Origin of the sequence: Cloacibacterium normanense (genome assembly GCF_002943105.1) — a bacterium.
Lineage (GTDB): Bacteria > Bacteroidota > Bacteroidia > Flavobacteriales > Weeksellaceae > Cloacibacterium.
On sequence record NZ_PTPZ01000001.1, the window covers coordinates 115,343 to 230,685 of the forward strand.

113 protein-coding genes and 3 tRNA genes (2 of these 116 running past the window's edge) are annotated in these 115,343 nt (G+C 32.8%); 44 read left to right on the forward strand and 72 right to left on the reverse strand.

Annotated elements, in window-relative coordinates; genetic code table 11:
- The 5 genes from C3729_RS00470 to ric all read left to right on the forward strand — a co-directional run.
- Positions 1-351, forward strand: the 3' portion of a protein-coding gene (locus C3729_RS00470; protein WP_104792341.1) for a translocation/assembly module TamB. Its footprint begins 4,422 nt before the window's first position; 351 of the gene's 4,773 nt are visible here — the last part of the coding sequence; its start codon lies off the left edge, out of view; its stop codon occupies positions 349-351.
- A 134-nt stretch (positions 352-485) separates the two neighbouring features.
- Positions 486-956 (forward strand): Lrp/AsnC family transcriptional regulator, encoded by a 471-nt coding sequence (locus C3729_RS00475; RefSeq protein WP_069799418.1) that lies wholly within the window; start codon positions 486-488, stop codon positions 954-956.
- 69 nt (positions 957-1,025) lie between these two features.
- Positions 1,026-1,400: a hypothetical protein gene (locus C3729_RS00480; protein ID WP_104792342.1), complete on the forward strand. Its 375-nt coding sequence runs from the start codon at positions 1,026-1,028 to the stop codon at positions 1,398-1,400.
- Between the two features lie 63 nt (positions 1,401-1,463).
- The gene (locus tag C3729_RS00485) at positions 1,464-1,898 is read left to right on the forward strand and encodes an RrF2 family transcriptional regulator (RefSeq protein ID WP_069799414.1); all 435 of its coding nucleotides are present in this window, start codon (positions 1,464-1,466) and stop codon (positions 1,896-1,898) included.
- Positions 1,899-1,992: 94 nt separating this feature from the next.
- Complete coding sequence (ric, locus tag C3729_RS00490) at positions 1,993-2,712, forward strand: iron-sulfur cluster repair di-iron protein (protein WP_165785690.1); 720 nt, start codon at positions 1,993-1,995, stop codon at positions 2,710-2,712.
- A 78-nt stretch (positions 2,713-2,790) separates the two neighbouring features.
- On the opposite strand, the gene C3729_RS00495 is transcribed toward ric, so the two are convergent.
- The 9 genes from C3729_RS00495 to C3729_RS00535 form a co-directional block, all read right to left on the reverse strand.
- Complete coding sequence (locus C3729_RS00495; RefSeq protein ID WP_104792343.1) at positions 2,791-3,738, reverse strand: transketolase family protein; 948 nt, start codon at positions 3,736-3,738, stop codon at positions 2,791-2,793.
- A gap of 20 nt (positions 3,739-3,758) precedes the next feature.
- Positions 3,759-4,610, reverse strand: a complete 852-nt coding sequence (locus tag C3729_RS00500; RefSeq protein ID WP_104792344.1) for a transketolase — start codon at positions 4,608-4,610, stop codon at positions 3,759-3,761.
- A 122-nt stretch (positions 4,611-4,732) separates the two neighbouring features.
- Positions 4,733-6,190 carry a sodium:solute symporter gene (locus tag C3729_RS00505; RefSeq protein ID WP_104792345.1) on the reverse strand — a complete coding sequence of 486 codons (1,458 nt, stop codon included), beginning with the start codon at positions 6,188-6,190 and terminating at the stop codon, positions 4,733-4,735.
- Between the two features lie 69 nt (positions 6,191-6,259).
- Entirely contained in the window at positions 6,260-7,660 is a 1,401-nt protein-coding gene (locus tag C3729_RS00510; protein ID WP_104792346.1) for an MFS transporter, read from the reverse strand.
- Positions 7,661-7,711: 51 nt separating this feature from the next.
- Positions 7,712-8,767: an agmatine/peptidylarginine deiminase gene (locus C3729_RS00515; protein WP_104792347.1), complete on the reverse strand. Its 1,056-nt coding sequence runs from the start codon at positions 8,765-8,767 to the stop codon at positions 7,712-7,714.
- Positions 8,768-9,643, reverse strand: a complete 876-nt coding sequence (locus C3729_RS00520) for a carbon-nitrogen hydrolase (RefSeq protein WP_104792348.1) — start codon at positions 9,641-9,643, stop codon at positions 8,768-8,770.
- A 162-nt stretch (positions 9,644-9,805) separates the two neighbouring features.
- On the reverse strand, positions 9,806-11,476 hold the full coding sequence (asnB, locus tag C3729_RS00525) for an asparagine synthase B (protein ID WP_104792349.1): 1,671 nt from the start codon (positions 11,474-11,476) through the stop codon (positions 9,806-9,808).
- A 246-nt stretch (positions 11,477-11,722) separates the two neighbouring features.
- Positions 11,723-12,925, reverse strand: coding sequence for an RsmB/NOP family class I SAM-dependent RNA methyltransferase (locus C3729_RS00530; RefSeq protein ID WP_104792350.1), 1,203 nt, complete (start codon positions 12,923-12,925; stop codon positions 11,723-11,725).
- A gap of 71 nt (positions 12,926-12,996) precedes the next feature.
- Positions 12,997-13,368 (reverse strand): hypothetical protein, encoded by a 372-nt coding sequence (locus C3729_RS00535; RefSeq protein WP_104792351.1) that lies wholly within the window; start codon positions 13,366-13,368, stop codon positions 12,997-12,999.
- A gap of 111 nt (positions 13,369-13,479) precedes the next feature.
- On the opposite strand from C3729_RS00535, the gene C3729_RS00540 reads away from it, so the two are divergent.
- Entirely contained in the window at positions 13,480-14,223 is a 744-nt protein-coding gene (locus C3729_RS00540; protein ID WP_104792352.1) for a DUF3575 domain-containing protein, read from the forward strand.
- A gap of 24 nt (positions 14,224-14,247) precedes the next feature.
- Positions 14,248-14,580 carry a zinc ribbon domain-containing protein YjdM gene (locus C3729_RS00545; RefSeq protein ID WP_104792353.1) on the forward strand — a complete coding sequence of 111 codons (333 nt, stop codon included), beginning with the start codon at positions 14,248-14,250 and terminating at the stop codon, positions 14,578-14,580.
- Positions 14,581-14,902: 322 nt separating this feature from the next.
- Here C3729_RS00545 and C3729_RS00550 read toward each other — a convergent pair whose 3' ends face one another.
- Positions 14,903-15,841, reverse strand: coding sequence for a sulfate/molybdate ABC transporter ATP-binding protein (locus C3729_RS00550; RefSeq protein WP_104792354.1), 939 nt, complete (start codon positions 15,839-15,841; stop codon positions 14,903-14,905).
- Positions 15,842-15,932: 91 nt separating this feature from the next.
- On the opposite strand from C3729_RS00550, the gene C3729_RS00555 reads away from it, so the two are divergent.
- Both C3729_RS00555 and pheS read left to right on the forward strand, forming a co-directional pair.
- Positions 15,933-16,589, forward strand: coding sequence for a YceI family protein (locus C3729_RS00555; RefSeq protein ID WP_104792355.1), 657 nt, complete (start codon positions 15,933-15,935; stop codon positions 16,587-16,589).
- Between the two features lie 156 nt (positions 16,590-16,745).
- Positions 16,746-17,756: a phenylalanine--tRNA ligase subunit alpha gene (pheS, locus tag C3729_RS00560; RefSeq protein WP_069799384.1), complete on the forward strand. Its 1,011-nt coding sequence runs from the start codon at positions 16,746-16,748 to the stop codon at positions 17,754-17,756.
- Between the two features lie 75 nt (positions 17,757-17,831).
- Here pheS and C3729_RS00565 read toward each other — a convergent pair whose 3' ends face one another.
- Both C3729_RS00565 and C3729_RS00570 read right to left on the reverse strand, forming a co-directional pair.
- Positions 17,832-20,258, reverse strand: a complete 2,427-nt coding sequence (locus tag C3729_RS00565) for a DUF5916 domain-containing protein (RefSeq protein WP_104792356.1) — start codon at positions 20,256-20,258, stop codon at positions 17,832-17,834.
- A 134-nt stretch (positions 20,259-20,392) separates the two neighbouring features.
- The gene (locus C3729_RS00570) at positions 20,393-21,157 is read right to left on the reverse strand and encodes a DUF3108 domain-containing protein (protein ID WP_104792357.1); all 765 of its coding nucleotides are present in this window, start codon (positions 21,155-21,157) and stop codon (positions 20,393-20,395) included.
- A 185-nt stretch (positions 21,158-21,342) separates the two neighbouring features.
- On the opposite strand from C3729_RS00570, the gene C3729_RS00575 reads away from it, so the two are divergent.
- Positions 21,343-22,395 carry an NAD(P)/FAD-dependent oxidoreductase gene (locus C3729_RS00575; RefSeq protein ID WP_104792358.1) on the forward strand — a complete coding sequence of 351 codons (1,053 nt, stop codon included), beginning with the start codon at positions 21,343-21,345 and terminating at the stop codon, positions 22,393-22,395.
- Between the two features lie 59 nt (positions 22,396-22,454).
- Positions 22,455-22,787 (forward strand): 2Fe-2S iron-sulfur cluster-binding protein, encoded by a 333-nt coding sequence (locus C3729_RS00580; RefSeq protein WP_104792359.1) that lies wholly within the window; start codon positions 22,455-22,457, stop codon positions 22,785-22,787.
- Positions 22,788-22,859: 72 nt separating this feature from the next.
- Here C3729_RS00580 and C3729_RS00585 read toward each other — a convergent pair whose 3' ends face one another.
- The 6 genes from C3729_RS00585 to C3729_RS00610 all read right to left on the reverse strand — a co-directional run bounded on the left by C3729_RS00585 (position 22,860) and on the right by C3729_RS00610 (position 29,592).
- Positions 22,860-25,361 (reverse strand): M14 family zinc carboxypeptidase, encoded by a 2,502-nt coding sequence (locus tag C3729_RS00585; RefSeq protein WP_104792360.1) that lies wholly within the window; start codon positions 25,359-25,361, stop codon positions 22,860-22,862.
- A gap of 116 nt (positions 25,362-25,477) precedes the next feature.
- Positions 25,478-26,329 carry a hypothetical protein gene (locus C3729_RS00590; RefSeq protein WP_104792361.1) on the reverse strand — a complete coding sequence of 284 codons (852 nt, stop codon included), beginning with the start codon at positions 26,327-26,329 and terminating at the stop codon, positions 25,478-25,480.
- 4 nt (positions 26,330-26,333) lie between these two features.
- Positions 26,334-26,810, reverse strand: a complete 477-nt coding sequence (locus tag C3729_RS00595; protein WP_104792362.1) for a T9SS type A sorting domain-containing protein — start codon at positions 26,808-26,810, stop codon at positions 26,334-26,336.
- A 234-nt stretch (positions 26,811-27,044) separates the two neighbouring features.
- Positions 27,045-28,487: an aminoacyl-histidine dipeptidase gene (locus tag C3729_RS00600; RefSeq protein WP_104792363.1), complete on the reverse strand. Its 1,443-nt coding sequence runs from the start codon at positions 28,485-28,487 to the stop codon at positions 27,045-27,047.
- 77 nt (positions 28,488-28,564) lie between these two features.
- Positions 28,565-28,948, reverse strand: a complete 384-nt coding sequence (locus tag C3729_RS00605; RefSeq protein WP_104792364.1) for a hypothetical protein — start codon at positions 28,946-28,948, stop codon at positions 28,565-28,567.
- 47 nt (positions 28,949-28,995) lie between these two features.
- A complete protein-coding gene (locus C3729_RS00610; protein ID WP_185117718.1) occupies positions 28,996-29,592 on the reverse strand; it encodes a hypothetical protein in 597 nt (198 codons plus the stop codon).
- A 76-nt stretch (positions 29,593-29,668) separates the two neighbouring features.
- Here C3729_RS00610 and recR point away from each other — a divergent pair, with 76 nt between their 5' ends.
- Genes recR through C3729_RS00635 form a run of 5 tightly spaced genes read left to right on the forward strand, consistent with a single transcriptional unit; the run spans position 29,669 to position 33,789 of the window.
- Positions 29,669-30,280, forward strand: a complete 612-nt coding sequence (recR, locus tag C3729_RS00615; protein WP_104792366.1) for a recombination mediator RecR — start codon at positions 29,669-29,671, stop codon at positions 30,278-30,280.
- Between the two features lie 21 nt (positions 30,281-30,301).
- Positions 30,302-31,084: a glycosyltransferase family 2 protein gene (locus tag C3729_RS00620; protein ID WP_104792367.1), complete on the forward strand. Its 783-nt coding sequence runs from the start codon at positions 30,302-30,304 to the stop codon at positions 31,082-31,084.
- A complete protein-coding gene (locus C3729_RS00625; protein ID WP_104792368.1) occupies positions 31,081-31,632 on the forward strand; it encodes an acyltransferase in 552 nt (183 codons plus the stop codon). Before C3729_RS00620 ends, C3729_RS00625 begins: the two co-directional genes overlap by 4 nt.
- A 4-nt stretch (positions 31,633-31,636) precedes the next feature.
- On the forward strand, positions 31,637-32,770 hold the full coding sequence (locus C3729_RS00630; RefSeq protein WP_104792369.1) for an NAD-dependent epimerase/dehydratase family protein: 1,134 nt from the start codon (positions 31,637-31,639) through the stop codon (positions 32,768-32,770).
- Positions 32,767-33,789: a lipopolysaccharide biosynthesis protein gene (locus tag C3729_RS00635; protein WP_104792370.1), complete on the forward strand. Its 1,023-nt coding sequence runs from the start codon at positions 32,767-32,769 to the stop codon at positions 33,787-33,789. The genes C3729_RS00630 and C3729_RS00635 overlap by 4 nt, the downstream gene beginning before the upstream one ends.
- A gap of 52 nt (positions 33,790-33,841) precedes the next feature.
- Here the strand turns inward: C3729_RS00635 and secG are convergent, their stop codons facing one another.
- From secG to C3729_RS00650, 3 genes are all read right to left on the reverse strand, one after another.
- Complete coding sequence (gene secG, locus C3729_RS00640; protein WP_069799356.1) at positions 33,842-34,180, reverse strand: preprotein translocase subunit SecG; 339 nt, start codon at positions 34,178-34,180, stop codon at positions 33,842-33,844.
- A 67-nt stretch (positions 34,181-34,247) separates the two neighbouring features.
- On the reverse strand, positions 34,248-34,730 hold the full coding sequence (locus tag C3729_RS00645) for a hypothetical protein (protein ID WP_104792371.1): 483 nt from the start codon (positions 34,728-34,730) through the stop codon (positions 34,248-34,250).
- Positions 34,731-34,882: 152 nt separating this feature from the next.
- Positions 34,883-35,308, reverse strand: a complete 426-nt coding sequence (locus C3729_RS00650) for a hypothetical protein (RefSeq protein ID WP_104792372.1) — start codon at positions 35,306-35,308, stop codon at positions 34,883-34,885.
- A 219-nt stretch (positions 35,309-35,527) separates the two neighbouring features.
- Between C3729_RS00650 and C3729_RS00655 the strand changes: the two genes are divergently transcribed.
- The gene (locus C3729_RS00655; RefSeq protein WP_104792373.1) at positions 35,528-37,855 is read left to right on the forward strand and encodes an ATP-dependent helicase; all 2,328 of its coding nucleotides are present in this window, start codon (positions 35,528-35,530) and stop codon (positions 37,853-37,855) included.
- Between the two features lie 60 nt (positions 37,856-37,915).
- Positions 37,916-38,752 (forward strand): alpha/beta hydrolase, encoded by an 837-nt coding sequence (locus C3729_RS00660; RefSeq protein WP_104792374.1) that lies wholly within the window; start codon positions 37,916-37,918, stop codon positions 38,750-38,752.
- 4 nt (positions 38,753-38,756) lie between these two features.
- Here the strand turns inward: C3729_RS00660 and C3729_RS00665 are convergent, their stop codons facing one another.
- Both C3729_RS00665 and C3729_RS00670 read right to left on the reverse strand, forming a co-directional pair.
- Positions 38,757-39,140, reverse strand: a complete 384-nt coding sequence (locus C3729_RS00665) for a DUF3037 domain-containing protein (protein WP_104792375.1) — start codon at positions 39,138-39,140, stop codon at positions 38,757-38,759.
- Complete coding sequence (locus C3729_RS00670) at positions 39,127-39,906, reverse strand: HipA family kinase (RefSeq protein WP_104792376.1); 780 nt, start codon at positions 39,904-39,906, stop codon at positions 39,127-39,129. Before C3729_RS00670 ends, C3729_RS00665 begins: the two co-directional genes overlap by 14 nt.
- A gap of 120 nt (positions 39,907-40,026) precedes the next feature.
- Between C3729_RS00670 and polA the strand changes: the two genes are divergently transcribed.
- From polA to C3729_RS00750, 15 genes are all read left to right on the forward strand, one after another.
- Positions 40,027-42,861 (forward strand): DNA polymerase I, encoded by a 2,835-nt coding sequence (gene polA, locus C3729_RS00675; protein ID WP_104792377.1) that lies wholly within the window; start codon positions 40,027-40,029, stop codon positions 42,859-42,861.
- Between the two features lie 699 nt (positions 42,862-43,560).
- Positions 43,561-43,830 carry a YciI family protein gene (locus tag C3729_RS00680; RefSeq protein WP_069797596.1) on the forward strand — a complete coding sequence of 90 codons (270 nt, stop codon included), beginning with the start codon at positions 43,561-43,563 and terminating at the stop codon, positions 43,828-43,830.
- A 3-nt stretch (positions 43,831-43,833) separates the two neighbouring features.
- Positions 43,834-44,796, forward strand: coding sequence for a glycosyltransferase family 2 protein (locus tag C3729_RS00685; RefSeq protein ID WP_104792378.1), 963 nt, complete (start codon positions 43,834-43,836; stop codon positions 44,794-44,796).
- Between the two features lie 40 nt (positions 44,797-44,836).
- Positions 44,837-45,310, forward strand: coding sequence for a transposase (locus C3729_RS00690; RefSeq protein ID WP_104792379.1), 474 nt, complete (start codon positions 44,837-44,839; stop codon positions 45,308-45,310).
- Positions 45,297-47,045 (forward strand): amidohydrolase, encoded by a 1,749-nt coding sequence (locus C3729_RS00695; protein WP_104792380.1) that lies wholly within the window; start codon positions 45,297-45,299, stop codon positions 47,043-47,045. Before C3729_RS00690 ends, C3729_RS00695 begins: the two co-directional genes overlap by 14 nt.
- A gap of 13 nt (positions 47,046-47,058) precedes the next feature.
- Positions 47,059-47,310, forward strand: coding sequence for a hypothetical protein (locus C3729_RS00700; protein ID WP_104792381.1), 252 nt, complete (start codon positions 47,059-47,061; stop codon positions 47,308-47,310).
- A 35-nt stretch (positions 47,311-47,345) separates the two neighbouring features.
- Complete coding sequence (locus C3729_RS13195; protein WP_165785692.1) at positions 47,346-48,470, forward strand: hypothetical protein; 1,125 nt, start codon at positions 47,346-47,348, stop codon at positions 48,468-48,470.
- Positions 48,471-48,474: 4 nt separating this feature from the next.
- Complete coding sequence (locus tag C3729_RS00715; protein WP_104792384.1) at positions 48,475-49,548, forward strand: hypothetical protein; 1,074 nt, start codon at positions 48,475-48,477, stop codon at positions 49,546-49,548.
- 7 nt (positions 49,549-49,555) lie between these two features.
- On the forward strand, positions 49,556-50,350 hold the full coding sequence (locus C3729_RS00720) for an FkbM family methyltransferase (protein ID WP_104792385.1): 795 nt from the start codon (positions 49,556-49,558) through the stop codon (positions 50,348-50,350).
- Between the two features lie 89 nt (positions 50,351-50,439).
- A complete protein-coding gene (locus C3729_RS00725; protein ID WP_104792386.1) occupies positions 50,440-51,924 on the forward strand; it encodes a lipopolysaccharide biosynthesis protein in 1,485 nt (494 codons plus the stop codon).
- Positions 51,925-52,182: 258 nt separating this feature from the next.
- Positions 52,183-52,737 (forward strand): phosphoribosyltransferase, encoded by a 555-nt coding sequence (locus C3729_RS00730; protein WP_104792387.1) that lies wholly within the window; start codon positions 52,183-52,185, stop codon positions 52,735-52,737.
- A 51-nt stretch (positions 52,738-52,788) separates the two neighbouring features.
- Complete coding sequence (locus C3729_RS00735; RefSeq protein WP_104792777.1) at positions 52,789-53,166, forward strand: four helix bundle protein; 378 nt, start codon at positions 52,789-52,791, stop codon at positions 53,164-53,166.
- A 68-nt stretch (positions 53,167-53,234) separates the two neighbouring features.
- Entirely contained in the window at positions 53,235-53,813 is a 579-nt protein-coding gene (locus tag C3729_RS00740; RefSeq protein ID WP_104792778.1) for an adenylate kinase, read from the forward strand.
- Positions 53,814-53,890: 77 nt separating this feature from the next.
- Positions 53,891-54,874 (forward strand): GTPase ObgE, encoded by a 984-nt coding sequence (obgE, locus tag C3729_RS00745; protein WP_104792388.1) that lies wholly within the window; start codon positions 53,891-53,893, stop codon positions 54,872-54,874.
- Positions 54,875-55,070: 196 nt separating this feature from the next.
- On the forward strand, positions 55,071-56,321 hold the full coding sequence (locus tag C3729_RS00750; RefSeq protein ID WP_104792389.1) for a DEAD/DEAH box helicase: 1,251 nt from the start codon (positions 55,071-55,073) through the stop codon (positions 56,319-56,321).
- A 92-nt stretch (positions 56,322-56,413) separates the two neighbouring features.
- Here the strand turns inward: C3729_RS00750 and C3729_RS00755 are convergent, their stop codons facing one another.
- The 22 genes from C3729_RS00755 to proS all read right to left on the reverse strand — a co-directional run bounded on the left by C3729_RS00755 (position 56,414) and on the right by proS (position 77,375).
- Complete coding sequence (locus C3729_RS00755; RefSeq protein WP_104792390.1) at positions 56,414-57,178, reverse strand: TatD family hydrolase; 765 nt, start codon at positions 57,176-57,178, stop codon at positions 56,414-56,416.
- The gene (locus tag C3729_RS00760; protein ID WP_104792391.1) at positions 57,171-57,707 is read right to left on the reverse strand and encodes a GNAT family N-acetyltransferase; all 537 of its coding nucleotides are present in this window, start codon (positions 57,705-57,707) and stop codon (positions 57,171-57,173) included. The genes C3729_RS00755 and C3729_RS00760 overlap by 8 nt, the downstream gene beginning before the upstream one ends.
- Complete coding sequence (locus C3729_RS00765) at positions 57,704-58,660, reverse strand: GSCFA domain-containing protein (RefSeq protein WP_104792392.1); 957 nt, start codon at positions 58,658-58,660, stop codon at positions 57,704-57,706. Before C3729_RS00765 ends, C3729_RS00760 begins: the two co-directional genes overlap by 4 nt.
- 1 nt (position 58,661) lies before the next feature.
- Complete coding sequence (locus tag C3729_RS00770; protein ID WP_104792393.1) at positions 58,662-59,633, reverse strand: polyprenyl synthetase family protein; 972 nt, start codon at positions 59,631-59,633, stop codon at positions 58,662-58,664.
- 101 nt (positions 59,634-59,734) lie between these two features.
- A complete protein-coding gene (locus tag C3729_RS00775; RefSeq protein ID WP_104792394.1) occupies positions 59,735-60,877 on the reverse strand; it encodes an inorganic phosphate transporter in 1,143 nt (380 codons plus the stop codon).
- 34 nt (positions 60,878-60,911) lie between these two features.
- Positions 60,912-61,550 (reverse strand): DUF47 domain-containing protein, encoded by a 639-nt coding sequence (locus C3729_RS00780; protein ID WP_104792395.1) that lies wholly within the window; start codon positions 61,548-61,550, stop codon positions 60,912-60,914.
- Between the two features lie 89 nt (positions 61,551-61,639).
- A complete protein-coding gene (locus tag C3729_RS00785) occupies positions 61,640-62,362 on the reverse strand; it encodes a DUF2490 domain-containing protein (protein ID WP_185117719.1) in 723 nt (240 codons plus the stop codon).
- A gap of 185 nt (positions 62,363-62,547) precedes the next feature.
- Positions 62,548-64,260 carry a DEAD/DEAH box helicase gene (locus tag C3729_RS00790; RefSeq protein ID WP_069797631.1) on the reverse strand — a complete coding sequence of 571 codons (1,713 nt, stop codon included), beginning with the start codon at positions 64,258-64,260 and terminating at the stop codon, positions 62,548-62,550.
- Between the two features lie 88 nt (positions 64,261-64,348).
- Positions 64,349-64,723: a DUF1304 domain-containing protein gene (locus tag C3729_RS00795; RefSeq protein ID WP_104792397.1), complete on the reverse strand. Its 375-nt coding sequence runs from the start codon at positions 64,721-64,723 to the stop codon at positions 64,349-64,351.
- 48 nt (positions 64,724-64,771) lie between these two features.
- Positions 64,772-65,218 carry a hypothetical protein gene (locus tag C3729_RS00800; protein ID WP_104792398.1) on the reverse strand — a complete coding sequence of 149 codons (447 nt, stop codon included), beginning with the start codon at positions 65,216-65,218 and terminating at the stop codon, positions 64,772-64,774.
- A 30-nt stretch (positions 65,219-65,248) separates the two neighbouring features.
- On the reverse strand, positions 65,249-66,121 hold the full coding sequence (locus C3729_RS00805) for a hypothetical protein (RefSeq protein ID WP_104792399.1): 873 nt from the start codon (positions 66,119-66,121) through the stop codon (positions 65,249-65,251).
- A gap of 86 nt (positions 66,122-66,207) precedes the next feature.
- A complete protein-coding gene (locus C3729_RS00810) occupies positions 66,208-67,524 on the reverse strand; it encodes an ABC transporter permease (protein ID WP_104792779.1) in 1,317 nt (438 codons plus the stop codon).
- Between the two features lie 63 nt (positions 67,525-67,587).
- Positions 67,588-68,517, reverse strand: a complete 930-nt coding sequence (locus C3729_RS00815) for an ABC transporter ATP-binding protein (RefSeq protein ID WP_104792400.1) — start codon at positions 68,515-68,517, stop codon at positions 67,588-67,590.
- A gap of 270 nt (positions 68,518-68,787) precedes the next feature.
- Positions 68,788-69,786 carry an isoaspartyl peptidase/L-asparaginase family protein gene (locus C3729_RS00820; protein ID WP_104792401.1) on the reverse strand — a complete coding sequence of 333 codons (999 nt, stop codon included), beginning with the start codon at positions 69,784-69,786 and terminating at the stop codon, positions 68,788-68,790.
- 56 nt (positions 69,787-69,842) lie between these two features.
- Positions 69,843-70,442 (reverse strand): hypothetical protein, encoded by a 600-nt coding sequence (locus C3729_RS00825; protein WP_133159925.1) that lies wholly within the window; start codon positions 70,440-70,442, stop codon positions 69,843-69,845.
- 89 nt (positions 70,443-70,531) lie between these two features.
- Positions 70,532-71,659, reverse strand: coding sequence for a molecular chaperone DnaJ (gene dnaJ, locus C3729_RS00830; RefSeq protein ID WP_104792403.1), 1,128 nt, complete (start codon positions 71,657-71,659; stop codon positions 70,532-70,534).
- A 102-nt stretch (positions 71,660-71,761) separates the two neighbouring features.
- A complete protein-coding gene (locus C3729_RS00835) occupies positions 71,762-72,301 on the reverse strand; it encodes a nucleotide exchange factor GrpE (RefSeq protein ID WP_104792404.1) in 540 nt (179 codons plus the stop codon).
- Between the two features lie 90 nt (positions 72,302-72,391).
- Positions 72,392-72,943, reverse strand: a complete 552-nt coding sequence (locus C3729_RS00840) for a transporter (RefSeq protein WP_104792405.1) — start codon at positions 72,941-72,943, stop codon at positions 72,392-72,394.
- Positions 72,910-73,128 carry a hypothetical protein gene (locus C3729_RS00845; RefSeq protein WP_165785694.1) on the reverse strand — a complete coding sequence of 73 codons (219 nt, stop codon included), beginning with the start codon at positions 73,126-73,128 and terminating at the stop codon, positions 72,910-72,912. Before C3729_RS00845 ends, C3729_RS00840 begins: the two co-directional genes overlap by 34 nt.
- Positions 73,128-74,447, reverse strand: coding sequence for an Nramp family divalent metal transporter (locus C3729_RS00850; protein ID WP_104792407.1), 1,320 nt, complete (start codon positions 74,445-74,447; stop codon positions 73,128-73,130). The genes C3729_RS00845 and C3729_RS00850 overlap by 1 nt, the downstream gene beginning before the upstream one ends.
- Before the next feature lie 116 nt (positions 74,448-74,563).
- Entirely contained in the window at positions 74,564-75,796 is a 1,233-nt protein-coding gene (locus tag C3729_RS00855) for an OmpA family protein (RefSeq protein WP_104792408.1), read from the reverse strand.
- Between the two features lie 103 nt (positions 75,797-75,899).
- Entirely contained in the window at positions 75,900-77,375 is a 1,476-nt protein-coding gene (proS, locus tag C3729_RS00860) for a proline--tRNA ligase (protein ID WP_104792409.1), read from the reverse strand.
- Positions 77,376-77,517: 142 nt separating this feature from the next.
- On the opposite strand from proS, the gene C3729_RS00865 reads away from it, so the two are divergent.
- The gene (locus C3729_RS00865) at positions 77,518-78,477 is read left to right on the forward strand and encodes a hypothetical protein (RefSeq protein ID WP_104792410.1); all 960 of its coding nucleotides are present in this window, start codon (positions 77,518-77,520) and stop codon (positions 78,475-78,477) included.
- Between the two features lie 29 nt (positions 78,478-78,506).
- Complete coding sequence (locus tag C3729_RS00870; RefSeq protein WP_104792411.1) at positions 78,507-79,898, forward strand: OmpP1/FadL family transporter; 1,392 nt, start codon at positions 78,507-78,509, stop codon at positions 79,896-79,898.
- A gap of 72 nt (positions 79,899-79,970) precedes the next feature.
- On the opposite strand, the gene C3729_RS00875 is transcribed toward C3729_RS00870, so the two are convergent.
- The 4 genes from C3729_RS00875 to C3729_RS00890 all read right to left on the reverse strand — a co-directional run bounded on the left by C3729_RS00875 (position 79,971) and on the right by C3729_RS00890 (position 83,637).
- Positions 79,971-80,663 carry a ZIP family metal transporter gene (locus C3729_RS00875; protein ID WP_104792412.1) on the reverse strand — a complete coding sequence of 231 codons (693 nt, stop codon included), beginning with the start codon at positions 80,661-80,663 and terminating at the stop codon, positions 79,971-79,973.
- Between the two features lie 49 nt (positions 80,664-80,712).
- Positions 80,713-81,468 (reverse strand): class I SAM-dependent methyltransferase, encoded by a 756-nt coding sequence (locus C3729_RS00880; protein ID WP_104792413.1) that lies wholly within the window; start codon positions 81,466-81,468, stop codon positions 80,713-80,715.
- A gap of 97 nt (positions 81,469-81,565) precedes the next feature.
- Entirely contained in the window at positions 81,566-82,564 is a 999-nt protein-coding gene (locus C3729_RS00885) for an adenosine deaminase (RefSeq protein WP_104792414.1), read from the reverse strand.
- 68 nt (positions 82,565-82,632) lie between these two features.
- Positions 82,633-83,637, reverse strand: coding sequence for a glycosyltransferase (locus C3729_RS00890; protein ID WP_104792415.1), 1,005 nt, complete (start codon positions 83,635-83,637; stop codon positions 82,633-82,635).
- Positions 83,638-83,792: 155 nt separating this feature from the next.
- On the opposite strand from C3729_RS00890, the gene folP reads away from it, so the two are divergent.
- Positions 83,793-84,554, forward strand: coding sequence for a dihydropteroate synthase (gene folP / locus C3729_RS00895; RefSeq protein WP_104792780.1), 762 nt, complete (start codon positions 83,793-83,795; stop codon positions 84,552-84,554).
- Positions 84,555-84,556: 2 nt separating this feature from the next.
- On the opposite strand, the gene C3729_RS00900 is transcribed toward folP, so the two are convergent.
- From C3729_RS00900 to dnaG, 5 genes are all read right to left on the reverse strand, one after another.
- Positions 84,557-84,793: a hypothetical protein gene (locus tag C3729_RS00900; protein WP_104792416.1), complete on the reverse strand. Its 237-nt coding sequence runs from the start codon at positions 84,791-84,793 to the stop codon at positions 84,557-84,559.
- Positions 84,794-85,032: 239 nt separating this feature from the next.
- Positions 85,033-85,707 (reverse strand): ATP-dependent Clp endopeptidase proteolytic subunit ClpP, encoded by a 675-nt coding sequence (gene clpP / locus C3729_RS00910; protein ID WP_069798035.1) that lies wholly within the window; start codon positions 85,705-85,707, stop codon positions 85,033-85,035.
- 7 nt (positions 85,708-85,714) lie between these two features.
- The gene (locus C3729_RS00915; RefSeq protein WP_104792418.1) at positions 85,715-86,053 is read right to left on the reverse strand and encodes a DUF86 domain-containing protein; all 339 of its coding nucleotides are present in this window, start codon (positions 86,051-86,053) and stop codon (positions 85,715-85,717) included.
- The gene (locus C3729_RS00920) at positions 86,046-86,345 is read right to left on the reverse strand and encodes a nucleotidyltransferase family protein (protein WP_069798032.1); all 300 of its coding nucleotides are present in this window, start codon (positions 86,343-86,345) and stop codon (positions 86,046-86,048) included. The genes C3729_RS00915 and C3729_RS00920 overlap by 8 nt, the downstream gene beginning before the upstream one ends.
- Before the next feature lie 49 nt (positions 86,346-86,394).
- The gene (gene dnaG / locus C3729_RS00925; RefSeq protein ID WP_104792419.1) at positions 86,395-88,311 is read right to left on the reverse strand and encodes a DNA primase; all 1,917 of its coding nucleotides are present in this window, start codon (positions 88,309-88,311) and stop codon (positions 86,395-86,397) included.
- Positions 88,312-88,431: 120 nt separating this feature from the next.
- On the opposite strand from dnaG, the gene C3729_RS00930 reads away from it, so the two are divergent.
- Both C3729_RS00930 and C3729_RS00935 read left to right on the forward strand, forming a co-directional pair.
- On the forward strand, positions 88,432-89,064 hold the full coding sequence (locus C3729_RS00930; protein WP_104792420.1) for a VTT domain-containing protein: 633 nt from the start codon (positions 88,432-88,434) through the stop codon (positions 89,062-89,064).
- Positions 89,065-89,069: 5 nt separating this feature from the next.
- Complete coding sequence (locus C3729_RS00935) at positions 89,070-89,729, forward strand: DedA family protein (protein ID WP_104792421.1); 660 nt, start codon at positions 89,070-89,072, stop codon at positions 89,727-89,729.
- A gap of 26 nt (positions 89,730-89,755) precedes the next feature.
- Here the strand turns inward: C3729_RS00935 and prfB are convergent, their stop codons facing one another.
- The 14 genes from prfB to C3729_RS01005 all read right to left on the reverse strand — a co-directional run bounded on the left by prfB (position 89,756) and on the right by C3729_RS01005 (position 104,232).
- Positions 89,756-90,868 carry a peptide chain release factor 2 gene (gene prfB / locus C3729_RS00940; protein ID WP_104792422.1) on the reverse strand — a complete coding sequence of 371 codons (1,113 nt, stop codon included), beginning with the start codon at positions 90,866-90,868 and terminating at the stop codon, positions 89,756-89,758.
- A 120-nt stretch (positions 90,869-90,988) separates the two neighbouring features.
- Positions 90,989-93,442, reverse strand: coding sequence for a DUF5686 family protein (locus C3729_RS00945; RefSeq protein ID WP_104792423.1), 2,454 nt, complete (start codon positions 93,440-93,442; stop codon positions 90,989-90,991).
- A 118-nt stretch (positions 93,443-93,560) separates the two neighbouring features.
- Positions 93,561-94,082 carry a hypothetical protein gene (locus C3729_RS00950; RefSeq protein ID WP_104792424.1) on the reverse strand — a complete coding sequence of 174 codons (522 nt, stop codon included), beginning with the start codon at positions 94,080-94,082 and terminating at the stop codon, positions 93,561-93,563.
- An 11-nt stretch (positions 94,083-94,093) separates the two neighbouring features.
- The gene (gene alaS, locus C3729_RS00955) at positions 94,094-96,751 is read right to left on the reverse strand and encodes an alanine--tRNA ligase (protein ID WP_104792425.1); all 2,658 of its coding nucleotides are present in this window, start codon (positions 96,749-96,751) and stop codon (positions 94,094-94,096) included.
- 108 nt (positions 96,752-96,859) lie between these two features.
- Positions 96,860-97,687: a 50S ribosomal protein L11 methyltransferase gene (gene prmA, locus C3729_RS00960; protein WP_104792426.1), complete on the reverse strand. Its 828-nt coding sequence runs from the start codon at positions 97,685-97,687 to the stop codon at positions 96,860-96,862.
- A 566-nt stretch (positions 97,688-98,253) separates the two neighbouring features.
- Positions 98,254-99,015, reverse strand: a complete 762-nt coding sequence (tpiA, locus tag C3729_RS00965) for a triose-phosphate isomerase (protein WP_104792427.1) — start codon at positions 99,013-99,015, stop codon at positions 98,254-98,256.
- A 188-nt stretch (positions 99,016-99,203) separates the two neighbouring features.
- A complete protein-coding gene (locus C3729_RS00970) occupies positions 99,204-99,551 on the reverse strand; it encodes a hypothetical protein (RefSeq protein WP_104792781.1) in 348 nt (115 codons plus the stop codon).
- A gap of 67 nt (positions 99,552-99,618) precedes the next feature.
- Positions 99,619-100,707: a BT_3928 family protein gene (locus C3729_RS00975; RefSeq protein WP_104792428.1), complete on the reverse strand. Its 1,089-nt coding sequence runs from the start codon at positions 100,705-100,707 to the stop codon at positions 99,619-99,621.
- A 23-nt stretch (positions 100,708-100,730) separates the two neighbouring features.
- The gene (locus C3729_RS00980) at positions 100,731-101,276 is read right to left on the reverse strand and encodes a DUF1599 domain-containing protein (protein WP_104792429.1); all 546 of its coding nucleotides are present in this window, start codon (positions 101,274-101,276) and stop codon (positions 100,731-100,733) included.
- Positions 101,277-101,457: 181 nt separating this feature from the next.
- Positions 101,458-102,618: a class I SAM-dependent RNA methyltransferase gene (locus tag C3729_RS00985; protein WP_104792430.1), complete on the reverse strand. Its 1,161-nt coding sequence runs from the start codon at positions 102,616-102,618 to the stop codon at positions 101,458-101,460.
- A 68-nt stretch (positions 102,619-102,686) separates the two neighbouring features.
- On the reverse strand, positions 102,687-103,901 hold the full coding sequence (locus C3729_RS00990; protein WP_104792431.1) for a glycosyltransferase family 4 protein: 1,215 nt from the start codon (positions 103,899-103,901) through the stop codon (positions 102,687-102,689).
- A gap of 54 nt (positions 103,902-103,955) precedes the next feature.
- Positions 103,956-104,029 (reverse strand) — tRNA-Arg (locus C3729_RS00995).
- Positions 104,030-104,059: 30 nt separating this feature from the next.
- Positions 104,060-104,134: transfer RNA gene (locus tag C3729_RS01000), tRNA-Pro, on the reverse strand.
- 13 nt (positions 104,135-104,147) lie between these two features.
- Positions 104,148-104,232, reverse strand: a tRNA-Ser gene (locus C3729_RS01005).
- Between the two features lie 133 nt (positions 104,233-104,365).
- Here C3729_RS01005 and C3729_RS01010 point away from each other — a divergent pair.
- Genes C3729_RS01010 through C3729_RS01020 form a run of 3 tightly spaced genes read left to right on the forward strand, consistent with a single transcriptional unit; the run spans position 104,366 to position 108,624 of the window.
- Positions 104,366-105,367 (forward strand): N-acetylmuramoyl-L-alanine amidase, encoded by a 1,002-nt coding sequence (locus C3729_RS01010; protein ID WP_104792432.1) that lies wholly within the window; start codon positions 104,366-104,368, stop codon positions 105,365-105,367.
- Positions 105,368-105,385: 18 nt separating this feature from the next.
- Entirely contained in the window at positions 105,386-108,256 is a 2,871-nt protein-coding gene (locus C3729_RS01015) for a M16 family metallopeptidase (RefSeq protein ID WP_104792433.1), read from the forward strand.
- Positions 108,257-108,267: 11 nt separating this feature from the next.
- Positions 108,268-108,624 carry a hypothetical protein gene (locus tag C3729_RS01020; protein WP_104792434.1) on the forward strand — a complete coding sequence of 119 codons (357 nt, stop codon included), beginning with the start codon at positions 108,268-108,270 and terminating at the stop codon, positions 108,622-108,624.
- A gap of 211 nt (positions 108,625-108,835) precedes the next feature.
- Here the strand turns inward: C3729_RS01020 and C3729_RS01025 are convergent, their stop codons facing one another.
- On the reverse strand, positions 108,836-110,974 hold the full coding sequence (locus C3729_RS01025) for a S46 family peptidase (RefSeq protein WP_104792435.1): 2,139 nt from the start codon (positions 110,972-110,974) through the stop codon (positions 108,836-108,838).
- 146 nt (positions 110,975-111,120) lie between these two features.
- Here C3729_RS01025 and C3729_RS01030 point away from each other — a divergent pair, with 146 nt between their 5' ends.
- Positions 111,121-111,597: a hypothetical protein gene (locus tag C3729_RS01030; protein WP_104792436.1), complete on the forward strand. Its 477-nt coding sequence runs from the start codon at positions 111,121-111,123 to the stop codon at positions 111,595-111,597.
- Positions 111,598-111,668: 71 nt separating this feature from the next.
- Here C3729_RS01030 and C3729_RS01035 read toward each other — a convergent pair whose 3' ends face one another.
- On the reverse strand, positions 111,669-113,234 hold the full coding sequence (locus C3729_RS01035; RefSeq protein ID WP_221404897.1) for a SulP family inorganic anion transporter: 1,566 nt from the start codon (positions 113,232-113,234) through the stop codon (positions 111,669-111,671).
- A gap of 139 nt (positions 113,235-113,373) precedes the next feature.
- Between C3729_RS01035 and C3729_RS01040 the strand changes: the two genes are divergently transcribed.
- Together C3729_RS01040 and C3729_RS01045 are read left to right on the forward strand one after the other, a co-directional pair.
- Entirely contained in the window at positions 113,374-113,766 is a 393-nt protein-coding gene (locus C3729_RS01040) for a hypothetical protein (RefSeq protein WP_104792438.1), read from the forward strand.
- A gap of 7 nt (positions 113,767-113,773) precedes the next feature.
- Positions 113,774-114,202 (forward strand): hypothetical protein, encoded by a 429-nt coding sequence (locus C3729_RS01045; RefSeq protein WP_104792439.1) that lies wholly within the window; start codon positions 113,774-113,776, stop codon positions 114,200-114,202.
- Between the two features lie 48 nt (positions 114,203-114,250).
- Here the strand turns inward: C3729_RS01045 and C3729_RS01050 are convergent, their stop codons facing one another.
- Entirely contained in the window at positions 114,251-114,727 is a 477-nt protein-coding gene (locus C3729_RS01050) for a hypothetical protein (RefSeq protein ID WP_133159927.1), read from the reverse strand.
- A gap of 16 nt (positions 114,728-114,743) precedes the next feature.
- On the reverse strand, positions 114,744-115,343 hold the 3' portion of the coding sequence (gene ligA / locus C3729_RS01055) for an NAD-dependent DNA ligase LigA (RefSeq protein ID WP_104792441.1). Its footprint extends 1,407 nt past the window's final position; 600 of the gene's 2,007 nt are visible here — the last part of the coding sequence; its start codon lies beyond the right edge, outside the window — the gene reads right to left on this strand; it ends in the stop codon at positions 114,744-114,746.

The following is a 115,343-nucleotide window of genomic DNA, read 5'->3' on the forward strand; positions in this document are numbered from 1 at the left end:
ATTGGTGGTAATTTTATTCTTTCGCCAAGAGTTACACTGAAAACTGGTTTTGGAATTCCTGTTGCTAAAACAGATAATATGTCTGGAAATTATCTTTCTGGAGAAGGAATTATAGAATATGATGTGTCTAAGAAAAATGATGGTTCATTAATCCTTAGAGCTTATTCTAAGCCTTCTAACTTAGGTTTAGGAAACACATTTACTTCAACTGCAAACCAAACCTATGGAGCTGGTGTAGTGTATAGTAAAAGCTTTAATAATCTTTTCAAAAAGAAAAATAAAGTGAAAGATTCTTTAAAGAATTCTAATAAAAATAAACCCGAAACTATTAAAATTGATTCTGCTAAGTAATAGATTTTTAGAAATTTTCTGATAAAAATCAATGTTTTTTTGTCAAAATAATATTTTATCATTTCAATTAAATTTCATAAATTTGCAAAAAAAGATAGCAATTTTTATAAATTTAATAATCTAAAAATACTGGTATGAATTATCAATTAGATGAAATAGACAAAAAAATCTTAGATTTTTTAGTAGAAAATACAAGAATGCCTTTCACTGAAATCGCTAAACAAATGGATGTGTCTGCAGGTACTATTCACGTAAGAGTAAAGAAAATGGAAGATGCAGGAATTATCCTCGGTTCTTCTTTAAATATAGATTATGGTAAATTAGATTATCATTTTACTGCATTTATTGGAATTTTATTAACCAAATCTAATAGAACTCAAGAAGTTCTTAAAGAATTAGCGTCTATTCCAAATGTGGTAGAAGCAAGCGTAATTTCTGGTAAGTATAACATCTTCTGCAAAGTAAGAGCTAAAAATACTGAAGACGCTAAAAGAATCATTTATCAAATAGATGACATTCAAGATGTTATGAGAACAGAATCTATGATTTCTATGGAAGAGTTCCTAAGTGATAAAAATAGATTAATTAATGCTATTTCTGTTTAATAATTTATTATTTTCGCAAAGTATAAAGCTTTTGAATTTTCAAAAGCTTTTTTTATAAATTTATTAAGAATGGAAGATAATTATTTTGACAAAAATCCTCAAAAAACCACTTTTTTTTATGTTGCCATTTTCTTTATGGTAGCATTATCTTTTTTAGGAATAGGTGTAGATCTTACCGAGTATTCTCAGAAAACAGACATTAATATTCCTGTTTGGTACTTTTATTTGATTTTCGCAGTAGATATTATCGGACTTTTATCAATTGTGGGCATTTATTTTTATAGAAAAATAGGCGTAATCTTATTCCCGGTAGCAATTCTGTTTCATTTTTACTTGCATGAGTTTTATCTTTCTACCATGCTATATTCAGATTTGTTTACGCTGTTTTCTTATGTGGCATTAGGTTTATTGGCGATTATACCAAAATGGAATTTTTTCAAATAAGATAAAAAAATCCGAATAAATTGCTTAACTTTGATGTAGTAATGATGATTAAAATTTTAAAAAATGTTTTCTAAAGCTTGCGAATACGCTATAAAATCGGTAATTTATATAGCACAAGAAGCTCTTGCTGGTAAAAAAACCAATGTAAAACAAATTGCTGAAGCTACAAATGCTCCAGAAGCTTTTGTTGCAAAAATTCTACAGCCACTTTCTAAGAAGGGGATATTGACGTCTAATAAAGGAAAACAAGGTGGTTTTTCGGTAGAATTAGACAAGATTGATAAGATTAAACTCATAGAAATTGTACTCGCTACAGATGGACCAGATATTCTAACGAGATGTGCATTTGGTTTAGAAAAATGTACTTCTGAGAAACCTTGTCCTTTTCACGATAAATTCAAAGGAATAAGGGAAGAATTAAGAGATTCTCTCAGTGAAATATCAGTCTATGATATGGCGCTTAAAACAGAACAAGGCATTGCCTTCTTAAAGAACTAGAGATAGTTCTTTTTTTATTTCTTAAATTTAATTCGGATAAATTTGTCCTATTAAAATATTTTTGTACTTTTGTCTTGTCAAAAAAGAAAAAAATATGGAAATAAAAGACAAAACAATAGGCGGAATAGTAGCCGAAGATTTCAGAACAGCTGCTGTATTTAAAAAATACGGAATCGATTTTTGTTGCAAAGGAAATAGAAGTATAGAAGAAGTTTGTGCAGTGAAAAAGAAAAATCCAGAAGATATTTATGCAGATTTAGAAAGAGTAACGCAAAACGCAACTCAGAACATCGATTTTAAAGCTTGGGATTTAGATTTATTGTCAGATTATATCGAGAAGACTCATCATCGTTATGTAGAAGAAAAAACCATTTACTTGCTTCAGTTTTTAGATAAATTAAGAAGAGTAAAAGGCGATAGATATCCAGAGCTAATTGAAGTTTACGAATTGTTTAAACAATCTGCCGAAGATTTAGGAGCTCACATGAAAAAAGAAGAATTGGTGTTATTTCCGTTCATCAGAAACATGGTAGAAGCAAAAAGAAGAGGCTTAGAATTACCAAAACCACATTTTGGAGCAGTAGAAAATCCAATTGAGATGATGAAACATGAACACGAAAATGAAGGAGATCGTTTCGAAAAAATTGCCCAACTTTTAAATCAATATACACCACCTTCAGATGCATGTAACACGCATCAGGTTACTTATAAAATGCTTCAGGAATTCGAAGAAAATTTACATACTCATATCCATTTAGAGAATAATATTCTGTTTCCAAAAGCAATTGAATTGCAAAAAGAATTGCAAAATTAAATTCACTTTAATTGTTTTTTTCAAAAAATAACCCTAGAAAGATTTCTAGGGTTATTTTATAAGGTATGATAAGTTAAATTATCTTGCTAAAACTCTTTTTACCGCTTTTACTACAGCTTCTGCATCTATTTCGTATTTGTGCATTAATTCAGCTGGAGTTCCACTTTCTCCAAAAGTATCATTTACGGCAACAAACTCTTGTGGAGTAGGTCTTTTTCTAGATAACATTCCTGCTACAGATTCACCTAAACCACCTAAGTAATTGTGCTCTTCTGCTGTAACAATTTTACCTGTTTTTTCTACAGATTTTAGAATAATTTCTTCATCTAAAGGTTTGATGGTGTGAATGTTAATTACTTCACAAGAAATACCTTCTTTTTCTAATTCTTCAGCAGCAAGAAGAGATTCCCAAACTAAATGTCCGGTTGCTACAATCGTAACATCTTTTCCTTCTTGAAGTAAAATTCCTTTACCAATTTCGAAAGGCATATCTTCTGGAATGAAAACTGGAACTACAGGTCTACCAAATCTTAAATAAACAGGGCCTTCATATTCAGCGGCAGCTAGAGTAGCTTGTTTTGTTTGGTTATAATCACAAGGATTAATTACAACCATTCCTGGTAACATTTTCATTTGACCGATATCTTCTAAAACTTGGTGAGTTGCACCATCTTCTCCTAGAGTTAAACCAGCGTGAGAAGCAGCGATTTTCACATTTTTATTAGAATAAGCGATAGATTGACGAACTTGGTCTAAAACTCTAGAAGTTGCAAAGTTAGCAAATGTTCCTGCGAAAGGAATTTTACCTGCAGTAGCTAAACCCGCAGCAATACCCATCATATTTGCTTCTGCAATACCTGTTTGCACAAATCTTTCTGGAGCCTTTTCTATGAATTTCTCCATTTTTAGAGAACCGATTAAGTCTGCACAAAGTGCTACTACATTTGGATTTTTGTCTGCTAATTCAGCTAAACCTGCTCCAAAACCGCTTCTTGTATCTTTTTTTTCTGTGTATGTAAATTTCATGTGTATTAAATTTAGAAGAATTAATAATCTGCTTCGGTTTCTACATAAAGTTGAGAAAGTGCGCTTTCTAACTGTGCATCATTCGGAGCTTTTCCGTGCCAAGAGTGAGAACCCATCATGAAATCTACACCTTGTCCCATTTCTGTATGAAGAATAATAGCCACTGGTTTTCCGTTTCCTGTTTTAGATTTTGCATGTTCTAAAACTGCAATCACTGCTTCTAAATCGTTGCCGTTTTTCTCTTCTAAAACTTCCCAACCGAAAGCTCTTAATTTAGCATTTAAATCTCCTAGAGATAATACATCATCTGTATCACCATCGATTTGTCTTCCGTTATAATCTATTGTAGAAATTAAGTTGTCTACTTTTTTAGCAGCAGCAAACATTAATGCTTCCCAGATTTGTCCTTCTTGTAATTCTCCATCTCCATGAAGCGTATACACTAAAGATGAATCTCCATCTAATTTTTTAGCTAAAGCTACTCCTATTCCTACCGATAAACCTTGACCAAGAGAACCAGAACTCATTCTGATGCCTTCTAAATGTTCGTGTGTAGTTGGGTGACCTTGCAATCTAGAATTTAATTTTCTAAAAGTAGAAAGTTCAGAAATTGGGAAAAATCCGTTTCTTGCTAATGTAGAATAGAAAACGGGAGAAATGTGACCGTTAGAAAGGTAGAAATGATCTTCGCCTTTTCCTTCCATAGAGAAAGGGATTTTGTAGTTCATCACTTTGCCATAAAGCGCTGTAAAGTATTCTACACAGCCAAGACTTCCACCTGGATGTCCTGAATTTACGGCGTGAACCATTCTTAAAATGTCTCTTCTGATTTGTGTTGCCTGAGCTTTTAACTCTTCAATAGATTTACTCATGATTTATAAAATAAGTTTTGCAAATTTACTAAATTTAAGGGGCATGAAAGAATTAAAAATGAAAAGATTTCTTACTTTTTGAAATAAAAAATTCGGCAATGATTTACCGAATTTTTTAAAATTTATTTCTTTCTGATGAGCCAAAGTCCTAAAAAGGTGATGATGCCGTTAATAATTAAGACTTCTATTCCTATTTGGTAGGCGTATTCAGCTTTTTCTAGATAAGTGCTGAGTGCATAAGTGATAATAGGCGCCGCTAAACAAACCCAAAGTGTCAATTTATCTTTAATCTGATGTTTAGTCAGAATTCCAAATGCGAATAAGCCCAAAAGTGGACCATAAGTATATCCTGCGATTTTTAGAATTAAGCCAATGATGGATTTGTCATTGATAACTTTAAAAATAATAACCAAAATCAAGAAAATTAAAGTAAACGTTAGGTGAACTATTTTTCTGGTTTTAGAATTTTCAACTTCTGATTTTTGATTTCTGTTGATGCCTAAAATATCAATACAAAAAGAAGAAGTAAGTGCTGTAATTGCACCATCTGCAGAAGGAAATAGCGCAGAAATAAGTCCAATAATGAAAACCACGCCAATGAGAGGCGACATTTTTTGGAACGCTAAAATAGGATATAAATCGTCTCCTTTTGCATCTACACCAATTTGAGCAGCGTACATATAAAGAAGTCCGCCCATAAAAAGGAAAATGAAATTTACAATCACCATTACCACCGAAAAAGTGAACATGTTTTTCTGTGAATTTCCTAATTTTTCGATGGAAATATTTTTTTGCATCATTTCTTGGTCAAGACCTGTCATAGAAATGGTAATGAACATTCCTCCGAGAATTGATTTTAAGAAAAAATCTTTAGAATTAACATCTAAAACAAACATATTATCATAACCCAAACCTTGAAATTGAGTCCACGTTTCGCCAATTCCTAAATTCATTTTGGTAAGGATATAACCTACAGTAATAAGCAAAGCGCCTAACATGAAAACGGTCTGCAAAGTGTCTGTCCAAACAATAGTTTTCACACCACCTTTAAAAGTATAAGCTAAAATCATTAATAAAATAGCGACAGAAATGGCAACAAAACTCCAAGAAATATCGGTAGCTTTAGTAATGTCATTATGGAAAATAAGCAAGTCTAAAATGTTGATAACCAAATATAAACGAGCAGTGGCACCTAAAGTTCTGGAAATAATGAAAAAAATAGCGCCAGTTTGGTAAGAATTAAACCCAAATCTTTCGTTGAGGTAAGTGTAAATAGAAGTGAGTTTCAGTTTGTAATACAAAGGAAGTAAGACAAATGCCACTACAAAATATCCTAAAAAATAACCTAAAACTACTTGAAAATAAGTAAAACCACCTGTTCCTACCGTTCCAGGAACCGACACAAATGTTACTCCAGAAAGGGAAGTGCCAATCATTCCAAAAGCTACTAAAAGCCAGTTAGAATTTTTATTTCCTATAAAAAATGTTTGGTTATTTGCATTTCTAGAAGTGTAGTAAGAAACGCCAAGTAGCGCCAGAAAATAAACGGATAAAATTACTCCTACAAAAACTGGATTCATTGATTTGATTTTAAGTTGAGCAAATATAGTTTTTTTAGCGTTTTCAGAAAGTTATTTCAAGGAAAGATTTTAAGATTTCATATTATCACCATCTCTGAAATGAAGTCTTCTAAAGACGAAACCAGATAAAATAGTGAGAATTCCCATTACCAAAAAAGTATATCGAAAAGCATTGTGAATATTTCCTTTGATAAGTTGCGTATCGCCTTCAAAAAGTTTTAAAATGATTAAACCAAATGCAATTCCAAATCCTATGGCAATTTGTTGATTTACAGAAATTAAAGAGTTTCCACTGCTGGTGTGGCTGTCTCGTAAATCCGAAATAGAAATAGTATTCATAGAGGTAAATTGAATAGAATTGAAAAATCCTAAAACCAAAATTAAAGGAATAAACCAATAAATAGACGTATTAATTCCCGGGATTGCCATTAAACAAATGAGTGTGCCAATAAGAAAAGTATTGAACATCAATGTTTTTCGGTAACCAAAACGATTCAGGATTTTAATAACGGCAGATTTTCCAAACATGGCAGTGATTGCCATCGGAGCTACAATCCAGCCAGAGACTACAGCAGATTGTCCGTAAGCAATCTGAATCATCAAAGGAATCAATAGCGGAATAGAACTAATGCCTAATCTGGTAGCTAGATTTCCTAAAAATCCCACTCTGAAGGTTCTTACCATGAATAATTCTAAGGGGAAAATAGGATTTTCTTCTTTTTTGGCGTGTTTATAATAGAGATAAATGAAAATAAAACCCATTAAAAATACCAATAAAACAGGGGTAATGTTTTTAGCGTTTCCCATCCATTCTAGTGAGATGGAAAGCAACAAAGATGCGGCTGCAAAAAATAGAAAACCTTTAAAATCAAAATCTATGATTTTAGAAAAATAATTTGGCATATATTTTACACTCAGCACAATCCCTAAAACTCCAATTGGTAGATTTATTAAAAATATCCAATGCCAAGAAAGATAATCTACCATATAACCTCCAATTAATGGACCGAGAACTGGGCCAATTAAAGCAGGGATAATAGCAAAATTCATCGCTTTCAGTAATTCACTTTTGTCAAAAGTTTTGATAAGTGCTAATTTACCAACTGGTGTCATTAAACTTCCTCCAATTCCTTGTATGACTCTTGAAACAACCAAAACAGTTAAATTTGGGGAAAGTGAACACAAAAGAGAACCTAAACTGAATAGGATTAAAGAAATAATAAATACTTTTTTCGTCCCGAATTTATCTGCCAAAAAACCACTAATAGGCATAAATAAGGCTAATGTCAACACGTAACTAATGATGGCATTTTGCATATTGAGCGGTGACTCGTTTAAATCTTTTGCAATAGAAGGAAGAGAAGTGTTGAGAATAGTAGAATCTAACATCTGCATGAAAATAGCAGTAGCCAATATTAATGGAAGAATTTTTTTGGTGGTTTCTATATTTTCAATCTGTGATGTTTTCATTTCATCAAATTTACAAAAAATAAAACCTGCAAATTTGCAGGTTTTGATAGTTTATACTAATGGTTCTTGTTGGCTTAAACAATGAAAACTGCCTAATCCCCAAATAATTTCTGTGGAATCTATACCTACCACTTTTCTTTCTGGGAAACATTTTTGGATAATTTCTAAAGCTTTTTCGTCTTTATCACATCTATAAGTTGGTACAATAACGTGCTTGTTCGAGATGTAAAAATTAGCATAAGAAGCTGGCAATCTTTGGTCTTCCCAAATTACAGGATCTGGCATTGGCAATTCAATAATATTTAAAGGAGAGCCATCTAAAAGTTTCATTTCTTGCAATTCTCTGAGGTTGGTTTGCAAGATTTCGTAGTTTTCGTCTTCAGGATTATCTTCTACAACGGTTAAAACAGTGTTTTCATTCACAAAACGAACGGTGTCATCAATATGTCCATCAGTGTCATCACCAATAATTCCGTCACTTACCCAAAGAACTTGCTCTTGTCCGTAATAATTTTTCAGATATTCTTCAATTTCTTCTTTTGAAAGGTGAGGATTTCTATTTTTATTCAAAAGACAAGATTTTGAAGTCAAAATAGTGCCTTTTCCGTTAAATTCTACGCTTCCACCTTCCATTACGATTCCTGGATGAAAAACAGGAATGTCAAATTCCTTTCCAATTTTTGTAGGAATTACATCATCTAAATCAAACGGAGGATATTTATTTCCCCAAGCGTTATAACCCCAATCTACGATTGCTTTTTCTGGTTCGTTACCATTTTTATTAATCAAAAAAGCGGGACCGTGATCTCTGCACCATGCATCGTTGGTTTCGTGGAAAAAGAATTCTATATTTTCGAGATTTGCACCAGCTTGCATGATACAATCCATAGCAAATTTTCTCATTTCCTCGTCTTTTACATTAATTCTCACGAATTCGTCTTCGGAAAGAATTTTGATAAATTGACAGTAATAAGGATAAATTTCTTCTAATTTACCTGGCCAAGATTCTTCTTTGTGAGGCCAAGAAAGCCAAGTAGCTTCGTGTTCTTCCCATTCTGCTGGGAAAACGTAGCCTTTTGATTTCGGGGTTTTGTTTAAATCTATCATTTACTCCTCGTCTATAAATCTTTTAACAATAGGTTGATAAGAATCTATTCTTCTATCTCTCAAGAAAGGCCAGTGTTTACGGAAATAATCAGTTTGAGATAAATCTAATTCAGTAACTACTACTTCTTCTTGGTCGTGAGATGCGAGATACAATAATTTACCTTGAGCATTAGCAACAAAACTTCCGCCCCAGAATTTCATAGCGCCATCTTGTTCAAAACCAACTCGGTTTACAGAAACAACAGGAACTCCATTTGCAACAGCGTGACTTCTTTGTATGGTTTGCCAAGCGTTGTATTGGTCTGCGTTGGTTTCTTCGTCTTGGTCTGTTGCCCAACCAATTGCGGTAGGGTAAAATAAAATATCAGCTCCCATCAATGCGGTAATTCTAGAAGCTTCAGGATACCACTGATCCCAACAAATCAGAACACCAATTTTAGCAAATTTGGTTTGAAAAACTTTATAACCTAAATCTCCTGGCGTGAAATAGAATTTTTCGTAAAAAGCAGGATCGTCTGGAATGTGCATTTTGCGGTATTTTCCAAGATAAGTTCCGTCTGCATCTAAAATTGCGGTAGTGTTGTGGTACAAACCTTGCGCTCTTTTCTCGAAAAGGGAAGCAATAATTACCACGCCTAATTCTTTGGCAACTTCACTCAAAGCATTGGTAGAAGGTCCAGGAATGGCTTCTGCCAAATCAAAATTGTCGTAATCTTCTACATCACAAAAATAAAGTGACGTGAAAAGTTCTTGCAAACAAACAATTTGAGCACCTTTTGCAGCAGCTTCTCTTACTTTTTCGATGGCTTTTTGCAGATTTTCGTTTTTATCTTTTACACAGGTCATTTGCACTGTGCCTACTTTTACTTTTGACATTTTTTGGAATTTTTAAATTTCTATTTTGATACAAATTCTATGCAAAAATATGATTTTTTTAATGCTTAATCAAATTAAGGTTTTTAGTCTTATAAATTACAAAAAAGCCTGCCCTAATTTTAGAACAGACTTCTCTTCATATCAAATTTTGAATAACAATTTCTAATAAGAATCTTCATGAACGGAAATTACGGCTCTTCCGCTTGGATCATTCATTTTTTTGAAAGCTTCGTCCCATTCCAAAGCAATTGGCGTAGAACAAGCTACTGATGGAACGGAAGGAACGGTTAAAGCAGCGGTTTCACTTGGGAAATGCTCCTCAAAAATAGTTCTGTATCTGTATTCTTCTTTGTTTTGAGGAGTGTTTTGTGGAAAACGGAATTTTGCATTCGCCATCATTTCATCAGTCACTTCTTTTTCGGCCACTTCCTTTAAATTGTCAATCCAACTGTAACCAACTCCGTCAGAAAACTGTTCTTTTTGTCTCCAAGCAATCGATTCTGGTAACAAATCTTCAAAAGCTTTTCTCAATAACCATTTTTCAATTTTAGGTTCGTGAGCAGTAACCATTTTATCCGCAGGATTTACGGTCATGGCAATATCCATAAATTCTTTGTCTAAGAAAGGAACTCTTCCTTCAATTCCCCAACTCATCAATGCTTTGTTGGCTCTCAAACAATCGTATAAGTGTAATTTCCCTAGTTTTCTTACCGTTTCATCATGGAATTCTTTAGCATTGGGAGCTTTGTGGAAATATAAATATCCACCAAAAAGTTCATCGCTTCCTTCGCCAGAAAGTACCATCTTAATTCCCATAGATTTAATAACTCTCGCCATTAAATACATCGGTGTAGAAGCTCTTACTGTGGTTACATCATACGTTTCGAGGTGATAAATTACATCTTTTACAGCGTCTAAGCCTTCTTGAACGGTAAAGTGAATTTCGTGGTGAACAGAACCAATATGTTCTGCTGCTTTTTTTGCCGCTGCTAAATCTGGCGAACCTTCCAAACCTACTGCAAAACTGTGTAATCTAGGATACCAAGCTTCTTGTTCGTCTCCACTTTCAATACGTTTTTTGGCATATTTTGCCGCAATTGCCGAAATAATAGAAGAATCAAGTCCGCCAGAAAGTAAAACTCCATAAGGAACGTCACTCATCATTTGTCTGTGTACTGCGTCTTCCAAACCTTTTCTAATGGCTGAAATGCTGGTTTCATTGTCTTTAACGTTTTCAAAATCTTCCCAATCTCTTTTGTACCATTGTTGCAATTCTTGTCCGTCTTTGCTGTAAACAAAATGCCCAGGTAAAAAAGTCTCAATTTTATTGCAAACGCCTTCTAAAGCTTTCAGTTCAGAAGCTACATAATAGTTTCCGTGTTTGTCCCAACCTTGATAAAGCGGGCAAATTCCCATGTGATCTCTTGCAATTAAATAAATGTCGTTTTCGATATCATAAAGCGAAAATGCAAAAATCCCGTTGAGTTTTTCAATAAAATTTTTGCCGTATTTTCTATAAAGTGCCAAGATAACTTCACAATCAGACTGAGTAAGGAACTCATAATCTGGGAATTCTTTTCTGAGTTCTTGATGGTTGTAGATTTCGCCATTCACAGCAAGAACTACTTTTCCGTCTTTTGTAAATAGAGGTTGTTTCCCAGAAGTTGGGTCTACGATTGCTAATCTTTCGTGAGAAAAAACGGTTTTTTCTGATTGGAAAATTCCGCTCCAATCTGGACCGCGGTGTCTAATTTTTTTAGACATTTCTAATATCTGAGGACGCAGAGCGTCTGTTTTTTGTTTCGCATCAAACAAGCATACAATTCCGCACATATCTTATATAAATATTTTAAAAGTTGATTAAATGTTTACGTTTCGTATGCAAAAATAGATTTAAAGTTTATAAATAAAAATAAAATATTAAAATTGATTAATAATTTCAACTAATTAATTTTATTTTAGAAATATTTTAATTTAAACGCTTGTTTTGTAACATGGATGCGAATTTTTTTAAGTTGAATAAATAAAAAAAGCAACCTTACATAAAGGTTGCTTTAGAAGTTATATTGTGAAATTTATTTAAACTCTCTCAATCAGCGCCATGTAAAATCCGTCAAAACCTGTACTTGGCATTACTTTTTCTTCTTTTATTAATTTGAAATCAGAATTGTTTTTCAAGAAATTTTCTACCTGTTCATTGTTTTCACTTGGCAAGATAGAACAAGTGGCGTAAACCATTTTTCCACCTTTTTTAATGATTTTAGAATAATCTTGAAGAATGGTTTCTTGCTCTTTTCTAATTCTATCGATGAAATCTTGGTCTATTTTCCATTTAGAATCTGGGTTTCTTTTCAAAACGCCTAAACCAGAACACGGTGCGTCTATCAAAAGTCTGTCTGCTTTTTCGTGAAGTCTTTTGATGACTTTATTATCTGTAATTTCTCTGGTTTCTATATTGTGAGCTCCCGCTCTTTTTGCTCTACGTTTCAGTTCGGCTAATTTCCAACCGTGAATATCCATGGCAATGATTTGACCTTTGTTTTCCATCAAAGCAGCAAGGTGAAGCGTTTTTCCGCCAGCTCCAGCACAAGCATCTACTACACGCATTCCGGGTTTTACGTCTAGAAATTCTCCAATTTTTTGGGAACCAGCATCTTGTACTTCAAAAAAGCCATCTTTAAAAGCTGAAGTTAAGAAAACATTTTTCTTTTCTTCCAACTGTACTGCATTTTCGAATCCCGGCACTTGAAAACTTTCTACATTTTCGTGTTTTAGTTCTTCGATTAAGTGTTTTGTTGAGGTTTTCAAAGAATTGGCACGCAAAATTGTTGGCGCTTGTTCATTGAGCGCAATCATTTCTTTTTCCCAGTTTTCACCGAGTTCTTTTTCTAAAGTTTCTACCAACCAATCTGGGATAGAATGTTCAAAAGCTTTAGTAGGAACGGTTCCTTTCTTTAATTTGGTAATAATATCCGCAACTTTTATTCCTTGAAACTCTTCGAATTTTTTATATTCTGTTTCGCTCCAAAGCAAATAAGCTAGAATAAGTCTATAAATGTTATTGGGTTTTGCGCCTTCTCCAATGTAATATTCTAGGCGTTTTTTCCAACGGATAATGTTGTAGAAAATTTCAGAAACTACCTTTCTGTCTTCGCTTCCCCATTTTTTATGAGCTTTCAAAAGTCTTTCTATGACTTTATCTGCGTATTTATTTTTTTCGAAAAAAGTTTCTTGTAGTGCATCGTGAATACCGATGAGTAGATTTCTGTGGATAAGTTGCATAGTTTCTAAATTGCTTTCGGCAGTCGGCTTTCCGCTTTCTGCTATTTCTTTGCAAAAATAAGGATAAAAAGCTAATTAACAATTATTGTATAACTTGTTGAAAATAATCTTTTCTTTCTGTTTTGATTGAATTTAGAATTGATTTCTGATTTATTTTTTAAAACAATAGAATCATTGTTTTTTTTAATACGAATTTTTTTAAAAGGAAAACTTTCTTCTCCACCACCACCACCAATGTTTGAATAAATAATAAAAGTTTCTTTTGGGTTAATAGTAGCAGAGTCAATTAGTTTAGTTCTATTAATACTTTTGTCATATACTTTTATAGGTGGATTGGTATATACATAAATATCTTTTTCTGAATTATTACTTATGTAATATGCATAACCAGGATCACAAGAAATAAAAATGAATAATGTGATAATAAAAATAAAGTATTTCATGATTAAAAATTTCTTTAAAATTAAGAATATTTTTTATATCAAAGCAAAAACTTCTAGCGTCCATTCTTCCATCTTCAATCAAATTAATATATTTGCCGAAAATCAAAATAAATGAGAAAACTACTATTAGGAACATTATTTTTACTGAATTTAAGTATGAATGCTCAGGAAAATGACACGCAAAGAAGGAATATTATCAAAACCAATGTTACTGCTTTTGCTTTTAAGAATTTTCAATTGAATTATGAAAGAGTTTTTACCAAAACATTTTCACTTTCTGTAAGTTATGGAATGATACCAGAAGGTAAATTGCCATTTTCTTCACTTTTACCCAATGATAGTGAGGTGAATTTAGAAGAAGTAGAACTCGGTGGAAGCAATGCTACTTTAGAAACCAGATTTTATTTAGGGAAAAAAGGTTATGGACAAGGTTTTTATTTAGCTCCTTATTATAGATATTCTACCTTCAAAGTTTCTAATTTTACAGAAACCATCGATATGGAAATCAATGGAGTAGTGTATGATACCGTAGACGTTACTTTCAAAGGAAATTCTACAGCTCACAGCGCAGGTTTATTAATCGGTGCGCAATGGTTTTTAGGCAAAAAAGATAATTTCGTTTTTGATGCATGGTTTTTAGGTGCTCATTATGGAACATCAACCGGAGATTTAGATGGTATTACAGATAGAACATTAACTTCAGTTGAGCAACAGCAAGTTCAGGATGAATTAGACAACTTAGATATTCCTGTGGTAAAATACAAAGCTACTGTAAATGCAAATGGTGCTAATCTAAAAGTAGACGGACCTTGGGCTGGTTTAAGAGCAGGGATTTCTTTAGGTTACAGATTTTAAAGTATCTTTGCAAAAAATTAAAAAATGAGTGAATTAATGTCTTGCCCAAAATGTGGCAGCGAATTTACCTACGAACAAGACAATCTTTTGGTTTGCAGCCAATGTTTCCATGAGTTTGATCCTGCAGAAGTAGGTGCAGAAGATAAAATTTTCGATAGCAACGGAAACGAATTGCAAAATGGTGATTCTGTGGTAGTTATTAAAGATTTACCAGTGAAAGGCGCACCAAAACCTGTAAAAGCGGGAACTAAGGTGAAAAACATTAGATTAAGACCAGGTTCTGATCACAATATCGATTGTAAAATAGATGGTTTCGGAGCAATGGCATTGAAGTCTGAATTTGTGAAGAAAGCTTAATATTTTAAAAGCGAAGATGAAAATTTCTGATTTTCATTTGTAATAAAAAAAATGAAACGCAAGGATTTTATCTTTGCGTTTTTTTATGCATAAAAAAGGAAAGATTTGGCAGGGTTCTTTTCTAAGACTTTGATTGTTCTTATGAAACGAATCTAATTTCAGTCCATCAAGGCAGAAAGAGAATTAACCAAAAATTTCCTTACGTTTTTCAGGGAAGATAAAATTAATAAATTTTCTAGAAATAAAATGAAATTTTAGTTGGATGTTCTAAACGATGAATTTTAAACTCAACCTTTACCTTTACCTTTACCTTTACCTTTACCTAATCCTTAACCTCAATCTTAATATTTTCCTCCAATTTGTTTTCTGAATACATAACAAGCGGAATATTATGAACCAAAATCTTGTTCCAATAATGGTTTCCTGCAAATCTACTCTCTACAATTTGAGCATCTAAACCATTTTCGGTGATTTTAATTTGATGCGGGAAGAAATAATTTTTAGAAACGTTGAGTACAGATTTTTCTTCTTCGGAAATGGTATTTACTTCGCCCAGAAGTTTTGCTACATAAGCATTATAAGGATTTCTGAAAGTTTCTTCAGCGTTGTCATTTTGAATCAATCTTCCTTCTTGTAGTACAATGATTTGGTCAGTCCAAGGAAGGATTTCTTGAATTTCGTGAGTAGAAATCATCACAGAAAGTTCATGTTCTTTAGCATAATTAAACAAACGCTCTCTCAATTCCATTTTTCTGGAATAATCCAAATTACTGAAAGGTTCGTCTAATAAAAGCAGTTTTGGCATTACAGAAAGCGCTCTCGCAATCGCAACTCGCTGTTGCTGACCACCACTTAAATTTTTTGGCAAAACATGCGCGTAATCTTCTAGTCCAACTACTTGTAAAAGCTCCTGAATTTTTTGCTTTTTCTCTGAAAGATTGGTGTTAGAAATAAATTTCCCAATATTTTCGGCCACAGTAAGATAAGGCATTAAATCATAATTCTGAGAAACCAACTTCATGCCGAGTTCTCCTGGTACAATGTTTCCTTTCGGTCCGAAAAGCCTTTCGTCTTCCAAATAAATTTCTCCGCTTTGCCAATCAAACAAACCGTAAATAATATTAAGAAGAGTAGATTTTCCACAGCCAGATTCGCCAGCCAAAGCAATAATTTTACCTTTTTCTACAGAAAGATTGATATTTCTGAAAAGTAAAGTTCCGGGTTTGTAACCGAAATATAAGTTTCTAACATTCAAAAGCATATACAAAAATAAGCATAATAAAAGAATTTTTGAAAATTTGAAGAGAAATTTCTTACTTTAGCAGAAGTAAAATGATAAAAAACAGTTGAAAATGAAAAAGAATTTATATAGAGTTTTGGGGATTTTAGCGCTCTCTTTTTTAGTAATTTCTTGTGGTAAAGATAAACCTGTAACTAGCGAAGCCAATGAAGTTTTAACCGAAACTGATGGTGTGCTCTACAAAGTAGACACCATGAACAGTAGAATAGAGTGGAAAGGTTATAAAGTGCTAAAGTCGGATCAAACCACACATTTTGGAGAGATAAAATTTGAAAGTGGAGATGTTACTGTAAAAGATGGTAAACTGCAATCAGGAAAATTCGTGGCAGATATTACCACACTAGAAAATATAGATTTAAAAGATGACCAAGAAATGAAAGCCAAATTAGAAGGTCATCTGAAAAGTGGAGATTTCTTCGAGGTAGAAAAATTTCCTACCGCTTCTTATGAAATTACCAAAGTAACCGAAAATACAGCTGGAGATTACAACACGCTTTTAGAAGGAAATCTTACGATTAAAGGCATTACAAAACCAGTTCAATTTAAAGCAAATGTAACGGTAGCAGACGGAAATGTAAGCATTGCAAGTGAGCCAACAGATATTAACAGAGAAGATTTCGGGTTGAAATTTGAGCTTCCTCTAGAAAATGGTTTGCTGAACAAAGAAATTAATCTTCAGATTTTGGTAAAAGCTTTAGAAAGCAAGTAATTTTCAAGAGCCAAGTAAAAATAACCAAGTGAAAAAAAATAGGAACTCGCAGTTTTGTGAGTTCTTTTTTTATGACTTAAGTTCGGGATTATTCTGTGATGGTTTTTGTGGTTAAAAATTAAAATCCGTATTTTTGCAATTCTATAAAGCAAACCAATGTTAGATAAGATAGATGAGTTATTGAAAGAAGTGCAAGGTTTTACTTCTACTAACAAAGACGAAATTGAACAATTTCGTATCAAATTCAATGGGAAAAAAGGAATTTTAAATGATTTTTTCGAAAAATTTAAAGAAGTTCCGAATGAACAGAAAAAAGAATTTGGTCAAAAAATCAATACACTCAAGCAAGCCGTGAATACTAAGTTAGAAGAGTTGAAAGAAGCTACTTCTAGCCAAATTATTATCGAAAAAGAAGACCTTACGAAACCTGCTTTTCCGTTGGAATTGGGTTCTCGTCATCCTATTAATTTAGTGAAAGGCAGAATTATTGAGATTTTTAAATCTATTGGTTTTGCAGTTTCTGATGGACCAGAAATAGAAGATGATTGGCACAACTTTACTGCGCTTAATTTACCAGAATATCATCCTGCAAGAGATATGCAAGATACGTTCTTCATTGAGCAAAATCCAGATGTTTTATTAAGAACGCATACTTCTTCGGTGCAAATTCGTCACATGGAAGAAAATCAGCCGCCAATTAGAATTCTTTCTCCGGGAAGAGTTTTCCGTAACGAAGCTATTTCTTCTCGTTCACACTGTATTTTCCACCAAATAGAAGGTTTATATATTGATGAAAACGTGAGTTTTGCAGATTTGAAACAAACTTTACAGTTTTTCACTACAGAACTTTTCGGAAAATCAAAAATCAGAATGAGACCTTCTTATTTCCCTTTTACAGAGCCAAGTGCAGAAGTAGATGTTTATTGGGGACTGAATTCTGAAACTGATTACAGAATTACCAAAGGAACCGGTTGGTTAGAAATTATGGGTTGCGGAATGGTAGATCCTGCCGTTCTTAAAAATGTAAATATTGATGCGGATAAATACTCTGGTTACGCATTCGGAATGGGAATTGAGAGAATCGTAATGTTGCTTTATCAATTGGGAGACATCAGAATGTTCTTCGAAAATGATAAGAGAATGCTAGAGCAATTCGGGCATTTATAAATTAGAATTTATTATTGAAATTTTCAGAAATGATAAAAAGAAAGCGTTCAAAATTTTTTGAACGCTTTTTTATTTTTAAGATTTTTTGAACCAATTTTTTGCTCTGTTGTAATCTAAGAAATAGGTAATTCTGAGCGAAAGATTGTTAATCATAGGTTCGTTAAACAATCGGTCAAAATTATCTCTCATGCTTAATCTGGCTACATCTAAGAAATTTTGAGCTTGATTTCTATACAGTAAAGTCAGCTGCGAACCTGGCGCAAACCACCAACTGTAGCGTAAATCTAGATTCCATGAATTGAAGGTTCCATCTTTGTTTTCTGCGAAACTAGTGTCTGGATTAAGTTCTCCATTATCTTTTAACGTATAAAATTGTCTGTAAGCAACTTCCGAAAAATAATGACGGAAAGTAAGATTAATCGCCATTTTCTCATTAAAAGTATATTGAGAAGAAACGCTATTTTCCACAGAATTTCTTAATCTTCGGCCAATGAAAATATTCGTGGCGTCTTTTCCTACAAATCCAGTTTCATTATTGAAATTAGCATAATTTAAAGTGTGGAAAATAGAGAAATGGTCATTAAATCGATATCGGGTATTGATTTCGGACATGTACGTAATTCTCTTGTCTTCATTATATTTATAAAATTCTACATAACCGCCGATTTTGAATTTTTTTCTTTCATCTGTATTGGCAAAAACCCATGGATTATACATTGCCGGAATGAAAAGATATTTTCCGAAGGTTCTCGGTTCGTAAATATCATTGGTTCCAAGTGGTTTTACCATCAATCCACCTCCGAAATTGAAAAACTTTTTATTGGTAATTTGTAAATTTTGGTGAATCACGAAATCTGCAAATAAATCGGTTTCTAATCTTCTGTTATTGTTTACTCTAAGGCTGTAATTCAATTGATTGATATTGCCTTTTGGTTGCAAATAACGGTAATTGTAATTCGCACTATAATTCACATAATTGGTTTGTCCAGTAAATCCAAGGTCGTTAATATCATAATTTTTATCTCTCAAGAAAACTTCTGCGCCGAATTGATGACCTTTAATAATTTGGTTAAAACCAGCATTTCCTTCGAAACCGAATTTTTGTTTTTGATTTTCGAAAACCCAACTTCCCTCTGTAGAACCGAAAACATTAAATGTATTTTTCTTATTGGTTAAATCTAGGAAAAGACCAGTTGCATTAGCATCTCTGAAATCTCCGCTTCTTATCACACTTGTATTGATAAGCGATACCGAAGAATTTTCACGAAATCTTTGGTCTAAAACAAAGACATTATAATTCGCCAAAGGTTCTGTTACTTCTTTTCTGATTTCGCCAGTATTGATATTTCTGATGGAAGCTTCTGTTTTTTCGGTAATGGCATTGAAAAATCCAATTCCTAAGCCTTTTTTTGTTCTTCCTGAAATTTTAGTCGCGTTAAAAAGTTTTACTTTTTCTGGATTTTCTGCAAATTCTTCATCGGCTGCAAGTTCAGGAAACTTACTTGGGAAACCACCAATTCTTCTGGAATAAAACATATTTCCTTTGTTGAAAAGCTCTGTTCCTTCATTGAAAAACGAACGCTGTTCGCTGAATTGTTGTTCAAATGGTCCTAAATTTAGAACGGTAGCATCAAAATTGGTTTGACCAAAATCTGGAATCAAAGTGGTGTCTAGTGTAAAAGCGTCATTAATTCCATATTTCACATCCATTCCACCATTGATGTTGGTAGTGGTTTTTCCGTCAAAATAATTTACATAACTCGAAAAATAAGGAAGGAAAGATAATCTGGTAGGCGTTTGTATATTTTCTACGCCGTTTAGAATTCCGTCATATAATAAGAAGCTTCCTTTTTGATTATTCACATGATTCCATGTATAAGCGGTTCGCAATCTATTGATTTGTCTAAAAAAATTAATTCCCCACTGTTGTTTTTCGCTTTTAGGAAATCTCATCTCGAAATAAGGAATTTTTATTTCTACAGACCAACCGTTTTCTAAAATTTTCACGCCAGAATACCAAATTCCGTTCCATGAAAAATCTTCGCCATTTTGATTGGTAATTTTGCTATCTGCTTGTACACCTGCTGCAGTTACAAATAGCTCTAAACTCTGCTGTTTATCATTATATCCATTAATAAAAAGTACGAAGAAATCATCATTTCCTATATTGTCTCTTTCGGTAAGTTCTTTCCCGATTTTAGAAGGTTCTTTGTCATACATCATCGCAGAAACATAAATCCCGGTATCGTCATAAGCGACTTTTACTTCTGTTTTGAAATCAGGATTTTCAGCTTTGCCATTATTAGGTCTTAGTTCTATAAAATCATTGGCAATAGGTGCGTTTTTCCAAATCTCATCATCTAAAATTCCATCAATCTTTGGCGCTTTTTCTACTCTTACCGCGTTGATGGTTTTCCGGGTAATGTTTTCGGTTTTTTCTTCTTGTGCCGAGGAAAAACCGACAAAAAGAAAAGTGAATAAGATGATGATTTGAACTTTCATGTATTTTTTATTTAAAGAAATTAGTTGCAAAAAATTTTCATTTGTTTCAATTAGAACAACTAATCTTTTAGTTTTATTACATTAAGTACAAAAAAATCCGACAATTTTTGTCGGATTTTATATTTCATGAAATTTTATTTAGAAAAATTCAAAGGATATTTTACGTTGGTATATCCGTCTAAACTTGCTTTGAGAGAACCCACTAAAAGTTCTGCTCTAATTTCTACGGGAACGTGGTTTTCGTCATTGGTAACCCACATCGTAACGCCTTCTTGAGATTTGAAAATTCTACCACTCATTACATAAGGTTTGATTTTAAGGCAAGAAATATCTCCAAATTTGGTTGTTTTGTTTTCTACAGCAACCACTTTTAACATAAAAGGATAAGATTCATCATCAATCCAAACATTCATTTTAATATTGCTTCCTACTTTAAATTTAGATTTGTCCATACTTCTAAGGTTGTAAAAAGAAGAAAGCATATCTTGAATTCCTCTCATAGTTTTAAAATTTTTAGAAGTTTGGTCCAGTTTATTGGTTAGGGTAAGAGATTGATTATCATGGTTAAATTCGGTTTCATAATGTCTTCTGTAACCACCTTCCGAAACGTTTCTTACATAATAACTAGGTAATCCAGTGGCGATATTAATGTAACTTTCGTACACATCATCCACTTTGAAGAAAGCTCTTACTGCACCAGTACTTTTCCCAACTCCTGTCACTCTGTAATGAGGTTTTCCTTTATAAGTAATTTGGTTGGTGGTCAATGTAGCGGTTCCTGCATTTAAGAAACCATAATGTAACCTATACGAAAGTTTTTCACCACTTTTAATATTGTCAATTTGTGAAAAAACAGTGATTGAAATTAATAAAAATATAAAATTGAATATTTTTTTCATGATCGATTTTTAAATATTTATTCCTTCGCAAATTCTTTGCCAAAATTTTAAAGTGGCAATTTTACGCATAATCAGTATTGACAAATGTCATTAAAGTTACATAGGCCAAACCACAAAATTTGCTATATTTGCAAAAAATGAAAAGTTTTTATTCGTAATTCAAATTTACAATAAAAAATATATAAATGATAAATACAGATTTATTGATTATCGGAGCCGGACCAACCGGTCTTTTTGCTGTTTTTGAGGCAGGTTTACTTAAAATTAAATGTCACATCATAGATGCATTACCGCAACCAGGTGGTCAATTGGCAGAACTTTATCCTAAGAAACCAATTTTTGATATTCCTGGCTATCCATCAGTGTTAGCGGGGGAATTGGTAGATAATTTAATGGAACAAATTAAACAGTTTGAGCCTGGATTTACCTTGGCAGAAACTGCAACTACTCTTAATAAATTAGAAGATGGAACGTTCGAAGTGATTACCAATAAAGGTACTATTCACCGTGCAAAAGCTGTGGCAATTGCTGGTGGTTTAGGAACTTTCGAGCCGAGAAAACCTTTGATTGACAATATTGCAGACTACGAAGAAAAAGGAGTAGAATATTTTGTGAAAAATCCTGAACATTTCAGAGATAAAAACATTGTAATTGCTGGTGGCGGTGATTCTGCACTGGACTGGAGTATTTTCTTATCTAATGTGGCAAAATCTGTTACACTTATTCACCGTAGAAATGAGTTTAGAGGTGCTCTTGACTCCGTAGAAAAGGTACAAGAACTTAAAAATGCGGGTAAAATTAACTTAATTACACCAGCAGAAGTAATTGGTCTAAAAGGTGATGGTCATATAGAAGCTATTACAGTAGATAAAGAAGGTGAAGTTTACGATTTAGCAACTGATTATTTTATTCCACTTTTTGGATTGACTCCTAAATTAGGAGATATTGCGAATTGGGGATTAGAAATTGAGAAAAATGCGATTGTGGTGAATAATGCTTTGGATTATCAAACCAATATTGAAGGCGTTTATGCAATTGGCGACGTAAATACTTATCCAGGAAAATTAAAATTAATTTTGTGTGGTTTCCACGAAGCAACTTTGATGTGTCAAAGTGTCTACAATAGAATGAATCCTGGCAGAAAATATGTCTTGAAATATACTACTGTAAGTGGAGTAGATGGTTTTGACGGAACCAGAAAAGAAGCTGAAAAAGCAGTAGTAAAGAAGATAGATTAAGAGCCAAGTGAAAAGATTAAATTAAAAAACTTGAATCTTGAATTTTAAATTTTGAATGAATGGCATTAGACGTAAATATAAAAATTACAGATAGAAACGGAGTTACGCATGAAGTTGCTGCGCCTACAGATATGGCGATGAACTTGATGGAAATCGTGAAACTCTATGAATTAGCAGAAGAAGGAACGATTGGCGTTTGTGGAGGAATGGCAATGTGCGCATCTTGTCAATGCTATGTAAAAAGTGACACTCCGCTTCCTGAAAAATCTGATGAAGAAGAAGCAATGCTTTCTGAAGCATACAATGTAAAAGAAAATTCTAGATTAGGTTGTCAAATTCACATTACAGAAGATTTAGAAGGTCTGGAAGTAGAGTTGGTACCTTACGAGTAAATGTTCTTCTGAAAAAAATAAAAGAAGGCTGTTTCAATTTCCGAAACAGCCTTTTTCTTTATCAAGATTGAATTAATTCACTAAAAATAAAGCATTGCTAAATAACAGAATTCCGTTTTCCCAAAATGCTCTAAAAAGCGGATTGTCTATCATGTAAACCAGTTTACCAGAGCCTTTGCTTTCTACTGAATAACTTACCGTTTCGGGTAGTTTTTTTCCAAAATTGTGGCCAATATAACCATAGCTTTTATAGTTTTTAGGTACATAAACTATATTGTTGCTTCCTTTCAATAAAGAATAGATTTTGTCTCCCGTTTTTAAACTGTAATATTTTTTGCCTAATCCAAAAGATAAAGGATGGGTAATGTCTAAATTGTTCTCAATGATTGCACCAGGAATGGAATTGGCCAATAGTCTTCTTTCTTCACTTCCAGAATCTAAGAAACGTTCTTTCAACTCCTTTTCCTTTTTTAATTTTTCCGCAGCTTGTTTTTCTTCATCTGAAGCATAAGGATTTAAGGCGAAACCTTCTTTTCCGTCAAAGATATTCAGTGCGCCATCAATTGCAATTACTTTTCCGCCATTGTTAATCCATTCTGTTAATCTCTTCATTTCAGCATCAGAAAAATTATATTTTCCGTCTGCCAACACCAAAGTATTAAATTCAAAAAGTTTTACATTTTTGAGTTTATTTTGCTCCACAATTGTTACGGGATAATTCAAGACTTCATCAAAATAATACCAAGCAGCACCAAATTCAGTAGAAGTAACGCCTTCACCAGAGAGTAAAAGCACTTTTGGAGCTTTCATTAACGGGAAGTTCTCTCCACCTAAATCTTTAGCATTTTTAGAAAAACCTGTAGAAATAGTAGTGAAATCATTTTTCTTTTTTACGATTTCTCCTACAAGGTTTTCAAAATCAGTAATTTTTGGGTTGTCTCCTTTAGTGATAACAATTCCTCCAGGTTCTATGGTAGCCTCGCCAAAAATAGCCTGTTTCATGGCATATCTTACTTTAATGTCTTTTTTGTGAAGTTCGCCTACAATTTCTGCAGAAATTCTGTTGTTCCAAGGTACATAAAATGCGTAAACGTTTTTCGGAATTTCTTTAGAAGTAGTTTCAATAGAATTTTTTGTTTTTATATTTAAAGCATTTTTTACCGCATAACCTTGCACGCCGTAAGCTAAAGGAAGGCTCCAAGCGGTAATGTCATAAGAAAGGCTATCCGTCATTTTATTAGTAGGCTCAAACAAAATTTGTGTAAAAACCGCTTTCGGTTGATCTACTTTTACAATTAAATCATTGGGCTCTACAGAAAAACTTTCATCTTTTTTACTGAAATAATTATAACCGCTTGTGCTCATTTTTTCAGTTGCATAAGCATATTCTATTTTATTAATTTTGAGGAGTTCAGCTAATTGAACGTTTTTAGGATTGTGTTTAACCACATATGTAGCATATTTTCCTTTCATCTTCGTTCTAGGATTATTCATGAAATTTCTAAATCCTTTTATTAATGGTTCCATCTGCGAAGCAGAGGTTTCTACTACTGCTAAAACAGCAGTTTTATGATGGGTTAATCTTTCTTTGATGGTAAGATTTACACCATTTTCCATCGTAACTTCTCTACCGGCACGAATTCCACCTTGTTCTATGGTCATTCCTACGGCTCCATTGTACATAGGATAAGTGTCTCCATAGCTAGGATAAAAAAGATCAAATCTTTCACTGGTATTATATAACCAATTTTTTTCATCAAATTTTGTGGCAATATTTTTTCCTAATAATTTGTGAAAATCTTTTTGATAGGCTTCAATAAATTCATGTTGAGGTTCTGCTGCAGGCGGGAAAAAGTAAGGAGAATCATATCCTTGCTCATGAATATCCGAATGTACATGTGGCATCCATTGGTTATAAATTGCCATTCTCTGCTTAGTTTCCGATTGTGTTTGCCAAGCCCAATCTCTGTTCATATCAAAAACATAATGATTGTATCTTCCACCGGGCCATTCTTCTGCATGTTCTCTGTCGAATTTATTAGGATTGGTATTTTTACCCGAAATTTCTCTTAGCCAGTTTCCGTATCTAGAAAACCCATCAGGGTTAAGACATGGGTCTAAGATAACAATCGTGTTTTTCAGCCATTCTTTAGTAGTTTTATTTTCTGGGTTTGCTAATTCGTAAGCTACAGAAAGAGCGCTTTCGGTTCCAGCCCATTCGTTGCCATGTACATTAAAACTTAGCCAAACAATGAGCTTGTCGCCGATTTTGGTTGAGGTTTTAGGAGCCATACCAATAGAAGCTAAATTCTGAAGTCTTATTTCTTCTAGGTTGGCTAAATTTTCAGGAGTTGAGATATAATAAAGATTAAGATTTCTATGTTCTGAAGTTTCACCGTATTTTTGGTATTTTACATAAGGAGTTTGGGTGGTAAGATGATTGAAATAATCTTCTACTTGATGATAAAGGGTAATTTGTTTTCCATAAGTGGGTATAAATTCATTTGGACTTTTTACCTGTGCAAAACCAATTGCAAAAATATTAATCCATAAAAGAAATAAGAGTTTTTTCATGTCTGATTTAAATTTTATCAAAAATAACGATTATATCATTATTAGAAATAGGTTTTTAATAAAAAATCCAAAACATTTAGTTTTGGATTTTTTATTATTTTGTTTTAAAAGTGATATTAAAGAGAAGGTACTTCATACCAATTTGTTCCATCGCAAATGAATTCCGTTGCACCAATAGTTATTCCATAAGTGTTAGAGGCTTTTATGCCATCAGAAGCAGTGTAAAGAAGTCCAAAAGGCGTTTTGCTTTTTACATTAATTGTTGTATTACTGTTATATTGAGTGTATGATATTTTTAATCTTGCGCCATTTCCTACAACAGCTGGAGATGGTAAAGTAATGTTTATATTAACAGTTTCAGAAGTAAAAGCGGAATAATTTAAAAGTAGTACGCCTCCAATACTAGAATTTTGTACAGTGTAATTAAATGTTGTAGAATTTACATCCACAACAGAAAAAGGGATATTGGGAGTTGACAATGCAGCCCAAGTTCCATCACCTCTTAGATAGGTGCTAGAATTAGCTGTTCCTGTTGCCGAAATTTTGGCTGTGGTTATAGAATTATCATCTACGGTTTTAGCATGTAAAGCATAAGGAACACTTAGAAGTTGAGAAGTGCCATTAATGGTATAAGAATTGCCACCAGTTGGGTCTATTTCAGTTTTTATGAAATACAAATCGTCTCCCCAATTAATATTTGTTAGAGAGCCACTTACAAGACTTCCGCTACCTATTTTAGCAGTAAAAAGTCCGTTGTTGTTAGTGGTTGAGTTTTGAGTTTCAGAGTATACTGTAGTTCCATTAATAGAATTTTTTATTATACTGAACTTTATGCCAACTGATTGATTAACCACTAATGCGTTAGAAGCATTTCTTACCACTGCTTGATAACTAATTAGATTAGGTGTCTGCGCAATTAATAAAGTTGCAAATAAAAAGGCAAATAGCGAAAATAGATTTTTTTTCATAGTATTATTTTTTAATTATTTTGAAAGTTTTAATGGTTTGTTTTCCTTTCTTTATATTCAATAAATAGACAGAAGGTAGGCGCTTCACCATATTAATAGAGGAGTCTTTTGAAGAGATTTCATTAGATTCTAATAGACGACCATTAGAGTCTAAAAGTTCAAAACTCAAATTTTTATAATCTTTATTTATACTTATTGTTAAAAAATCTGTAACCGGATTAGGAAATGCGTTGAAAATAAGATTAATGTCTGTTTCGTTAACTCCTAAATACGTGCTCACTTCATAAGCTTGTTGGGTACCTTGAGAAATACTTCCGTTTCCCGAGCTTGTAGTAGTGTAAATTGTTTCTCCAATAGTAGAGCTTACCATTCCTGCTGAAGAACTAGTGTCAGAACCAGAAGAGACAATAGCCGATTGGGCTTTTATAAGAAAAAAATTGCTTAAGATCAAAGCTAAAATAATGTACTTTTTTTTCTTCATTTTAATAATTGTTAATAGTTTAATTGTATTGGGTAAAATATATTTGACAAAGAATAAAATACTATTAGACTTATGCTAATGTATTTTTGTTTTTCAGAGAAATTTCAATTGAAAAATAGATTTTTATTTAATATTTTTCTGTAAAGGATTGTTTCATGATTATTATTATTCAAATATATAAAAAAAATCCAAAACTAAATGTTTTGGATTTTTTTTAAAGTTAAAAGACAATTCTTAATTCTTCACAGGAATATTCTTTAAGATTTCTTGTAAATATTTCCAGAATTTTTGTGCTGAAGGAATATTTGCTCTTTCGTCTGGAGAATGCGCTCCTCTAATCGTAGGACCGAAACTTACCATTTCCATTTTAGGATAATTCGCTCCAATAATTCCACATTCTAAACCTGCATGACAAGCGACAACGTGAGGTTTTGCTCCGAAATCTTTCTCATAAATTTCTGTCATGATTTTAATAATTTCTGCACCTGGTTTTGGTTTCCAACCTGGATATGAACCCGAAAAGTCAACTTGCATTCCTGCCAGTTCAAAAACAGATTTCAGTTGTTCGGCAACAGCCATTTTGGTAGATTCTACCGAAGAACGAGTTAAGTTTAAGATTTTTAAACCACCGTTTTTCAGTTCTACTCTTGCGATATTATTAGATGCTTCTACTAAATCTTCAACGTCTGGAGACATTCTGTATACACCATTGTGGGCAGATTTTAAAGCTAAAATAATTTTTTTAGAGTCTTCTACAGAAAGTCCGTTTTCTGTATTATCAGCAGTAGCAAAATTAATTTCTAAATCTTTTTCAACCGATGCAAATTCTTCTAAAATATCAGATTTAAGAGCTTCTAATTTTTGTAAATATTCAGAAGCATTGTTTACGGAAACCAAAGCGTGAGCTTCTCTAGGAATAGCGTTTCTCAATCCGCCTCCGTCAATAGAAATCAATTGAATTTCGTTAGAAATGCCTGTATAAAGCAATCTTCCCAAGATTACATTAGAGTTGCCAAAACCTTTATGAATATCCATTCCAGAGTGGCCACCTTGTAAACCTTTGATTTCAATTTTTACAAAATTTAAAGAAGTAGAGGTCAGAGTATAGTTTGCAGAAGCCGTTACATCGATTCCACCAGCACAACCTATATCTATTTCGTCATCTTCTTCTGTATCTAGATTTAATAAAATTTCGCCCGTTAATTGACCAGGTTTTAAACCAAGCGCACCTGTCATTCCTGTCTCTTCATCTATGGTAAAAAGAGCTTCAATAGAAGGATGAGCAATGTCTGTACTTTCTAAAATACTCATAATGGCTGCAACGCCAAGTCCATTATCTGCGCCTAAAGTGGTTCCTTTTGCTTTTACCCAATCTCCATCTACATACATTTTGATTCCTTGTGTATCAAAATCGAAATCTACATTATTATTTTTCTGACAAACCATGTCCAGGTGAGATTGTAAAACCACGGTTTGACGGTTTTCCATTCCTGCGGTTGCTGGTTTTTTGATGATGACGTTTCCAACTTCGTCTACAGAAGTGGGTAAACCAAGATTTTCGCCAAAATTTTTAATAAAAGCGATAACTCTTTCTTCCTTTTTAGAAGGACGTGGAACGGCATTAAGTGCCGCAAAGTTTTTCCAAATATTTTGAGGTTCTAAATGGGTAATTGACATATAAAATGATTTCTTACAAAGATAATGAATCGTGAAAATGTAAACATAAAAAAACCTGCAAAATGCAGGCTTTTCTTTTATTTTTTAGCAAGTAAATCTACTTGTTCGTAAATTTTTTTCTTGTATTGTTCTAATTCTTCGCCGTATTTTTCTAAAAATAATCGAGCGCTCATTCCATAAACTGCTTTGTTAATGGTAGTAAAGTCTTTTTCGTTTTGCTTCATTAGCGTTTGATAATCTTCTGAAGAAAGTTCTGCTTTCTTTGATTTAATGTATTTTCTGATGTCAAAATAATATTTGCTAATTTCTAAATCTGCTTCATTGTTTTTAAACGAAGCATCATTCATGGTAAAATAGCTTTGATAATTATCGCTATCTCTTTTTACATTGTTAGAAGAATTTTGTTGCGCAAAAGAAAGTACAGAAACTATCATTGCTGAAAGTAATATTAGCTTTTTCATAATTTTTTGGATTTTATCAAAGATAATAAATATTTTTTGATTTGATGTTAACCTTTTGCTCTTTCTAATAAAACCATCATCATTAGGCTTAAAACTACCAGAGTTTCATCTTCATCTGCAATATCATTGATTTGGTCTAACTGAAATTTTCTACCGAAAAATGAAGGCATTTTCTTCAAACGGTAAATTTCCTTCTCGTTATTATCATGAACGATATAAGTAGGATTGAAAAAATAACCTGTAAAAATTCCCAAAATTGGAATTTCGGTAAAGAATCCGTCTATAATTTTTACCCAAGCATTTTCTTCCTGAACTTTATATTTTTGGTTGTCAAAAGCATCCATTACAAAATAAGTAGCCTTCCAAATAGAGCGCATTCCTTTTCTGGCGATTTTTCCTAAATTCTTTCCAGTATGATCTGTTATGGCGTAACTTGCGTTAAAATCTATCCATTGATTGGCTCTTATTCTGAAATTTTCCTGCGTTCTGCTTTCGTTATTGTAAACAACTACATCTTCTTTGAGTTTGAATAATTTTTGACGAACATAAGCCAAAGAATTTCCGTTTTTGTCAGAAATATTGAAATCACTCGCCAATGTAGAAATTTTAAATTTTAAAAATAGCGGATACTGAAGATTTTGCATAGAAATTTATTTTTGATAAAGATAATTTTAAATTTTCAAATTTTCAGATTTTCAAATTAAAAAGTACATTTGTATAATGAATTTTCCCAGTAAAGTTTTAGAAAAAGCCGTAGAAGAAATTTCTAGTTTGCCCGGAATTGGTAAAAAATCTGCATTGAGACTTGCTTTGCATTTGCTTCGCGTTCCAGAATCTCAAGGAATGGCACTAGGTAAAGCCATCCAAAAATTGGTAACGGACATTAAATATTGTCAGGAATGTCATAATTTTTCAGATGAAGATATTTGCGAAATTTGTAGTAATCATAAGAGAAATGATGAGGTTTTGTGCATTGTAGAAGATGTAAGAGATGTAATGGCGATAGAAAATACGGCTAAATTTAATGGTAAATATTTGGTTTTGGGTGGGAAAATTTCTCCTATGGAAGGAATTGGGCCGCATCAATTGAATATTTCTTCTATTGAAAGAAAACTGAATGAAGGAAAGGTAAAAGAATTGATTTTTGCGCTTTCTGCAACCATGGAAGGAGATACCACAGCGTATTATTTATACAAAAAATTCAAAGGATTTCCGGTGACTTTTTCTACCATTGCTCGTGGAATTTCCGTGGGTGATGAATTGGAATATGCAGACGAAATCTCTTTGGGAAGAAGTATTGTGAATCGTTTGCCTTACAACGAAAAAATGTAATTTTTATAAAAATTTCACTGCATGATTTCTGTAATTATTCCTCTTTACAACGCCGAAAATACCATTCTAGCAGCGCTAGATTCGGTGAAAAATCAAGAAGGGAATTTTGATTTCGAAATCATCGTAATCAATGACGGTTCTACCGATAAAAGCGCTGAAAAAGTTCAACAATTCATAGATGAAAATCCTCAGTTAAAAATTCAATTAATTCATCAGGAAAACAAAGGCGTTTCTTGGGCTAGAAATGCAGGTTTGAGATTAGCAAAAGGAGAATGGATTGCTTTTTTAGATTCGGATGATGTTTGGTTGCCTCATAAAACCAAAGTAATGATGAAGGTTTTAACAGAAAATCCAGAAATAGATTTTTTGGTGGCATTAAGAAATTCTGAAAGGATATGGTTTCCTTATAAAATTAATTATAAAAATCTCGCAAAAATCACTCTTAATAAGTTGCTTTTTAGAATAGAAGGACAGACTTCTACTGCTATATTTAAAAGAAAAATTCTAATAAATACGGGTCTGTTTAATGAGAATCAAAAATATTCTGAAGATGCTAATTATTGGATGAGAATTTCTAAACATAATAATATGTTTATCTTAGCAGAAGATTTGGTGATAACGGGAGCAGGTAAAAAATCTTTTGGTGAATCTGGACTGTCTGCAAATCTTCAAGCAATGGAAAAAGGTATTCAGAAAAATCTTAAAGAAATGTATTTAACAAAAAGAATTAATTTCTCAAAGTATTTTTTCTTTTTTCTTTTCTCTAAACTAAAATATCTTCTTAGAATTTTTAAAAGTAAATGATGATAGATAAATTTTTTTGGACATTACGAGCAGTCTTATATAAACCTTTTTTTGGTAAATTTTCTTTGCCATCATATCTTGGTAAGCCTACACTTATTTTGGGAATAAAAAGAATATTTATAGATAAGAAAGTAAGAATTTTTCCTCATGTGAGAATGGAAACTCATCAAAATGGAACTATAACAATTCAGGAGGATGTTATAATCTCTCAGAATGTACATATTACGTCTGCAAGTAATTTAGTAATAGGGAAAAAATCTTTAATCCTTGCTAATGTGTTTATTACCAATATTGATCATGAATATCAAGAAATAGGTAAACATGTAGTAAAACAAAAATACTTAGTTAAAGAGACTACTATTGGAGAAAATGCGTACATAGGAATGGGAGCTGCAATAATGGCCGGAACTAAACTTGGGAAACAATGTGTAGTTGGAGCAAATTCGGTAGTAAGAGGTGAGTTTCCTGATTATTGTGTAATTGTAGGTGCGCCAGCCCGAGTTGTGAAAAAATACAATCCAGATACTAAAATTTGGGAGGCAATATGATATTATGAAAAAAATTTTAATAACTGGTGGCGCTGGCTTTATTGGGAGTAATCTTAGTCTCAGACTTTTAGAAAAAGGTTATCAGGTAACCGTTTTAGATAATTTATTGCCTCAAGTGCATGGCGAAAATCCAGAGGAAGAATCTCCGCTATTTCAGAATATTTTAGGTAAAGTAAATTTTATAAAAGGAGATGTAACCAAAAAATCTGATTGGCAAAAAGTTCTTAATAATCAAGACGCAATTATACATTTAGCTGCATTAACAGGAACAGGACAATCTATGTATCAGATAGATAAATATACAGATGTTAATGTTTCTGGAACTGCAAAAATGTTAGATGTTTTAGTAAATGAGAGTCACCAAATTAAAAAAGTTATTCTAGCATCTTCTAGAGCAGTTTATGGTGAAGGAAAATATTTTCATAAAGATTTAGGAATTGTTTATCCAGAATCTAGAAAATTAGGTGATTTAGAAAATGCTGATTTTGAAGTAAAAAGTAACATGGGAGAAATCCTTACACCGCTTCCTACAGATGAATCATCCTCACTTCATCCTATTTCAGTGTACGGAATTACAAAACAAATTCAAGAACAATTGGTAATGTCTGTCTGTAGTTCTGTCAATATTGATGCAGTGGCATTAAGATTTCAGAATGTATATGGTGCAGGCCAATCTTTACAAAATCCTTACACAGGAATTCTATCTATTTTTTCTAGTCAAATATTGAATGATGAAAACCTCAATATTTTTGAAGACGGAGAAGAATCTAGAGATTTTATTTACATAGATGATGCAGTAGAGGCCATTATCTTATCACTTGAAAATACGAATTTAAATAAAGAAATTTTTAACATCGGTACAGGAATCTCTACAACCGTTTTAGATGTGGCAAAAACTCTTAAAAAATATTATAAAAAAGATATTGAAATAAATATTTCGGGGCAGTTTAGAATAGGAGATATAAGGCATAATTTTGCAGAGATTTCTTGGGCTCAAAAAAAATTAAATTTTTATCCAAAAATTTCATTTGAAGAAGGGATTGGAAAATTTACAACATGGGTTCTTAAACAAAAAAAAGGTAAAATAAATCTTAATCAATCATTGAATGAGATGAGAGAAAAAGGACTTTTAAAATGATTCAACTGAAGAATAAAAAAATACTTTTTGTTTCCGTAAGTTTTTTTAATTACGAAAAAGCTATTGTTTCTAAACTCGAAGAATTAGGAGCAATTGTAGATTTTTATGACGATAGACCATCTAATTCTCTAATTAATAAAGGTATTGTACGATTAAATAAGAAACTAATTTCTTCTAAAATTAATCATTATTATAAAAAAATTTTAAAAGAAATAAATCAAGAAAATTATGATTATTTTTTACTAATCAAAGGAGAAGCTACACCTCGTTTTTTTGTAAAAGAATTGAAAGCGCGTCTTCCTAAACTCAAAACAATTTATTATACTTTTGATTCATTTGCTGAATACCCTCATCTTGTTTCACATTTAAATGATTTTGATGAAAATTTTACTTTTGATAGAAATGATGCTCATAAATATGGATTGCATTTTCGTCCCTTATTTTTTTTAGATGAATATTACAAGAAGAGAAAGGAAATAAAATCTCCAGAAATTGATATTGCATTTGTAGGGAGCGCACATACAGACCGATATATTATAGGAGAGAATGTAAGAAGCATAGCAGAAAAACTTCAATTAAAAACTTTTTTTTATTATTATGCTATGGGTAAGTTTGTTTTTAAGTTAAAGAAAATATTTGATAAGAATTTGCAATATTTCAATATAAAAAAACTGAGTTTTAAAACACTTTCTCATCAGCAAATCATTGAAATATATCAAAAAACAAAATCCGTCTTAGATATCAATAAACCCTTTCAAAATGGATTAACCATTAGAACTTTTGAAGTTTTAGCATTAGGTAAAAAACTCATTACCACAAATGCAGATGTAATAAATTATCCATTTTATCATCCACAAAATATTTTGATTATAAATAGAGAAAATATAATCTTAGAAAATTTTTTCTTTGAAACAGAATTCAAAGAAATTGAAAATGAAATTTTACAGAAAATTTCTTTAGAATCTTTTATAGAATGTCTTTTTGTAAAAAATCAAGATGAATATTGGAACAATCAATAAAAAAGCGATTCAGAATTTCTGAATCGCTTTTTTAAATATCGTAAATAATAAATTATTTCGTAGCAGTTGGTTTTTGAACCGGAGCTTGTGGAGCTGATTGAGCAGGAGCTTTAGCTTCTTTTTTCTCTGGTGCATTTACGTCTTTAATTTGTACGCTTGGTTTTGCAGTAAGCACTACGCTTAAGAAGATCAATGAAACAATGATAATCGCTAATACCCAAGTTGCTTTTTCCATAAAATCATTTGTTCTCTGTACGCCGAATTGTGCAGAAGAACCGCCAAACGTAGCAGATAAACCTCCACCTTTTGGGTTTTGTGCCATTACAATAATAACTAATAAAACACAAGCTATGATGATTAACACCATGAAAAGACTAAATATAGTACTCATCTTATATTAAAATTTTTGAGTTGCAAATGTAGTGATTATTTTTATAAAATTTGTAAAATATTATAAATTAATTTGTTGGTAAAGGTGCACCAACTGGAATATCACATCTGTGACCAGGCTGTCCGTGTGCAGGATTCATTCCAGCTGCTACACTTGTAGAAGAGGTATTGTTTTGTGGTACAGCAATAGGAGTAGTTGTACTCGTTTGAATATCAGTGGATTTTACCGTTGTGGGTTCTGCTTTTTTAGAATTTAATGGAGCGCCAATTGGAATGTCACATCTGTGATTCGGTTGTCCATGAGGTGGATTCATTCCCGGTGCAGTTGGTTGTGGTTGATTGACTGAAACTGTATTACTTTGTGGAGCAACAGGAGCAGAGTTGTTCATTATGATAGGCGCAGAATTCTGTGCATTTGTCACATTTGATGAATCAGAAGGACTTTTTTGCTCATAAGAAGCCAATTCAGGAGAAAGGGTTTCAGGAGTTTCATTTTTTTTCTGACAAGAAACCAAAGCGAACGCTATTAGAACTAAAGATATTTTTTTCATATTTTTATTTAAATCAAGACGTTAATATTAATTGGATAACTTTTAGTGGTAAATCTAAGTAAAATTTAGAATTAAAATTTAGAAATTCTATTGGGAGTAGTGTTGATTGTTTAACTCCGAATTTTACAAAATCTATTTTATCTGTAGTTTTTTTATTTTCGATAAAATTCAATAGTTTTTAGTAGTTTGTTTCCAGTAATATTTAATTCTGTAATGTCAATATCAAACAATTTGTTTTTTTTAGTTACAATATTCAAATATTCGCTGTATGTTTTTCCAGAACTCAACTTTTCCACATTAATATCCTTAACTTCATCCCAACTAATGAATTTGCTTTCAAGGTTTATTCCTCTTGAGTTAATCAATATTTTTGTTTCAGTGTCAGAAAGTTTTCGAAGATAATATATTAAGTTTAGTGTGCCAATTATAACCAGAAAAATTGAAATTTTAATATTATTTTTTCCAAAGTATGAATAGAATGCAATTCCGAATATTATTATGACAATAATAAAATCAAAACCAATTGAAAATTTTGAAATTCCAATTTTGACTTCTTTATTTTTATTTAAGTTTTCCACTTTGTTTTGGTAAAATTGCAGTAACACTCAAATATACGTAAGTTTTTATATTTACAAGTTATTCTTAAAATCCATATGTCGAGGATTTCTATTCCGTGACCATTAATTTAATCAATTCCTCATTCTATTAAAATAATTTCCAACTCCCATCTTTCGAACTTCACCTTCCAACTCCCAACAAATTTTCATAAATTCGCAACACAAAATTTTAATGCAAGAATGAATTATTTAGAAGGACTCAACGAACCTCAATACGAAGCAGTTACCACTTTACAAGGACCTCTCATGGTTTTGGCAGGAGCTGGTTCTGGTAAAACGCGCGTTCTCACCATGAGAATTGCACATCTTATTACCAACGGAATTGATCCTTTTAATATTTTGGCGCTTACTTTTACCAACAAAGCCGCCAAAGAAATGAAACTGCGTATTGCAAAAGTAGTAGGAGAAGGTAATGCCAAATCTCTTTGGATGGGAACTTTCCACTCTGTTTTTGCCAGAATTCTGAGAAGCGAAGCGCATTATCTCGGTTTTCCTTCTAATTTTACCATTTATGACACGCAAGATTCTCTCAATGTTCTCAAAAAAGTCTTGAAAGACCTCAATATTGACCAAGAATTATACAAGCCTAAAAAAGTTCAAGCTAGAATTTCTAGCTATAAGAACAATCTCATCACAGTTCGTGCCTATCAGAATAATCCAGAATTAATCGAAGCAGACGAACGTTCAAACATGAAATACATTGGCAAAATCTACGAGAAATATGTAGAGCAATGTTTCAGAAATGGCGCGATGGATTTTGATGATTTACTCTTGAGAACCAATGAATTATTGACGAGATTTCCAGAAGTTTTAGCCAAATATCAAGATAGATTCAGATATATTTTGGTAGATGAGTACCAAGATACCAACCATTCTCAATATTTAATAGTGAAGGCGCTTTCTTCAAAATTTGAAAATATTTGTGTGGTAGGAGATGATGCGCAGTCCATTTACTCTTTCCGTGGTGCTAATATTTATAATATTTTGAACTTCAAGAAAGATTATCCAGATGCCAAAACCGTTTCTCTGGAGCAGAATTACCGTTCTACGCAAAATATTGTCAACGCTGCGAATGTGGTGATTGCCAGAAACAAAGAACAGTTCAAGAAAAATGTATTCAGTGATAATGAAGTGGGCGATAAGATAAAGGTTTTCCGAGCGCTTTCAGATGCAGACGAAGCCAATTTTGTGGCGAATAACATTTGGGAACAGCACAACGCTAACCAAAGAAAATTTACAGATTTTGCCATTTTATATAGAACCAATTCCCAGACCAGAGCTTTCGAAGATGCGCTGAGACGTAAAAATATTCCGTACAGAGTTTATGGCGGTTTAAGTTTTTACCAAAGAAAAGAAATCAAAGATTTGGTGGCGTATTTAAGGCTTTTGGTCAATGAAAATGACAGCGAAGCTTTGCTCAGAGTCATCAATTATCCCACTCGTGGAATTGGAGAAACCACTCAGAATAAATTGATTGTTTTTGCGGATTCACAAAATGTGAGTTTGGCGAATGTTTTAGATAATTTAGGAATTTATGCACCACATTTAGGTTTTAACAATGGCGTGATTTCTAAATTGGCAGATTTTTGGAGCATGATTAAAGCATTCCAAGTGATGCTGAAAACCGAAAATGTGTACACCGTTGCAATGGAAGTTGCCCAAAGAAGTGGTTTAATCAAGTTTTTGAAAGACGACCAAACTCCTGAAGGAATTTCTAGAGTAGAAAACGTGCAAGAACTCATGAACTCTATGCAAGGTTTCATAGAGGAGCAACAACAGTTAGAAGACGGAGACCCAAGTTTGTCGAGTTTTCTAGAAAACATCGCACTTTCTACCGACCAAGACAAGAAATCTGAAAACGAAGACCAAGTTTCTTTGATGACGATTCACTTGTCAAAAGGATTGGAGTTTCCAGTAGTTCATTTGGTAGGTTTAGAAGAAAATTTGTTCCCAAGTTTTATGAGTTCTTCCACGCGTGAAGAGTTGGAAGAAGAGCGAAGATTATTCTACGTAGCTTTAACCAGAGCCGAAAAACAGGTGTTCTTTTCTTACGCCGTTTCCAGATTTCAATGGGGTAAAATTACAGATGCTGAACCTTCCAGATTCTTAAGCGAAGTAGACGAAGAGTATATAGAATTCTTAAATCCAGCCGTAGAAAGCAGATTTGTAAATAAATCTGGATTAAGTTCAGATATTTTTGGTGATAATTCTTTTGAGCCTAGAACTTTCAAAAAAATTGAAAAGAAGAAACTTTCTTCTTCTGAACCTGAATCTTTGCCTTTACCTAAAAAATTAAAACCGGTTGCTTCAGCAAAAATCATCAACCCGAGCGGAAATTCTTCTCAAGATATTGAAGTAGGAGACAGAGTTCGTCATGATAGATTTGGAGTAGGAGAAGTAGTTTTTCTTGATGGAACCGACCCAGAAAATATTAAAGCTAAAGTAAAATTTGTAACAGAAGGAGAAAAAAATCTAATCCTGAAATTTGCAAAATTGACGAAACTATAAACGAAAAAAACGTGCGTATTTGCACGTTTTTTATTTTTTAAACCAAATTCAATTTCTACTATGAAAAAGTTATGGGTATTTTTATTTTTCATCTTTATTTCAATGCAATTATTTGCGCAAAATAAAGATTATCAAACGATTACGAATATTCATTATTACAATGAATCTATTAATAAATCAGATGTTTACATCAATGAACGTTGTGTCTTAGATGTTTATATTCCTAAAAATGTAAAGAATTTTTCTACAGTGATTTGGTTTCACGGAGGTGGATTAACTGGTGGAAACAAAGAAATTCCTAAATATTTACAGGAGAAAGGAATTGCGATCATTGGCGTTAATTACAGACTTTCACCTCATGTAAATGCGGCGAAAGCTATTGAAGATGCAGCAGCGGCAACTGCTTGGGTTTTTAAAAATATTAAAAATTATGGTGGTGATGAAAATTTAATTTTTATCTCAGGACATTCTGCGGGTGGTTATTTGGCGAGCATGGTTGCATTGAACAAAGATTACCTTGCAAAATACAATCTAGATGCGAATCGATTGGCAGGAATTATTCCTTTTAGCGGACATACTATCACACATTTTACCATCAGAAAAGAAAAAGGTTTTCCAGAATATAAACCACTAATTGATGAATTTGCACCGCTGTATTTTGTAAGAGCAGATGCGCCACCGATGTTGTTAATTACCGGCGATAGAGAATTAGAATTATTCGGTAGATACGAAGAAAACGCTTATATGCAAAGAATGATGAAACTAGCTGGGCATCAACAAACTACATTGTATGAATTGCAAGGTTTCGACCATGGCGGAATGGCAGAACCAGCATTTCCATTGCTTTTAAAAGAAATAAAAAGAATAGAAAAACTGAAAGAAGTAAAAGTGAAATAAATTTTTATTTCACCAATTCTTCAAATAATCTTTCAAAAGTTTTGTCCAAATCTTTAGATTTTCCAGGATGAGGTCGTGATGTTTGAATCACGGCGCTTCTTACTGCAGTGAGCCAACGAAAACGTTCAGGAATTTCCAGCAAAGCTATTGGACCGCCTTCTTTTTCGCCTTTGGCAACTTTTTGAAAGTTTTCCAGATTTTTAAAAACTTCTTCATAGTCTAATTTGCTGTGCATCAGTTGGAATTTATCTTTACACAGATAAAATTCTACTCTTATGTATTTCTCTTTCTTAGAAAACATCACCAATCCTATGTTGAAAAATTCTTCTCTTTCAACCTTAGGAACCAATCTTATGACTGCGTATTCGTAAATTTTATCCTCTTGCATTTTTGGCTTCGTTTAAAAAGATTTCTGAATGTTCTAATCTGGTTTTCAAGAAATTAAAGTAAATTTCTCGTATTTCTTCTGGCGATTCATCGGCGTCATTCCATTGCAACCAATCTTCAGGAATTAAATGCACAATCGCTTTGAAAACGTCATCATTTAAAACCGATTTTGCAAATGTATCTGCTTCGTCTAATTTGCTGGCTTGAGGAAGCAAAACGTGGTCTTTTACATATTTGAAAGGAGTTTTCGCAGCTGCATCAAAATTTTGCCAAGAGTGATGGAAATAGAAAGAAGCTCCATTATCAATCACCCAAAGTTCTTTGTGCCACCAAAGCAAATTGGTATTCTTGAAAGTACGGTCGATATTGGTAATAAACGCATCGAGCCAAACAATTTTAGAAGCCAAAAGCGCATCGATTTTCATGCTTGGATCGTATGCAATAGCTCCAGAAAGATAATGCAAACCTAAGTTTAAGCCTTCTGAAAATTTCAGTAAATCCTGAATTTCTTCATCGGCTTCGGTTCTCCCGAAATCTACATCTAGATTCGCAAAAACCAATTCTGGAATTTTCAAACCGAGAATTTCTGTAATTTTTCCGCCCAAAAGTTCAGAGATCAGCATTTTAACACCGTGACCAGCGCCTCGAAATTTCAAAACGTATTTAAAATCATCATCCGCTTCTGCTAATGCAGGCAAACTTCCACCTTCACGAAGCGGAAGAATGTAACGCATTACCGTAACGTTCCTTAAATTCAAATCTTTCATTGAGTCAAAAATACGATTAAATTTAAAATTTCTCAAAAATAAAAACTTCAATCCCAACTTCTCACAAATTTCTTCCAACTTCTGACTTCCGACTTCTGACTTTTCCCTATCTTTGTTTTTATGACAAATTCTGACAAAAGACTTTTTCTCATCGATGCTTATGCGATGATTTTCCGCGGTTATTACGCCCTGATTAGAAATCCTAGATTAACTTCTAAAGGTTTTGATACGTCTGCTATTTTTGGATTTACCAATTCATTAATTGAGTTGATTAGAAGAGAAAAACCTACACATTTGGCTGTGGTTTTTGATGTAGGAAAAGAAAATGTGAGAACCGCAGATTTTACAGAATACAAAGCCAACAGAAGTGACACTCCAGAAGCGATTAAAAACGCAGTTCCATACATTCACAGGATTTTAGAAGCCATGCATATTCCGATTTTGGGAGTTGAAGGTTATGAAGCAGATGACGTGATAGGAACCATTGCCAATAAAGCCGAAAAAGAAAATTACACCACGTTTATGGTAACGCCAGATAAAGATTTTGCGCAGTTGGTTACCGATAAAATTAAAATCTACAAACCGGGTTTAAAAGGTGGCGATGTAGAAATTTTAGGCGTGGAAGAAGTTAAAGCCAAATACGAAATTGAAGACCCAAAACAAGTCATCGATTTCCTTGCGATGATGGGAGATGCCGTGGATAATATTCCAGGGTTGGAAGGAGTGGGCGAAAAAACTGCTATGAAATTTTTGAAAGAATTTGGCAGCATCGAAAATCTTTTGGCAAACACTTCTCAACTGAAAGGAAAACTGAAAGAAAAAGTAGAAAACTCTGCAGAAAGAGGGATTTTGTCAAAAAAATTGGCAACGATTATTTGTGACGTTCCCGTTGAATTCCACCAGGAGCAATACGATTTAGATATTCCAGATTTCGAAAAAGTTCGTGAGATTTTTGACGAAATAGAATTCAGAAGGTTGTATGAAAATCTGTACAGAGCATTTCATGAAACGGCTGTCATTACGAACGAAGAGAAGCAACCTATTGATACAAAAACCGAAAAATCCGAAACTCCAAACTCACAACACGGAACTCAACTCGATTTATTTGCAGATTTCGAAGCGCTAGAACAATCTACTTCTACTACGCTCAATATTGAAACTACGGATAAAATTTATCAATATATCAATACCGAAAAAGCTCAGAAAATTTTAGTCAAAAATCTTTTGGCGCAAAAAGTAGTTTGTTTTGATACAGAAACTACTTCGCTTAATGAAATGGAAACCGAACTTATCGGGATGAGTTTCTGTTATAGAAAAGGATTGGCGTATTACATTCCGATTTCTGAAAACCAAGAAGAAGCGAAGAAAACGTTAGAAATTTTCCGTCCGTTTTTTGAGAAAAAAGAGATTTTAAAAATCGCTCACAATCTTAAATTCGATTATAAAGTTCTGAAACATTACGGTGTAGAAGTAGAAGGAGCGATTTTTGACACGATGATTGCCCATTATCTTCTAAATCCAGACGGAAGACACGGAATGGATTATCTTTCAGAGATTTACCTCAATTATAAGCCTGTCTCTATTGAAAGTTTAATTGGCAAAAAGGGTAAAAACCAAGGAACTTTGCGTGATGTTTCGCTAGAAGAACAAACCAATTACGCTGCGGAAGATGCAGATGTAACCTTTCAACTCTATGAAATTTTTGCGCCTCAACTGAAAAAAGAAGGGGTAGAAGATTTGTTTTATCACATAGAAATGCCATTAATGCGCGTTTTAGCAAAAATGGAATTTGCGGGAATTTCTTTAGACGAAAATTGGTTGATTCAAGAAAGCAAGGACTTAGAAAACGACCTGAAAAACCTTGAAACCAAAATTTTTGAGCTCTGTGGAGAAGAATTTAACATGAATTCTCCGAAACAACTCGGCGAAATTTTATTCGAAAAGTTAAAACTAGACCCGAAAGCGAAAAAGACCAAAACTGGTCAATACGCTACTTCGGAAGATATTTTGCAGAAATTAGCTTCTAAACATGAAATTATACAATACATTTTAGAATACAGAACCTACCAAAAATTGAAATCAACGTATGTAGATGCATTGCCGAATCAGATTGACAAAGACACGAAAAGAGTACATACCAACTTTTCGCAAACTACGGCTGCTACAGGAAGATTGGCTTCTCTGAACCCGAATTTACAGAACATTCCGATTAGAACTTTACGTGGTCAACAAATTCGTGGAGCTTTCGTGGCAGATGAAGGAAACAAACTTATTTCTGCCGATTATTCTCAGATAGAATTGCGTTTGATTGCAGAAATTTCTGGCGAAGAAAACATGATTAAAGCCTTCCAAAATTGCGAAGATATTCACGCTTCTACAGCGGCAAAATTATTTAAAATCCCAATTGAAGAAGTGACCAAAACGCAACGTTCACAAGCCAAAACCGTGAATTTTGGGATTATTTATGGTCAAGGTGCGTTTGCTTTGGCAGAACAAACTGGACTTTCACGAACGGAAGCAAAACAACTTATCGATTCTTACTACGAAACCTATCCGAAATTGAAAGAATTCATGGCAGAACAAGTTGCGAAAGCCAGAAAATTAGGATATGTAGAAACAATTTTGGGCAGAAAACGCCATTTGCAAGACATCAATTCTAATAATTTTGTGGTAAAAGGTCACGCCGAAAGAAATGCTGTAAACGCACCGATTCAAGGTTCTGCTGCAGATATTATCAAATTGGCGATGATTAAAATTCAGGAAGTTCTGGAACAGGAACATCTGAAAACCAAAATGCTCTTACAAGTACATGACGAATTGGTTTTTGAAGCACCAGAAAATGAAGTAGAAATCGCCAAAAAACTGATTAAAGAAAATATGGAAAATGCCTACAAAACTGAAGTTCCTTTATTGGTGGAAGTTGGCGTGGGTGAAAATTGGCTGGAAGCGCATTAGAATTGAGAATTGAAAGTTGAGAATTGAAAATGAAGATTACCTTGTTATTGCGAGGAACGAAGCAATCTATAAATTATAAAATTTTATTGAGTTTGTTTATAATTGAAAATATTTTTGCTTCATAGAAGCAAAAGGTTTGTAGAAAAAATGTAGATTTTGAAAGGAAGTTCGGTAGGAACGATAGATAATTTGAGGTTTGGAATTTACTCCAAACATTAGAGTTTAAAATATGTTTTTGCTTCGTAGAAGCAAAAGGTTTGTAGAAAAAATAAAAATTTGAAAGGAAGTTCCGTAGGAACGATAGATTTTTAAGATTTGGAATTTATTCCAAACATTAGAGTTTAATAGATGTTTTTGCTTCATAGAAGCAAAAGGTTTGTAAGAAAAATGTAGAATTTGAAAGGAATTTCCGTAGGAACGATGGATAATTTTAGGTTTGGAATTTATTCCAAACATTAGAGTTTAAAAGATGTTTCTGCTTCGTAGAAGCAAAAGGTTTGTAGAAAAAAATGTAGATTTTGAAAGGAAGTTCCGTAGGAACGACAGATAATTTGAGGTTTTGAATTTATTCCAATAACAAGTATTGGTTTCAATAGGAACGGACTTTAGCCCGTTTTCAAAATAAATAAAATTCAATTGGCTTTAGCCAAAATTTAAAATATCAAATACCAAAATACGAATTACTAATTACAAAAAAATATGAAAACAGTTGTCCTTTACGAAACCGCGCCAGATACAACTATGGAGAAAATGATGGAAGTTTTTCCTGCGCATCAAGCCAATGAAGAAATCTTTGTAAAAGCTGGAAAAATATTGGGAATTGGTCCGTTTGCAATTCCGGGAGAAGGAGCGATGGCGATTTTTACAGACAGAGAATCTGCTGAAGAATTTGTAAAAGGCGATCCATTTGTAACCACAGGTTTGGTCTCGAAAGTAATCATCAAAGAATGGCATGACGAATTAATGTAATCCATGAAGTTTCTCATTATAATTCCCGCTCACAACGAAGAAGAAAACATACTTCCGTGTTTAGAATCTCTGAAAAATCAGACGTTTCAGGATTTTAAATGCGTCATTGTGAACGACGGTTCTACCGATAAAACCCAAGAAATTGTAGAAGATTTCATTAAAAGTGTCACGCTGAGCGGAGTCGAAGCGTTAAGTTTCAAAGTTTTAAATTTAGAAAAATCTGAACATCAACCCGGCGCAAAAGTGGTAAGAACGTTCAACAAAGGCTTAGAAACCGAAAATTTAGAAAATTTTGACGTGGTTTGTAAATTTGATGCTGACATTGTTTTTCCTTCAAATTATTTAGAAAAAATCAACGAAGTTTACGAGAAAAATCCAAAAGCAGGAATGGTTTCTGGGTTGGTTTATATTAAAAAAGGCTTCGTGAACTTCGTTCGTAAACCTTTAGTTTATGCTCAGCCTGACAAAAAAGACTTTACAACTTCACAACTTCACGATTTCACCAATCAAAATAAATGGATTTTTGAAAATCTGTCTTCTAAAAATCATGTTCGTGGTCCTATAAAATCTTACCGAAAAGAATTATTTTTGAAAATGAATGGTTTGAGAGCGGTTCTTGGTTGGGATAATATTGATGTGATGCTTTGCAAAATGCACGGATTTGAAACAGTAACACTTCAAGAACTTTGGGTGAAACATCTTCGTCCAACTGCTTATAAATACAAATCTCAAAAAGCCCAGAAATTGGGAGAATATTTCTATAATATTGGACTTAATTTTCCTTTGGCTGCTATTTCTTCGGCAAAATCTTCTTTGAAGAATAAATCGATTTCTGAGTTTTTTATTACGATGAAATCTTTTTTAAATCAAAAGAATGAAATGATTTTATCCAATGAAGAAATTGCATTTATCAGAAATTTGCGTTGGAATGAAATGTTAAAAAAATCACGTAGGGACAAGTCGTGACTTGTCCAAAATTTCGAAGAAATTTTAAATAAAAAGATATATGCAAGGAAGAAAACGAAATAGAAAATTAGATTTTGATTATTCGTCAGAAGCCATTTATTTTGTTACAATTTGCACACAAAATAGAGTTCATTATTTTGGAAAAGTAGAAAGTGGTATAATGAATTTGAGTAATTTTGGAAAAATCGCTCATGAAAAATGTATTTGGTTAGAAGAACAATATCCTTATTTAGAAATTCATAATTATATAATTATGCCAAATCATTTGCATATACTTTTTGAAATCAATAAAAAAGATTATGATTTAAAAATAAAATCTGTTTCGTCTTTAATTGGCGCTTATAAAACAATAGTTTCAAAAGAAATTCATTTGTTAGGGGATATTTATTTTTCTTGGCAAAGGTCATTTCACGATCATATTGTAAGGTCTGAAAGCAGTTATGAAAATATTTACAATTACATTACAAATAATCCTGAAAATTGGGAGAAAGATAAATTTTATGAAAATAATTAATCCTACTGAAAATCTTCGATTTTCGGACAAGTCACGACTTGTCCTTACCATTATTTCTATATTGTTTTTTAGTGTTTTTTCCGCACAAAAAAAAGCAGATTTAATTGTTTACAATGCTAAAATTTATACTGTAAATCAGAACTTTGATGTTGCTGAAGTCATGGCGATTTCCAAAGGAAAAATTGTAGCGATTGGAGGAAAAGAAATTCTAAAAAAATATAAGACTACTCAACAAATTGATGCTCAAGGAAAGCCCATTTATCCAGGTTTTATAGATGCGCATTGCCATTTTACAGGTTATGCAACAGATCGTTGGAAAAGTGATTTGGTTGGCACTAAATCTTGGGAAGAAATTGTAGAAAAAATCAAAAAATACAGTGAAACAGCTCCTAAATTTTGGTTGTACGGAAGAGGTTGGGATCAAAATGATTGGGCGGTAAAAGAATATCCAACCAAAGAAAAATTAGATGAATTGTTTCCTAATCGTCCGGTTTATTTAAAAAGAGTGGATGGTCACGCTGCCATTGCCAATCAAAAAGCTTTGGATTTGGCCAAAATTACAACCGAAACTAAAATTTTGGGTGGAGATATTGAACAAAAAAACGGAAAATTAACCGGAATTTTAGTTGATAATGCGATGGATTTGGTAGAAAAAGTGATTCCAGAGATTGAAGATGATTTGGCGATACAATATTTTGGGGAGTTGCAAAAAGAATGCTTTGCTTTTGGTTTAACGTCGCTTCATGATTGCGGGATTTCTGAGCATACTTTGTCGCTTTTAGAAAAATCTCAGAAGCAAAATGTGTTGAAAATGAATGTTTTTGCACTTTTAAGTGACAATCCTGAATATTACGAAAAATGGACTAAAAAAGGTCGATACACGAACGGAAAAATCACAGTTGGCGGTTTTAAAGTTTATGCAGATGGAGCTTTGGGAAGTAGAGGTGCTTGTTTACTAAGCGATTATCACGATAAACCGAAATGGAGAGGTTTTCTATTAAGCGAAAAATCTCACTTTGAAAATTTAGCTAAAAAATTGGTTAAGAGTGACTTGCAAATGTGTACTCACGCAATTGGTGATTCTGCGAATAGAGAAATTCTGAAAATTTATGGTGATGTTCTAAAAGGTAAAAACGATAAAAGATGGAGAATAGAACATGCACAAATTGTAAATCCAAATGATTTTCAATATTTTGGAAAATATAATATTGTTCCGTCTGTTCAGCCAACTCACGCTACTTCTGATATGTATTGGGCGGAAGAAAGATTGGGAAGTGAGCGCATCAAAACAGCGTATGCTTATCAAGATTTGTTGAAACAAAACGGTTGGATTGCTTTGGGAACCGATTTTCCAGTGGAAGACATTAATCCGTTTAAAACATTTTTAGCAGCAGTTGCCAGAAAAGATGCACAGAATTATCCTGAAAATGGTTTTCAGAAAGAGAATGCTTTAACCAGAGAACAAACCTTGCGTGGAATGACAATTTGGGCAGCAAAATCTGTATTTCAAGAGAAAGAAAGAGGAAGTTTAGAAGTAGGAAAAAATGCGGATTTTATTATTTTGAATCAAGATTTAATGAATGTTGATGAGAAAGATATTTTGAAAACGAATGTTTTGGAAACTTGGGTTGATGGAACGAAAACCTATTATAATCAAAAGTATTTCGACGATTTAGCCAAGAAATTGTCTGGCAGAGCTGTAAGTTTAGATATTATTGAAGCTAAAGCAAAATAAATAAATTCCTGAATTGAAAAAAATCGCATACATAGAACTGGATACTCACGCTGAAATTGCGCTGAATTTTATGGAATTAATGAATGATTCCAAAGCATTTTCTGTGGATTATTATTTCAGCGAAAAAATTCTGAGATTCTTAGGCTTCGCTCAGAATGATGACAGGAATAAGAATCTCAACTGTTTTATAAACGAAATTTTCTTCAAATTTGGAAAACGAAACTTTCACAATAGTTATTCTAGGAATGGCTTCGCAGAAAAGTAGAAATTATAAAAAGTTTTTGAATTAAAAAATAAACAATGAAATATCTTTTTTCAATTTTCATTTTGATTTCATTTTGTGTTAAATCTCAAAAATTTCAAGACACTATTATTGGTAATCCTAAATATGTAAGAGAATATGTTTCTTTTTTAACAGAAAAACAAAATCCTCAGTTTTTATATAATAGTGATTATGGGCACGAAGGATTTTTAGGAAATGAGTTTACTAAGAAAGAATTTAAAGAAATTTGGTTCAATTATGACTTTGTGTATTATATTAATTATGAAAAGTTTTATAAAAAAATAAATAATTCTTTACTAATCAAGGAAAATTGGTTTTACAAAGATCATTCTTTTTTGGCAAGTTTTTCAAAAGAATTTTATAATGGTAAATTAACAAAATTGGTCCTTGATTCAAGTGCAGTAAATAGATATAAAACTATTTTTATAAATTATAAAAATAGAAATCCCAAACAAATAAGATTAATGAAATTTTCTAAGACAAAAGATTACAATACAAGAAAATATTTTTTCAAAAAAAATCAATTAAAAAAAATTTCAAGATATGTTAATGGAAGAAAACAATATGACAGTGTTTTTGTTTATGATAAAAAAAATCTTGTTGAAGAATATGTCTTACATAAAAGAAAATGGAAAAATATAGATAATAATCAAAGATGTTTTTGTGAAGATCCTGTCGGGGTAAAAGAAATGATTAAGAAAAATTATTTTGATGAAAAAAATAATTTGATTAAGGTTGAAAATTATAAATTAAGTGAGGATAATACTAATTATTTGAATTCTAAAGTTGAATATAAATACGATGATAATAAATTAATTTCCAAACAAGATTTTTGGAGAGATTGGAATTCTGCATTAAATAAAACAGAATTAAAAAAAGGAACAAAAACAATTTATGAATATAAGTTTGGTAAACTTTTAAAAAAACTAAGTTATACAGATAATCAATCTTTAAATATGAGTACAACCTATTATTATGATGATAATGATAATATTTCAAAAATAGAGTTTTTTGATAATGAAAATTGCTTTGAAGTTACATTCAGATATAGATTTGATGAAAATAATAATTGGATAGAAATAATAAAGAATGTAAACGGAAAAGATTTATATATGTGGAAAAGAGAAATAGAATATCATTAAAATTTTGAAAAAAATCGCATACATAGAACTCGATACTCACGCTGAAATTGCGCTGAATTTTATGGAATTAATGAATGATTCCAAAGCATTTTCTGTGGATTATTATTTCAGCGAAAAGATTCTGAGATTCTTCGGCTTCGCTCAGAATGACAAATTGCCTGAAAATATCAAAAAGGCAACTCCAGAAAACCTTATCCAACAACTATCAACCGACAACTATCAACTCATTATCATCGGAACTGTTCATCGCTATTTCAATGTTTTTGAGAAAGTTGCAGAGAAATTTAATACTTCCATTATTTGTCATAATTTGAATTTTGTGAAGGCTTTAAACTTTGATTTGTTGACTTCTATTTTCAAAGAAGATTTTCAATATCGATTAAAACTATTGTTGAAAGAAGGTTTATTGAGGAAGTCAAAAGTTTACAAAAAAGCAAAAAATCTTTTGGTTTTAGATCAAGGCTTCGAGAACTTCGTTCGTAAACCTTTAGTTTATGCTCAGCCTGACAAATATAAATTCTTACCGATTTTTTACACCAAATTTTTAGAAAAACCAAATAATCCAATATTCACAATAGTCATTCCAGGTGCGGTTTCGCAGAAGAGAAGAAATTATGAAAGAGTTTTGAAATCAATTAAAATTTTTCATTTTCCTTTAGAAATTATATTCCTTGGAAAAGCACAAGGAAAAGAATTGGAAATGCTTCAAGATTTTGAACAATCAAAACCAGAAAATATTTCAATAAAATATTTCACAGAAAAGGTTCCACAAGATGTTTTTGATGATTATATGCAAAAAGCAGATGTTTTGTGGTGCCCAATTCAACAGGAAACGGAATTTTTCAGTCAAAAAGAAATTTACGGCTTTACCAAAATGAGTGGAAACATTGGCGATGCTGTTAAATTCGGAAAATTGGCGGTTTTTCCAGAAAATTATCCTTCGAAATATTCTTTTATTATTCCAGAAAAAGGAAGTCTAGGAGATTTTCTATTTACCAAAAAAGATATAGATTTTTCAGAATTCAGCAAAGAAAAAGTCTTACAAGAACTAGAAAAAACTATTTTTGCACTCTTATAATTCATTCATGAAATTCTATCAACTTCTCACAGAAGCGTCACAATATATCATTCCTCAGTTGTACAAACAGAGGTTTTTTAAGAAACAGAATCAACTTTCCCGCGAAAATATTATTTCCAGAAAAGTAGAACCAGAATTGCTTTGGTTGACCGAATTTCTTCCGAAAGATGCTGTTTTTATAGATGTTGGCGCAAACGTGGGACATTTTATTTATCAATTAGAATATCATCTTTTTCCTCAAAATATTTATGCTTTTGAACCGAATAAATCTTTGAACAGAAGATTGAAAAGGCTATTTCCGAAGGTTAAACTGTTTTCGGTGGCTTTGTCAGACGAAAACACGGTTGCAGAATTTAAAATTCCAGTTTTGAAAGGCGAAAAAGTAAATTCCAGAGGAACTTTGCAGACCGATTTCAGAGAAGAAAATGAAGAAAAAACCATTATTCAAAAGGTGAAAGTGGTAAAACTAGATGATTTTAACCCAATTCAAAAATTAGAAAAAGTAGATTTCATCAAAATAGATGTAGAAGGAAACGAGATGAAAACGCTTTTCGGAGCAAAGGAAACAATTTTGAAATTTAAACCAACGGTAATGGTAGAAATAGAACAGCGCCATCACCAAGAACCTGTTTGGAATTTAATTTCCGAAGTGGAAAATTGGGGTTTCGAAGCATATTATTTAGAGAGAAATACTTTTGAATTGAAAAGATTGACAGAAGAGTTTATCAAATCTCAAAATGCTATCTTTGTAAAAGATTATGAAAATTACATTAACAATATTATATTTATTGTAAAATCGTAAAGTTGTAAAATGGTTAAGATGTTTTTCCGACTCAATTATTTTACAGTTTCACGACTTTACAAATCAACAAGTCAACAACTTAAAAAAGAATGAGCGTAGTAGCCAGACAAAGTTTTAAATATTCTATCATAGGATACCTTGGTTTTTTACTGGGAACTGTTTCTGCTATTTTTATATTTCCGTTTGATATGGTTTTCTACGGGAAACTGCGTTTCGTTTTATCGGCTACCTTAATGTTGGTTCCTTTTGTGGTTTTCGGGTTGAGTTATTCTAATGTTTACTTTTTCGGGAAAGCCAAAGAAGAAGGGAAGCATCAAAATCTTTTTAGCCTTTCTTTAGTTGGTGTTGGGATTAATTTCTTGATTTTTTTACTCGGATTTTCCGCGTTTTTCTATATTTTTTCCTCATTTCAGGAAGATTCTGAGTTGTGGGATATGAAACGATTGATTTTGCCAATGGTTTTGGTAATGTCGCTTTCCGCAGTTTTTAACCGATATATTTCTAATTTCAAAAGAATCGTTGTTCCGAATATTTTTGAAAATATCTTCCCAAAATTAGCCAATCTTGGAGCGTTTTGTCTGTTCTTTTTCTTAGGAACTTCAGAAAAAATATCTTACGGATTTTTCTTAGGCGTTTTTGTGCTGGGATTAATTGGTTATGTATTGTATATCAATAAATTAGAAAAAATAGCTCCAGATTTCAGTACAGATTTTGTTAAAAAAGACAAACTTTGGAAAGAAATCTTGAATTACAGTTTCTATGGATTTTTAGGGAATTTAGGAAGTTTCTTAGCACTGAATATTTCCAATTATATGATTGGCGAAAAGCTTTCTTTCGAAGAAAACGGAATTTATAGCACGGTTTTTTCTGTGGTACAACTCATCAGTATTCCTTCGATGGGATTGTATAATATTTCTGCGCCCATTATTAGTAAACATTTTGCAGACGACACCATTAAAGAACTCGATGTTTATTATAAAAAAACCTCACTGAGTTTGTTTTTTCTAGGTTTGGTGCTATTTTCTTGTATCGCAGTTGGTTATCCTTACCTCACGGATTTTATGCCAAAATCTGGAAAATTATTATTGGAAGCGCAACCGTTGGTTTGGGTAATTGGTTTTGCATTGTTGTTTGAATTAGCAACAGGTTTTAACAGTCACATTATTTCCATGTCAAAATATTATCGATTTAATATTTACGTGATGTTGTTTTTGGCGGTTCTTACCACGAGTCTTAACTTTTATTTCATCAATAAAACCAGTTTAGGAATTCTGGGAATTTCTATTTCTTACGCCGTTTCATTGACGATTTTTAACTTGACCAAAATTGCGTTCAACTACTATCAATTCAAGGTTTCTCCTTTTACGATAGAAATGTTGTACAGTGTAATTTTAGCAACTTTAGCCATTTCCTTGGCGATTGTTTTGCCTAATTTTTCAAATAGTTTTTTGAATTTGGTATACAAACCAGCTTTGGTTTTGATTATTTTCTTTGTGGGCAATCACTTTATGAGAATTTATCCTTTAGATAAGTTTTTAACCAAAGATTTTCTAAAGTCACTTTTTAAGTTTTAAAAAATCCTAAATCTGAAATCCCAAATCTAAAATCCCAAATCTAAAATCGTAAATATATAGGGCAATCTTTTTCTGCCTCTACTTTTGCCAAAGCAAGAAAAAGTCGGGCTATTCGTTACAATCTTTTATTTTTCCATTTGTCAAAGAAAAATAAAAGGATTTTCACTTCTATCTCTATTGCAGAAATATATACCTTTTAACCAAATTTACCCTCCAAAATTCCTAAAATTTCTGTAAATTTGCGACTTACAACAAGTTATGGAAAGCATACAAATTCACGACAAATCTTTCGTGCCTTACCTAAAGCACGACGAACTTCAAGAAATCGTAAAAAATCTTGCAGAAAAAGTTTACGAAGATTATAAAGATGAAACTCCTGTTTTTATCGGGGTTTTAAATGGTGTAATCATGTTTTTTTCTGATTTTTTAAAGTATTATCCAGGGAAATGCGAATTGGCATTTATCCAAATGTCTTCTTATGCTGGAACACAATCTACAGGAATTGTTTACAAGAAAATGGACTTGACCAAAGAAGTAGAAGGAAGACACATTATCTTAATGGAAGATATTGTAGATACAGGAAATACCATCGAAAGTTTATACAATTATTTCGAAAATACACAGAGACCAAAATCTCTAAAAGTGGCAACACTTTTACTCAAACCAGAAGTCTATAAAAAAGATTTCAAAATACATTATGTAGCCAAAGAAATTCCTAATAAATTCGTGTTGGGTTATGGATTAGATTATGATGAATTAGGAAGAAACTTACCAGATTTGTACCAATTAGAAGATGGTAGAATAAATCATTGATTGCAGTCAGCTTTCTGCAATCAGCAATCAGCAAAAAAAATAATAATCAAAATGCGTGATTATAAAAAATATGATATTTGGAAATTGAGTCATTTATTGACTTTAGAAGTTTATAAAATAACTGAAAGTTTTCCAAAAGAAGAAATATTTGGGCTTACATCGCAGATTAGAAGAGCATCAAGTTCTATAGGAATAAATATAGTAGAAGGTTGTGGTAGAGGAAGTGATGAGGATTTTAAAAGATTTTTGAGAAATGCATCTGGTTCTGCCTTTGAAGTAGAATATATACTTTTGCTCTCAAAAGATTTGAATTATATTTCAGAAGAGAAATTTATAGAATTAACTCCAAAAGCAGAAGAATTGAAAATGAAAATCTCTAAATTAATTCTCAAAATTGAAGAAGATATCAATAAAAAGAAAAATAGATAAATAATATTAACCAAAAAAAATTGGCATTGCAAAGCTGAAAGCTGAAAGCAGATTGCCGAATGCTAAAAATGATAAACATCGTTCTATTCGGTCCTCCAGGAAGTGGTAAAGGAACCCAAGCACAAAACCTAATTGAAAAATTTAACCTTAAGCAAATTTCCACAGGTGATTTGTTCCGTTTTAACATGAAAAATGATACGGAATTAGGAAAATTGGCTAAATATTATATTGACAAAGGAGAATTGGTTCCAGACCAAGTAACCATTGATATGTTAGTAGATGAGCTTAAAAAACCTACAGATACTAATGGTTTTATTTTCGATGGTTTTCCAAGAACTTCTTACCAGACTGAGGTTTTAGACCAAATTGTAAAAGAACAATTAAATTCAGAAATTTCTGTATGTCTTTCACTTATTGTAGAAGACGAAATCTTAGTGCAAAGATTAGTAAAAAGAGGCGAAACTTCTGGCAGGGTAGATGATAGTGAAGAAGGAATCATCAGACACAGAATAGAAGAATATTATGCTAAAACTGCTGAAGTAGCAGAGTTATATAAACAACAAGGCAAATATGTAGAAATTAATGGAGTAGGAGAAATCTCTGAAATTTCTGAAAAACTTTTTGCCGAAGTAGAAAAAATTAAATAATTATGTACGAGTTGCGGGATTCGAGTTACGAGGTAATTCCGTAAAAACTCGAAACTCGAACCTCGTATCTCTCAACTATGTCAAATTTTGTAGATTACGTAAAAATACATTGTAAATCAGGTCACGGTGGTGCTGGTTCTGCGCATCTTCGTAGAGAAAAATATATTCCCAAAGGTGGACCAGATGGTGGCGATGGAGGAAGAGGAGGGCATGTTATTATGAGAGGAAATGCTCAAGAATGGACATTGCTTCCGCTTCGTTATACGCGTCATGTAAAGGCAGAACGCGGCGAAAATGGTGGTAAAAACCAATTGACTGGAGCTTATGGAGCAGATGTTTACATTAATGTTCCTATTGGTACCATTGCCAAAAATGAAGAAGGCGAGATTATTGGTGAAATAATGGAAGATGGTCAAGAAATCATCATCATGAAAGGAGGAATGGGGGGTCTTGGAAACGAGCATTTCAAATCTTCTACCAATCAAACTCCGCGCTATGCACAACCAGGAATGCCTGGAGAAGAAGGTTATGTGGTTTTTGAACTCAAAATTTTAGCAGATGTAGGATTAGTTGGTTTTCCAAATGCTGGGAAATCTACACTTTTAGCTGCTGTTTCTGCGGCAAAACCAAAAATCGCAGATTACGCTTTTACTACATTGACTCCCAATTTAGGAATTGTAGAATACAGAAATTTCAAGTCTTTTGTAATGGCAGATATTCCCGGAATTATTGAAGGAGCTGCAGAAGGAAAAGGCCTTGGTCATAGATTTTTAAGACATATTGAGAGAAACTCTATCTTGCTTTTTATGATTCCTGCAGATTCTGAAGATCATTACAAAGAATATCAAATTCTACACAAAGAATTAGAAGAATATAATCCAGAATTAATAGATAAAGACATCATTGTTTCTATTTCTAAATCAGATTTGCTAGATGATGAATTGAAAAAAGAAATCACCGCAGAGTTTCCAGAAAATCTGAAACCGCTTTTCTTTTCAGGAGTTACGCAAGAAGGTTTGGTAGAACTGAAAGATGTAATCTGGAAAAAATTACACGGATAAAAAAAAAGAAAGCGTTCATTTTTGAACGCTTTTTTCATTTATTTCTAAAAGACTATCTTTGTCCCATTATTCGCGGCATTCTTTAGCCAAAGTAGAAAATACTTTTTCAAATATCTGTAAATATTTCACAGATTTTTTGAGCAAAAAATGTTGAAGTAAAATACTTCGCCCGCACACATTTTTAAAATTTAAACATTTGTTATTTACAGATTTACAATTGATTAAGCCTATCCTTGATGCGCTTACCCAAGAAGGTTATGAAAAACCAACACCTATTCAATCACAAGCGATTCCACATTTATTAGAAGGCAAAGACTTACTAGGAACTGCTCAAACAGGAACCGGAAAAACCGCAGCATTTGCTATTCCTATTTTGCAAAATCTTTATCATAAAAACACCAAAAACCATCAAATTAAGGCTTTAATTCTTACGCCAACCAGAGAATTAGCGATTCAAATTGAAGAAAGTTTCAAAGCTTACGGAAGACATTTGCCGCTGAAAACTTTGGTGATATTCGGAGGTGTAAAACAAGGCGCTCAAGAACAAGCTCTGAAAAAAGGGGTTGATATTTTGGTAGCCACTCCAGGAAGATTGCTCGATTTTATCAATCAAGGTATTATTTCGCTTAAAAATTTAGAAATTTTTGTTTTGGATGAAGCAGATAGAATGCTCGATATGGGTTTTGTTCACGATGTGAAAAGAGTAGTAAAGTTACTTCCACCGAAAAGACAAACTTTGTTTTTCTCAGCGACTTTTCCTAAAGAAATTCAAGAATTGGCGAATTCTATGCTCAGAAATCCTGTAAAAGTAGAAGTGGCTCCCGTTTCTTCAACTGCAGATACCATTAATCAATCGATTTATTTTGTAGAAAAAGACGACAAATTAGATTTGTTGACACACATTCTTCAAGACGAAAAGTTAGACCAAGTATTGGTTTTTGCCAGAACAAAACACGGTTCTGATAAAATTGCTAGAAAACTTCATAAAGATAATATTTCAGCGGAAGCGATTCACGGGAATAAATCTCAAAATGCCAGACAAACCGCTTTAAGTAATTTCAAAAACAAGAAAACAAGAGTTTTGGTGGCGACTGATATTGCAGCAAGAGGAATTGACATTGACGACTTAAAATATGTGATTAATTTCGAGCTTTCAGACGTTTCTGAAACCTATGTTCACCGAATTGGTAGAACAGGAAGAGCGGGAGCAGAAGGAACTTCTATTTCGTTTGTAGATGGTCTTGATTTAGTGAATTTAAGAAACACCGAAAAACTGATTGGTAAGAAAATTCCAGTGGTGAAAGATCATCCTTTTCATCCTGAAAAATTAGTTGAACAAAAAAGAGATTCAAACAATAAACCTTTTGTTCCTAAACCAAAACCTCAGAAAAAAGAAGACATTAACTTTAAAAAACCCAAAAAGAAGGTTTTTTATAGAAAGAAATAAATTAAAAATGCCACGAATGCACTAATCTTTTATGCATTCGTATTGTTTTAATTTTATAGAGTAGAAAAAATATTTGTGCATTTGTGGCAAAATCATTTGGCGAAAATTCGATGTGCATTTTCAGTTGTAATTTTATCAATTTCTGCAAAGTCTTTATTGTAAATATTGACGAGTTTTCCAACGACCAAATCCAGGTAAGAACTTTCATTTCTTTTTCCACGATGCGGAACTGGTGCCAAATAAGGCGAATCTGTTTCCAGAACAATTTTTTCTAAAGGAATTTCATGTAAAAATTGGTCGATTTTACCATTTTTAAAGGTAATAACTCCACCAATTCCAAGAAGGAAATTCAAATCTATCGCTCGTTTTGCTTGTTCTAAATTTCCAGAAAAACAATGGAAAATACCTCTTAATTTCGGGTGTTTTTTACGTTCTAAAACCTCGAAGGTTTCATCAAAACTTTCTCTGGTATGAATAATAATTGGTAAATCTCTTTCAATTGCCCAATCTATCTGTTTTTCAAAAGCTTTTATCTGAATGTCAAGCGTAGTTTTGTCCCAGTACAAATCAATTCCGATTTCACCAATCGCAGGAAATGGTCTCTTGTTCAAATAATTTTCTACAATTTCTAATTCTTTTTCCCACGTTTCTGGTTTTACATAACAAGGATGCAATCCCATCATTGAGAAAATTTGATTGGGAAATTCTGCTTCTAATTGAAGCATTTTTTCGTGTGATTCTGAATCAATGGCAGGTAAATAAAATTCGGTAACGCCCTTATTAATGGCGCGATGAATCATTTCTGTTCTGTCTTCATCAAATTCTTCTGAATATAAGTGTGTATGTGTGTCAATCATAATTGAGTTCAGAGTTTTTTTTAAGTTTCAGTTTCATCAGCAAATCAGTCTGTACATCTTTTCCGAGAACAAAGTCATGTTTTCCGAAGATTTCAAAATCATTTTTTTCATAAAAACGAATGGCTCTATGGTTTTCTTCCCAAACACCAAGCCAAACATATTCTAAATTCTTTTCTCTCCCGATTTCTATGGCTTTATCAAAGAGAATTTGTCCGATTTTTTGACCTAAAAATGCTTTTAAAACATAAATTCTTTCAATTTCGAAGTGGTTTTCTTCTAATTTTTCGGTTTGAGCATCTTTGAAATTCAGTTTAAAGTAACCCAAAATCTCACCATTATTTTCAGCGAAATAAAACTCAGAATTTACATTTTCGAGTTCAGTTTTTAGCTTTTCAATGCTCAGATTTTCAAGGAGATATTTTTGCATGTCTTCTTCTGTATTCACTTCTTCAAAGGTTTCCTTGAAGGTTTGAATACTGAGATTTCTAAGCGTTTCTAATTCGTTGATATTGAGTTTTCTGATTTTCATTCTATAAAAATCTTATGTTTTACTTTCTGTTGTTGAAGGGCTATTTTTTCTTTTAATTTTTCTAAAAATTCCAAATATTTTGGAGATTTTTCATCATTAGGACGGTGTTCTAGGGCTGCTTTTATTTTGTAGTTTTCGGTAATGAAATATTTTACTTCTTCTGAAAAATAAGCATTCCCGAATTTTTCCCAAATGTACTGAATCGCTTGTTGATTAGGATGAATTAAGTCTTCTTTGTAAAATCTGTAATCACGCAAATCGTCCATCATGATTTCGTAAATCGGTAAATAATGACAGTTTTCGAAATGGGGAAGTGTTTCATGAAGCGCACAAATCAGCTTAGATTTACTCAATTGATTTTCGGTCATTCCATCTTTGGCATGACGAACTGGTGAAACTGTAAATAGAATTTGAACGTCATTTTCGCAAATATCTTTTAGATTTTCTATGGTTTCTGTGATGGAATTTTTCAATTCCTCATCTGTTAAAAGTCTTTTGTGAAAGAACTTTTGCGGAATTTTATGACAGTTCGCCACCAATTGTTTTTTAGGTAAAAATTCGTAGATAAATGAAGTTCCGTAGGTGATAATCACCCAATTGGTTTTTTGTAGAAATTGGTTTCCCGTTTCTATGTTTTGATTGATTCTTTCTAGGGTTTTATGTGCATAAAAACTGTTGAAAGAAGTGTGGTGGTTCAGCGAAATGTACTCTTGATTATAGAGAATTAAATCTTCTTCTTTGTACTTTTTGCAATCGTGTAGATTTTGGATGGCAATATTCAACGAAAATGGGTTGAAAATCGTTCCAAAAGGATTGCAAAGTGTCTGCATTTGTCCGTTTTTGAGCAGTTGAGACATTTCAGCAGCAAAGCAAGAACCGACAGAAAAAATGCTGTCGGTTAAAAGGATTTTCTTTTCAGAAATAGGAATATGGACTTCTGTTCTGAATTTCATTTTAAGAGTTTCTTCTCAATAAATAATTAGCCAATTCCATGAAAGGTTTTTTCTTTTCTTCTGGTGCGTCTATTTGTTTTAAGAAATCGTGACCTATTTCGTTGTGTTTTTGAATTAGTCTAAGTACTTTTTCGTCTACTTTATTTCTTCTAAAAATTTTCTCTACGCTGTAGATTTTGTCTACATTTTCAGTTTTTTTAGAATACCAAAAATCGAGTTCTTTTTTCTCTGCTTCATTGGCATGTTCCATCGCAAGGAGATAAAGCACGGTTTTTTTGTTTTCATAAATATCACCAGCGTGTTTTTTACCAAACTGTTCTACATTCCCAAAAACATCTAAATAATCATCCATAATTTGGAACGCAATACCAATGTGTTTTCCGAAATTATAAAGAAGTTCTGCATCTTCTTTTTTGGCACCAGCAATGAGTGCTCCAATTTGGAATGAAGCGGCACTTAGAACTCCTGTTTTGTTGGTAATCATTTCTATGTAATCATCATAGGTTACGTTTTCCATGGTTTCGAAGTTCACATCCATTTGTTGACCTTCACAAAGAACTGCACCTGTTTCAGAGAAAATTTTAATACATTCTTTGAAAAGTTTTGGTTCTAAATCTTCAAAAAATTGGTAAGCTTTTATCAGTAATGCATCGCCAGAAAGTATGCCGATATTAATTCCGTGCAAAGTATGAATGGTAGGTTTTCCTCTTCTGAGTGGTGCTTCATCCATAATGTCATCATGAATGAGTGTAAAATTATGGAAAAATTCTATGGCAAGAGCGGGTTTCATTGCTTTTTCTATTTCTCCACCAAAAAGTTCATTAGCCATAAGAACCATGATGGGTCTTAATCTTTTTCCGCCATGAGAAATGATGTAATTCATGGGTTCGTAAAGTTCGGTTGGCTTATTTTTGAAGGAGTGTTTTTCAATTGCTTTGGCAACTATTTCTTGATATCTGTCTATGAATTCCATACATGTTAATTTTTACAAAAATACAATTCTTAAGGTTTAAAAAAAAGAAAAACTACTTGTAAAGACAAGTAGTTTCAATATTATTTAAAAAATATTATTTTTTATAAAGCGATTACACCAAGATAGCATAATGCTGCAATAACTGCACTAATAGGAATAGTAATTACCCATGCCCAAAGTAAACTGATGGTAACTCCCCATCTTACTGCAGAAACTCTTTTGGTAAGTCCTACACCAATAATAGAACCTGTAATGGTGTGTGTAGTAGATACAGGAATACCAAGGTGATCGGTAAGGAATAAGGTAATAGCACCAGCTGTTTCAGCACTTACACCTTCTAATGGTGTAACTTTAGTAATTCTAGTACCCATGGTTTTTACAATTTTCCAACCACCACTCATTGTTCCTAAACCGATGGCTAAGAATGATACGAATGGTACCCAGATATAATCTGTGGTGAAGTGATTAAAACGATCAGCACTTTCCATAGTGGCATATACGTCTGTACCACCAATCATATTTACGTGGTAATAAATAACAGCAGCACCTATGATTCCCATTACTTTTTGAGCGTCATTTAATCCGTGACCTAAACTGAAAAGTGCAGAAGAAAACAACTGCCATTTTTTAAATTGTTGATCAGCTTTGTGAGGATTAGATTTCTTAGAAAAATACACAATGATTAAAGTAATGATTACCGAAACAATCATCCCAATAATTGGTGCTAAGAAGATGAATAAAAAGATAGGAATTACCTTTTCATATTTAACCACATTCTGTGTAAAAAGCTCCGAAAAAGCAAGTTTTAATTTTTCAATAATGGTAAAATCTGGATGAACTAGAGCTACTGCATTATAGTCTAAAACTAAAGCATGCATAAGAGCAGCACCTAAGAAACCACCAATAAGTGTGTGTGATGATGATGAAGGAATACCAAACCACCAGGTTAATAAATTCCAAGCGATAGCCGCAATCAATCCTGAAAAAATTACTTCTAAGGTAATGTAATTTTCATTTACTGTTTTGGCGATGGTATTACCGATTTTAAATTCTCCGATGACGTATGCTGCAAAGAAAAAAGCAACAAAATTCCAAAGTGCAGCCCATAATACTGCCTGAAACGGCGAAAGTACTTTAGTAGAAACTATGGTTGCAATAGAATTCGCGGCATCGTGGAAACCGTTGATAAAATCAAAAATTAATGCAAGTGCAATAATAATGATTAATAGTAAGGGAAAATCCATTCTCTATAAATTTTTAAGGTTAATGAAAATAGATTTATGCGTATTTAATAACAATGCTTTCAATGGTATTGGCTACGTCTTCCGCTTTATCAGTTACGATTTCTAGATATTCTAAAACTGATTTTACTTTAATGATTTTGATAGGGTCATTGCTTTCAAAAACATCTACAATTCCTTGGCTTAGCACATCATCTGCAATGTTTTCAAAAGAATTAATTTTGATGCAAGATTCTTTAACTTCTTTAGGATTCGCAAACTCTTTTAAGTTTTTAATCGCGTTTTGAATTTCTACACAAGATTTGTAAATCAATAAAGAAAGCTCTGAATATTGTTTTACTTCTGGACTCTTGTATAAATAGATGTATTTAGCTGAAGCAAATAAATAATCTGCGATGTCATCTAAACCAGCTGCAAGATAATTAATATCTTCTCTGTCAAAAGGAGTGATGAAGTTTTCACCTAATTGCACAAAAATTTCGTGAGTAAGGTCATCCATTTGATGTTCGTAATCACTCATTTTTTTTAACAAAGTATCATCATTGATGTCAAAATCTGTAATTCCTTCGTGAAATTCTTTTGACATGTCTATCAATTTTTCTGCTACTTGTTCAAACAATACAAAGAAAATTTTGTCTTTTGGTTGAAATGCTCTGAAAATGTTTCCAATTCCCATTGTTTTATATTTAATTATAATTTGTTACAAATTTCTGAAAAAAATGTGGTGCGAAGGTTATAGTTTTGTTAAGTTTTATTAACATTAACTTAATCTGCTACGTTGTAAGGTTCGTGTTCCCCGAGTTTAGCTCTGTCTAAGGTGAAATTAAATGCCAAATACAAGAAATGTAAGCTTCTAAGGTTAGGATTAAGTTCTCTTTGCCACATATAACCTAGATTGGTAGAAACGCTTGAGTTAAATACATATCCTACACCTCCGAAAATTCTATTTCTCTTAAATAAATCTCCATTTGGACCAATGAAAAGTTCGTCAAAAGCATTCGCAAAAATGGTTTTTGGAGCCATTTTATCACTGTTAAGAGGCAACGTTAGAGTAGTTCTGAATCTGTATCTTTCATCATTGGTATTTACGTCTGTAATTGCGTTATGAAAGAAACGTTTTTCGAGACGTATTCTATTGTCAATCTTTAATTTATCCACATTAATGGAATATGTGTGTTGTAACCAAATTCTGAATTCTTCATTGGCAATTCTGCTTTCTTTGTAGGTTGCATATCTTCCTAAACCCACAAAAAATTGGTTGCTTTTATTAAGATTATAACCTATTCCTCCTTTGATTTCGTAATAATCGGGTTTGCTAAAATCTTCTATCGAACGTTCTTGTAATTCTAAGTAAGCATTCCATTTTGGATTATGTTTGTAATTGAGTGAAACTACAGCAAAACCAGAAAGATGTTCTGAACTATTGGTTTGAGATTTTGCGAAAATAGCAAAAGTAAAAATGAAGATAATGCAAAATTTGCGTATCATTAGAATGCTTTTTTTGAGTCTTGCGAAGCTAATCATAATAAAGAAAATTAATGTTACGGTAATGTTAAATTAACATATAAAATAAATGTTTACCATAATTTTAAAAATTTTATCTCTATACAAATGTACACAAAATAAAAAAACGCTACCGAAAAAGTAGCGTTTTTATGTTAAGTCAGAAAAAATTAGTTGGCCACTTCGGCGCGCATATCTTTTCCTTTAAATTTCTGTGTTTGTAAACCTTTTAGAACTTCGTCTTTAAAAGATTTTTCAACTTCGAAGAATGAGAATTTTTCTAGAATTTCTATATCACCGATGTCTGCACGTTTCTTAGACTTAGCCGTAGCTTTATTGATGATTTCTAGCATGTCCATTTTCTTTAGATTATCTCTTTTACCAAGGTTAAAGAAAAATCTGGTCATGTTTTCGTTTCTGCGTTTTGGTTTTCCGCCTCTTTCTCTTCCTCCGTCTCTGTCCGAACGTCTTTCGCTTCTATCTCCTCTGTCTCTGTCTCTTCCTCTTCCTCTATCACGGTCACGATCTCTTCTGCTGCCTCTGTCATCTCTGTCATTAGATAATTTTTGGTCTGCCAAATCTTGTTTGTCTTTATAGAAAAGCGCTAAATCTCTTAGCTGAAGTTGAAGCAACTGGTGAACCAATTCTTCTTTAGAGAATGCAGATAAATCAGGGATAAGGCTGTCGTCAAAAGTGAAAAGCTCTTCGTGTTCTGTAAACAGTTTTTCGAAAACACCTTCTACTTGAGCTTTGATGATTTCTTCACCTGTTGGAATTTTTTTCTCTACAATTTCAATTTTTGTAGAAAGTTTGATTTGTTTTAGTTTTCTAGATTCTTCAGGTTTAATTAAAGACATAGAAATACCATCTTTACCAGCTCTACCAGTTCTACCACTTCTATGTACGAAAACTTCTGGATCATCTGGAAGCGAGTAGTGGATTACGTGCGTAAGAGAATTTACATCAAGTCCTCTCGCTGCTACGTCTGTTGCAACCAAAATGTCAATGTTTTTCAAACGGAATTTTTTCATTACCGTATCTCTCTGTGCTTGAGATAAATCACCGTGAAGTGCATCTGCTGCATAAGCATTTTGCATTAAGAAATCTGCAACTTCCTGAGTTTCCATTCTTGTTCTACAGAAAATAATAGAATACTGATTAGGATTGGCATCCAATAATCTTTTTAGGGCTTCTTTTTTCTGTCTGTAACCTACCACATAATATTCGTGCTTAATGTTTTTCTTAACTTCGTTAATAGAACCTACAGAAATTCTGTGTGGATTGGTCAAATAATTTTTGGTAATACGTTCTACCTCTTTGCTCATCGTAGCAGAGAAAAGTAACGTTTGTTTTTCAGAAGGAGTTTCGTTTAAAATAGTTTCCAAATCATCTTTGAAACCCATAGAAAGCATTTCATCAGCTTCGTCTAAAACGAGCCAATGGATTTCTGAAAAATCTAAAGCTTTTCTACCAATTAAATCAATTACACGTCCTGGAGTTCCTACAATAATCTGTGGTTTCTCACGAAGTGAACGAATTTGGTCTGTAATACTGCTTCCTCCATAAACTGCGGTAGTTTTTAGGTTAGGAAGGTACTTTGTATAGTTTTTAATGTCTTTGGTAATCTGAAGGCAAAGTTCACGAGTAGGGCAAAGCACTAATAACTGGATTTTACGACTTGCGTCGTCTATCATATCCAGAATCGGAAGCGAAAATGCTGCTGTTTTGCCTGTTCCTGTTGCCGCAAGTGCGATGAGATCGCGAGTATCCGAAAGGATAAAAGGAATAGTCTGTTTCTGGATTTCTGTCGGCTGTTCGTAGCCGAGTTCGCCAATTGCCTTCAATAAATCAGGACTTAAATTGGATTCCGTAAATAAATTCATTTAAAGATCGTCTATAATAATTAAGCGGCAAAGATAGTGATTTTATTTTTAATAAAAAATTGCGTAAAAAAATCAATAATTAATAAAATCAAATTTTGCTACTTATAAGTACAAAAGTCAAAGCCAAAATCGCTGGTAATGCTTGTACAAAAAATATTTTTCTAGAAGCAGAAAGTGCACCATAAATTCCCGCCACAATTATACAGCCCAAAAAGAACAGTTGAATATTTTTTTGCCATTCTGCATTTTCTATAAAAAAGCTCCAAATTAAACCTGCTGCCAAAAAACCATTATACAAGCCTTGATTGGCGGCTAATTTTTTGGTAGGTTTAAAGAGTTCATTTGGCAAAGAACCTTTGAAAGTTTTCTTACCCAAAGTTTCCCAAGCAAACATCTCCATATATAAAATATAAAGATGTTCTAGGGCTACTAATGCGACTAAAATGGTTGAGAAGATTTGCATGATGAATTAAAATTAATTGTAATTGATTTTGATGTAAAGTGATTAAAACTAAATCTTGTTGAATTCAAGTTCTATTTTATTTTTCTCTATTATTACATCTGAATATTTGGTGATAATTTTCTTTTTTTTCCAGAAGGGATAAAATAAAATACTAGATTTACCAATATTAACAGTTTTTCCATTTGAATAAATAATTTCTGTAATTTCTTTATAAATATAATCTCCTTTTATATGTAATGTCGTTTTAATTTGATTAGTCAATAAATCAAATACTCTAATTATACCATTTTCCAAATTATTGTAATCTTCACTATAATGGCTGTGGTTTAGTCCAAAACCAACAGTTAATTCATCTTTATTCATGGACAACCAAAAATTTGAATCTTTCAACTCCAAAAATTTTGTTTCATGTCCTTGAGAAAAAATTACTCTTTCGCCAAGTTTTTCTTTCAGCAAGTTATAAATGTCTTCAAATTTTTTTTCGTGAGTTTTCATTTGACAATAATATTAGCTCATAAATTTAAGCTAAGTATTTTTTAAATTTTGCTTACTTTTTTTGATTTTTAAATCTTTTCTAATTTTAGAATTGTGTATTAAACCTGGTAATCCTATGCTTTTACGATTTTTATTTACTTGTATTGAGTCAATGATTTCAACACCATTAAATCCATAGATAGTTTTGTTTTGTTTTTCTACAAATAATAAATTATAGTCTATCATCATTGCGTAATCTCTCGGAGCACACTCACCTGATTTGACATATTCAAGTAATTTTTTTTCAAAATATGGATATTTATCACTTTCAATCATATGAGTAAGAAACGTTGGCATAGGAAACCAACCAATTTTATCACTAGAAGGGAAGCCATAATTTTCAAATGTCCATATTAATAATCTGGCGTTTTTATCTACATTTTTTTTGACTAATTTTAAATTAGTTGGTCTTTCTTCTTGATCTCTTTTTAAAGCTATTTTAAAAGAGTCAATTAGAGTTTTATTTAAATTTTTGTTCCAATTTTTAATCACATTATTTACGTCAGAGCTATCAACTTTATATTTTTCTAATAAATGGATGATCTTTTTGTCATTTTTCTTTGTTTCCCAATTGTAACCATTTAATTTAACTAATTTTAGTAAGCTTTTCTTTCCACCAAAGTTTTTGTTGTAATAATCAGATAATATGATAAAATTTTCAAATTCATTAAGTCTATCATCATTTTTGGGTTCAAATTTTTTAAATACTTTTCTATATTTTTTTAATGATTTAATGGTATCATTTTCAAAGCGCATAATACTATCCGCAATTAAAACTTTATTATAATAAACTATGTAATTTGTTTTTTGGTTTTTACAAGAAATTAAAAGAATTAATAAAATGAATGTGAGAAAGCTTTTCATGATTAGTTTTTTTGCTAATTTAACAAAAAAATCGTCACATCACTGCAACGATTTTATAATTTATAATTCATAACTCATCACTGAGTTTAGCTTGTTCTAATCCATTTCCAAAGCTCTTTAAAAGTCGCTTTGTTGCCGTACATTAAAATTCCTACTCTGTAAATTTTGGCAGCCAAATACACCATTCCTAGCGTAGAAATCACCAATAAGAAAATAGAAAGTGCAATTTGCCAAACAGGAACGCCAAAAGGAATTCTCGCAATCATCGCCACTGGTGAAGTAAGCGGAATAATAGATAACCAAAACGCCATCGGTCCTTCTGGATTATTGATTAGCCCAAAACTTCCGTACATTCCCAGCATCAATGGTAAAATGCCAATCATGGTAAATTGTTGGGTTTCGGTTTCATTGTCTACGGCAGAACCTATCGCTGCATACATAGAACTGTAAAAAATGTAGCCCAATAAAAAGAAAACAATGAATACAAAAATGATTATTCCGAAATTCATGTCCAAAAGAGAATGAGAAATTTCTGCGAAAACGCTTTGAATATCTAATTTATCCAACGGAATTTCTTCTTGCTGAGTAAGATTTCCAGAAATTTTAGAAAAGCCTTGGTTAAAGAAAATAGCGCCCAAAATGGTCATGGTAATCCAAATCGCAAATTGGGTTAAAGCGACCAATGTTACGCCTAGAATTTTGCCCATCATGAGTTCAAAAGGTTTTACAGAAGAGATGATGATTTCTACCACTCTGTTGTTTTTTTCCTCTAAAACACTGCGCATTACACGAACTCCGTAAATAATGATGAACATAAAAGTCACGTACATTAATCCCATACTCAAACCAGATTTTACCCCAAAAGCAAGTGTGCTGTCTTGTTTGTTATTGTCCACCACATTTTTGGTGTTGATTTCGAAGTTTTTATCAATATTTTCGATTTGAGCTTCTGTAAGTCCCAGATTTTTTATTTTTTCTTTCTTAATCACTTCAGACATCGAAAAAGCGATGTTTTGCTTCACATCAAAACCAATATTTTTATTGACCAAAAGTTGGGTCTTTTTTTGTAAATTTTCAAAATTTTGGTCTTGCAATTTGGGAATAATAAGCAGTCCATCTACATTGTCTACCATTTCTGGAAGCGTAGTGGTCAAAGCTTGTTCTGTAGATTCTGGCAGATAAATAAACTTCACATCTTTTGGCGTTTTCATGTTTTGTTGAAACACACCACTTTTATCGATGACATTAAAAGTGTATTCGGTTTCATTCGCTTTGAGCATAAAAGCAATTAAAGCACCGAATCCTATCAATAGAATTGGGGCTAAAAGCGTGAGAATGATAAAAGATTTCTTTTTAACCTGTGTTAAAAATTCTCTTTTGGTTATGATGAAGATATTTTTCATTTTGTTGCTTTCGGCTTTCTGCAATATGCATTCTGCCTTATATTTTTTGTGAAAAATTAATAATTATAAACTGCTGATTGCTGATTGCGGAGAGCTTACTGCTGTAATAAATACTTCATTCATGCTCGGAATTTTTTCGTCAAAACTTCTTATTTTTCCAGCTTTCATTAAATCATTGAGCAGAAGATTTTGGTCTTCATTGTAGTTTAAGTCAAAAGAAATTAAACCATGTTGGTCATGAATATTGACCAGTTGATACTGATTTTTCAGCGTTTCTAAATTTTCGGAATTTACATCAGACAAAACCACGTTGAATAGATTTTGCTTGAATTTTTCTCTTACTTCAAAGACTTTTCCGTCTAAAATTTTTCTAGATTTATTGATGAGAGCCACACTATCACAAAGTTCTTCTACACTTTCCATGCGGTGAGTAGAGAGAATGATGGTGGTTCCTTGTTCTTTCAGTTGAAGAATTTGGTCTTTTACTAAATTCGCATTCACCGGGTCAAATCCAGAAAATGGCTCATCGAGAATCAATAATTTAGGTTGATGCAATACAGTTACCACAAACTGAATTTTCTGCGCCATTCCTTTAGAAAGTTCAGAAAGTTTTTTGTTCCACCATTGGTCAATTTCTAAACGGTCAAACCAATATTTCGCCTGAGATAGCGCATCTTGTTTTTTCATTCCTTTGAGCGCTCCGAAATAGAGAATTTGGTCTCCAACAGTCATGTTTTTGTACAATCCTCTTTCTTCAGGCATGTAACCGATGTCTTTAATATGATGAGGATTAAGTTTTTCTCCATTAATGAAAACTTCGCCAGAATCTGCTTGTGTAATTTGGTTAATAATTCTGATGAAAGTGGTTTTTCCTGCTCCATTTGGACCAAGAAGTCCATAAACAGAAGCTTTTGGAACTTGAATGCTGAAATATTGCAATGCAATTTTTTTTCCAGCACTATATGTTTTGGTAACGTGATTTGCTTGTAGCATTATAGTTTAAATTCTAAAGAATTAGTTGCGAAATTACGGAATTGTTACGAGATAAAAGAAGATTTAAGAGCAATACTAATAATACAATTATTTGTTTCATATGCTCTGTCGTTCCTACGGAACTTTATTTGTTTTGTCTGAATTTTACTACAAACGTTTCGTTCCTACGGAACTCACTTTTTTAAATTTTAAAAAAATTAAATCACTTTAATGAAAAATACTGAAAATTTAAATCTTCCATCATCCGACATTCACCATTCACGATCTAACTTATTTATAAATCTCCACTTCTATTTCTCCATCTTCTGTAATGGCACCTCTGTACATTCCAGAAGTATTAAATGGCATAGCGATATTTCCGTTTTTGTCTAGCGCAATTAAACCACCATCACCGCCCATTTTTTCGATTTCGTCTATGGTTTCTTGAGCTGCGGTTTTCACATCTTTATTCAAATATTGAATTTTTGCTGCGATGGTTCTTGCTGCAGTAGAACGAATGAAAAATTCGCCCCATCCTGTTGCAGAAATTCCTACATTTTCATCAGCATAAGTTCCTGCACCAATAATCGGTGCGTCGCCAATTCTTCCATATTTTTTGTTGGTCATTCCGCCAGTAGAAGTTCCTGCTGCCAAATTCCCGAATTGGTCAAGAGCAACACAACCTACGGTTCCAAATTTCTGGTCAATGATGAAATAATCAGGTTTTGAATTTTCTGCTTTTGGATTTTTAAATTTTTCTAATTCTTTTGCTTTTTGAAGGGATTTCCAACGGTTTTCTGTCCAGAAATATTTAGGATTTACGATTTCTAAACCTTGTAATTTAGCAAATTGTTCCGCACCGTTACCAGAAAGCATCACGTGTTCTGATTTTTCCATTACAGCAATCGCTACTTTTATAGGATTTTTGATGGTGTGAACTCCTGCGATGGAACCTGCTTTTTTATCCTTTCCATTCATAATAGCGGCATCGAGTTCATTCTTTCCATCATGCGTGAAAACCGCTCCTTTTCCAGCGTTAAACAATGGAGAATCTTCCATTACTACGATGGCTGCTTCTACCGCTTCCACGGAAGTTTTACCGTTTTTAATTTCTGCATAAGCTTTTTGAAGCGCTTCGGTGAGTTTTTCTAAATATTCTTCTTCTAACTCGGGAGACATTTTTTCTCTGATGATGGTTCCTGCACCACCGTGAATAACGACTACGTATTTTTTTTGAGCCATTAGAAATAATGAAAAGAACAGCCCGAAGAGTAACGCTAATTTTTTCATGTTGAGAGATAATTTCGTGTGGCTCAAATTTAGAAAAAATTAAGCACTATTTTTGATTAATCAGCATTTTTAAATAGACTGTATTGAAATAATTCTTGGTCTACTTTTTTCTTCCAAGCTTCTTGTTTGGGATTTTTTTGGAAGAGAATTTTTTGCCCAATTTTAATGTAATAATCTTGATTGTCTGCGTCAAATTGGTTGGATGCTTTTTCTTTCATTACATTCCAATTCAGAATTTTCTTTCGGTAAATAGAAATATTAGTTATGTTTTTTTGTTGGAGACTTTCTACGGATTTTCTCATTTTTCGAGCATATAATTCGGTGAGGTCAAAATGAATTTGCTCGTGTTGTAAAACATAATCATTTTTGAGAAGCATCCAAGATTCATTAGGGTCAAAATACGTTTTAATAGAAAATTCAGGTACCGAATTTTTATTTCTTTGAAATGATGAATATTCTATTCTAATGGCACTTATTGCTCCTAAAAATTGCTGTTGATTTACTTTTATCGTGTCATTATTTTCCGCCCTAAAATCTTGGATTTTCAACTTTTTATTTTCTTGCCAAAGAATAAAATCATCTTTCACAAAAGAAAAACTCATGAGTGAAATAAAGCCAATGAAAAAGAATATATTTTTGAGGATTTGGTTTTTCATACTGTTTATTAAACAATTTTTTTGCCAAAATAGTATGAAAAAAATCCAACTGATAGTTCAGTTGGATTTTTGTATTTATCCCTAAATTTTTAAGAGAACATGTCTCTTACTTTGTCAAAAAATGATTTTTCTTTTCCAGAAGGTTCTGCTTGCATTTGACCAGTTTTCATTTGCGTTTCGAAGAACTCTTTTTGTTCTGGAGTGAGTTTTTGAGGAGTCCAAACGTTTACATGAACAAACATATCGCCTTTTCCGTAAGAATCGATGCTTGGTAAACCTTTTCCTGCTAATCTTAAAATTTTACCAGATTGCGTTCCTGCATCAATTTTAATTTTAACTTTTCCACCGACGGTATTTATTTCTTTAGAAGTTCCCAAAGCTGCTTCGGCAAAAGAAATATAGAGTTCTTGGTGTAAATTATCGCCTTCGCGTTTTATAGTAGCATCTTGTTCTTCTTCGATGACCACTAATAAATCTCCAGGAATTCCACCAAAAGGAGCGTCATTACCTTTTCCACGAACGTTTAATTGAATTCCGTCTCTAGCTCCCGCTGGAATTTTGATAGCAACTTCTTCTTCTGATTTGATAAGTCCTTCAGAATTGGCTCCTGCAGGAATTTTATCTGCAATTTTACCTAAACCGTTACACGTTCCACAAGTGGTTTGCGTTTGCATTTGACCGAACATGGTGTTCATTATTTTAATCTGAACTCCGCTTCCGTTACAAGTGGTACACGTTTTAGAAGTAGCACCTTCCGCTACTTTCATTCTTTTTACTTTTATGGTTTTAGTGGTGCCATTCACCATTTCGTCGAGATTTAATCTAATTCTAACTCTCAAGTTAGAACCTTTGATTTGATGGCTTCTTCCGCCACCACCAAAACCGCCGCCACCGAAATGTCCACCGAAAATATCTCCAAATTGTGAGAAAATATCTTCCATGTTCATTCCGCCACCGCCGAAACCGCCGCCGTAACCACCACCGGCAGCTCCGCCAACTCCAGCATGACCGAATTGGTCATAACGAGCTTTTTTATCGGCATCGCTTAATACTTCGTAAGCTTCTGCAGCTTCTTTAAATTTTTCTTCTGCAGATTTATCTCCCGGATTTTTGTCTGGGTGATATTTGATGGCCAATTTACGGTAAGCCTTTTTGATTTCGTCTGCGCTGGCTGATTTTGATACGCCTAATATTTCGTAATAATCTCTTTTTGACATCTTATAAGGTGAATTATTTCTTGTGAATTCGCTACGCTATGAATTGGTGAATTTTTTAAATTGACTCACTGAAATTCACTAGCGAAGTAAATTTGACTATTTTTAGTTTCCTGTAACTACTTTTGCAAATCTAATTACTCTATCGTGTAACTGATAACCCGTTTCTACTACATCTACAATTTTTCCTTTTAGTTCCTCAGATGGAGCAGGAATAGAGGTAATTGCTTCATGGAAATCTACATTGAACTCATCACCAGCATTTACTTCTACCGTTTTTAGACCTTTGTCTGATAGTGTGTTTTTGAATTTTTGATAAATCAATTCTACGCCTTTCAAGTCTGATTCATTGCCGCTTTTTGCAATTTCTTTGATGGCTCTTTCGAAATCATCTAATACAGAAAGCATAGCAATCATCATTTCGGTATTTGCATATTGTGCAAACTCCATTTTTTCTTTTAAGGTTCTTCTTTTATAATTTTCAAACTCTGCATACAAACGAATGTAACGGTCTTTTTCTTCTGCCAAAAGTTCTTCTGCAGTAGGTTGTTCTGTCACACTTTCTGTAGTGTTTTGTTCGTTTTGTAGATTTTCTTGACCTTCTTTATTTAAATTTTCTTCGTGTAGTTCTTTGTTTTCGCTCATTTCATTAGAATTTTCTACTGCAATATTTCAAAGATTTTGCCAAAGAGTAGTTTAGGAAAAATTGGCAGAATTTTGTAAAAGAAGAAATCTTTACTGCTGTAACTTTAATCGATAAGAAAGTCCAAAAGAAAAGAAATGTTTAGCGGAAATTTCGGAAAGTCCAATTCCCGAAGATGTGTCGAGCATAAAATTGTCATTGATTAAATAAGTGAAGCCACCATTTAATCTTGTATCTGCAGTCTGATTTGGAGAAACAAGGCCATAAATTTCTACAAAATAATTCAGTTTAGGCGAAATGCTTTTCCCGAGAGCTAAAGTATAGAGATAGGTTTCGTGTAAATCTTCGTTCCAAAACATTCCCAAATTGTAACCCAAAGAAGTTTTGGGATTTAGATTATTTTGAAAAGTGAAACGAAATGCTGGAGTTATGGTTTTTCTTTGAAGAACTTCACTTTTTTTGACTTCAGCTTTGCCAATAAAAGAAACTTTTGGGAAAATTCCTTTTTCTTCTAAAAGACTGGTTTTGAAACCTAAACTTACGGGTTGTAGCTCATAAACGCTAGATGCTGGAGTAGTAGAAAGCGAGAATTCTGTGATTACTCTCAGTTCTACTTTGTCATTGAATCCATATTTCCAAAGAATAGTGGGGAGATAAAATGATTCTCTGTTTTGTCTGTTTTTTCAAACATGAAGCCCATTTCTGTTTGTAGATAATTTTTGGGAACTACATATACAGATTCTGTTTGGTCTGGACGATCCAATTGTATGGTTTCTTGAGCGTGTAAAAAATTTGCGAAAAGAACCGTTGTTATTGCTTTTTTCATCATTACGAAGTAAAAGTTTGATACAGTAAGTAAAGATTTAGAACCACGATGATGATGGAAATAATCCAAGCAAGAGTTTTCAAAGCAGGTTTATTCACAAATTCTCCCATTTTTAGTTTATCACTCGTAAACATGACTAAAGGAATTACCGCAAAACTGAGTTGCATTGATAAAATGACTTGACTTAAAACCAATAAATCAGTGGTTCCTTTTTCGCCATAAATAATAGCGATAATAAACGCTGGAACGATTGCTAAAAGTCTGGTAATTAATCTTCTGAGCCAAGGTTTTAATTTAAGATTTAGGAAACCTTCCATCACGATTTGTCCCGCTAATGTTCCTGTAAGTGTAGAGTTTTGTCCAGAAGCTAATAAGGCTACTGCAAATAAAATACTGGCTAAACTGGTTCCCAAAATCGGCGAAAGTAATTTGTAGGCATCATGAATATCTGCTACATCTTTGTAACCAGAATAATGGAAAGTTGCCGCCGAAACAATTAAAATGGCTGCATTGATAAAAAAGGCGAAAAGCAAAGAAATAGTACTGTCAATGGTTGCGAATTTTATCGCCATTTTCTTTCCTTCGGAAGTTCTAGGGTAAGCTCTGGTTTGTACCAAACTGCTATGTAAATATAAATTATGAGGCATTACTGTCGCGCCTAAAATTCCGATTGCGATGTAAAGCATTGATGGATTAAAAATAATTTCTTTCTTCGGAAGTAGGTTGCTTAAAATAGGCATGATTTCTGGTTGACTTACCAAGATTTCGTATAAGAAACAAGCGAAAATGACGAAAATAAGTCCTGCTACAAAACTTTCGAGCCACCTAAAACCTTTGGATTGAAGCATCAAAATAAGCAAAACATCAATTCCTGTAATTAAAATCCCAACAGAAAGCGGAATTCCGAAAAGTAAATTTAAAGCAATTGCGGAACCGATAACTTCTGCTAAATCACATGCAATAATGGCGATTTCGCATAAAACCCATAAAATAAAATTTACCGTTGGCGAAAAATGGTCTCTGCAAGCTTGTGCTAAGTCTCTTTCGGCTGCAATTCCCAGTTTTAAAGATAAATGTTGAAGGATAATTGCAAAAATATTGGATAAAAGAATAACGGATAATAAAGTATAACCAAATTGTGAACCTCCTGCAATATCGGTTGCCCAATTTCCTGGGTCCATATAACCTACAGCTACCATCAAACCAGGACCTGCAAATGCAAAAAGTTTCTTCCAGAAACTGCCATCAGTAGGAATGTGAATAGAAGCAAAAGATTCTGATAAGGAGTTTTGGTCATTATTTCTTCTCCAGGGTTTTTTCATAAATGTTAGATTAGTCTAACAAAATTAGTTAAATATTTCTTATTCTGAAAATAAATATAAAAAAAACGCTTAGAAAATTTTCTAAGCGTCTGTAATTGAGGTAGTTATTTTGAAAATTATTTGGCAAATCTTAATGCTATTTTTCTGTCGATGCCTCTTTCTTCATCAGTTGCAGTAGCAGGTAAAATAGCAAATTTACTTCCGTAACCTTCTGCATTTACAATTTGTTTTTCTAAGCCAGCTTTAGTCAATTCATTTTTTATAAAGTCTGCTCTTGCTTGAGAAAGTGCTAAATTTTCAGTTTCTGTTCCAGATTTATCAGTGTAAGCACCGATTTTAATTTTTACTTCGGGATACGCTTTTAAAATTTTAATAAGATTAGCAATTTGTTCTGTTCCAGATGTTAATTGGTCTGATTTCCCAGAAGCAAAAGTTACTTGGTCAAATTCATACCAAGTAGATTTTAACGCATCGTCATCTTTAGCATTTTTATAATTGTCTGTTTTTAAAAATGTAATCATTCTATCTTCTAAACCATCAGAAACCACTTGCAGAGAATTTCCCTTGAACTCAATTTTTTTCTGAGCATCTGATAAAGAATCAGTTGGAATAGGTTCTGGAATTATAGTAACGTTTTCTGTTGCGGTTTTAGTTTTAAGAACTTCTTTTTGAGCTAATTGGTTCCATAAAAACCAAGCAACAATACCAAGAACAAGTAAGGGAAGAAGCCATTTCCAGAAAGAACTTTTTTCTGAGTTTTCTTGATGTAAGATTTTAACTTCTTCTTTGGTTTTATGAGTAATGGGAGCAGATGTTTCAACCGGAGTTTCAGTATTTTTTTCTAGTAAATTTTCTAAACCTAAATGCTCTAAAGACATTCCTGCTGGTAATAAAGCGGGAATTAAGCATCTGTTTTCTGCTAATTTTGAAAGAATTCCTTGGTTATCTAATCCGTTTTCATGTGCACATTTTTTTATTCCTTGGAGTGTGGCAGCAGTTGCAACTTTTAAAAGATTTTCAGCCGAAGACTTATTGATGTTAGCATACTCAGAGACATGATAAAGGATGTGTTCACTTTTTTCTCCTAAAATTTTAGAAATAATATTCTCTATTTCTGGACTATTTCCTGCTTTTTCGAGTAGATTTTCAGAGAAATCGAGAGATGAAGTTTTAAGAAGTGCGTTGATGACATCATCTTGTTTAGAATCTTGGGCAAAAACTCCTAAAACCGCTGGAAAAAGACTTCCTAAAGCTTTTGAAACGTTTGATTCGCTTTCTCCTAACTGAATAGCGGCTTCGGAAATTAATTCGGGGTTTAATTGGTGTTTTATAAGGTCAATGAGTGACATGGTGTTGGTATAAAAAATTAACGAAGTTAAAGTTAAAAATTTTTTCCTTTACTTCGTTAATTCTTAAAAAATATGATGAGAAATTAATCTTCTATTTGAAATTTTAATAGGACTTTGCAAAAAGAACTCTTTTGTTAGAAGGTTTTCCTGTAATCAAAGAAATTCCTTGCTCTTCTTCTGCATCTAGAGGAATACATCTGATGGTAGCTTTGGTTTCTTCTTTGATTTGCTCTTCTTCTTCAGCAGTTCCGTCCCAATGTGCAGCAATGAAACCTCCTTTTTCTTCTAACACTTTTTTGAATTCTTCGTAAGAATCTACTTTGGTAATGTGTTCGTTTCTATACGTTTCTGCTTTTTTGTAGATATCATTTTGAACGGTAACCAATAGCTCTTCAATGTAATCTTCGATGTTTTCTAACGAACGAACTTCTTTGGTTAAGTTATCTCTTCTTGCAATTTCTACGGTGTTATTTTCTAAATCTCTAGCGCCCATTGCAATTCTTAATGGAACTCCTTTTAATTCATATTCTGCAAATTTCCAGCCTGGTTTGTACTCCGTTCTGTCGTCATATTTTACAGAAATTCCTTTTGCTTTTAATTTGTCAAAAATGTCATTAGCTACCACAGAAATTTGAGCCAATTGCTCTTCTCCTTTGAAAATAGGAACAATTACCACCTGAATTGGAGCCAATTTCGGAGGAAGTACCAAACCAAAATCATCTGAATGTGTCATAATCAAGGCTCCCATTAATCTGGTAGAAACGCCCCAAGAAGTAGCCCAAGCAAATTCTTGTTTTCCTTCTCTATTGGTGAATTTTACATCAAAAGCTTTCGCGAAATTTTGTCCTAAGAAGTGAGAAGTTCCTGCTTGAAGTGCTTTTCCGTCTTGCATCATCGCTTCGATACAATACGTTTCATCTGCACCTGCAAATCTTTCTGTAGGTGTTTTAAAACCTTTGATTACAGGAATCGCCATGAAATTTTCTACCACATCAGCATAGACTTCTAGCATTTTTTCAGTCTCCTCGATGGCTTCATCTTTAGTGGCATGAGCAGTGTGACCTTCTTGCCAAAGGAATTCAGAAGTTCTTAAGAAAAGTCTGGTTCTCATTTCCCAACGAACAACATTTGCCCATTGATTGATAAGAATTGGTAAATCTCTATATGATTGAATCCAAGATTTATAGGTGTTCCAGATTATTGCTTCAGAAGTTGGACGAACAATCAGTTCTTCTTCTAATTTTGCTTCTGGGTCTACGATTAATTTATGCGGATTGTTTGGGTCTGTTTTTAGTCTGTAGTGAGTTACTACAGCACATTCTTTGGCAAATCCTTCTGCATTTTTTTCTTCAGCTTCAAATAAGCTTTTCGGGACAAAGAGTGGGAAGTAAGCGTTTTGGTGACCAGTTTCTTTGAATTTTTTGTCTAATTCTGCTTGAATTTTTTCCCAAATTGCATAACCGTAGGGTTTAATCACCATGCTTCCTCTTACACCTGAGTTTTCAGCAAGGTCTGCTTTTACTACAAGTTCGTTATACCATTTGCTATAATCTTCACTCCTTGTTGTTAATTTTGCCATTTTTTATTAAAATTTAACTTTTTAATTTTGAGAATATCTAATGTTATATTGTATTTTTGATGAAAAATATAAATACCGAGTATATTGGTATAATTTTGGTATTAATATTTTGCAAAGATAAATAAACTTAATTACATCTATCATGAAAAATTCTACTTATAAAAACTTATCAGAAATTCTTAGAACAAAAGGTGTTCTAGGGGTTGCAACTGGTTTGCTTTTGGTTTCATGTGGCTCTCAAATGGGAGGTTACACAGAAACTGATGGGGTGTATTATGACCCTAATAAAGATGTGATACCAGAAGGTATTGTAATGCCAGAACCTAATCAAGTGGATGAAGTATATGCTTATGAGTCTGATTCTGCTAGTATTATAGAGCAAAATCAACAAAACCAAGCGGCTCAAAAAAACAAATATCAAACTTGGAACGGAACAGAATCTGACTGGGGAACTTACGCAGGAACAGAACAAAACATCTATTATAACAATTATAATACTTGGGGTTGGAATCCTTACGGATATTATTCGCCTTATTACGGTTGGGGAAATGGCTGGAATATAGGAATTGGTTTCGGTTGGAATAACTGGGGTTGGAACAATTGGGGCTGGAATCCTTATTGGGATCCTTACTTTGGTTATGGTGGTTACGGTTATTATAATCCTTGGTATGGATATTATTCTCCTTATTATGGAGGTTACTATGGATATAATCCTTACTATTATGGAGGTTATTATTATCCAAGAAATAATTATAAGAGAAGTGGAGCTGATGCCATTACCAGAGGAAATGGTTTCCAAAATTCTAATAACAGAAGTTTTAACAATAGAATGAATACCAATAATTCTAATAACTCTGGATTTAGAACTACACCACCTAGAAATACTAATCCAAATATGACTCAGCCACCACAAAATTCTAATCCTTCAAGATTTAGAAGTGCTCCAAGACAAGAACCAAGACAATACGAAGCTCCAAGACAAGAGCCAAGAAGAAATGATTGGGGAGGAAGTTCTAATTCTGGCGGCGGTTTCAGATCTGGAGGTAGCTCTAGCGGAAGCTCAAGTTCTGGAGGAGGTTTCAGATCAGGAGGTTTTAGATAAGAAATAATAAACTATAATTTTTTGAAAAAATGTTTAAAAAATCTTTAACAATATTAAGTATAGCATCTGCATTTTATCTTCAAGCGCAAGATGTTTCGATTATCAGAAATTCTGTAGATATTTATTCCGCAAATCCATTGACTGGCTCTGCTAAATTTAATGCAATGGCAGGCTCTATGGGAGCTTTAGGAGGAGATCTTTCTGCAATCAATACCAATCCTGCAAGTGTGGGAGTTTTCATCACAGGAAATGTCAGTGGAACTTTAGCAGTTAATAATTCTAAAACCACATCTTCATTTTCTAATGTTGCAAACTCATATAAATTAAACAATGCAGATTTAGGTCAATTAGGTGGGGTAGCCGTTTTTGCAACAAGTGGAAACACACCTTGGAAATTTATAAATTTTGGAGTGAATTATACCAATCAAAATTTAGAAGAATACATAGAAACGCCAGCCAATTCTAGCTATAAATTTCAAGATAGCAATTTGGTAGATACCAATGGAAATCCTGTTACAGGAACTTTTACTTCTCTAGGTCATGCTTATGACAGAACGGGAAATCTTACCAATATGAACATCGCTTTTGGTGGTAATTATGATAATAAATTCTATGTAGGAGGTTCCCTTAATTTCAAAGGAGCTACGATTGAGCAATACGATTCTTCTAGACTCGCACTAGATGTAGACAATAATAACAGCTACGTTTTAAATAAACAAGGAACGCCTTACACTGAAGATTCTAATGGATTCTCGGTTTCTGCGGGTATTATTGGAAAAATTAATAATAATATACGATTAGGAGCGTCTATTGAATCACCAACTTGGTGGACTCAATACAGAACTTACAGCGAAGTAAACGAAGATAATTTAGGTTATTACTTTGATTATTATGATGAAGACAGAAAATTCACTTCACCTATGAAAGCGACTTTGAGTGGAGCTTTTGTAATGAATAAGAATTTCGCGCTCAACGTAGACTATTCATTAGGTTTAACCAAGCCGAAATATAAAGTTCAAGGTCCTGCAGAAACTCAACTGAATGATTTCTTTCAATCTGAATACAAGAATTTATCAGAACTTAGAGTAGGAGGTGAATACCGTTATAACAACTTCAGATTAAGAGGTGGTTACGGAATTTCTAATTCACCATTCGAGAAGAGAGCAAATTTTGATGATTTGTACGTAGGAAAAAGAGAAACTTTAGGTGTAGGATTCGGATTTGATTTTAAATCATTCTATATTGATGCAGCTTATAATAAGATTACCACCAATTCTACCAATGTTTACGGAGATGGTAATTATTACAGTTTAGCAAATAACGGAGATGTAGAATTCTTTACGAATAATCCTAATACTTTTACTTCTAAATTAGAAGATGTTAAGAACAATGTAACGCTTACATTAGGCTGGAAATTCTAAAAATCTTTCCTTTTAAAACATAAAAAACTCCCGAAATTTCGGGAGTTTTTGTTTTTATTTAAAATCTATTTTTTAATGATGAGCGTGAAACAAATGATTTACTAACGCTAGTCCAACTCCAGCAATCACTAAAAAAAGTTTTTGCCAATCCATTTTGTGATTTTTATTGCTTTCGAAAATAATCACTGATGAGATATGTAAGAAAATTCCGCCAACTAATGCCAAGAAATAAGGTTGCCATTCTGGATTAAAATAATCGCCAAAAACCATTCCTAATGGTGATGCTAATGCAAATAAGGCAATGATAAACCAAGAAAAAATATTATTTTTTTCTCTCAATAAAAATGTTCCGAGAATAAATGAAATTGGTAAATTATGGAACACAATTCCCAATAAATAAGGAGAAGTTACATCTGTAATATTGGCTAAAGGAATTCCTTCTAAAAACGCGTGCACAAACATTCCTGCCATCAAAGCAATAGGCAAAATGTTTTTTTCTTCGTGGTGATGATGAAAATGCCCATGTTCGAAACCTTTGGTAAGACTTTCTAAAATCATTTGCAATAAAACGCCACCAATAATCCAAATTCCAATATTATGGTCATCTGCTTCATAGACTTCTGGAAAAACTTCGCTTACGCAAACCGTAATCAAAAAACCAGCACTTAGAATCAGTAAATTTTTAGCAAATGATTGGCTCTTTCCGAAATATTTCCCCAGAAAAACACCAATGATAACGCTTAAGATCAATAGAATAATAATCATGTTCTTTGCTTTTTGGCTTTCAGCAAAATGCTTTCAGCTTTTATAAATTTTAATTTTTAACTCTGAACTGGAAAATACATCTCGGTGAAGTTTCTCTTTCAAAATCTTCTAACTGATAATTTCCCCAGATTTTTACCGCTTCAAAACCGAAACTTTCGGCGATTTTTTTTATTTCTTCTAAAGTATGAAGTTTTACTTTTTCGAAATAATGAAAGGACTCTCCTTTATCTTCAAAGAAAATATCTTTGATGATATGTTTTTCTTCTATTCTTTTTTTGATGAGAAAATCTATTCCATCTTTGGTTACAGTAGTTTCATCAACCAAAGTGTTTTTCACAAATTTTTCATTGAGAAAATCCAAAACGAAAATTCCATCGATCTGTAAAACATTTTTTACCGAAGAAAATACTTTTCTGTCATCTTCATCATCATCAAAATACCCAAAACTGGTGAATAAATTGAAAACTGCATTTACTTTTTCAGAACTAACATTGGGATAAAGTTCATTTCTCATGTCGTGAACTTCAAATGTCAATTTTGGAGTTTCAGTCGATGAGGTTTCAAACTGTTTATTGTGTTCTATGCTTTCTTCGGACAAATCTACTCCTAAAACTTCATAGCCTAATTGTTGCAAAAAAACAGAATGTCTGCCTTTGCCACAAGCTAAATCAATGATTTTGGAATCTTTAGAAAGTTGTAAATCTTGGGTAAGATTTCTAATGAAATTTTCTGCTTCTACAAAATCTCTGTCTTTGTAGAGAATATGATAATAAGGCGTGTTAAACCATTCTTTGAACCAACTCATATTGCAAATTTATCAAAAACTTTATCATTTACTAGAAAAAAAATCCAACGAAAGACTTCGCTGGAATTTTTATATCAGATTTTATGAAATATTTTTCTTAATTCTCATGAACCAATTGCAAGTATTTCTTTTTAGTTTCTTCGTCTAAGAATGAATACTCAAATGAATTGCTGACCAATGTTTTTACATCTTCTAATGATAAATCTAGGGCTTCAATAATTTCAGTGTAATTTTTAGTTATATAACCTCCAAAATAAGCCGGATCATCAGAATTTACCGTAGCTTTTATTCCTAAATCAATTATTTTTTTTATCGGATGCTGTTTCAGATCATCTACCACTCGAAGAGCAGTGTTAGAAAGCGGACAAACCGTTAAAGCCATTTTGTTTTCCACTAAATAATTCACCAATTTTTCATCCGTTAAACTATTATTTCCGTGGTCTATTCTGTCGATTTTTAATAAATCTAGCGCTTCCCAAACATATTCTGCTGGTCCTTCTTCACCAGCATGAGCTACAATTTTATAACCTTCTTTCACTGAAGCCGCAAAAACTTTTTGAAATTTAGAAGGTGGATTTCCTTTCTCCGAAGAATCTAATCCTACCGCTTTAATCAAATGTTTATAAGGCAATGATTGCTCTAAAGTTTCGAAAGCGTCTTCTTCTGATAAATGTCTTAAATAGCTCATAATCAAATAAGAAGTAATCCCGAAATTTTTCTCTGCATCATCTTGAGCTCTCTTAATTCCAGAAATTACGGTTTCAAAAGAAACACCTCTTTTCGTGTGTGTTTGAGGGTCAAACATAATTTCGGTGTGTACTACGTTTTCTTCTGCACAATGCTTGAAATAAGCCATTGTCAAATCATAGAAATCTTGTTCGTAGAGCAAAACACTTGCTCCTGCGTAATAAATATCTAGAAAATCTTGAAGACAGTTAAATTGATAGGCTTTTTTCACTTCTTCCACACTGTTATAGGGAATTTTAACCTGGTTTCTTTGAGCGATTTCAAACATCAATTCTGGTTCGAAACTTCCTTCGATATGCAAGTGTAATTCTGCTTTTGGAACTTTTTTGATATAAGAGATAATATCCATACTTTAATTTTTAAAAAGGGAATCAAAGGTAGGGATAAAAATTTTAGAATCCGAAGAAGTGTCAAAAATCATTTTTGATGAAAATGTTTCGGGAATGCATCTTCTGGTTTCATTTTCAATACATTGAGCTTAACCCAAGATTCTAAAAATCCGTAACCGTAAGAAAACATCTGAATGTAAGTGGTAATAATCGCTTGTGCAGCAATAGCAATGTTTTTAGTCAAATACAAAGCATGTAGAAAAATGACCAAAGTATAAAAACCGTAACATGCCAAAACAAAACCTTTTTGTAAAAGGAAATATTCTAAAATTCCAGCAACATAACCCAATAAAAACAAAGTAGGAAACCAAAAAGTAGGTTTCACATAATCAGGATGTCTCTGGTTCAGAATAGGTCTCGCACAACCAAATTGATACACTTGTTTAGAGAATTTTCCTAAATCTGTTCTGCGTTTGTGATACACGCCAATGTCATCAAAAAAAGCAGTTTGGTAACCGTTTTCCCAAATCGTCATCGATAAATCCGGATCTTCGCCGATTCGCATTTCAGAGAAACCTCCAATTTTTAGGAAAATTTCTTTATTTACACCCATATTAAAGCTTCTTGGCTGAAATCTAGTCACTGCTTTTTTACTTCCTCTAATTCCACCAGTAGTGAAAACCGAAGTCAAAGAGTAGGAGATGGCTTTTTGTAAAAGATTGAAACCTTTGTGCGCTTTATCAGCGCCACCAAAAGCTGCACAATCTGTTTTTTCTAGATTTTTTTTGATATTTTCTATGTAATCTTTTTCTACAATGACGTCAGAATCTACGAAAACCAACCAATCATTTTTGGCACGATTTGCTCCGTAATTTCTCGATAAACCAGGTCCAGAATTCGCTTTTTTGAAATATTGAATGTTCAACATTTCCTTAAAAGTTTCCACAGTAGGCAATAAATCTACGAACGAACCATCATCTACGATGATGACTTCAAAATCTTTATCGGTTTGAGCAATAAGAGAGTTCAAAAGCTCGAATAATTCGTCTTTTCTATTGAAAATTGCGACTACAATGGAAATGGTTTTTTGCATTCAACAAAAATAGTGGTTTCAAACGTATTTGAATAAATTTAGACCAAGAAATTCTATAAATTTGCAAAATGAACATTCCTGCATCAAGCATTCAACATACTAACTTTTCTATCAATTGCAGTGGTAGATTAGTAGATTTAAACACTCCCAAAATTATGGGAATTCTTAATCTTACTCCAGATTCTTTTTCGGATGGTGGAAAGTTTAACAATGAAAAATCAGCACTTCTTCAGGTAGATAAAATGCTTAAAGATGGAGCAGATTTTATTGATATTGGAGCGCAATCTACTCGTCCGAATGCGGAATTTCTCTCTGCAGAAGAAGAAATAAGAAGAATAGGCAATATGATTTCTTTAATCAAAAAAGAATTTCCAGAGGCTTTGATTTCTATTGATACTTTTTATGCAGAAGTGGTAAAATTTGGTTATAATGAAGGAATGGATGTGGTGAATGATATTTCTGGAGGTGATTTTGATGAAAATTTATTGCCAACAGTTGCCGAAACCAAACTTCCCTATATTTTGATGCACAGCAATACTTCTTATGCTACCATGCACGAAAAAATTCGCTACGAGGATATTACCATGAGTGTGAATTATTATTTTTCGGAAAAAATCAATGAATTGCAAAAATTGGGAATTCATGATATTATTTTAGACCCAGGTTTTGGTTTTGGAAAAACGGTGGAAGATCAGTATAAAATGATTGAAGAAGTAGAGCATTTAGGTTTCGGAAGGTTTCCACTTTTGATAGGAATTTCCAGAAAATCTTTCATTTATAAACCTCTGAATAAAAAACCGCTTGAGATTGGTGAAGAAACCCAAATACTACACCGAAAAGTTCTAGAAAAAGGTGCAAAAATTTTGAGAGTTCATGATGTAGCTGAAACAAGAAAAACAATTGAGGAATCCTTCTAATTTTAATTCAAATTAGAGATTTTATCTGCGTATTCTTTGGCAAAGGTTTTTCGGTCTTCTTCTAATTTTTCTAAATTTGGGGGAAGAATGTAATTGAAAAGTATTTTTTCTTCTTCGTCTAGGAAGATGATTTCTTTTTCTTCTCCGTCTATCATTTGGGAGAAAATTTCCCACATAGAAGTGTCTTTCAGTTTTATAAATTCAAAAAAATCTTTGGCTTTTATTTGGATAACTTTCATTTTGGGTAAAATCTTAAATTTTTGGTAAAAATAGTGAATTTGTAACGAAGTCTTGCAATAAGGATGGAAGTGTAAATCCCGCAGTCTCGTCTGAAAGACGAGACGAGGAATTGCAACGGACAGCCTGGTTTTGCAAATTTTTGAAATGGATTTTGCGATGGGAAATTTGCAAAAATTGCCATAAAAAAAGAACGCACTAAAAAGCACGTTCTCTATATTTTAAAAAATTTCGGAAAATTTTATTTTTTCTCTAAAACTTCGTCTACCATTCCGTATTCTTTGGCTTCGTAAGAAGTCATCCAATAATCACGGTCTGATGCTTTTTCTACCCATTCGTAAGACTGACCAGAATGTGCAGAAATAATGTCATACAACTCTTTTTTAAGTTTTAGCATCTCTCTTAGGTTGATTTCCATATCACTTGCCACACCTTGAGCACCACCACTTGGTTGGTGAATCATCACTCTAGAATGTTTAAGCGCAGAACGTTTTCCTTTTTCACCAGCAACTAATAAAACAGCGCCCATACTTGCAGCCATACCTGTACAAATAGTAGCTACATCTGGTTTGATGATTTGCATGGTGTCATAAATTCCTAATCCCGCGTAAACGCTACCACCAGGAGAATTGATGTAAATCTGAATGTCTTTAGAAGGGTCTGAACTTTCTAAAAATAATAACTGAGCGGTTACAATATTGGCAACTTGGTCATCAATCCCTGTTCCTAAGAAGATGATTCTATCCATCATGAGACGTGAAAAAACGTCCATTTGTGCTACGTTCATTCTACGTTCTTCCATAATGTAAGGAGTAAGATTGGTTGGGTTAAAAATTCCCATGTATTGGTCAGTTGCTAATCCGCTATTTCCTAAATGTTTTACAGAGAAATCTCTGAATTCTTTTTTTATGTCCATAAATTTGTTATTCGTTTAAATATTGTCTAACTTCTTTTTCTAAAACAGGTAAATACTGTGTAATAATAGACCAAATTAATTCATCTGAGACTTGATCATATCCATGAATTATTCTATTTCTTACACTTATAATTTTTCTTTTATCAGTAATTTCTAAATTTTCATCTTTTTTAGAAATTCTATTTACTGCTTCTCCTATTATTTCTAAATTTCTTTCTACCGCACGTTTGGTTTTAACGTCTGAAGAATAATCTTGAAAATTGGTTTCTTCAAAATCTACAAAACTCTCAATTTCTAAAATTGAATTTAGAATATCAAAGAGCCAAACTTTTATTTCCTTATCCATATATTAACTGCTTTTGATGATTAACTACTTCAAGAAAATATGGGTTTTTAATGGATTTTTCTTCCAATAGATCTATTTCTCTTTTCAATATTTCTTCTAATGAAAATTTTAAATCAAAATAATTGTCTGCATATTTTGATAAATCTAATTGATGGAATTTTACGATAAAATCTATATCACTATTGTCATTAAATTTTTCTGTAAGAATAGAACCAAATACATATAATTTTTCAACATTGTATTTTTTACAAAGTTGAGCGATTGCATTTTGATGTATTTGTATTTTCTTCATACTTCTTTTTATTCAAAGTCTGTTCCTTTTTACAAATTTAGCCAAAGTGTCACAAAATTCTAAATAAATTTTCGTCTATTTTGTTTTTAAGTTTTGTGAGGTTGATGATTTTTAGATAAGTTTCTGCTGAATTTTCCTCTGAAATTTGGTGTTTTAAATCGTTTATGATTTTTACTACAAATTCTCTTTTGTGTCTTATGATGACATCTTTTACAATTTTGTCTACCAACTCTTCTTCTTTACTGAAATAGATGTTGTGTTTTTCCCAATTGCTGGTTTCATGAGCGTTAATTAATGCATCCGCTGTTTTTGTCACCACTTCTTCATCCATGAAAGTTTTGAAAAAATCACTAGAACGAAGTTCATTTTGTTGGATTCCTGCTTTTATTTCTTCAATAATCCTTTGATTCAAAGGAGAAATCGGTTGATATTGGTCTTCTTCTAAATGATTGATGATTTCTTCAATGACTGTGGTTTCATAATTTTCGTTGTCTGGCGTTTTTCTGAACAATTTAAATTGACCAAATTTCAACATGAGTTCTACCAATTTTTCTTCTAAAACCAAAAGAGGATTGATGGTTTCTGTAAATTCTTGAACTTTTTCAAGTTTTACAACATTTGTATCTCTTTTTTCGGCAGGTTTTTGCTGTTGAACCACTTGTTTTTGAACGCCTAGTTCGTTAAAAAGTGATTGTTCCGAAAGTCCAAATTGGGTAGAAACTTGTTTTAGGTAAACCTCTTGTTTTAAAGCATTAGAAACGAAACCAATAGATTTTACAATATCTCTAATCGCTTCCGCTTTTTTGATAGGATCGTTATTCGCTTCTTTTAATAGAATTTCGGCTTTGAAATCAATGAAATCTTTCGCTTTATTTTTAATGAAATCTTCTACAAAATCTCTAGGATTTTTTCTAGCAAAACTGTCTGGGTCATCGCCATCAGGAAATAATACCACGCGAATATTCATTCCTTCAGAAAGCAACATGTCTATACTTCTGAAACTGGCTTTAATTCCTGCTGCATCTCCGTCAAAAAGTATGGTTACGTTTTCGGTGAGACGTTTAATGAGTTTAATTTGTTCCGTTGTAAGCGCAGTTCCCGAACTTGCTACTACGTTTTCAATTCCGCTTTGGTGAAGCGAAATCACATCCATATAACCTTCTACCAATAAACATAAATTTTCTCTGGAAATGGCTTGTTTGCTTTGATTTAAACCATAGAGAACATTAGATTTATGGTAAATTTCGGTTTCTGGTGAATTGAGATATTTGGCAGTTTTTACATTGGATTTCAGAATTCTCGCTCCGAAACCTAAAACTCTTCCCGAAAAACTATGTATTGGAAAAATCACACGTTCACGGAATCGGTCAATTCCTGATGGTGAATTTTCCGGGAAAATAGAAATTCCAGATTTTTCTAAAATTTCTTTTTCATAACCTTTTGCTAGAGCGTATTCAGTAAAAGCATTTTTCTTTTCTGGAGAATAGCCTAATTGAAATTTTTTGATGATGTCATCATGCAGTTCACGTTCCTTAAAATAAGAGAGTGCAATGGTTTTTCCTTCTTCGGTTTCCCAAAGGTTGTCTTGGAAAAAAGTATTGGCAACTTCATGAATTTTGTAAAGAATTTCTCTTTCGGATTGGGCTTTTTTCTGCTCTTCAGAATATTCTACTTGGTCTTCTTCTATTTCTATGCCGTACTTTTTGGCAGCATGTCTCAGCGCTTCAGGATAGGTAAATCCTTCGATTTCCATGAGGAAAGTGATGGCAGTTCCACCTTTTCCAGAGGAGAAGTCCTTCCAAATTTGTTTGCTGGGAGAAACCACAAAACTCGGCGTTTTTTCTTCATGAAACGGACTCAAGCCCTTGAAATTAGTGCCTGCACGTTTTAACTGAACATACTCGCCAATAATTTCTTCTACTCGAATCGTAGAGAAAATTTTATCTATGGTCTTCTGAGAAATCATTTTGTAAAATTACAAAAATAAGTTAAGCTTTTTTAATGGCATTTCGTTGATTTTTTTAGAATTCTTTAACAAAGTTTTTTGTTTTTAAATATTATCTTTGTCGTCATATAAATTAACTGAATGGAATTATTACAATTTATCCTAGATTTATTAGGAAATCCCTTATTAGTGCTTACCGAGATTATTAGAGACTATGGCATTTACATTTACTTATTTTTATTTTTAGTGATTTTCGTAGAAACTGGTGTGGTAGTAATGCCATTTTTACCGGGAGATTCTCTACTTTTTGCAGTGGGTTTAATTGCTTCTACAACAGGTCAAATAGACATTTATACTATTATACCATTATTGGTTTTAGCAGCACTTTTAGGAGATAATTTGAATTACTTTATCGGGAAAAAATTCGGGGATTTTATTCAATCTAAAGAAAGAATTTTATTTTTAAAGAAATCTCACATAGAAGACACTGAAAAATATTTTGCAGAAAATGGCGGAAAAACAGTTATTCTAGCAAGATTTATCCCAATTGTGAGAACTATCGCTCCTTTTGTAGCAGGAGCAGGAGAAATGAAGTACAGAACTTATTTATTGTACTGTATTACTGGTGCTTTTATTTGGGTGACTTCTATTACTTTGCTTGGATATTTTCTAGGAAATATTGAGTGGGTGAAATTAAATTTTGAAAAATTTGTTTTAGGAATTGTGTTTATTTCAGTTTTACCTATTATCTTTAAAGCAATTAAAAGAAAATAGCATAGATGTTAGAAAGCATTTGGAGTTTCCTCTTAGATTTTGTTTCCAAGCCTGATCAGGTACTTTTAGCGATTATCGAAAAGTATCATAATTGGGTGTATGTTTTCTTGTTCTTAATCATTTTTGCAGAAACAGGTCTTATCATTGCTTCTTTTCTCATGCCATTTTTACCTGGTGATGCATTGATATTTACCATAGGTTTATTGGCTCAAGAAGGTTCTCTTAATATTTATTTGGTCATTCCTTTACTTATTTTCGCGGCGATTTTAGGAGATAATTTAAACTATTACGTGGGAAAACGCTTTGGTGATTATATCATGAACAGCGAAAAAGATTTTTTCATTAAGAAAAAACATCTAGAAAAAGCCAAAGATTTTTTTGATAAAAACGGAAAGAACTCTATTATTATTGCCCGTTTTGTTCCAGTAATTAGAACAATCGTTCCATTTTTATGTGGTTCTACCAAAGTGAAATATTCTACTTTTCTAAGTTTTAGTATGATTGGAGCATTTCTTTGGGTAGGTGTAATAGGTTTGTTGGGCTACAACTTGGGAAGAATACAATGGGTAAAAGATAATTTAGATTATATGATTTGGGGAATTATAATTTTGGCGAATATTCCGCTCATCAAACAATTATTATTTTCAAAGAAAAAGGAAGTTTAAAATTTTAAACTTCCTTTTTTTATCATTTATAAATCAAAATCATCATCCGTAACCGCTGTTCCTTCGTTCATTAAAAATGCTTTGAGGAAAGGAGTTAAATTACCGTTCATTACGCCGTCTACATCAGAAGTTTCATAGCCAGAACGAACGTCTTTTACCAATTTATAAGGATGCATTACGTAGTTTCTAATTTGGCTTCCCCATTCAATTTTCATTTTATTGGCTTCGATTTCGTTTCTAGCTTTCATTCTTTCTTCCAATTCCATTTCATAGAGACGAGATTTCAAGAGTTGCATCGCTTTTTCTTTGTTTTGAAGCTGAGAACGAGATTCTGAATTTTCAATAATAATTCCAGTAGGAGCGTGACGAAGACGCACCGCTGTTTCTACCTTATTCACGTTTTGTCCACCAGCTCCAGAACTTCGCATGGTTTCAAAAGAAATATCTGCCGGATTGATGTTAATTTCTATAGAATCATCTACCAAAGGATAAACATACACCGAAACAAAACTGGTGTGTCGCTTTGCATTGCTGTCGAAAGGTGAAATTCTTACCAATCTGTGAACTCCATTTTCTCCTTTCAAATAACCAAAAGCATATTCTCCGTCAATTTCTAAGGTTACGGTTTTTACACCAGCTACATCGCCTTCTTGGTAATTTAATTCACGGATTTTATAGCCTTGTTTTTCGCTCCACATTTGGTACATTCTCATCAGCATAGAAGCCCAATCGCATGATTCTGTTCCACCAGCTCCCGCCGTAATTTGTAGCACGGCAGAAAGTTCATCGCCTTCATTAGACAACATGTTTTTGAACTCTAGATTTTCTATTTTTTCAACTAATTGAGGGAATTGTTCGTCTAATTCTTGTTCAGAATCCGCATCTTCTTTGGCAAATTCTACCAAAACTTGTAAATCTTCAAACTGCGTATGAATCTCTTCATATTCTTCCACCCATTTTTTCTTAGAACGCAGTTGTTTTAGGAAACCTTCCGCTTCTTTTGGGTTGTCCCAAAATTCTGGAGCAGCCGTTTTTTCGTCATCGTTGATGATTTCTAGTTTCTTCTTTTCAATTTGAAGAAATTTATGCAAATCTTCGATGCGTTTTTGTGTATCTTTAAGTTGGTCTGTTGTAATCAAAACTAAAATCTTTAGATGTGCAAAAATAAGGTTTTATTTAGATTGTATGCCACTGTTTTTATTTTTTAATTTCTGGTTTTGTGGAATGAAAACCCAACTTATTTTCCTTTTTACTATTCTCTAAAAACCACTTAATTTAATCTGAATTCCGTAATTATCATTGAAATTTGAGGTTTGATAATATCCTAATCGATAGAAAAAGCCTACATCAAATCCTCTTCCTAAAAATCGGTTCCAAACTGCACCTACTTCTTGATAAGGATGGTCTAAAACTTTAAAATCAAACTGATGGTTTTCAGGATTCTTAAAACCACCAATCGCTGAATGATATGCTAATTTTATTGTAGAAACTCTATTTCCGAAGGTTTTAAACTGAAAAGGTAATTCCTGAGAAAAATGAAGCGCAGCAAACTGATCTACATAAAAACTTCCTGATGGCATCGTCACAAAACTGAAAGTAGAAGGCGTATTGATTTTAGAAAAAAGACTTGTAGAAAAAGCGTTGAGGTCTCCTACGATTTCAAAATTCTTCCAAATAGGAGCGCTTCCCGAAGAAATTCCTCCAGAAATTTTAATTTGAGAGGTTCCCATTTTAGACTTGAATTGATGAATTGCAAAAGCATCTAAACGATGGTAATCTAATTTTCCGCCCAAAATTTCAAAACCTTTTTCGAAATTCACATAAAACTGAGGATAAGCTTTTTGATACGTCAATTTTCCTGAAGGAGTCATCAGATTTTTATCTTTTGGCGCATATTTTAGAGATAGAGTAGTGCTGAAATTCTGAAAATCATTGGCGAAGTTTTGGTATTGGTAATCAAACAGCGCATTTTGTTTTTCTCGGGTTAAAGCCAATTTTGCACTCAAAGAATTGCTTACATCATACAAAAATGATGCTCCAAATTGCTGATTTCTGTAAAAATGGTCATTGTAAATATCCATGTTCAATTCATTGAATTTCATGGAACTGTCCCAAAAAGTTTTGTTGATTCTTCCAGCCGCAAAAATATCATCAGAATAATGAACTCTGAGTACAGAGGTTCTTTTGCTCGAAAGTTTGGTGTCTAAACCGATTCTGTATTTCCAACGATGGTCTTTGAAGCCATAACCAACATAAAAATCTGGTGAAAAAGTTTTAGAAAATTTTTCATTCAGTTTTACGCCGATTCCCAATCTTATTGATTCATATTTATTGAGTTCAAAGAATTTTAAAACATCAAAATCCAGCATTTTATAGCGGATATTTCCCTTCAATAAATTGGTGATTAGGCTCACTCTTTTTTCGACATCTGCTTTTTTGACTAAGGTGTCTATTTTTTGATACGTTGCGCTTTCTCTCGCAGATAAAGACTCGGTTCTGTATTGAGAAAGCAAACTTCCATCTGCGTTTTTTACTTCTAAAGAATAGCCAGAAAAATTACTTTTTTGTTGAGTAATATTGGTTTCAAAATCAAAATATTGGTTTTTGACATACAGAAAATTACCAAATTTTTTGGTTTTGAACTTTTGCTTTTCGTCTTTTTTTACACTGTCTTTTTTAGCTGTTTCAAAACGAGAGTCGCCCATTTTTACTTTAAGGTTTTCAGAAACCAAAAACCATTTATGGTTAATCGGTTTCCAAATGATGGTTCCGCTTCCTTCGTTTCGTTTTTTACTGCTGGTTTCCAGTTTTTTTAAGGCATATTTTTCTGCATCAATGTAAATTTTACCATTGTATTTTCTAGGATTTTGCTTCAATTTATTGGTGATTTCTTTGAATTTAATCACATAAGTTTTTCTATTGTCAATTTCAATAGTGTCTGAAAGATAATAACGATAAATGTTGCGATTTTCTGGACTCAACTGTCTCGGAATACGATTGAGATAAGAAATATTCAATGCCAAAGCTTCATAAATTGGATGAGGAAAACCAGACATTCTGCTGTCTAAAATATTGGTTTTGTCGCCGTATTTTTGAGAAAATTGATGTTCTGTAGCTTTTTCCCAAAGAAAGAACTGACTTTCCTTGGTCGCATTTACGAAATCTTCGCCAAGAAGTGAATCTTTCTTCTCTTTGTATTTTTGTTTGAACGTTCTTTTTTCAATTTTTGCTAAAGAATCTGTTCTTTTTGCGAGAAAATTTTGATAATCTGCGATAGAATCTTGGTCTACATCAATCGAAATTTTACTGTATGATTTGAACTGATAAGAATCTAATGCTTGTGGACTGTTTTTTTTGTAATTTTTATTGAATTCGTCTAGAATCTTCAGAGCTTTTGCGTCGCTTTTATCGGTGAGAATAACTTTGTCAATATTTCCCATTTTTTCTTTACTTGGCGTCAAAGAAACTTTCATTTCTTTTTGTACGTTCAATTCTTTATCTTCAAAATTATTGGCAAAAATTTCTATTTTTTTACATTTGGTTTTGAAGGTTAATTTTCCATTTGCGTCAGTTTTTCCAAGCAAATCATCATCACAATACACAGCAGCATTGTACACCGCTTTTTGATTTTTAGCATTGATAACTTGAAGTTGATTTTGAGAAAAATATAAAGTAAAAAAAAGGAAAAATAGCGCCGATAAAGTTTGTTTCATTTGGTTTTTTCTAATAAGACAAAACTAGGGATTAAAATGTTACACAAACGCACATGAAATCACAAATTTTTATTAAAAAACCCTCTCAATTTTCTTGAAAGGGATTTTTAAAGGATATTTAATTTTTAATATATTGAAATTCTAAATTGACTCTTTTTAAAATTTTATGGCCAGAATTATCTTGGACGACTAAATTGGCATAGTTGAATTTTGAGTACAAAATGTTTGAATCTTTTTTATAAAATGTAAGTTTATCTCCCCATTCTGTATCAATCAATACATATTCGTCATAATCTATGTAAGTAGCATTGTAAATAGGAGATTCACATTCTGCAGTTTCATATTTTATCATGTATCCAGTACCCATTTCCATTATATAATTTTCAATATTTATGTTGATGGAAGGGTATTTCATTGTTCCTTCTTTATTTATTGTAAGCGTTGGAGAACAAATAAAATACTTTGTAATATCTGTTTCAAATATGCCATCTGCATTGTAATCTACAGGTTCAGAAACATTAATTTTAAGGAGTCTATAATTACCTGTAATTTGATTAACATTTTTTTGCTCCGCATCATTTCTGCAACTAACTAAAAAAGCCAGTAGCAAAAAAACTTTAAATAAATTGAAAACACTCACATTTGATATTTTTAGATTTCTAAAGCTTTATTCAAAGCATTTTCAATTCCTGCAAGGTTTTTTCCACCGGCAGTTGCGAAACCTGGGTTTCCACCACCACCACCTTGGATTTCTTTTGCGAGTTCTTTTACAATGTTTCCAGCGTGATAATTTGCTTCTAAATCTGCAGAAACACCAACGGTAATCATTGGTTTTTCGCCTGCGTCAGAAATCACAATCGTTACAGAATTTGGAATTTCTTTTTTCAATTGGAAGACAATATCTTTTACAGAACCAGCGTCTAAAGAAGTGCGTTTTACCAATAATTGCTTGTCACCTTTTTGTACGAAAGCGTTTTTCCAATCGTTAATTTCGCCTTTAGCTTTTTCTTTTTTCAAAGCTTCCACTTCAGATTTTAGAGCTGCGTTTTCTTCCAGCAATTTTTCGATAGATTTTACTAAATCTTTAGACTTTAATAATGCAGAAACTTCTTTCAGTTGGTTTTCTAAATTTTTGAAATATTCCGTTGCTTTATCACCAGAAATTGCTTCTATTCTTCTAATTCCAGCAGCAGTAGAACTTTCTGAAACCAATTTGAAATGCCCAATTTCGCCAGTAGATTTTACGTGAGTTCCACCACATAATTCTCTTGAACTTCCGAATTGAATCATTCTTACATTATCTCCATATTTTTCCCCGAAAAGTGCCATCGCTCCTTTGTCTAGCGCTTCCTGAATCGGGATATTTCTGAATTCCTGTAAAGGGATATTTTCTTTGATTTTAGCATTAACTTTTTCTTCCACCAAAGCCAATTCTTCTTCGTTCATTTTAGAAAAATGCGAGAAGTCAAAACGCAAATATTCTGGACCTACATAAGAACCTTTTTGTTCTACGTGAGTTCCTAAAACGTCTCTCAAAGCTTCGTGCAACAAGTGTGTTACAGAGTGATTTGCTTGAGTGTTTTTTCTGTCTGCGGTGTTTACTTCTGCGTAGAAAAGCGCTCCAGCATCTTTTGGCAATTCTTTCACCAAAGAAATAATCAGATTATTTTCTTTTTTAGTTTCTAAAACTTCTAAAATTTTAGTAGTATTTTCTCTGTCAAAAGCAGCAGGATTAGAAAGGTCAAAACCTTCTGCATAACTTGGGATAAGGATTCCTTTGTCACCAACCTGACCACCACCTTCAGGATAGAAAGGCGTTTTATTCAGCACAATTTGGAAGAATTCTCCGTCTTTATTTTCTACTTTTCTATATCTTGTAATGTAAGTTTCAGAAGAAGTTTGGTCATAACCTACGAAAGTTTCTGGTTTTTCTTCTAAAATTACCCAGTCATAAACTTTTTGCGCCGATGATTTTTTAGAACGTTGTTTTTGTTTCTCCATTTCTTCATCAAAGCCTTTTTCATCTACAGTTAATTGCTTTTCTTCGGCAATAATTCTAGATAAATCGGCTGGGAATCCATAAGTATCATACAATTCAAAAACTTCAGCTCCAGGTAATACTTTTTCGTTTTTAGCAATGGTGTCTTTGATAATGTGATCTAGACGAACCAAACCGTGTTCGATGGTTTTCAAGAAAGAATTTTCTTCTTCTTTAATCACTTCGGTCACCAATTTTTCTTGCTTCACGATTTCTGGGAAGAAAGCTCCCATTTGATTTTTAAGAACAGCCACCAATTCATATAAGAAAGGCTCTTTCATATCTAAAAATCTGTAAGAATACGAAATGGCACGTCTCAAAATTCTACGAATTACGTAACCAGCACCACCATTAGAAGGCAACTGACCATCTGCAATGGCAAAAGCAACCGCACGAATATGGTCTACCACAACTCTAATTGCAATATCTTTTTCGTTTTCTAAAATTCCTTCATATTTTTTGCCAGAAAGTTCTTCTACTTTTGCAATCAGCGGAGTGAAAACATCAGTGTCGTAATTAGATTTTTTACCTTGCAACGCCATACAAAGTCTCTCAAATCCCATTCCTGTATCTACATGTTGCGCAGGAAGTTTTTCTAGAGTTCCATCAGCTTTTCTGTTGAACTCCATGAATACGTTATTCCAAATTTCTACAACTTGAGGATGATCTTGGTTAATCAACTGAACTCCTGGAGTTTTTGCTTTTTCTTCTTCAGAACGTAGGTCTACGTGAATTTCTGAACAAGGTCCACAAGGTCCAGATTCGCCCATTTCCCAGAAATTATCTTTCTTGTTTCCATTGATAATTCTGTCTTCTGAAATGTGTGCTTTCCAGAAATCATAAGCAGCTTGGTCGCGCTCTAAATTTTCTGAAACGTCTCCTTCAAAAATGGTTACATATAGATTTTCTTTTGGAATTTTATAAACTTCTGTCAGTAATTCCCAAGCAAAATCGATGGCTTCTTTTTTGAAATAATCTCCAAAACTCCAGTTTCCCAACATTTCGAACATGGTGTGGTGATACGTATCACGACCTACATCATCTAAATCATTATGTTTACCGGAAACTCTCAAACATTTTTGAGTATCGGCAATTCTAGGTGCTTTTGGTTCTTTGTAACCAAGGAAATAGTCCTTAAACTGCGTCATTCCAGAGTTGGAAAACATCAGAGTAGGGTCGTCTTTCAGCACAATTGGAGCAGAAGGAACAATTAAGTGTCCTTTGCTTTTGAAAAAATCTAAAAACTGTTGGCGTATTTCTTGTGAAGTCATATTGATAATGCTTTCTATATATGTTTTTGTAAAAACGCAAATTTAATGATTTTGAACATGATGTGGAAATAAAAAAACGCTCAAATTCATTTGAGCGTTTCTAAAAATTTATTTCTCCAAAAGCAAACTGCACCATTCCTCGCGCTGTTGTTTGTTTTTGAGTTTAAGCCCTTGTTCTGTACAAACTTCCAAAATATCTGCTACATCAAAGAAACATAAGCCAGAAAGCAATAGTTCGCTGCCTTCGTTCATGTCTTTTACGTAAGTTGGGATGTCTGAAATTAAGATATTTCTGTTGATATTCGCTAAAATAATATCAAATTTTTCTTTTCCTAAATTTTCGGCAGTTCCCAGTTCTATTCTGAGTTCTACGTTGTTTCTTTCAGCGTTTTCTTTAGAATTTTCAACTGACCATTCATCAATGTCAATTGCCAAAACATCTTTTGCGCCTTTCATTTTGGCATAAATGGCAAGAACGGAAGTTCCGCAACCCATATCCAAAACTTTTTTGTCTTTGAAATCCATTTCCAGCATTTGCTGAATCATGAGATGCGTAGTTGGATGATGCCCCGTTCCGAAAGACATTTTCGGCTGAATGATGATTTCTTCCATCGCAGGATTGGGTTCGTGGAATTCTGCACGAATTAAAACCTTATCTTCTACATTAATCGGAGAGAAGTTTTTTTCCCATTCTTCGTTCCAGTTGATGTTCGGCATTTCTTGGAAAGTGTAAGAAATTTTTACATTTTCATTGTTGAAAATTTCTAGGGTTTTGAAATTCTCTTCGTTGACCAAATCAGTTGGAATATAAGCCAAAATACCTTCTAGCTCTTCGGTGAAACTGTCGAAACCTATTTCGATAAGTTCTGCCATTAAGATTTCGTTCCAAGGTTCTAGTGGTTGTATTTTGAAGTTGAATTCTGTATAGTTTTGCATTGTTGGGTATTTTGTAATCAATAATAAATCGGACAAAGTCCGTGCAAATTTACGGAATTTGTTTTACGTAATAGAGCAAAGTTTTTCTTAAAGTTTTTGTAACACGAAGTTCTCGGAGATTTTCACAAAGTTCACAATGGTTTTAGAGTTTTTTGAGACGCTTTGCTTTTGGAAGTTTTTTGTTTTTTGGCGCGAGCGAAGCGAGCGTCGATTGTTTTCAAAGAAGAGAACGTTTTCTGTTCCAGTTTTTTTGTCATTCCGTAGGAATCTATACCTATTTTTATATTGATAATTTAGATTCCTACGGAATGACAAACATTGTTGTTGATTTTTGAAGATTAATTTAAAGCAAAATTTTAAAATAAGTGAAAAGAAAAACTGTCCGTGAATTTTAGCCACGACTGTAGCATTGTTTGAGCTCTTTTAAAATTTTTTTGAGAAAAATTTTTAAAAAGCGAGTGCGAAAAGCGTGTCTGAAAGTGAAAAAATTCCAAAACGTGTGCTACAAAAAAAGCCGAGAATAATTCCCGACTTTTACTTTTTACTTGGCTATTTTTACTTGGCTCTTATTGATTAAAACCTTCAATAATTTTAGAAAAATCTTCTAATTTCAAAGCAGCTCCACCAATTAAACCGCCATCAATATCTGGCTGAGAGAAAATCTCTTTCGCATTGTCTGGTTTTACAGAACCTCCGTATAAAATAGAAATTTCATCAGCAACTTCTTGTCCGTATTTTGCAGCGATAAGGCTTCTGATGTGTGCGTGAATTTCTTGCGCTTGTTCTGGAGAAGCTGTTTCGCCAGTTCCGATTGCCCAAACTGGTTCGTAAGCGATTACCACTTTTTTAATTTCTTCCGCAGTAAGCGTGAAAAGAGCAGTTTCAGTTTGGTTTTTCACCACTTCAAGATGTTGACCAGCTTTTCTTTGTTCTAGAGTTTCGCCGTTGCAATAAATAGGAGTTAAACCTTTATCTAAAGCCAATTTTACTTTTCTATTGCAGTGAGAATCGGTTTCTCCATGATATTGTCTTCTTTCGCTGTGTCCGATGATAGAACCGTCTGCTTCGATAGATTGTAACATATCTGCAGAAATTTCACCTGTGTAAGCGCCACTTTCGTATTCGCTCATATCTTGTGAAAAAACGCCAACTTCGTTATTTTCGAAAATATCTCTTGCCATCATTAAATACAATGAAGGCGGTGCAATCCAAACTTCGCAATTGGTAGTGTTTGCTTTTTTATAATCTAATAATTGAGCCATTAATTGTTGAGCATCAATCACATTTTTGTTCATTTTCCAGTTTCCTGCTACAATGTTTTTTCTCATTTCTATAAAGTATTGAGGTTAAATTTTAAATTTTTACAAATTTCTGAATTTTTAAAGATTTACAGAAATTTGAGGGTATGAATTGAATCAGTTTTAATGAATTTCTTTCGTAGATTTTATTGATTTTCGGAGATTTACTTAAAATAAATCTAGAATCTAATTACCAACTACCAACTACCAACTACCAATTACATTTTCCAAATGGTTTTCATCAAAGAATAGAAATCATGCTCTCTGTCTGAAACAGTTGCGTCTGCTTTGATGAGTTTTTTTGCAAATTGTTTAAATTCTTTACGTTCTTTTTCGGTAGAATCGTCTAGGAAACAATGTGCTTGAAACTCAAAATGGTCTTTCCAATCGCTAGGTTGGAGTGCTGAAATCACTTCTAACTCGTTATCCAAATTCACATGGAACGGAAATTCTTCTTCTAGATATTCTCTGATGACTTGTTCTTCGCCTGCATGAAATTTATAATCTACAGCCGAAAGAATCATCAATAAATGATATCCTGCGATGGATTTGTTGGTTTTTCTCATTTTATTTTTATTTATTTTTTTCACGCAAAGTCGCTAAGTTTTTCGCAACGAGCGCAAAGTTTTTTATTTATTCAAAATTTTCTTTTTTAAAATCTTCAAGACTTTTCTTTTCTATAATTTTACCATTTTCTAGGACCAAAACGAAAGGATTGCTTCTAGCAATGGTTTTGATTGCTGTTCCGTCCATAGTTAAATTAGGAATTGTTTTGAAAATGCCTTTTTCGGTTGTTATTCCAAAAGCATTTTCATTAGCTTTAATGTAACTTTCATATTTTAGGAAGTCTTCTTTTGAAATTTCCTTTGGTTTATAAGAGAAAATCAAATACACTTTCGGTAAATGAAGAATTTGGTCGGTCAAATCATTTTCGTTTTCGTCTTCTAATTTAAATTTATCGATAGAAGATTGATAGCCTTGCTTCACCAAAACAGACACTTCTTTTCCTTTCTGAATTTGCCAAGGCGTTCCTTCTTCCCAGTATTCTTTTTGGTTTACGAAATCATCTTGTCCTACCACTTTTTCTTCGCCAGTTTTGTTGTTTTTCAGCGTGTAAGAAGTTTTGTATTCTGAAGGATTAGCCGCGATTTTTTGTTTCTCAAGTTTTAAATCAGTCCCAATTTTATAATCTCTGAAATCAATCAAAGGTTCGTGTGCAATTCCGTAGTAAATGATGAAAGCGGAAATTAAAATTCCAATACCAAGAAATGGCATTTTTAGAAATCCATTTTCGTTATGTAATGTCTCTGATTTTTTATTTAAAATCCAAAGAACAATTAAGCCAAAAAGTAACGTAATGTCTTTCCAGAAGCTTTGCCAAGGTGTGAATTTGATGGCATCTCCGAAACAACCGCAATCTGTAACTTTGTTATAATAAGCCGAATAAAACGTAAGAAATGCAAAGAAAACGCACAATGCAATTAACGAAAGTAGTGTGCATTTTAGCTTCATTTTCAACAAAAGCATTAATCCTAAAACTAGTTCTAATGCGACTACTAAAATTGCAATTTCTAAAGTGAAATTTTGTAAAAAAGTCAAATTAAAAACGTCTGGCGAAAAATATTCTTCGAGTTTAAAAGAAAAACCTTTTACGTCTATCGCTTTTACAAAGCCAGATGCAATGAAAATAACAGCAATTATGTATCTTAAAATTCTTTTCATTTTTAGGAATTAGGGATTGGGATTTAGGAATTAGTTTCCGAAAACTTAATGAGACAGAAAACCGCATAATTCAGCATGTCATAATAATTGGCGTCTAAACCTTCTGAAACCAGAGTTTTTCCCTGATTGTCTTCAATTTGTTTGGTACGAAGAACTTTTTGATAAATTAAATCGGTGATGGATGAAATCCTCATTTCGCGCCAAGCTTCACCATAATCGTGGTTTTTACGAAGCATTAAATCTTTTGCTTTTTGAGCGTAATCGTCATATAATTTCAGAATTTCGGTTCTGTCTTCGTCTAAATTTTCAGAAAAACCTTTCTCTAATTGTATCAAACCAATAATAGAATAGTTCACAATCGCTATAAATTCATCTTCTTCTTGTTCATCTACCATTTTTACGTCGGTCATCTGTAAAGTACGGATTCTATTGACTTTTATGTAAATTTGGTCGGTAATAGAACTCGGTCTTAAAACACGCCAAGCTGCACCATAATCTTGTAATTTTTTAGAAAATAAATCACGACATTGATGGATAACTTCGCTAAATTGTTGAGCTGTATTTTGCATGGAATTTTTTGAAAAATTGATGTGTAAAGATAGTGATTTAACCACAAAAGAGACAAAAGCTCTATCTCTTTTTAGTAATTCAAAAGTCTAAAAAGGTTTAAATTTATTTTGAAATTTGCTTTTTGTTCTTTTGAAATACTTGTTTTCAAACATTTCTTTTGTCTCTTTTGCGGTTAAAAAATTACTTCTCCAATTTATGAATCTTCTTCGTTCCTTCGTACATTTCGTATTGCAAGAAACGGCATTCTAATTTTCCGTTAAACAATTTTATTTTTCTGGAAGGTCTTAAACCTACATTTTTCACGCCTTCTAAATCTGATGAAATCATCCAGGCCAATGTATTTGGATATTTTTGTTTAAAAGTATCGCCAATTTTCTTGTAAAAATCGGGTTGGTTAATCGCAATTCTCTCATCATAAGGAGGATTGAAAACCATCAACAACGGGAACATATCTTTTTCAGATTCAAAGAAATTCTGTTTTTTTACTTCAATTACATCTTCCATTTCGGCGGCTTCAATATTGATTCTAGCAGCATTCAGCATTCTTGCATCAATGTCGTAACCTACAATTTTTCCAGTAAATTCTTTAATTCTGTTGATTCTAAATTCTTTGATTTTTGCAAACAATTCAGCATCATAATTTTTCCAATTTTGGAAAGCAAACTTCTTTCTGAAAATTTGCGCTGGTAAATCCATTGCGAGCATCGCAGCTTCTATCAAAAGCGTTCCACTTCCGCACATTGGATCAAGAAAATTTCCTTTTCCGTCCCAACCAGCCAATTGCAACATTCCCGAAGCCAAGACTTCATTAATCGGCGCTTCTCCTTGTTCTTTTCGGTAACCACGCTTAAATAAAGGGTCTCCAGAAGAATCTAAAGAAATCGTTACCAATTCTCTGTCAATATGAAGGTGGAATTTAATGTCAGGATTTTTCGGGTCTACATCTGGTCTGCGTCTTTCTTTCATCACGAAATAATCACAAATCGCATCTTTCATTTTCAAGGCTACAAATTGTGAATGCGTGAACGTTTCAGAATAAACCGTAGAATCTATGGCAAAACTTTGGTCTACACTCATCACGGTTTCCCAAGGAAAATCGAAAACTTTATCGTAAAATTTATTCTCGTTCCATGCTTTGAAAGTTGCAATAGGAACCAAAATTTTGACAGCGGTTCTTGCTGAATAATTGATTTTGTAAAGAAAACCAAGGTCGCCTTCACAGTTTACGGCGCGGTTTTTAATTTCTACTTTTCTTCCGCCTAACTTTTTAATTTCTTCGGCAAGAACTTCTTCTAAACCAAAAAATGTTTTTATCTGAATTTTTAAATTTTCTGTATCCATAGGTTTTTCAAAAGGCTTTTTTTGCCTTATTTGAATTGAATGCGTAAAAATACGGAAATTTTGTGGGATTATTTTTTGTTCTTTTCTTCAATCCACTTACTCAGGTATTTAGTGCTTTGTAAGGTGTGGTGTTGAAGAATTTGGCCTAAAAAATTTTGGTTTTTGTGTGATTCTAAATTCTCAGAAATTTCTTGAATTTTATGAATGAAATGGGGCTCAAAAAGTTCTTTTTTGAATCTGTTTTCTATAATCTTGAATCCGTTTTCTTGAGATTTTCGCCAAAGATTTTCATCTTGGTAGAGTAGAACTGCTTTTTCTACAAATTCCGTTTCGTTATCGGTAATGAATCCGTTCCACTCAAAATTTCCATACATCGCTTCTGCACCAACTGCGGAAGTAACATTGGGTAACCCAAATTGCATACTTTCGAGCAATTTACCTTTAATCCCAGCTCCAAAAGGAATGGGTGCAAGTAAAACTTTTGCTTGGTTAAAAACATATTCCACATTTTCGGCTCTTCTTTTGATGATGAAACCTTCTTTTTCGTTGTGCAATTGAAAGACTTTTTCACTTGCGTAAGCACCATAAATATGAATTTCGGCTTCTGGAAGTTGGTTTTTAATGTTTTTCCAAATTTTTTTCAATTGAAGAACGGTTTGCCAATTCGGTTCGTGCAAAAAATTACCGATGCTGATAAAATTTTTTCTTTCTGAAAAAGAAGTTTTAGGTTTTTTCACCTCTCCAAAAAGTGGAAGGTAAAAGAGAGTATTCTCGTCAATTTTAAACTTTTCGATGAGTAAATTCATCTCGAATTCAGAAATGATTAGGGAAAGGTCGCATCTTAAAATGGAAGCCAGTTCACGTTTGAAAATATCATTGATTAGGTCTGAATTTTCTAAAATTTTATTTTGTTTAAAAGCTTTTTCTCTGGCATTTCTTAGGAAATGTAAATCCTCAGTGTCAAGAATTTTTACTGCATTCGGAACTTGCTCGGAAACTCTCCACCCGAATTGTTCTTCAGTAGTAAATCTGTCAAAAATGACGATTTCTGGATTTAGATTTTTGATGAGTTCGTCAAAACTGTCGTCATTGAGTAAAATATTTTGAAACTGAATATTTTTAGAACTTAAGTCAAAACTGTTTTCTGAAATAGAAGCCGTGGAAAGAAAGGTGATTTGATAATTTTGAGTTAAGAATAAATCCATCAATTGAATCATTCTAGAACCGGCAGCTGTAGAATTAGGCTCTGGAAAAACCTTGCCAATAATTACCAAATTTTTCATTCATTAAAATAATAAATTAAAAAAAGAAAAACCTCGCTGAAAGCGAGGTTTTCGTGAGCGCGTCAGGATTCGAACCTGAGACCGTCTGCTTAGAAGGCAGATGCTCTATCCAGCTGAGCTACGCACCCTAATTTCCTTAAAATTTTCGATTTTTTTTGTCGGGGTGGCAGGATTCGAACCTGCGGCCTCCTGGTCCCAAACCAGGCGCGATGACCGGACTACGCTACACCCCGAATTTCTTGGTTGCGGAGGGTAAGGGATTCGAACCCTTGCGACCCTTGCGAGTCGACAGTTTAGCAAACTGCTCCGTTAACCACTCCGGCAACCCTCCTTGCAAATTCTTTTAAGAACTTCTCTTCCGTAATTGCGAGTGCAAATATAGGACAGTTTTCCTTAATAACCAAAAAAAAATTGCTAAAAATTTTCGTATTTTTGAATAAATAATCTTTTAAAAAATCAATAAAATGCGTAATTCATTATATTTCATAGGTTTAGCATCTTTAATAATTTCTTGTGGTTCACAAAAAGAAATTGCAAAACCCAATAATTTACCTCAACCCGCTACATCTACGATACCAAATCCTCCCAAATCAGAGATAAAACATGATGTACATGGCGATTATTTTACAGTAAATATAGCAGACCCAACTAAAAATGATAATACCATCAGTTATGGTTCTTTGGTAGGAGCAAAACCAGAAGGTTATAAAGTAACCAGAAATCATTTTCCTGCCGTTGCACAAAATTTTAGACAGAAATATGTGATTTTACATTACACAGCTTTGGATCATGATAAATCTGTGAGGGTTTTAACCACTCAAGCCGTAAGTTCTCACTATTTGGTGAATGATTCTACCGATATAGAAATTTATCAGTTGGTAGACGAAAATAAAAGGTCTTATCACGCAGGAATCAGTTCTTGGAGAAAAGATGCAACGCTTAATGATACTTCTATCGGAATAGAAATCGTGAATGAAGGTTTTAAAGTAGTGGACGGAAAAAGAGTTTTCGTTCCGTTTCCTGAGCATCAAGTGAAAAAAGTAGCCGCTTTGGTTCAAGATATTGTAATGCGTTATCAAATTCCGCCTACGAATGTTTTAGCACATTCAGACATTGCGCCAACTCGTAAACAAGATCCAGGTCCATTATTTCCTTGGAAAAAATTATATGACGAATACGGAATAGGAATGTGGTATGATGATGCTACAGTTCAAAGTTTCCAATCGCAGATTATTCCAGAAGAATTTAATGCAAAAATCAATGACATGGCTTTTGTGATGAAAGTGCAGATTGCCCTAAAACAATTTGGCTATGGAATTACAGAAACAGGAGTTTGGGATGATGCTACAAAGAAAACTATTGAGGCTTTCCAATATCATTTTAGACCACAAAATTACGATGGAAAAATGGATATAGAAACGTGGGCGATTTTACAGGCTCTCATTCAGAATTATCCCAATAAATAATTAAGAAATAAGAAATTAATGCAGACGAAATTAGTATTAAAAACTAAAAATTTTACAGATAAAAACGGGTACACTTACCAACAAGTAGAAGGAGACGAAACGGGTGTAAGAATCTACAAACTAAACAATGGATTAACGGTTTATTTGGCTCAAAATGATGATGCTCCCAGAATCCAAACCTATATTCCTGTAAGAACGGGAAGCAATAATGATCCATCAGACAATACAGGATTGGCGCATTATTTAGAGCACATGATGTTCAAAGGAACGAGCAAATTAGGAACGCTGGATTGGGAAAAAGAAAAAGTATTATTAGACCAAATTTCTGATTTGTACGAACAGCATAAAGCTGAGCAAAATCCAGAAAAAAAGAAGGAAATTTATAGAAAAATAGACGAAATTTCTCAAGAAGCTAGTCAATATGCTATTGCCAATGAATATGACAAAGTTATTTCTTCTTTGGGTGCAACAGGAACCAATGCGCACACTTGGTTAGACGAAACCGTATATAAAAATAACATTCCGAATAATGAATTGGAAAAATGGCTCAAAATAGAAAAAGAGCGTTTTTCTGGTTTGGTTTTAAGGCTTTTTCATTCTGAGTTAGAATCGGTTTACGAAGAATTTAATCGTGCACAAGACAATGATGTGAGGTTGGTAAATTATGCACTCATGGAAGCTCTTTTTCCGAAACATCCTAATGGTCAACAAACCACTTTGGGAAAATCTGAGCATTTGAAAAATCCTTCTATGAAGGCTATTCATCAATATTTCAATGATTTTTATGTGCCTAATAATATGGCGATGGTTTTGGTTGGAGATTTAGATTTCGAAGAAACCATTCTTTTGGTCGATCAATATTTTGGAAAATTTGAGTACAAAGAACTTCCGAAGAAAGAAAAAATCATAGAAGAACCTCAAACTGAAATTGTAGAAAGAATTGTAAAAAGTCCTTCTGCGCCTAGACTAAACATTGCTTGGCGAACAGATTCTTATGGAACCAAAGAAGAGCATTTGGCAGAAATGGTGGCTCAAATTCTCTCCAATTCTGGCGAAGCAGGTTTGCTAGATTTAAATATCAACCAAAAGCATAAAGCACTCAGAAGTTATGCTTATGAACTCGGTTTTAAGCAATACGGATTGTTCTCGCTCATGATTGTTCCGAAGGAAAATCAGTCTTTAGAAGAGGCAGAACAATTGCTTTTGGCAGAGATAGAAAAGGTGAAAAATGGTGATTTCCCAGATTGGTTAATTCCTGCGATTATCAATGATATGAAATTGCAGAAAATCAGAAATCTGGAAACTGCAGATGGTTTAGCAACAGCGCTTTACGGAATTTATATCAATGACAGAACTTGGGAAGAAGAACTTTCGGAAATTGAGAAATTTGAGAAAATTACCAAGCAAGAAGTGGTAGATTTTGCACAAAAATTCTTCCAAAAAAATTATGTAATCGTCAAAAAACTTCGTGGCGAAAACGAAAATCTTATCCGAGTAGAAAATCCGGGAATTACCCCTGTTAAAATCAATAGAGAAGCACAATCTGAGTTTTTGACCGAAATTCTTCATGAAAAATCTTCAGAAATTACTCCGAAATTCATTGATTATAAAAATATGATTGAGGAAACTCAAATTGGAGATAAAAAAATCAGTTTTGTAAGAAATAAATACAATCATATTGCGCAGTTGCATTTGATTTATAAAATCGGAACAGACCATGATAAAGAGCTTTTCTTAGCGGTGCAAGTTTTGCAATATTTGGGAACTTCTCGTTTTTCGGCGGATCAATTAAGTCAAGAGTTTTTCAAATTGGGAATCAGTAATGATTTCAAAACGTATGACGACCAAATGATTATTTCGCTCACTGGTTTTGAGGAAAATCTAATTAAAGGTTTTGAACTTTTAAAACATTGGATTACCGAAGTAAAACCAGATGATGAAGTCTATGAAAGTACGATAGAATTGATTTTAGAAAGTCGAAATGTTGCTAAAAAAGAGAAGTCAAGAATTATGACGGCATTAAGTCATTATGCTAAATTCGGTCAAAATTCCAGATTCAGAGATGTGATTCCTGAAGAAAAATTGAGAGCAACGAAAGTAGAACATCTTACTGCAAAAGTGAAGAATTTGACCCAATTACCTTATGAAATTTTCTTCTACGGTAAAGATTTTGATGGGTTCAAGGAAAAAATTCAGCCGTTGTTAGAAAAAGCAACACTCACCATTCCAAAACCGAAAATTTATCAAGAACTGGAAACGAAAGGAAAAGTCTTCTTTACCAATTATGATATGGTGCAAATGGAAATGAGTAAAATTGGTAGGGCTTCTCAACTGAATACCGAAAATTACGGAAAAATCAATGTTTTTAATGAATATTTTGGCAAAGGTTTGTCGTCTATTGTTTTTCAGGAACTCAGAGAAAGCAAGAGTTTAGCGTATTCTGCGTATGTAAATTACTCTACCGCGACTTATTTGGATAGACATAATTACGTGGTAAGTTACATTGGTACACAAGCCAATAAATTGCATTTAGCAGTAGATGCGATGGCTGATTTAATGCAAGATTTGCCTCAAATTCCTACGCAATTTAATAATGCTAAAAATTCTGCGCTGAAACAAATTGCGTCTACCCGAATTACCAGAACCAACATTTTCTTTAATTTTTTAAATCTTAAAAAAATAGGAATAGATTATGATATAAGAGAAAAAATTTATCACGAAATAGAAAGTTTACAGTTAGAAGATTTAACTCAATTTTACCATCAAGAAATAAAACCACTCTCTTATAACGTTGCGATAATGGGTAAAAAAGAAAATTTAGACCATTCTGCGATTGAAAACTTAGGAGATTTTCAAGAACTGAGTTTAGAAGAAATTTTTGGATATTAAATAGAAATATTATGATTAAGAAAATAGGATATATTGCTTTGCTTTTATTTTTTGGGAAAGGTTTTGGACAAGAAAAACAAAATTCACCATCCTTTAAATTAACGCCAGAACAGAAACAAAAATCTATAGAAATTCACAGGAAATTTGATGCTGATTTATTAGCACTTAAAACCAAACAAGAGCGTCAAATTTCAAAAGTGAAAAGTGAAAATGAGTTGCTGGAACTCAAAAAAAAGCATAAAAAACAGATAGATAGTTTACATGAAGAACACGAAAAAGAAACTGAGCAAATTTATACGCCTGAACAATTAGAACGCATCAAAAACTTAAAAAAGAAAAGATTAGAAAAAAAGCGAATAAGTATATGAGCTAAAACTGAAAATTTTATAAAATCAGGTAGTTATAGTGTAACAATTACAAAATTTAATAGACTTACCTTTGTATAACTCTACAGAAGTAAGAGTAAATTTCATCATTTGTGTTTTGCCTCAGAAGAAATTCTGAGGCTTTTTTTAGGACTAGATTTTAAAAAAAAGAACGCACCTTTTGGCGCGTTCTTACTAAAATATTTATCGAAAATTATTTCACAATTTTCATTTCGTCTAATAACCATCTTGCTCCAGCAAATTTATCGATGATAAATAAAATATACTTGGTCTGAACCATAATATTTCTGCTGAATCTAGGATCGAAATTAATATCACTCATCGTACCTTCCCATTGTCTGTCAAAATTTAAACCGATAAGGTTTCCTTTTTTGTCAAGAGCTGGACTTCCTGAGTTTCCACCCGTGGTGTGATTAGTTGCGGTAAATGCTAATGGAATTTTTCCAGCTGCATTTTTGTAATCGCCATAATCTTTGGTGTTGTATAACTGAATTAATTTATGTGGAACATCAAATTCATAATCTCCCGGAACATATTTTTCTATTACACCATCTAGAGTGGTTTCATAGTGGTAAGAAATCGCATCTGCAGGATTAGAACCTTTTACTTTTCCGTAAGTTACTCTGAGTGTAGAATTCGCATCTGGGAAAAATTTTCTTTCTGTATCTGTAGCCATCATTTGTGCTAAATATTTCTTTTGCAAAGCATCTATTTTGCTTTGTAAACCTACATATTGAGCATCTGCTTTAGTTACATAAGTTTCTCTCATTTTGGTTAAAGTCTGATAAATAGGGTCAGCTTTCAGAGTTTTTACCAATTCTGGAAGATTTGAGAAAACTTGGTCAATATTAGAATAAACGGTAGCTCCGTTTACTGAATTTCTACCTGAAATCACAGAATTTCTGCTCCAGTTTTCAAGAACTTGAAGATTTTGGTTCACATCTTTGAATTGAGTAAAACCTTCTGGTAAAAATTCTGGTGCGGTTTTATTTGCATATAAAGCCAAAAGTTTAGCAGTAACTTTAGCATCTAATTCGCCGTCATAATCTTTGTAGAAGCCAGAAAGTCTGTTTTTAAAACCTTTTACAGCTTTATCATCTACTTTCCCCGCTTCATAATTTTGTACAAAAGCATAAAACTGATTTGCCAACGTTAATGTTTCAGCATTTCTTAGAATTTCGCTGTAATAAGCATTGTTTAAAGCATAAGGCGCTTGTTGGTCATACAGTTTTTTAAATTCATCAAGAGACGTTTTAATTTCTGAATTTTTAGCCACTAGAGAACTTTCATAAGCTTGTTTTTTGGCAACAGCGTTTGATTTTTTAAGACCTTTTGTTTCGCCAATCCATTTTTTCCAATAATTGGCAACTGAAGCGTATTTAGAAGCATATTTAATTCTGGTAGCATCGTCTGCACGCATTTTTTCGTCTAGCGTTTTCAGCGCGATGTCTCTTACTTCAATTCTCGCAGGATTGGTATCTGTGATGATTTTTTCAATCGCTACACTTGGCAAATATTCATTGGTTCTGCCCGGAAATCCGAAAACGAAAGTGAAATCATTTTCTTTAATGTCTTTTACAGAAATCGGTAAGAAATGTTTTGGCGTAAAAGGAACATTGTCCTTAGAATATTCCGCTGGTCTGTTGTTTTTGTCAGCATAAATTCTAAACATAGAAAAATCGCCAGTATGTCTTGGCCAAACCCAGTTATCCGTATCAGAACCGAATTTACCAATGCTTTGTGGTGGTGCTCCTACTAATCTAATGTCTTTATAGGTTTCTACTACAAATGCATAATATTTATTTCCTGCAAACATAGGTCTTACAATAATACTTTGGTAAGATTCTATTTTTTGAGATTTCTTGTAAGCGTCTATATTTTCATTGATTTTTTTAGTCAAATCTGCTCCGCTTAATGAAGAAGTATTACCTAAAATATCTTGAGTAATTTCTTTAATATCCGTAACGAAATCTACAGTAACACCAGGATTTGGCAATTCTTCGCCCATGTTTTTTGCCCAAAATCCATTGGTCAATAAATCATTTTCTACGGTAGAATGACTCTGGATGTTATCATAACCGCAGTGGTGATTGGTTAATAATAAACCTTTCGGAGAAATTATTTCTGCGGTACAACCTCCGTCAAACTGAACTACAGCATCTTTAATACTCGGTTTTTCAGTATTCCAAATGTCTTGGGCTTTGATTTTCATTCCCAGAGATTTCATCTCTTTTTCATTAATTTCAGTAGGAATCCACATTCCTCCGTATTGCTGACCAAAAAAAGCAGCAGCCTGAAATAATGTTGCTATAATAAACGTTTTCTTAAGCATTAATTCATATTTTTAAAATGAGTGCCTAAAATTAATCAAAAAATATCATCATCTCACAATTTTGAAAGCATTTAACATAATTGTATAAAACATTTGGAGTCGTGTCCATCTATCTTTGCTTAACCAAATCATAAAATATTTACAAAATGACTACACATCACACCGAAGATAGATTACAGCATTATGAATTTGACCAATATACAGTAACCACCAATTTTGCAACTTATGAAGATGCGGTAAATTATGCTAATGAACAACAAGGTGAATTGGTAGAAGTAGGTTTTACAGATGGTTCTGATAATCCTACACCGAATGATTCGGCGAAGTTGGTAGAAAGTAAAAAACCTTTTAAGGTAGAATTACCTGATCATCCCAATTATAGAGTGCTTTATTCTGATGCAGAAGGATTTCAAGAAATGGCAGACCAAATTCTTTTTGACATGAAAAAAGCAGAAAATGATATGTTGCCAGAAGATATTTTGTCTGACCAAAATATTGCACCAGGAGATAGAATTATTATCACAGATGAAAGCGGTGTAAATACCGTAACGACTAGAGAAAGAATAAAGTTTTTAATGCGAGGAAATGTTTACGAACTTGCCGTAAAAACAAATAACATTTAAACAGACAAATTTACTTCATATTTTCAGTATTTGATTTTTAGACAGTAAGCCTTCATTTTTTGGAGGCTTTTTTAGTGAGAAATTGCAGCAGTTTCTACGGTTTCTATATTTATCATTTGAAGCTGGATGTGTCTGTCATGCGCTTTATTTTTAAATTCTGAAATAATTTCTAAAACATCATGGTCTATAAAATGAACTTCGGAGCCATCAATAGTTAATACGGAATAAGCAGGAACTTTATCCAACGCATTTTTAATTTTCACTTTATTGATGAAGGTTACATTGCTGTGAAGTTTCAATTTATATTGGTCAATCCCTTGAAAATGCGTTTTTTCTATGTCGTAATTTTCTTTGAAATTTTCTTTGATGATGTAATAAATAGAAATCAATAAACCAATAGAAACTCCAATGAGTAAGTCTGTTACAAGAATAATAATAATGGTGGCGATAAATGGTATAAACTGTTTTAAACCGAGTTTAAAGAGGTGTTTATAAATCTCCACTCTCGTAAGTCCAAAACCTGTAATAATCAAAATAGCAGATAAAGAAGCATACGGAATCATGTTAATCAAAAACGGAATCAACAAAACAGAAAGCAGCAATAAAATCCCATGAGTAAAAGCAGAGATTTTAGTTTTAGCACCGGCTTGAATATTCGCAGAACCTCTCACTACTACTGCAGTCAAAGGTATTGCGCCTAAAAGTCCACAGAGAAAATTACCAATTCCTTGCGCAATTAATTCACGATTTACAGGGGTAATTCTGTTGTGACGGTCTAGTTTGTCCATCGCTTCAATACAAAGCAAAGTTTCTAGCGTGGCCAAAATTCCTATGAGGATTCCATCTTTCCAGATTTCTTGATTGCTCAGAATTTTAGAAAATTCGGGGAATTTAATTTCTGCAAACATATTTTCTGGAATATTCACTAATTGATTAGGTTTCAAAGCATAAGAAGAACCGAAATAATTCATTAAAAAATTGATAAATATTCCAAAAATTACCACCAAAAGTGGAGCAGGAATCTTATTGAATTTTTGAAACTGTGGTTTTTTCATCAGAATTAAAATCACTAAAGAAATTACAGAAATAAAAACCGCACCTCTGGTAATATGAGAATTAAATTCAACTAAGTTTCCTAAGAAATTTTTAGAAGTGAAGATTTGTACAAAACCACTCGTCCAAAAATCGGGTTGATTATAACCTAAAGCCAATGGAATTTGTTTAGAAATCAAGATGATTCCTATAGCAGCCATCATTCCTTTAATCACAGAACTTGGGAAATAACTGGCAAAAACGCCCAGTTTTAAAACGCCTAATAAAATTTGGAATACTCCAGCAATAATAACAGTTAATAAAAATGTTTGAAAATCACCAAGACTGATGATAGAAGCGGCGACAACCGTAGTTAAACCAGCAGCAGGACCAGAAACAGCTAAATCTGAACCACTCAAAACTCCTACTACAATTCCACCGATAATTCCTGATAAGATACCCGAATAAAGTGGAGCTCCAGAAGCTAATGCAACACCCAAACACAAGGGAAGTGCAACTAGAAAAACCGTGAGACCTGCTGATAAATCGTGTCTCTTAAACATTAACCAATAATACTTAAACGTTCTATCAAGATGCAAATCCATTGTTCTAAATTTTAATACAAATTTATGAAAATTTAAAACTTTGCCCGGAGAAAGTTATAAAATGTTAATTCTGTATGAAATCAAGAAAATATTGTAAAATACTAAGCGCTTGTTTAATCTAATTTTGTACTGTAAAATCATGCTTAGTTTTAATCACATACTGCAACTGTTTATTTTGGCGATACCTATTGCTTGTATTGCGTGGACAGTCACGCATGAAGAAATTTTCAAAGAACCGCGAGAATATTGTCAAAAAAGAGTAGAAAACGCTACTTCACTCTCGGAGAAAAAGTTTTTTTATCTCTTTACCTGTGAGTATTGTTTTAGTCATTATGTAACGATATTTTTCTTGTTGATCACAAATTTCACCTTGTTTTTTGAAGATTGGCGAGGATATGTGATTGCAGGATTTTCATTGGTTTGGATAGCCAATATTTACATGAGCTTATTTGGTTTCCTGAGACAAAATCTAAAAGCCGAAAAAATAGAAGCAAAAATTAAAAACATTGAGTATAACGATTTAAAAAATTAAAAATTAAATGCACTACGGAAAAAAAATATTAGAATACATTGTAGGAAATTTCAAAATCTACACCGGTTTTGGAAACTACAAACAAGCAGAAGAGTTTGCCCAAAAAACCAATGGCGAACTCACAGAGATTGTATATCATGACGGAAAAATAGAGCCAGAATTTTCAGATAAAGCCAAATTAGTAGAAAAGAAAATGCCGTTCAATGTAGAACTTTCACAGGATTACACGGTTTTTTATTCTAATGATGAGTTTTTTGAAAAATATACACCAGCCGAACATGAACAAAATTATGATTGTGAAAATCAAAACACACTGAATGCTCAAAACGTGATTATTTTTAATGGAGATTATCATAATTCTCCTTGTTTAAAAGAAAGATTAAAGAAACTTGCCAATTCTCATTTTTATGAATTAGCCGTTAAAGTTTCCATTTAAAAGCAAAAGCTCAAGAATTTTCTTGAGCTTTTTTATTTAACAAAAAATTTACTTAAGAACAATAAAAGTGAGTTTGTAAGAGTCTTTTCCATATTTATCTTGTTGATAGTTTTCTATTTTGACTATCCTGAGCCTACAAATTATATTTTTGTTTGAAGAAAATGCAGTTAGCAAATCTTTTCTAATTTTATAACGATATTTAATTTTTGCAACAGATATACTAGGAGGTTCATTGCACTCATCTCCATAATTGATTGTGAGAGAATTTTTTGGATAAAAGACGAATAATTTACTTTTACAAAATGGAAGATTCGATGTAGTATAAAAAGAAATGGTGTCGTTTTCTTTAAAAGATGCCGTGTTGTCTGTCCATAATTTATTATCAATCCCATATTCTGATACTTTTGCATCATGTTTTTTCTCTGTATCAATAATAATTTTTTTGAATTTATCATTCAAAGCCTTTTGTCCAAAGCCAAAATTGAACATAAATATTAGAACTAAAAATATTGTTGAGCTTTTCATTTTCAATTCACTATTTTCAATTTTCAATTAAGTTAAGAAACTGTTGTTCATCTAAAATCGTAATCGTACCGATGTCTTGCGCTTTTTTAAGTTTACTTCCTGCCTTTTCTCCAACTACCAAATAGTTGAGGTTTTTAGATACTGCCGAAATGTTTTTTCCGCCATGCTTTTCTACCATTTCTTCGGCTTGTTCACGCGTGAAAAGCGAAAGTTTTCCTGTGAAAAGAAAGGTTTTGCCTTCTAAAACAGTACTCAAAACTTCTGTGTTGTTTTCGCCTTTTTCCAGTTGAACGCCATAACTTCTCAATCGTTCTATCATCTCCCAGTTTTCGGGATTTTGAAGATAAGAAACAATGCTTTCCGCAATTTTAGAACCAATGTCTTCAACTTGGCAAAGTTCTTCCTCTGTGGCATTTTTTAAATCATCAATGCTTGGGAAATTCTTCGCTAGTTTTTTGGCAACCGTTTCTCCTACGTGTTTGATACCGATTCCGTACAATACTTTTTCGTAAGGAATTTGTTTAGATTTTTCTATGCCGTCAATGATGTTTTGGGCAGATTTTTCCGCCATTCTTTCTAGCGGAAGCAATTGTTCTTTGCGCAAAGTGTAAAAATC

Excerpts from the sequence above, each read along its gene's own strand:
- C3729_RS00775 (WP_104792394.1), bottom strand. The coding sequence starts at position 60,877 with ATGGATTTTCCCTTACTATTAATCATTATTATTGCACTTGCATTAATT.
- dnaJ (WP_104792403.1), bottom strand. The coding sequence starts at position 71,659 with ATGTCAAAAAGAGATTATTACGAAATATTAGGCGTATCAAAATCAGCC.
- C3729_RS00565 (WP_104792356.1), bottom strand. The coding sequence starts at position 20,258 with ATGAAAGTTCAAATCATCATCTTATTCACTTTTCTTTTTGTCGGTTTT.
- C3729_RS00515 (WP_104792347.1), bottom strand. The coding sequence starts at position 8,767 with ATGATAGATTTAAACAAAACCCCGAAATCAAAAGGCTACGTTTTCCCA.
- C3729_RS00595 (WP_104792362.1), bottom strand. The coding sequence starts at position 26,810 with ATGAAGAAAAAAAAGTACATTATTTTAGCTTTGATCTTAAGCAATTTT.
- secG (WP_069799356.1), bottom strand. The coding sequence starts at position 34,180 with ATGAGTACTATATTTAGTCTTTTCATGGTGTTAATCATCATAGCTTGT.
- C3729_RS00975 (WP_104792428.1), bottom strand. The coding sequence starts at position 100,707 with ATGAAAAGAATTTTAAGATACATAATTGCTGTTATTTTCATTGCATCT.
- C3729_RS00510 (WP_104792346.1), bottom strand. The coding sequence starts at position 7,660 with ATGAAAACATCACAGATTGAAAATATAGAAACCACCAAAAAAATTCTT.
- C3729_RS00485 (WP_069799414.1), top strand. The coding sequence starts at position 1,464 with ATGTTTTCTAAAGCTTGCGAATACGCTATAAAATCGGTAATTTATATA.
- C3729_RS00625 (WP_104792368.1), top strand. The coding sequence starts at position 31,081 with ATGATGATAGATAAATTTTTTTGGACATTACGAGCAGTCTTATATAAA.
- C3729_RS00695 (WP_104792380.1), top strand. The coding sequence starts at position 45,297 with ATGAAAATAATTAATCCTACTGAAAATCTTCGATTTTCGGACAAGTCA.
- C3729_RS00665 (WP_104792375.1), bottom strand. The coding sequence starts at position 39,140 with ATGCAAGAGGATAAAATTTACGAATACGCAGTCATAAGATTGGTTCCT.
- C3729_RS00825 (WP_133159925.1), bottom strand. The coding sequence starts at position 70,442 with ATGAAAAACCAAATCCTCAAAAATATATTCTTTTTCATTGGCTTTATT.
- C3729_RS00730 (WP_104792387.1), top strand. The coding sequence starts at position 52,183 with ATGGAAAGCATACAAATTCACGACAAATCTTTCGTGCCTTACCTAAAG.
- C3729_RS01040 (WP_104792438.1), top strand. The coding sequence starts at position 113,374 with ATGCTTAGTTTTAATCACATACTGCAACTGTTTATTTTGGCGATACCT.
- asnB (WP_104792349.1), bottom strand. The coding sequence starts at position 11,476 with ATGTGCGGAATTGTATGCTTGTTTGATGCGAAACAAAAAACAGACGCT.
- C3729_RS00535 (WP_104792351.1), bottom strand. The coding sequence starts at position 13,368 with ATGAAATACTTTATTTTTATTATCACATTATTCATTTTTATTTCTTGT.
- C3729_RS00915 (WP_104792418.1), bottom strand. The coding sequence starts at position 86,053 with ATGGATAAGGAAATAAAAGTTTGGCTCTTTGATATTCTAAATTCAATT.
- C3729_RS00945 (WP_104792423.1), bottom strand. The coding sequence starts at position 93,442 with ATGAAACAAACTTTATCGGCGCTATTTTTCCTTTTTTTTACTTTATAT.
- C3729_RS00610 (WP_185117718.1), bottom strand. The coding sequence starts at position 29,592 with ATGCAAAATCTTCAGTATCCGCTATTTTTAAAATTTAAAATTTCTACA.
- C3729_RS00820 (WP_104792401.1), bottom strand. The coding sequence starts at position 69,786 with ATGAAAAAATTAGCGTTACTCTTCGGGCTGTTCTTTTCATTATTTCTA.
- C3729_RS00725 (WP_104792386.1), top strand. The coding sequence starts at position 50,440 with ATGAGCGTAGTAGCCAGACAAAGTTTTAAATATTCTATCATAGGATAC.
- C3729_RS01035 (WP_221404897.1), bottom strand. The coding sequence starts at position 113,234 with ATGGATTTGCATCTTGATAGAACGTTTAAGTATTATTGGTTAATGTTT.
- C3729_RS00870 (WP_104792411.1), top strand. The coding sequence starts at position 78,507 with ATGTTTAAAAAATCTTTAACAATATTAAGTATAGCATCTGCATTTTAT.
- prmA (WP_104792426.1), bottom strand. The coding sequence starts at position 97,687 with ATGCAAAACTATACAGAATTCAACTTCAAAATACAACCACTAGAACCT.
- C3729_RS00635 (WP_104792370.1), top strand. The coding sequence starts at position 32,767 with ATGATTCAACTGAAGAATAAAAAAATACTTTTTGTTTCCGTAAGTTTT.
- C3729_RS00935 (WP_104792421.1), top strand. The coding sequence starts at position 89,070 with ATGTTAGAAAGCATTTGGAGTTTCCTCTTAGATTTTGTTTCCAAGCCT.
- C3729_RS01015 (WP_104792433.1), top strand. The coding sequence starts at position 105,386 with ATGCAGACGAAATTAGTATTAAAAACTAAAAATTTTACAGATAAAAAC.
- C3729_RS01045 (WP_104792439.1), top strand. The coding sequence starts at position 113,774 with ATGCACTACGGAAAAAAAATATTAGAATACATTGTAGGAAATTTCAAA.
- C3729_RS00735 (WP_104792777.1), top strand. The coding sequence starts at position 52,789 with ATGCGTGATTATAAAAAATATGATATTTGGAAATTGAGTCATTTATTG.
- C3729_RS00930 (WP_104792420.1), top strand. The coding sequence starts at position 88,432 with ATGGAATTATTACAATTTATCCTAGATTTATTAGGAAATCCCTTATTA.
- dnaG (WP_104792419.1), bottom strand. The coding sequence starts at position 88,311 with ATGATTTCTCAGAAGACCATAGATAAAATTTTCTCTACGATTCGAGTA.
- C3729_RS00815 (WP_104792400.1), bottom strand. The coding sequence starts at position 68,517 with ATGCTACAAGCAAATCACGTTACCAAAACATATAGTGCTGGAAAAAAA.
- C3729_RS00805 (WP_104792399.1), bottom strand. The coding sequence starts at position 66,121 with ATGAAAAGCTTTCTCACATTCATTTTATTAATTCTTTTAATTTCTTGT.
- C3729_RS00555 (WP_104792355.1), top strand. The coding sequence starts at position 15,933 with ATGAAAAAGAATTTATATAGAGTTTTGGGGATTTTAGCGCTCTCTTTT.
- C3729_RS00855 (WP_104792408.1), bottom strand. The coding sequence starts at position 75,796 with ATGTCACTCATTGACCTTATAAAACACCAATTAAACCCCGAATTAATT.
- C3729_RS00550 (WP_104792354.1), bottom strand. The coding sequence starts at position 15,841 with ATGCTTTTGAATGTTAGAAACTTATATTTCGGTTACAAACCCGGAACT.
- C3729_RS00680 (WP_069797596.1), top strand. The coding sequence starts at position 43,561 with ATGAAAACAGTTGTCCTTTACGAAACCGCGCCAGATACAACTATGGAG.
- pheS (WP_069799384.1), top strand. The coding sequence starts at position 16,746 with ATGTTAGATAAGATAGATGAGTTATTGAAAGAAGTGCAAGGTTTTACT.
- C3729_RS00475 (WP_069799418.1), top strand. The coding sequence starts at position 486 with ATGAATTATCAATTAGATGAAATAGACAAAAAAATCTTAGATTTTTTA.
- C3729_RS00755 (WP_104792390.1), bottom strand. The coding sequence starts at position 57,178 with ATGATTGACACACATACACACTTATATTCAGAAGAATTTGATGAAGAC.
- C3729_RS00780 (WP_104792395.1), bottom strand. The coding sequence starts at position 61,550 with ATGGGAATTGGAAACATTTTCAGAGCATTTCAACCAAAAGACAAAATT.
- C3729_RS00770 (WP_104792393.1), bottom strand. The coding sequence starts at position 59,633 with ATGGAATTCATAGACAGATATCAAGAAATAGTTGCCAAAGCAATTGAA.
- C3729_RS00570 (WP_104792357.1), bottom strand. The coding sequence starts at position 21,157 with ATGAAAAAAATATTCAATTTTATATTTTTATTAATTTCAATCACTGTT.
- C3729_RS00655 (WP_104792373.1), top strand. The coding sequence starts at position 35,528 with ATGAATTATTTAGAAGGACTCAACGAACCTCAATACGAAGCAGTTACC.
- C3729_RS00685 (WP_104792378.1), top strand. The coding sequence starts at position 43,834 with ATGAAGTTTCTCATTATAATTCCCGCTCACAACGAAGAAGAAAACATA.
- C3729_RS00520 (WP_104792348.1), bottom strand. The coding sequence starts at position 9,643 with ATGTCAAAAGTAAAAGTAGGCACAGTGCAAATGACCTGTGTAAAAGAT.
- C3729_RS00990 (WP_104792431.1), bottom strand. The coding sequence starts at position 103,901 with ATGAAAAATTTGGTAATTATTGGCAAGGTTTTTCCAGAGCCTAATTCT.
- C3729_RS00845 (WP_165785694.1), bottom strand. The coding sequence starts at position 73,128 with ATGATGAAAAAAGCAATAACAACGGTTCTTTTCGCAAATTTTTTACAC.
- recR (WP_104792366.1), top strand. The coding sequence starts at position 29,669 with ATGAATTTTCCCAGTAAAGTTTTAGAAAAAGCCGTAGAAGAAATTTCT.
- C3729_RS00800 (WP_104792398.1), bottom strand. The coding sequence starts at position 65,218 with ATGAAAACTCACGAAAAAAAATTTGAAGACATTTATAACTTGCTGAAA.
- C3729_RS13195 (WP_165785692.1), top strand. The coding sequence starts at position 47,346 with ATGAAATATCTTTTTTCAATTTTCATTTTGATTTCATTTTGTGTTAAA.
- C3729_RS00720 (WP_104792385.1), top strand. The coding sequence starts at position 49,556 with ATGAAATTCTATCAACTTCTCACAGAAGCGTCACAATATATCATTCCT.
- C3729_RS00500 (WP_104792344.1), bottom strand. The coding sequence starts at position 4,610 with ATGAGTAAATCTATTGAAGAGTTAAAAGCTCAGGCAACACAAATCAGA.
- C3729_RS00835 (WP_104792404.1), bottom strand. The coding sequence starts at position 72,301 with ATGAGCGAAAACAAAGAACTACACGAAGAAAATTTAAATAAAGAAGGT.
- C3729_RS00790 (WP_069797631.1), bottom strand. The coding sequence starts at position 64,260 with ATGAATTTATTTACGGAATCCAATTTAAGTCCTGATTTATTGAAGGCA.
- C3729_RS00890 (WP_104792415.1), bottom strand. The coding sequence starts at position 83,637 with ATGCAAAAAACCATTTCCATTGTAGTCGCAATTTTCAATAGAAAAGAC.
- C3729_RS00585 (WP_104792360.1), bottom strand. The coding sequence starts at position 25,361 with ATGAAAAAACTCTTATTTCTTTTATGGATTAATATTTTTGCAATTGGT.
- C3729_RS00985 (WP_104792430.1), bottom strand. The coding sequence starts at position 102,618 with ATGGATACAGAAAATTTAAAAATTCAGATAAAAACATTTTTTGGTTTA.
- C3729_RS01030 (WP_104792436.1), top strand. The coding sequence starts at position 111,121 with ATGACTACACATCACACCGAAGATAGATTACAGCATTATGAATTTGAC.
- C3729_RS00900 (WP_104792416.1), bottom strand. The coding sequence starts at position 84,793 with ATGAAAGTTATCCAAATAAAAGCCAAAGATTTTTTTGAATTTATAAAA.
- C3729_RS00970 (WP_104792781.1), bottom strand. The coding sequence starts at position 99,551 with ATGAGAAAAACCAACAAATCCATCGCAGGATATCATTTATTGATGATT.
- C3729_RS00480 (WP_104792342.1), top strand. The coding sequence starts at position 1,026 with ATGGAAGATAATTATTTTGACAAAAATCCTCAAAAAACCACTTTTTTT.
- proS (WP_104792409.1), bottom strand. The coding sequence starts at position 77,375 with ATGGCAAAATTAACAACAAGGAGTGAAGATTATAGCAAATGGTATAAC.
- C3729_RS00760 (WP_104792391.1), bottom strand. The coding sequence starts at position 57,707 with ATGAAAATCAGAAAACTCAATATCAACGAATTAGAAACGCTTAGAAAT.
- C3729_RS00545 (WP_104792353.1), top strand. The coding sequence starts at position 14,248 with ATGAGTGAATTAATGTCTTGCCCAAAATGTGGCAGCGAATTTACCTAC.
- obgE (WP_104792388.1), top strand. The coding sequence starts at position 53,891 with ATGTCAAATTTTGTAGATTACGTAAAAATACATTGTAAATCAGGTCAC.
- C3729_RS00740 (WP_104792778.1), top strand. The coding sequence starts at position 53,235 with ATGATAAACATCGTTCTATTCGGTCCTCCAGGAAGTGGTAAAGGAACC.
- C3729_RS00645 (WP_104792371.1), bottom strand. The coding sequence starts at position 34,730 with ATGAAAAAAATATCTTTAGTTCTAATAGCGTTCGCTTTGGTTTCTTGT.
- C3729_RS00540 (WP_104792352.1), top strand. The coding sequence starts at position 13,480 with ATGAGAAAACTACTATTAGGAACATTATTTTTACTGAATTTAAGTATG.
- polA (WP_104792377.1), top strand. The coding sequence starts at position 40,027 with ATGACAAATTCTGACAAAAGACTTTTTCTCATCGATGCTTATGCGATG.
- C3729_RS00795 (WP_104792397.1), bottom strand. The coding sequence starts at position 64,723 with ATGCAAATCTTCTCAACCATTTTAGTCGCATTAGTAGCCCTAGAACAT.
- C3729_RS01025 (WP_104792435.1), bottom strand. The coding sequence starts at position 110,974 with ATGCTTAAGAAAACGTTTATTATAGCAACATTATTTCAGGCTGCTGCT.
- C3729_RS00785 (WP_185117719.1), bottom strand. The coding sequence starts at position 62,362 with ATGATACGCAAATTTTGCATTATCTTCATTTTTACTTTTGCTATTTTC.
- C3729_RS00670 (WP_104792376.1), bottom strand. The coding sequence starts at position 39,906 with ATGAAAGATTTGAATTTAAGGAACGTTACGGTAATGCGTTACATTCTT.
- C3729_RS00875 (WP_104792412.1), bottom strand. The coding sequence starts at position 80,663 with ATGATTATTATTCTATTGATCTTAAGCGTTATCATTGGTGTTTTTCTG.
- C3729_RS01020 (WP_104792434.1), top strand. The coding sequence starts at position 108,268 with ATGATTAAGAAAATAGGATATATTGCTTTGCTTTTATTTTTTGGGAAA.
- C3729_RS00885 (WP_104792414.1), bottom strand. The coding sequence starts at position 82,564 with ATGGATATTATCTCTTATATCAAAAAAGTTCCAAAAGCAGAATTACAC.
- C3729_RS01010 (WP_104792432.1), top strand. The coding sequence starts at position 104,366 with ATGCGTAATTCATTATATTTCATAGGTTTAGCATCTTTAATAATTTCT.
- C3729_RS00505 (WP_104792345.1), bottom strand. The coding sequence starts at position 6,190 with ATGAATCCAGTTTTTGTAGGAGTAATTTTATCCGTTTATTTTCTGGCG.
- C3729_RS00880 (WP_104792413.1), bottom strand. The coding sequence starts at position 81,468 with ATGAGTTGGTTCAAAGAATGGTTTAACACGCCTTATTATCATATTCTC.
- C3729_RS00850 (WP_104792407.1), bottom strand. The coding sequence starts at position 74,447 with ATGAAAAAACCCTGGAGAAGAAATAATGACCAAAACTCCTTATCAGAA.
- C3729_RS00660 (WP_104792374.1), top strand. The coding sequence starts at position 37,916 with ATGAAAAAGTTATGGGTATTTTTATTTTTCATCTTTATTTCAATGCAA.
- C3729_RS00865 (WP_104792410.1), top strand. The coding sequence starts at position 77,518 with ATGAAAAATTCTACTTATAAAAACTTATCAGAAATTCTTAGAACAAAA.
- alaS (WP_104792425.1), bottom strand. The coding sequence starts at position 96,751 with ATGACTTCACAAGAAATACGCCAACAGTTTTTAGATTTTTTCAAAAGC.
- C3729_RS00600 (WP_104792363.1), bottom strand. The coding sequence starts at position 28,487 with ATGTCAATTACCCATTTAGAACCTCAAAATATTTGGAAAAACTTTGCG.
- C3729_RS00765 (WP_104792392.1), bottom strand. The coding sequence starts at position 58,660 with ATGAAATTCAGAACAGAAGTCCATATTCCTATTTCTGAAAAGAAAATC.
- C3729_RS00630 (WP_104792369.1), top strand. The coding sequence starts at position 31,637 with ATGAAAAAAATTTTAATAACTGGTGGCGCTGGCTTTATTGGGAGTAAT.
- ric (WP_165785690.1), top strand. The coding sequence starts at position 1,993 with ATGGAAATAAAAGACAAAACAATAGGCGGAATAGTAGCCGAAGATTTC.
- C3729_RS00810 (WP_104792779.1), bottom strand. The coding sequence starts at position 67,524 with ATGAAAAATATCTTCATCATAACCAAAAGAGAATTTTTAACACAGGTT.
- C3729_RS00590 (WP_104792361.1), bottom strand. The coding sequence starts at position 26,329 with ATGAAAAAAAATCTATTTTCGCTATTTGCCTTTTTATTTGCAACTTTA.
- C3729_RS00690 (WP_104792379.1), top strand. The coding sequence starts at position 44,837 with ATGCAAGGAAGAAAACGAAATAGAAAATTAGATTTTGATTATTCGTCA.
- C3729_RS00495 (WP_104792343.1), bottom strand. The coding sequence starts at position 3,738 with ATGAAATTTACATACACAGAAAAAAAAGATACAAGAAGCGGTTTTGGA.
- C3729_RS00580 (WP_104792359.1), top strand. The coding sequence starts at position 22,455 with ATGGCATTAGACGTAAATATAAAAATTACAGATAGAAACGGAGTTACG.
- C3729_RS00605 (WP_104792364.1), bottom strand. The coding sequence starts at position 28,948 with ATGAAAAAGCTAATATTACTTTCAGCAATGATAGTTTCTGTACTTTCT.
- C3729_RS00920 (WP_069798032.1), bottom strand. The coding sequence starts at position 86,345 with ATGAAGAAAATACAAATACATCAAAATGCAATCGCTCAACTTTGTAAA.
- tpiA (WP_104792427.1), bottom strand. The coding sequence starts at position 99,015 with ATGAGAAAAAACATTGTAGCAGGAAACTGGAAAATGAACAAAAATGTG.
- clpP (WP_069798035.1), bottom strand. The coding sequence starts at position 85,707 with ATGGACATAAAAAAAGAATTCAGAGATTTCTCTGTAAAACATTTAGGA.
- C3729_RS01050 (WP_133159927.1), bottom strand. The coding sequence starts at position 114,727 with ATGAAAAGCTCAACAATATTTTTAGTTCTAATATTTATGTTCAATTTT.
- C3729_RS00980 (WP_104792429.1), bottom strand. The coding sequence starts at position 101,276 with ATGCAAAATACAGCTCAACAATTTAGCGAAGTTATCCATCAATGTCGT.
- C3729_RS00620 (WP_104792367.1), top strand. The coding sequence starts at position 30,302 with ATGATTTCTGTAATTATTCCTCTTTACAACGCCGAAAATACCATTCTA.
- C3729_RS00530 (WP_104792350.1), bottom strand. The coding sequence starts at position 12,925 with ATGCAACTTATCCACAGAAATCTACTCATCGGTATTCACGATGCACTA.
- C3729_RS00575 (WP_104792358.1), top strand. The coding sequence starts at position 21,343 with ATGATAAATACAGATTTATTGATTATCGGAGCCGGACCAACCGGTCTT.
- folP (WP_104792780.1), top strand. The coding sequence starts at position 83,793 with ATGGGAATTCTTAATCTTACTCCAGATTCTTTTTCGGATGGTGGAAAG.